The organism is Chitinophaga sp. CF418 (genome assembly GCF_900142925.1).
Lineage (GTDB): Bacteria > Bacteroidota > Bacteroidia > Chitinophagales > Chitinophagaceae > Chitinophaga.
Genome location: NZ_FRCN01000005.1, coordinates 57,672 through 173,014, shown reverse-complemented (window position 1 = coordinate 173,014; position 115,343 = coordinate 57,672). Strand labels below are relative to the sequence as shown.

92 protein-coding genes, 1 tRNA gene and 5 pseudogenes (2 of these 98 cut by a window edge) are annotated in these 115,343 nt (G+C 44.1%); 65 read left to right on the top strand and 33 right to left on the bottom strand.

Annotation, left to right across the window (positions count from 1 at the left end; genetic code table 11):
* Positions 1-325, bottom strand: partial view of an SDR family oxidoreductase gene (locus tag F3I09_RS13040; protein WP_149695468.1) — the start only. Its footprint begins 578 nt before the window's first position; 325 of the gene's 903 nt are visible here — the first part of the coding sequence; its start codon is at positions 323-325; the stop codon falls past the left edge of the window.
* Positions 326-540: 215 nt separating this feature from the next.
* Here F3I09_RS13040 and F3I09_RS13035 point away from each other — a divergent pair, with 215 nt between their 5' ends.
* On the top strand, positions 541-1,140 hold the full coding sequence (locus tag F3I09_RS13035) for a Crp/Fnr family transcriptional regulator (protein ID WP_149695467.1): 600 nt from the start codon (positions 541-543) through the stop codon (positions 1,138-1,140).
* Between the two features lie 5 nt (positions 1,141-1,145).
* Here the strand turns inward: F3I09_RS13035 and aqpZ are convergent, their stop codons facing one another.
* Positions 1,146-1,868 carry an aquaporin Z gene (gene aqpZ, locus F3I09_RS13030; protein WP_149695466.1) on the bottom strand — a complete coding sequence of 241 codons (723 nt, stop codon included), beginning with the start codon at positions 1,866-1,868 and terminating at the stop codon, positions 1,146-1,148.
* Between the two features lie 279 nt (positions 1,869-2,147).
* Positions 2,148-4,151, bottom strand: coding sequence for a GxGYxYP domain-containing protein (locus F3I09_RS13025; RefSeq protein ID WP_149695465.1), 2,004 nt, complete (start codon positions 4,149-4,151; stop codon positions 2,148-2,150).
* 282 nt (positions 4,152-4,433) lie between these two features.
* Here F3I09_RS13025 and F3I09_RS13020 point away from each other — a divergent pair, with 282 nt between their 5' ends.
* Both F3I09_RS13020 and F3I09_RS13015 read left to right on the top strand, forming a co-directional pair.
* Positions 4,434-6,110, top strand: a complete 1,677-nt coding sequence (locus F3I09_RS13020; RefSeq protein ID WP_149695464.1) for a hypothetical protein — start codon at positions 4,434-4,436, stop codon at positions 6,108-6,110.
* Positions 6,111-6,169: 59 nt separating this feature from the next.
* Positions 6,170-6,460 (top strand): hypothetical protein, encoded by a 291-nt coding sequence (locus F3I09_RS13015; protein ID WP_149695463.1) that lies wholly within the window; start codon positions 6,170-6,172, stop codon positions 6,458-6,460.
* A gap of 126 nt (positions 6,461-6,586) precedes the next feature.
* Here F3I09_RS13015 and F3I09_RS13010 read toward each other — a convergent pair whose 3' ends face one another.
* Positions 6,587-8,071 carry a PLP-dependent aminotransferase family protein gene (locus tag F3I09_RS13010; RefSeq protein WP_149695462.1) on the bottom strand — a complete coding sequence of 495 codons (1,485 nt, stop codon included), beginning with the start codon at positions 8,069-8,071 and terminating at the stop codon, positions 6,587-6,589.
* Between the two features lie 72 nt (positions 8,072-8,143).
* Here F3I09_RS13010 and F3I09_RS13005 point away from each other — a divergent pair, with 72 nt between their 5' ends.
* The 3 genes from F3I09_RS13005 (at position 8,144) to msrA (ending at position 9,930) form a co-directional block, all read left to right on the top strand.
* Positions 8,144-8,749 (top strand): FMN-binding negative transcriptional regulator, encoded by a 606-nt coding sequence (locus F3I09_RS13005; RefSeq protein WP_149695461.1) that lies wholly within the window; start codon positions 8,144-8,146, stop codon positions 8,747-8,749.
* Positions 8,750-8,769: 20 nt separating this feature from the next.
* A complete protein-coding gene (locus F3I09_RS13000) occupies positions 8,770-9,294 on the top strand; it encodes a GNAT family N-acetyltransferase (protein WP_149695460.1) in 525 nt (174 codons plus the stop codon).
* 129 nt (positions 9,295-9,423) lie between these two features.
* A complete protein-coding gene (msrA, locus tag F3I09_RS12995) occupies positions 9,424-9,930 on the top strand; it encodes a peptide-methionine (S)-S-oxide reductase MsrA (protein ID WP_149695459.1) in 507 nt (168 codons plus the stop codon).
* A 150-nt stretch (positions 9,931-10,080) separates the two neighbouring features.
* Here the strand turns inward: msrA and F3I09_RS12990 are convergent, their stop codons facing one another.
* Complete coding sequence (locus F3I09_RS12990) at positions 10,081-10,893, bottom strand: hypothetical protein (protein WP_149695458.1); 813 nt, start codon at positions 10,891-10,893, stop codon at positions 10,081-10,083.
* Between the two features lie 298 nt (positions 10,894-11,191).
* Here F3I09_RS12990 and F3I09_RS12985 point away from each other — a divergent pair, with 298 nt between their 5' ends.
* Complete coding sequence (locus F3I09_RS12985) at positions 11,192-11,767, top strand: hypothetical protein (protein ID WP_149695457.1); 576 nt, start codon at positions 11,192-11,194, stop codon at positions 11,765-11,767.
* A gap of 237 nt (positions 11,768-12,004) precedes the next feature.
* Here F3I09_RS12985 and F3I09_RS12980 read toward each other — a convergent pair whose 3' ends face one another.
* Positions 12,005-12,937, bottom strand: a complete 933-nt coding sequence (locus F3I09_RS12980) for an alpha/beta fold hydrolase (protein ID WP_149695709.1) — start codon at positions 12,935-12,937, stop codon at positions 12,005-12,007.
* 166 nt (positions 12,938-13,103) lie between these two features.
* Positions 13,104-13,988 carry an AraC family transcriptional regulator gene (locus tag F3I09_RS12975; protein WP_149695456.1) on the bottom strand — a complete coding sequence of 295 codons (885 nt, stop codon included), beginning with the start codon at positions 13,986-13,988 and terminating at the stop codon, positions 13,104-13,106.
* Positions 13,989-14,882: 894 nt separating this feature from the next.
* On the opposite strand from F3I09_RS12975, the gene F3I09_RS12970 reads away from it, so the two are divergent.
* Positions 14,883-16,433 carry a sulfatase-like hydrolase/transferase gene (locus F3I09_RS12970; protein ID WP_149695455.1) on the top strand — a complete coding sequence of 517 codons (1,551 nt, stop codon included), beginning with the start codon at positions 14,883-14,885 and terminating at the stop codon, positions 16,431-16,433.
* 158 nt (positions 16,434-16,591) lie between these two features.
* Here the strand turns inward: F3I09_RS12970 and F3I09_RS12965 are convergent, their stop codons facing one another.
* The 3 genes from F3I09_RS12965 to F3I09_RS12955 form a co-directional block, all read right to left on the bottom strand.
* Positions 16,592-17,437, bottom strand: a complete 846-nt coding sequence (locus F3I09_RS12965) for a nuclear transport factor 2 family protein (RefSeq protein WP_188133792.1) — start codon at positions 17,435-17,437, stop codon at positions 16,592-16,594.
* Positions 17,438-17,533: 96 nt separating this feature from the next.
* A complete protein-coding gene (locus tag F3I09_RS12960) occupies positions 17,534-18,232 on the bottom strand; it encodes an AraC family transcriptional regulator (protein WP_188133791.1) in 699 nt (232 codons plus the stop codon).
* Positions 18,233-18,458: 226 nt separating this feature from the next.
* Positions 18,459-19,436 carry an AraC family transcriptional regulator gene (locus F3I09_RS12955; RefSeq protein WP_149695453.1) on the bottom strand — a complete coding sequence of 326 codons (978 nt, stop codon included), beginning with the start codon at positions 19,434-19,436 and terminating at the stop codon, positions 18,459-18,461.
* Positions 19,437-19,521: 85 nt separating this feature from the next.
* On the opposite strand from F3I09_RS12955, the gene F3I09_RS12950 reads away from it, so the two are divergent.
* From F3I09_RS12950 to F3I09_RS12910, 9 genes and pseudogenes are all read left to right on the top strand, one after another.
* Positions 19,522-19,977, top strand: coding sequence for a hypothetical protein (locus F3I09_RS12950; RefSeq protein WP_149695452.1), 456 nt, complete (start codon positions 19,522-19,524; stop codon positions 19,975-19,977).
* A gap of 31 nt (positions 19,978-20,008) precedes the next feature.
* Positions 20,009-20,134 (top strand): annotated as a pseudogene (locus F3I09_RS34750) (helix-turn-helix domain-containing protein); the annotation flags it as partial.
* Between the two features lie 137 nt (positions 20,135-20,271).
* A complete protein-coding gene (locus F3I09_RS12940; protein ID WP_149695451.1) occupies positions 20,272-20,802 on the top strand; it encodes a GNAT family N-acetyltransferase in 531 nt (176 codons plus the stop codon).
* 96 nt (positions 20,803-20,898) lie between these two features.
* Positions 20,899-21,090 carry a hypothetical protein gene (locus tag F3I09_RS12935; protein WP_149695450.1) on the top strand — a complete coding sequence of 64 codons (192 nt, stop codon included), beginning with the start codon at positions 20,899-20,901 and terminating at the stop codon, positions 21,088-21,090.
* A complete protein-coding gene (locus F3I09_RS12930; RefSeq protein WP_149695449.1) occupies positions 21,091-21,669 on the top strand; it encodes an RNA polymerase sigma-70 factor in 579 nt (192 codons plus the stop codon).
* A 51-nt stretch (positions 21,670-21,720) separates the two neighbouring features.
* Positions 21,721-22,839, top strand: a complete 1,119-nt coding sequence (locus F3I09_RS12925; protein ID WP_149695448.1) for a FecR family protein — start codon at positions 21,721-21,723, stop codon at positions 22,837-22,839.
* A gap of 334 nt (positions 22,840-23,173) precedes the next feature.
* Positions 23,174-26,434: a SusC/RagA family TonB-linked outer membrane protein gene (locus tag F3I09_RS12920; RefSeq protein WP_188133790.1), complete on the top strand. Its 3,261-nt coding sequence runs from the start codon at positions 23,174-23,176 to the stop codon at positions 26,432-26,434.
* A 20-nt stretch (positions 26,435-26,454) separates the two neighbouring features.
* The gene (locus F3I09_RS12915) at positions 26,455-27,858 is read left to right on the top strand and encodes a RagB/SusD family nutrient uptake outer membrane protein (RefSeq protein ID WP_188133789.1); all 1,404 of its coding nucleotides are present in this window, start codon (positions 26,455-26,457) and stop codon (positions 27,856-27,858) included.
* On the top strand, positions 27,858-28,970 hold the full coding sequence (locus F3I09_RS12910) for a TlpA disulfide reductase family protein (protein WP_149695445.1): 1,113 nt from the start codon (positions 27,858-27,860) through the stop codon (positions 28,968-28,970). Before F3I09_RS12915 ends, F3I09_RS12910 begins: the two co-directional genes overlap by 1 nt.
* 458 nt (positions 28,971-29,428) lie before the next feature.
* Here F3I09_RS12910 and F3I09_RS12905 read toward each other — a convergent pair whose 3' ends face one another.
* From F3I09_RS12905 to F3I09_RS12895, 3 genes are all read right to left on the bottom strand, one after another.
* On the bottom strand, positions 29,429-29,869 hold the full coding sequence (locus tag F3I09_RS12905) for a nuclear transport factor 2 family protein (protein ID WP_149695444.1): 441 nt from the start codon (positions 29,867-29,869) through the stop codon (positions 29,429-29,431).
* A gap of 76 nt (positions 29,870-29,945) precedes the next feature.
* Entirely contained in the window at positions 29,946-30,989 is a 1,044-nt protein-coding gene (locus tag F3I09_RS12900; protein WP_223233225.1) for an NADP-dependent oxidoreductase, read from the bottom strand.
* A gap of 148 nt (positions 30,990-31,137) precedes the next feature.
* Complete coding sequence (locus F3I09_RS12895; RefSeq protein ID WP_149695443.1) at positions 31,138-32,043, bottom strand: AraC family transcriptional regulator; 906 nt, start codon at positions 32,041-32,043, stop codon at positions 31,138-31,140.
* 278 nt (positions 32,044-32,321) lie between these two features.
* On the opposite strand from F3I09_RS12895, the gene F3I09_RS12890 reads away from it, so the two are divergent.
* From F3I09_RS12890 to F3I09_RS12850, 9 genes are all read left to right on the top strand, one after another.
* Positions 32,322-32,882 (top strand): NIF family HAD-type phosphatase, encoded by a 561-nt coding sequence (locus F3I09_RS12890; RefSeq protein WP_149695442.1) that lies wholly within the window; start codon positions 32,322-32,324, stop codon positions 32,880-32,882.
* A 90-nt stretch (positions 32,883-32,972) separates the two neighbouring features.
* On the top strand, positions 32,973-33,368 hold the full coding sequence (locus tag F3I09_RS12885; RefSeq protein WP_149695441.1) for a hypothetical protein: 396 nt from the start codon (positions 32,973-32,975) through the stop codon (positions 33,366-33,368).
* A 180-nt stretch (positions 33,369-33,548) separates the two neighbouring features.
* The gene (locus F3I09_RS12880) at positions 33,549-34,577 is read left to right on the top strand and encodes a sensor histidine kinase (RefSeq protein WP_149695440.1); all 1,029 of its coding nucleotides are present in this window, start codon (positions 33,549-33,551) and stop codon (positions 34,575-34,577) included.
* Positions 34,574-35,287, top strand: coding sequence for a LytTR family DNA-binding domain-containing protein (locus F3I09_RS12875; RefSeq protein ID WP_149695439.1), 714 nt, complete (start codon positions 34,574-34,576; stop codon positions 35,285-35,287). The genes F3I09_RS12880 and F3I09_RS12875 overlap by 4 nt, the downstream gene beginning before the upstream one ends.
* Positions 35,288-35,399: 112 nt before the next feature.
* On the top strand, positions 35,400-35,891 hold the full coding sequence (locus F3I09_RS12870) for a lipocalin-like domain-containing protein (protein ID WP_149695438.1): 492 nt from the start codon (positions 35,400-35,402) through the stop codon (positions 35,889-35,891).
* 81 nt (positions 35,892-35,972) lie between these two features.
* Positions 35,973-36,845 carry an alpha/beta hydrolase gene (locus F3I09_RS12865; RefSeq protein WP_149695437.1) on the top strand — a complete coding sequence of 291 codons (873 nt, stop codon included), beginning with the start codon at positions 35,973-35,975 and terminating at the stop codon, positions 36,843-36,845.
* 8 nt (positions 36,846-36,853) lie between these two features.
* Positions 36,854-37,336 carry a GNAT family N-acetyltransferase gene (locus tag F3I09_RS12860; RefSeq protein ID WP_149695436.1) on the top strand — a complete coding sequence of 161 codons (483 nt, stop codon included), beginning with the start codon at positions 36,854-36,856 and terminating at the stop codon, positions 37,334-37,336.
* A gap of 396 nt (positions 37,337-37,732) precedes the next feature.
* Entirely contained in the window at positions 37,733-38,500 is a 768-nt protein-coding gene (locus F3I09_RS12855; RefSeq protein ID WP_149695435.1) for an SDR family NAD(P)-dependent oxidoreductase, read from the top strand.
* Positions 38,501-38,653: 153 nt separating this feature from the next.
* Positions 38,654-39,547 carry an AraC family transcriptional regulator gene (locus tag F3I09_RS12850; protein WP_149695434.1) on the top strand — a complete coding sequence of 298 codons (894 nt, stop codon included), beginning with the start codon at positions 38,654-38,656 and terminating at the stop codon, positions 39,545-39,547.
* A gap of 213 nt (positions 39,548-39,760) precedes the next feature.
* Here F3I09_RS12850 and F3I09_RS12845 read toward each other — a convergent pair whose 3' ends face one another.
* Complete coding sequence (locus tag F3I09_RS12845) at positions 39,761-40,516, bottom strand: NADPH-dependent F420 reductase (protein ID WP_149695433.1); 756 nt, start codon at positions 40,514-40,516, stop codon at positions 39,761-39,763.
* A 133-nt stretch (positions 40,517-40,649) separates the two neighbouring features.
* On the opposite strand from F3I09_RS12845, the gene F3I09_RS12840 reads away from it, so the two are divergent.
* From F3I09_RS12840 to F3I09_RS12820, 5 genes are all read left to right on the top strand, one after another.
* A complete protein-coding gene (locus F3I09_RS12840; protein ID WP_149695432.1) occupies positions 40,650-41,000 on the top strand; it encodes a helix-turn-helix domain-containing protein in 351 nt (116 codons plus the stop codon).
* Between the two features lie 624 nt (positions 41,001-41,624).
* Positions 41,625-42,659, top strand: a complete 1,035-nt coding sequence (locus tag F3I09_RS12835; RefSeq protein WP_149695431.1) for an NAD-dependent epimerase/dehydratase family protein — start codon at positions 41,625-41,627, stop codon at positions 42,657-42,659.
* A gap of 23 nt (positions 42,660-42,682) precedes the next feature.
* The gene (locus tag F3I09_RS12830) at positions 42,683-43,525 is read left to right on the top strand and encodes an AraC family transcriptional regulator (RefSeq protein WP_149695430.1); all 843 of its coding nucleotides are present in this window, start codon (positions 42,683-42,685) and stop codon (positions 43,523-43,525) included.
* A 322-nt stretch (positions 43,526-43,847) separates the two neighbouring features.
* The gene (locus F3I09_RS12825; RefSeq protein ID WP_149695429.1) at positions 43,848-44,441 is read left to right on the top strand and encodes a hypothetical protein; all 594 of its coding nucleotides are present in this window, start codon (positions 43,848-43,850) and stop codon (positions 44,439-44,441) included.
* Between the two features lie 151 nt (positions 44,442-44,592).
* Positions 44,593-45,066 (top strand): group II truncated hemoglobin, encoded by a 474-nt coding sequence (locus F3I09_RS12820; RefSeq protein WP_149695428.1) that lies wholly within the window; start codon positions 44,593-44,595, stop codon positions 45,064-45,066.
* A gap of 299 nt (positions 45,067-45,365) precedes the next feature.
* Here the strand turns inward: F3I09_RS12820 and F3I09_RS12815 are convergent, their stop codons facing one another.
* Positions 45,366-45,710, bottom strand: a complete 345-nt coding sequence (locus tag F3I09_RS12815) for a helix-turn-helix domain-containing protein (RefSeq protein WP_149695427.1) — start codon at positions 45,708-45,710, stop codon at positions 45,366-45,368.
* A 78-nt stretch (positions 45,711-45,788) separates the two neighbouring features.
* Between F3I09_RS12815 and F3I09_RS12810 the strand changes: the two genes are divergently transcribed.
* The 3 genes from F3I09_RS12810 to F3I09_RS12800 are packed head-to-tail and all read left to right on the top strand — an operon-like array spanning position 45,789 to position 47,878.
* A complete protein-coding gene (locus F3I09_RS12810) occupies positions 45,789-46,157 on the top strand; it encodes a DoxX family protein (RefSeq protein WP_149695426.1) in 369 nt (122 codons plus the stop codon).
* A 30-nt stretch (positions 46,158-46,187) separates the two neighbouring features.
* Complete coding sequence (locus tag F3I09_RS12805) at positions 46,188-46,823, top strand: NAD(P)-dependent oxidoreductase (RefSeq protein WP_149695425.1); 636 nt, start codon at positions 46,188-46,190, stop codon at positions 46,821-46,823.
* A gap of 44 nt (positions 46,824-46,867) precedes the next feature.
* Positions 46,868-47,878 (top strand): NAD(P)-dependent oxidoreductase, encoded by a 1,011-nt coding sequence (locus F3I09_RS12800; protein ID WP_223233224.1) that lies wholly within the window; start codon positions 46,868-46,870, stop codon positions 47,876-47,878.
* A 1,022-nt stretch (positions 47,879-48,900) separates the two neighbouring features.
* On the opposite strand, the gene F3I09_RS12795 is transcribed toward F3I09_RS12800, so the two are convergent.
* Positions 48,901-48,974, bottom strand: a tRNA-Pro gene (locus F3I09_RS12795).
* Positions 48,975-49,257: 283 nt separating this feature from the next.
* Between F3I09_RS12795 and F3I09_RS12790 the strand changes: the two genes are divergently transcribed.
* Positions 49,258-50,043 carry a prohibitin family protein gene (locus F3I09_RS12790; RefSeq protein ID WP_149695424.1) on the top strand — a complete coding sequence of 262 codons (786 nt, stop codon included), beginning with the start codon at positions 49,258-49,260 and terminating at the stop codon, positions 50,041-50,043.
* Positions 50,044-50,096: 53 nt separating this feature from the next.
* Here the strand turns inward: F3I09_RS12790 and F3I09_RS12785 are convergent, their stop codons facing one another.
* A complete protein-coding gene (locus F3I09_RS12785) occupies positions 50,097-51,095 on the bottom strand; it encodes a DUF3592 domain-containing protein (RefSeq protein ID WP_149695423.1) in 999 nt (332 codons plus the stop codon).
* A 303-nt stretch (positions 51,096-51,398) separates the two neighbouring features.
* Here F3I09_RS12785 and F3I09_RS12780 point away from each other — a divergent pair, with 303 nt between their 5' ends.
* The gene (locus F3I09_RS12780; RefSeq protein WP_149695422.1) at positions 51,399-53,825 is read left to right on the top strand and encodes a CshA/CshB family fibrillar adhesin-related protein; all 2,427 of its coding nucleotides are present in this window, start codon (positions 51,399-51,401) and stop codon (positions 53,823-53,825) included.
* A gap of 65 nt (positions 53,826-53,890) precedes the next feature.
* Here F3I09_RS12780 and F3I09_RS12775 read toward each other — a convergent pair whose 3' ends face one another.
* Both F3I09_RS12775 and F3I09_RS12770 read right to left on the bottom strand, forming a co-directional pair.
* Positions 53,891-55,264: a glycoside hydrolase family 47 protein gene (locus tag F3I09_RS12775; RefSeq protein WP_149695421.1), complete on the bottom strand. Its 1,374-nt coding sequence runs from the start codon at positions 55,262-55,264 to the stop codon at positions 53,891-53,893.
* Between the two features lie 82 nt (positions 55,265-55,346).
* The gene (locus F3I09_RS12770) at positions 55,347-56,186 is read right to left on the bottom strand and encodes an AraC family transcriptional regulator (protein WP_149695420.1); all 840 of its coding nucleotides are present in this window, start codon (positions 56,184-56,186) and stop codon (positions 55,347-55,349) included.
* Between the two features lie 310 nt (positions 56,187-56,496).
* Between F3I09_RS12770 and F3I09_RS12765 the strand changes: the two genes are divergently transcribed.
* Entirely contained in the window at positions 56,497-57,939 is a 1,443-nt protein-coding gene (locus F3I09_RS12765) for a glycoside hydrolase family 130 protein (protein WP_149695419.1), read from the top strand.
* On the opposite strand, the gene F3I09_RS12760 is transcribed toward F3I09_RS12765, so the two are convergent.
* Genes F3I09_RS12760 through F3I09_RS12750 form a run of 3 tightly spaced genes read right to left on the bottom strand, consistent with a single transcriptional unit; the run spans position 57,940 to position 61,276 of the window.
* Positions 57,940-58,950 carry a glycosyltransferase family 4 protein gene (locus F3I09_RS12760; RefSeq protein ID WP_149695418.1) on the bottom strand — a complete coding sequence of 337 codons (1,011 nt, stop codon included), beginning with the start codon at positions 58,948-58,950 and terminating at the stop codon, positions 57,940-57,942.
* Positions 58,951-60,024 carry a glycosyltransferase gene (locus tag F3I09_RS12755; RefSeq protein ID WP_223233223.1) on the bottom strand — a complete coding sequence of 358 codons (1,074 nt, stop codon included), beginning with the start codon at positions 60,022-60,024 and terminating at the stop codon, positions 58,951-58,953.
* A gap of 55 nt (positions 60,025-60,079) precedes the next feature.
* Entirely contained in the window at positions 60,080-61,276 is a 1,197-nt protein-coding gene (locus F3I09_RS12750; RefSeq protein ID WP_149695416.1) for a glycosyltransferase, read from the bottom strand.
* A gap of 224 nt (positions 61,277-61,500) precedes the next feature.
* Between F3I09_RS12750 and F3I09_RS12745 the strand changes: the two genes are divergently transcribed.
* Positions 61,501-61,920: a Dabb family protein gene (locus F3I09_RS12745; protein ID WP_149695415.1), complete on the top strand. Its 420-nt coding sequence runs from the start codon at positions 61,501-61,503 to the stop codon at positions 61,918-61,920.
* A 128-nt stretch (positions 61,921-62,048) separates the two neighbouring features.
* A complete protein-coding gene (locus tag F3I09_RS12740; protein WP_149695414.1) occupies positions 62,049-62,447 on the top strand; it encodes a hypothetical protein in 399 nt (132 codons plus the stop codon).
* A 107-nt stretch (positions 62,448-62,554) separates the two neighbouring features.
* Here F3I09_RS12740 and F3I09_RS12735 read toward each other — a convergent pair whose 3' ends face one another.
* From F3I09_RS12735 to F3I09_RS12725, 3 genes are all read right to left on the bottom strand, one after another.
* The gene (locus F3I09_RS12735) at positions 62,555-65,143 is read right to left on the bottom strand and encodes an outer membrane beta-barrel family protein (RefSeq protein ID WP_149695413.1); all 2,589 of its coding nucleotides are present in this window, start codon (positions 65,141-65,143) and stop codon (positions 62,555-62,557) included.
* A gap of 135 nt (positions 65,144-65,278) precedes the next feature.
* On the bottom strand, positions 65,279-65,992 hold the full coding sequence (locus F3I09_RS12730; protein WP_149695412.1) for a LytTR family DNA-binding domain-containing protein: 714 nt from the start codon (positions 65,990-65,992) through the stop codon (positions 65,279-65,281).
* 8 nt (positions 65,993-66,000) lie between these two features.
* Complete coding sequence (locus F3I09_RS12725; protein WP_149695411.1) at positions 66,001-67,059, bottom strand: sensor histidine kinase; 1,059 nt, start codon at positions 67,057-67,059, stop codon at positions 66,001-66,003.
* A 216-nt stretch (positions 67,060-67,275) separates the two neighbouring features.
* Here F3I09_RS12725 and F3I09_RS12720 point away from each other — a divergent pair, with 216 nt between their 5' ends.
* The 6 genes from F3I09_RS12720 (at position 67,276) to F3I09_RS12695 (ending at position 71,195) form a co-directional block, all read left to right on the top strand.
* Positions 67,276-67,506 carry a hypothetical protein gene (locus tag F3I09_RS12720; protein WP_149695410.1) on the top strand — a complete coding sequence of 77 codons (231 nt, stop codon included), beginning with the start codon at positions 67,276-67,278 and terminating at the stop codon, positions 67,504-67,506.
* 36 nt (positions 67,507-67,542) lie between these two features.
* Positions 67,543-68,022, top strand: a complete 480-nt coding sequence (locus F3I09_RS12715; RefSeq protein WP_149695409.1) for an ATP-binding protein — start codon at positions 67,543-67,545, stop codon at positions 68,020-68,022.
* A 37-nt stretch (positions 68,023-68,059) separates the two neighbouring features.
* Positions 68,060-68,467, top strand: coding sequence for a response regulator (locus F3I09_RS12710; RefSeq protein ID WP_188133788.1), 408 nt, complete (start codon positions 68,060-68,062; stop codon positions 68,465-68,467).
* 141 nt (positions 68,468-68,608) lie between these two features.
* On the top strand, positions 68,609-70,024 hold the full coding sequence (locus F3I09_RS12705; RefSeq protein ID WP_149695407.1) for a rhodanese-like domain-containing protein: 1,416 nt from the start codon (positions 68,609-68,611) through the stop codon (positions 70,022-70,024).
* Between the two features lie 49 nt (positions 70,025-70,073).
* Positions 70,074-70,283 (top strand): hypothetical protein, encoded by a 210-nt coding sequence (locus tag F3I09_RS12700; RefSeq protein WP_149695406.1) that lies wholly within the window; start codon positions 70,074-70,076, stop codon positions 70,281-70,283.
* 45 nt (positions 70,284-70,328) lie between these two features.
* Positions 70,329-71,195 (top strand): aldose 1-epimerase family protein, encoded by an 867-nt coding sequence (locus F3I09_RS12695; RefSeq protein ID WP_149695405.1) that lies wholly within the window; start codon positions 70,329-70,331, stop codon positions 71,193-71,195.
* Positions 71,196-71,386: 191 nt separating this feature from the next.
* Here F3I09_RS12695 and F3I09_RS12690 read toward each other — a convergent pair whose 3' ends face one another.
* The gene (locus tag F3I09_RS12690; RefSeq protein WP_149695404.1) at positions 71,387-72,016 is read right to left on the bottom strand and encodes an ABATE domain-containing protein; all 630 of its coding nucleotides are present in this window, start codon (positions 72,014-72,016) and stop codon (positions 71,387-71,389) included.
* 117 nt (positions 72,017-72,133) lie between these two features.
* Between F3I09_RS12690 and F3I09_RS12685 the strand changes: the two genes are divergently transcribed.
* The 3 genes from F3I09_RS12685 to F3I09_RS12675 all read left to right on the top strand — a co-directional run bounded on the left by F3I09_RS12685 (position 72,134) and on the right by F3I09_RS12675 (position 75,462).
* Positions 72,134-73,075 (top strand): EamA family transporter, encoded by a 942-nt coding sequence (locus F3I09_RS12685; protein ID WP_149695403.1) that lies wholly within the window; start codon positions 72,134-72,136, stop codon positions 73,073-73,075.
* 70 nt (positions 73,076-73,145) lie between these two features.
* Entirely contained in the window at positions 73,146-73,919 is a 774-nt protein-coding gene (locus F3I09_RS12680) for a phosphosulfolactate synthase (RefSeq protein ID WP_149695402.1), read from the top strand.
* 706 nt (positions 73,920-74,625) lie between these two features.
* A complete protein-coding gene (locus F3I09_RS12675) occupies positions 74,626-75,462 on the top strand; it encodes a hypothetical protein (RefSeq protein WP_149695401.1) in 837 nt (278 codons plus the stop codon).
* Positions 75,463-75,530: 68 nt separating this feature from the next.
* Here the strand turns inward: F3I09_RS12675 and mgrA are convergent, their stop codons facing one another.
* Both mgrA and F3I09_RS12665 read right to left on the bottom strand, forming a co-directional pair.
* Positions 75,531-76,526 (bottom strand): L-glyceraldehyde 3-phosphate reductase, encoded by a 996-nt coding sequence (gene mgrA / locus F3I09_RS12670; protein ID WP_149695400.1) that lies wholly within the window; start codon positions 76,524-76,526, stop codon positions 75,531-75,533.
* Positions 76,527-76,655: 129 nt separating this feature from the next.
* The gene (locus F3I09_RS12665) at positions 76,656-77,531 is read right to left on the bottom strand and encodes an AraC family transcriptional regulator (protein WP_149695399.1); all 876 of its coding nucleotides are present in this window, start codon (positions 77,529-77,531) and stop codon (positions 76,656-76,658) included.
* A 337-nt stretch (positions 77,532-77,868) separates the two neighbouring features.
* Here F3I09_RS12665 and F3I09_RS12660 point away from each other — a divergent pair, with 337 nt between their 5' ends.
* Genes F3I09_RS12660 through F3I09_RS12650 form a run of 3 tightly spaced genes read left to right on the top strand, consistent with a single transcriptional unit; the run spans position 77,869 to position 81,675 of the window.
* Positions 77,869-78,783 (top strand): dihydrodipicolinate synthase family protein, encoded by a 915-nt coding sequence (locus tag F3I09_RS12660; protein WP_149695398.1) that lies wholly within the window; start codon positions 77,869-77,871, stop codon positions 78,781-78,783.
* Positions 78,784-78,804: 21 nt separating this feature from the next.
* Entirely contained in the window at positions 78,805-80,253 is a 1,449-nt protein-coding gene (locus tag F3I09_RS12655; RefSeq protein WP_149695397.1) for an aldehyde dehydrogenase (NADP(+)), read from the top strand.
* A gap of 15 nt (positions 80,254-80,268) precedes the next feature.
* Positions 80,269-81,675 (top strand): APC family permease, encoded by a 1,407-nt coding sequence (locus F3I09_RS12650; protein WP_149695396.1) that lies wholly within the window; start codon positions 80,269-80,271, stop codon positions 81,673-81,675.
* 1 nt (position 81,676) lies between these two features.
* On the opposite strand, the gene F3I09_RS12645 is transcribed toward F3I09_RS12650, so the two are convergent.
* The 4 genes from F3I09_RS12645 to F3I09_RS12630 all read right to left on the bottom strand — a co-directional run bounded on the left by F3I09_RS12645 (position 81,677) and on the right by F3I09_RS12630 (position 85,900).
* Complete coding sequence (locus F3I09_RS12645) at positions 81,677-82,603, bottom strand: transglutaminase family protein (RefSeq protein ID WP_149695395.1); 927 nt, start codon at positions 82,601-82,603, stop codon at positions 81,677-81,679.
* An 8-nt stretch (positions 82,604-82,611) separates the two neighbouring features.
* A complete protein-coding gene (locus tag F3I09_RS12640) occupies positions 82,612-83,553 on the bottom strand; it encodes an alpha-E domain-containing protein (protein WP_149695394.1) in 942 nt (313 codons plus the stop codon).
* Positions 83,554-83,575: 22 nt separating this feature from the next.
* Positions 83,576-85,021: a circularly permuted type 2 ATP-grasp protein gene (locus F3I09_RS12635; RefSeq protein ID WP_149695393.1), complete on the bottom strand. Its 1,446-nt coding sequence runs from the start codon at positions 85,019-85,021 to the stop codon at positions 83,576-83,578.
* 204 nt (positions 85,022-85,225) lie between these two features.
* Positions 85,226-85,900: a response regulator transcription factor gene (locus F3I09_RS12630; protein WP_149695392.1), complete on the bottom strand. Its 675-nt coding sequence runs from the start codon at positions 85,898-85,900 to the stop codon at positions 85,226-85,228.
* Between the two features lie 268 nt (positions 85,901-86,168).
* Here F3I09_RS12630 and F3I09_RS12625 point away from each other — a divergent pair, with 268 nt between their 5' ends.
* The 8 genes and pseudogenes from F3I09_RS12625 (at position 86,169) to F3I09_RS12590 (ending at position 110,548) form a co-directional block, all read left to right on the top strand.
* The gene (locus F3I09_RS12625) at positions 86,169-88,550 is read left to right on the top strand and encodes a TonB-dependent receptor (RefSeq protein WP_149695391.1); all 2,382 of its coding nucleotides are present in this window, start codon (positions 86,169-86,171) and stop codon (positions 88,548-88,550) included.
* 255 nt (positions 88,551-88,805) lie between these two features.
* Positions 88,806-90,977: a DUF6055 domain-containing protein gene (locus tag F3I09_RS12620; RefSeq protein ID WP_149695390.1), complete on the top strand. Its 2,172-nt coding sequence runs from the start codon at positions 88,806-88,808 to the stop codon at positions 90,975-90,977.
* Between the two features lie 633 nt (positions 90,978-91,610).
* Positions 91,611-98,210, top strand: coding sequence for a DUF5977 domain-containing protein (locus F3I09_RS12615; RefSeq protein ID WP_149695389.1), 6,600 nt, complete (start codon positions 91,611-91,613; stop codon positions 98,208-98,210).
* 22 nt (positions 98,211-98,232) lie between these two features.
* Positions 98,233-99,858, top strand: coding sequence for a hypothetical protein (locus F3I09_RS12610; protein WP_149695388.1), 1,626 nt, complete (start codon positions 98,233-98,235; stop codon positions 99,856-99,858).
* Positions 99,855-108,431 carry an RHS repeat-associated core domain-containing protein gene (locus F3I09_RS12605; protein WP_149695387.1) on the top strand — a complete coding sequence of 2,859 codons (8,577 nt, stop codon included), beginning with the start codon at positions 99,855-99,857 and terminating at the stop codon, positions 108,429-108,431. Before F3I09_RS12610 ends, F3I09_RS12605 begins: the two co-directional genes overlap by 4 nt.
* Before the next feature lie 2 nt (positions 108,432-108,433).
* On the top strand, positions 108,434-108,895 hold the full coding sequence (locus F3I09_RS12600) for a hypothetical protein (RefSeq protein ID WP_149695386.1): 462 nt from the start codon (positions 108,434-108,436) through the stop codon (positions 108,893-108,895).
* Positions 108,896-109,292: 397 nt separating this feature from the next.
* Positions 109,293-110,282 (top strand): annotated as a pseudogene (locus tag F3I09_RS12595) (RHS repeat-associated core domain-containing protein); the annotation flags it as partial.
* A 2-nt stretch (positions 110,283-110,284) separates the two neighbouring features.
* A complete protein-coding gene (locus F3I09_RS12590; protein WP_149695384.1) occupies positions 110,285-110,548 on the top strand; it encodes a hypothetical protein in 264 nt (87 codons plus the stop codon).
* Positions 110,549-110,588: 40 nt separating this feature from the next.
* On the opposite strand, the pseudogene F3I09_RS34745 reads toward F3I09_RS12590, so the two are convergent.
* Positions 110,589-110,894, bottom strand: a pseudogene (locus F3I09_RS34745) (helix-turn-helix domain-containing protein); the annotation flags it as partial.
* A gap of 135 nt (positions 110,895-111,029) precedes the next feature.
* On the opposite strand from F3I09_RS34745, the pseudogene F3I09_RS12580 reads away from it, so the two are divergent.
* From F3I09_RS12580 to F3I09_RS12555, 6 genes and pseudogenes are all read left to right on the top strand, one after another.
* A pseudogene (locus F3I09_RS12580) lies at positions 111,030-111,833 on the top strand (RHS repeat-associated core domain-containing protein); the annotation flags it as partial.
* A gap of 98 nt (positions 111,834-111,931) precedes the next feature.
* The gene (locus F3I09_RS12575; protein WP_149695382.1) at positions 111,932-112,201 is read left to right on the top strand and encodes a hypothetical protein; all 270 of its coding nucleotides are present in this window, start codon (positions 111,932-111,934) and stop codon (positions 112,199-112,201) included.
* Positions 112,202-112,596: 395 nt separating this feature from the next.
* Complete coding sequence (locus tag F3I09_RS12570) at positions 112,597-112,977, top strand: hypothetical protein (RefSeq protein WP_149695381.1); 381 nt, start codon at positions 112,597-112,599, stop codon at positions 112,975-112,977.
* Between the two features lie 266 nt (positions 112,978-113,243).
* Positions 113,244-114,182, top strand: a complete 939-nt coding sequence (locus F3I09_RS12565) for an RHS repeat domain-containing protein (RefSeq protein WP_149695380.1) — start codon at positions 113,244-113,246, stop codon at positions 114,180-114,182.
* Positions 114,183-114,272: 90 nt separating this feature from the next.
* Complete coding sequence (locus F3I09_RS12560; RefSeq protein WP_149695379.1) at positions 114,273-114,662, top strand: hypothetical protein; 390 nt, start codon at positions 114,273-114,275, stop codon at positions 114,660-114,662.
* Positions 114,663-114,896: 234 nt separating this feature from the next.
* A pseudogene (locus F3I09_RS12555) lies at positions 114,897-115,343 on the top strand (hypothetical protein); its annotated part runs 519 nt beyond the window's last position; the annotation flags it as partial.

Below are 115,343 nucleotides of genomic sequence, written 5' to 3'. Positions count from 1 at the left end.
AAGTTACCACCAGGGGCTTGCCTGATCCTGCGAGGGCTTCAATGAAAGTCTCAACGGTAATCCTGTCGGTTACAGCGGAGGCTGCCATGTTTGAGAAATCGTGGATGAAGGCGGTGTGGATGATACCATCCGAAGTAAGTGCCCCCTGCCGGAGACTGTCCAGGTCTTCGAGGGTACCCCGATGCACTTCGGCGCCCGCGGCAATGAGCGTTGCGGCGGAGGCATCTGAACGGGCAAGGCCCAGTACCTGGTGGCCCGCACTGAGTAAATCCTGAACAACGGCTGTGCCGACAAACCCTGTGGCGCCAGTGACAAAAACACGCATATTCTGTAGTTTTAGTTAATAAATCGATTCGTAACACAATCTGCTGCGAACTATTTACAGGTACAAAATTGCGACATAACTGCCCCCCGAAGCAAGGAGATTTGACTCAATTTTTTGAGGTCATTTGACCTAAATTTGCATTATTGAGCAGACCCGGGGAACACTTAAAAAGAAGTGGGGCAGGGGCTGATGATCCGTTAAAACGCCCAGAATCAATGTTTGAATATTTTGAAGCTTATATGACTTCCTATGGTGAGCTTACTAAAGATGAGCTTAAATACATGCGTTCACTGGCAACAGTTAAAAGAATACGCAGAAGACAGCTGTTGCTGAAAGAAGGAGAAGTGAGCCGTCACAAGGTATTCGTTGTAAAAGGCCTGTTGAGGACCTATCGTCTGAAAGATGACGGCTCGGAATACATCCTGCGGTTTACGCCGGAGAATAGCTGGAGCGTTGTGCATGAGAGCTATAATAACCAGATCCCATCAAAATATAACATTGACGCCCTGGAAGATACTGACGTTATCATGTGGACCCGGGAAGATTTTGACCAGATAATGACCGCTATTCCGGTGATCAGAGCTTTCTCGGACAGGTTAAAAGAAAATAACTATGACGCCAGCCAGGAAAGAATAATGATGAATATCAGCTACACCGCTGAAGAGAAGTACGAGAACTTCATTACTTCTTTTCCGGAGATATTCAAACGTGTGCCATTACACATGGTAGCGTCTTATCTTGGGGTCTCAAGAGAGACGCTAACACGTGTAAGGCAGGCCCGTTTCAGGCAACAAAAGGATAACAGTATCGGGTGATCTGTTTATTTTGTACTTCCGGTAGTATCTGGCTGCTGCAACAGCATTCTGTATATGAGACCTCCCACAATCCCTCCTGCAATAGGAGCTACCCAGAATAACCACAGCTGCGACAGGTAGCCGCCACCTGCAAAAATAGCCTGAGATGTGGACCGGGCAGGATTGACAGAAGTATTGGTGATAGGAATTGAGATGAGATGGATCAGGGTTAAGGCCAATCCGATGGCAATTCCCGCAAACTTTCCGTTGGCAAATTTGTCGGTCGCTCCCAATATGATAATGAGGAAAAAAGCAGTCAACAGGAATTCCGCCAGGAATGCGGCTCCCATCGTATAACCATGCGGCGATAATTCACCGTATCCATTTGCTGCAAATGCTCCGGCTTTGTGATTGTCTATAACAAAGGGCGTGCTATTGCCGGTGACGATCAGGTAAAGTATACCACCCGCTATTACTGCTCCTGCGACCTGGGCGATGATATAAGGCAGTAAGTCCTTACCCGGAAATCTCCCGCCGGCCAGCAGGCCAAAAGATACGGCAGGATTAAAATGTCCACCGGAAATATGACCGACTGCGTAGGCCATAGTCAGTACAGTTAGCCCGAAAGCCAGTGCTACACCAAGGTAGCCTATTCCCAGATCCGGTATCCCGGCTGCAAAAAGCGCACTTCCACATCCACCAAAAACTAACCAGAATGTTCCGAAGAATTCCGCTAAGTACTTTTTCATATAGAGTTTTTTAATTGTTGCAATCTACAACATCTTCACCATGTAAAATGTTCGAATCTTGTTGTGTGTTCGTTTAGGCATAAACTATCAGCAATGATGAGGAGTCACATATTTATAGGGTTTGTTTATAGAAACAGGTGGAGAACTGCAAATACTATTGGAATGATATGTAGGGATGATGGGTGGCTGAATATGGCCCCGGATATATGACCCATAAGAGCAGAAAGCCCGCAAATATTAGCATTGCGGGCTTTCTTTCAGGTTGACAGCATCTTTACCTTATTGCGGATTAACCGGGAGACCATTGGCTTCCCGGATAAGCTGAAATATATGATCGGGGCGTACCACTACATAGTTGGTGTTAAGTGAATTAGCCACGTTTTTAAAGCTTGTTGGTGTTACATCCTGCCAGGGTTGCGCCTGTATAATGATGAACCGTGGTGAAGCACCATTCCATCCCGCGGCTGCGGATGTAATATGATCTTTCATGGCCTGTTCATTGGCGCAGTAGTTGCAGGAGAGCGCCATACCCGGAAGGCTGTTGTTGTATATACTTAGTCCGCCGCCGGTATTCTGAGCGGTGAGACCGAGCGTGAAAGGTGCATTGGCAGCAAAGGCTTGTCCTACATTCTGGTTAATGCCACCTGTGATGGTATTCCAGATGGTGATAACCCGGAGCCCTGCACGACGGTTATATTCATCGGTTTTGGCAGCAAACTGGTTCAAACGGGCCTGATCGGGCCAGCTGTTTGGATAAGCATAACCATAACCGGAAGGACCTGAGATGAGGTTGTCATTGTTGGTAGAGCTCTGCCAGTAATAGTTCAATGCTCCGGGCATAGCATCGAGCATCGCAGGAGAAATTGTCCATCCGATTGGAACGGAACCCCGGTCAGGGTTATCCCACAGCTTGCGCATAAGGTGCTCGACATACTGTAGATTGTCTCCATCGCTTAAAATAAACGCGACATACAATTTGTTTTGCAGGGCAGGTTTAGCCGGCATTGGTTTGGTAGTTACCGTTCTGGACATACCACTATGAACGGTAAGATTCGTAGCCCAGTCGCTTGCAACAGTAGCGATACCATACCTTGAAGCCCTTTCCACACCGGAACCTTCCTCCGGCCACCATCCCATATAATTGGAGCCGGCAGGCATGGAAGCTAAAAAGCTGTTGAGTAATTCACTTTCACCTGCAACGTTAGGATCCAGCCAGATGGTGGCAGCCCCCAATGCTACAGCATATTCACGGAGTGCTGCTTTATGCGCATCCGGGTTCAGGCCTATTAATACGCGATGGTCGAGGCCTGGCCAGTAATTGTTGTAAATGGATTGATATACCTGTAGTTTGCTGCTGAACTGACCCCGCAGATCCAGTAATATAGGCAGGTTGTACGGTGCTGCTGTTAAGCGCGACAACAGCAGTGGTGAAGCAATGAGCGCTTTCCTGTCTTTAGCAAGCACTGTGGCCAGGTTGACGGTATGTATCTGGGCCGGATCGTAGACGATCAATCCTGATATTTCGCTACGGTATTTACTAATGAGACTCCATTTGTCGGCCGTTTCAGACCAGCTTAATCCCAGGGAGCGCAGCCAGGTATATTGTCCTTCAGCGAATGCATCTCCTTCATAAGAAAAGATGCGCGGCTGCGTTCTGTTAATGATCCCTTTCAGGGATGCAAACAGATACATTTCTGCAGAGGAGCCGTTCTGTTGTACGGCTACCCAGTCAACTTTCGTATAAGAGGTACCTCTCCAGTATACGCGCAACTCGATGGATTGATTGTTGGCAGGGAGTGTAAACGGCAGGGTAAAATTCACATAGTCGCCCGCGATAGAAAACTGCCTGCGGGTGATGGTGCGGGAAGCCAGGATCTGCCCGTTTGTAGCGTTTCTGACGTCTACATCCACGACAGGATCGTCATTGGCTGTGTTATTGTCCACCTTCATGCGAAACTCGGCTACGTTAGGACCTGCAGGTATGCTCCCGTCGTAAGGTCCGTAGATCATATGTTCGTCTGCGGCGTCGATGCCGGTCTGGCATAGCCAGCCATCAGTCTCTAATCTTCCTGTCTTGTGGCTTAAAGCGGGTCCTTCTCCTTCCCAGCGGGAAGATGACTCGCGCAGGATAAATAGGTCCTGCGTTTGCGCAGTGGAAGGAAAGGAGGGAAGGAGTTGTCCTGCGGGCCAGGTTATTTGAGCCATTGCCGGCGTAATGAACAACTGGATAAGCAATAAAAGTGCTGTTATCGGGCGGACAGTCCCGTTAATTGGTGTGATCATAGGCTAACTTTTTTACAATCAGTAATTTGGTTTAAGTGGCATAAAATGATTCATATCAGGATCAATTTCTGAGACCATAATATAACGTGAACGAAAATTTAACAAAGTGTCAATCGGAATGGAGATGGGTTCACAATAAGGATATATCAGGTTAAATATACAAAAAAACGATGTAATAAGGCTAAGTATACGTGGTAACAGCTATCTGCATATGTCATAAAATTATTCGTATATTAGAACCTGTAATCAGGGCTATCCTTAATAAAACCTGCCTCTTATACCATGGCAACAGAAAAAAGAAATTCCGGTGTTGTTACATCCTCTTCACGCGCAGTTGCCAACAGTGCCAATGCGACCGGAACATTCAGACCCGCGGTTCATGCATTTCAACGAAAGCCAATTGATAATAAGCAGGAAGGAAATACGCAAACGTCAGATTCAGGGCGAGGTATGGCTGCTGTGGCGCCTTTTCAACTGAAGTCAGGTAATGCGGGCGTTATCCAAAAGAAAGTATTGATAAATGGATTTCCGGCTGTAGCGCTGGGAGGGAAGAAAGCTATGGTAGGAAATACGGTAATGGATGCACCAGGTGCCGGCGAGAGCTGGATAAGCGATGGGTACGCGAGGAAATATGAATCTGTTGAAGAATTTGAAGCGCATGCAGGAGGGAAGGAAGTAGGCTTTGGTCTGGCGAAAAGACTGGGGCTATGGTATAGGTTAGAACCCCTTGAGAATAAGAAGTTTTTTGTTTTGGGAGAATTTCATAACGGGTTCGGCTACAGGGAATTAATGAATGAGAGTAACCAAAAAGGTAAGGTGCTGGGAGAAGGAGGTTCGAATACCTTGATGACGGCAACACCCACCAGCGCCCTGGAAAAAAATGAAGCTGACGTAGCTTTGAAAGATGAAAGAGGTGAATCCCGGGAATATACCATGGAAAACACTGTTTCTAAGGCTTATTACGGTTTAACCCGTTTCAGGATCGCGGAAAAAAATAAGAGTAAGCCAGCCGTGGTTGATGATACAGAAAAGGAGGCCGGAGATGTTTGGCTGGCGAACTACCAGCATGCCGATAAAAAAGACAGAGACAAAGATGCAGGTCATATACCCTATTATAACAAGCTGGGGAAAAAAGTCTATGCACAGCATGGTACTGCCGCTGAAAACTATAATGTTGGGAATACAGGAAAGGGAGTGTTAACGAAATTTTGGAAAGCGATTGATGGCAAATCGGTAAGGAATGGTTATGAAGCGGATGCGTGGTTACCAACAAAGTATTTTATTCAGGAATATAAAACGGGACCCTGGGATGGTAAAGCAGAAGATCAGTATAATTTACTGCTGGGAGTCCTGGAGAAAGGTGCAATTGCAGAAACGAACCTGCTTGCGGGTAGCAATGGAGACCACGTAGCGCCCTTTTTGGACAAGGTCCAGGAAAGAACACTCCGCACAGGTAAAGCGGCTACGCATTCAGAAAAATCGTTTGCTCACAGGAATTTTGCGATGTATCACTCGGTGATTAAAGCATCCAGAGGTGGATTTGTCATGGCTGGGATGGGTGACTTTCATGCGCAAGACCTGAAAGAACCTTTGGAGAGGGCAGGCATAGAGGTGATAACATTGAACGAATTTCTGGCTTCTTCTAAGGATGCTATTACTCCTATGACGGAACAGGACAAGAAATTTGGAGAAAAAGAAAGCAGGCAGGACGATGCGAAAAGGGAATACCTGGAAGAGCTGGAGAATATCAGGAGGGAGAAGGAAGAGGAGAAAAAAGCAGCAACTTCAACTGCTGAAACAGCAGTGAATCCGACTTTTGGGGAAATTGAGAATGAGACGGTACCGGTTACCAGTAAGCTTTCTCTATACCTAAAGGCAGCGTTTGGGATAGTGCTGGCGGTTGGTACACCTATTGCGCTTAAAGTGCTGTATTCATACTATTACGGAACAACAGAATAGAAATCGATATACCCCTTTTTTTGTTAATCATTTTGTTAATCATTAAAACCCAATTTCACATGAAAGAAATGAAGGCCCTTTTGTCGATCTCACTATTTACCATGGTGTTACTGTTCAGTTCATTTGCTCCCAGGCAGGAGCAAAAGGTAAGTCCGGCTATTGTAAACTATGCCTGGTATAATCCGGCAGGCCAGTTCATAGCCTGGAGCACATTGGCAAATGCTGAAGTTGTAAGCGATGCCGATACCAATCCCACGAATGGAACTTTAGTACTGATAGGTTATACCGATGGAGGTCCGGGATTGCCACCTTCAGGTACGCTGGTATACCGGCTGTACACACATCCCTAGGTAATGAAGAGAGGATGTATTAAAAAAAAGCGAACATCCTTAGGATCGCTTAAATGACTACAAGTACCAAATAAAAAGAGGCTGCTCAAGAACTTTTGACAGCCTCTTTTTATTTTATACAGCGCGCTATTTTTTCAGCAGCTGTTTCAATATTCCTACGCCTTTTTCCAGTTCTTCTTTGGAAGAAGAAGCAAAACCAAGCCGGGCGGCATTTGCATTGAACGCCGGATATAGATGGTTCCTGCCGTTAGATATGTATAAGCCCTTTTTTAAAGCATCCTTTGCCAGCTTTTCCAGGTCAATTGAAGTTGCAAATTTTGTCCATACTGTCATTCCTCCTTCCGGAATATTAAAGCTGACGGCATGCTTTAATTCATTGCTCAATAAGTCACAGAAAAAATCCCGTCTTTCCTTGTATACAGGTAATGTTTTTCGAAGATAACGTTGCATGGTACCGTCATGTAATAGTTCTGCGATAGCATTGTCCAGAATATGATCGCCCTGTCTGTCCAGCAGGATGCGGACGCGGCTAAGGTGTTCAATCACATTCTGTGAAGCTGCCAGATAACCGATACGGAAAGCAGGAGAGAAGCTTTTACTGAAAGATCCGCAATAGATGACCATACCGTTTTCATCAGCGCTTGCCAGTGGCAATAAGGGACGGTGTTTATAGTGGAAGTCAAAGTCATAATCATCTTCAAAGATGATGAACCCATATTCACCTGCCAGTCGTAATAATTCCAGTCTTCTGTCAATCCGTAATGAAACGGTGGTAGGATAATGATGGTGCGGAGTAACATATACCATCCTTACTTTCTTCCGGCGACAGATCTTCTTTAATTCGTCTACTACCAGGCCATGTTCATCTACCGGAATACCGATATGTTTGGCGCCGGCATGCATGAAGTTCTGCTCTGCCCTTCGCCATCCGGGAATACCTGACACAATGATATCGCCAGGATTGATCAGTCCATTGCAAACCAGGTTAATGCCCATTACGGTTCCTTTTACTGAAAGAATGTTATGAGCAGTAGTTCTTAACCCCCGTGTTTCATTGAGATATTTTGATATGGCATCCCTGTAAAATTCTGAGCCATCTGGCTGACCGTATTTGCCAAACTTGTTGTATAAGCCGCTTCTGGTCAACTGGCTGCGATACGCCCGGTATAATTCTTTTAAAGGGGCCAGTTTAGGATCCGGAAATCCATCATCAAAATGTAGTTCGCTGTTGATAATAGATGGCATCACTTCCAGGTACTTCATGCCTGGAATAACAAAGCCTGCTGTCTGGGAAGTGTTGTTTTTCGGTGCATTCCGTAAGGTCCTGGGAGCAGACTCCGGTATATGTGAGGTAACGAATGTACCGCGGCCTACAGCGCTTTCCAGCCATCCCTGCATCTGCAGTTCTTCAAATGCCTTGGATACGGTGATCCGGTTAATATGCAGTTGGTCTGCCACATCCCGTGAGCTGGGCAATTTAACGCCAGGGCGGAGTGTCCCCTTTTTGATAAGGGACAAAATAGCATCTGCCAGCTGGAGATACACAGCTCTTTCTGCTGCGTGCTCAAGATGGATATCGTGAAAAACCCGGGTTAAAATTGGACTATCCATTTTATTGAGATTGGACTACAAATATAATCCAATCTGAAGATACATTTGTATCAGTTAAAAGACAATCCGGTTATGTACGTTCCTCAGTCATTTCAGTTCAAGGACAATAAAGAAATGATAGACTTTATGAAGCAATACAGCTTTGCTACTATCATTACCACAGGAGATAATATCCCCCTTGCCAGCCATCTGCCATTCTTTATCAATGAAGATGCAGGTAAGCTGGTACTGACTGCTCATTTTGCAGCTGTTAACCCGCAAACGAAATACATTGAAGCCAATACTTCGCTGGTCATATTCTCCGAGCCACATGCCTATATTTCGCCCACACACTATGATAAACATGAAAGTGTGCCCACCTGGGATTATATCAGTGTACATGCTTACGGAAAAGCAAAGATCCTGGAGGATGAGGCTTCCAAAGCGCGGATACTGGAGCATATGATCACTTTTTATGAACCGGATTATCTTGAACAATGGCAGGGGCTTTCCGAAAAATATAAAACAGGTATGATGCGGGGGATTGTCGCTTTTGAACTGGAAGTAACAGATCTGCAGGGACAGAAGAAGTTAAGCCAGAATAAGACCGGCGCTGAACGGGAGCGGATTATCAGGCAGCTGGAGAAAAGTGATAATGGCGTTGAAAGAGACCTGGCGAATTATATTAAAGAATTGTAAGAGCCAATAAAAAGTAAAATATGACATTCGATATTCAGCCTATACTGGAAAATGAACAGGCAATCCTTTATCCTTTGCGTGAAGAGGATTTTGATGACCTCTATGCTGTAGCTTCAGACCCGAAAATATGGGAACAGCATCCCAATAAGGAACGATGGAAAGAAGAGGTATTCCGCACATTTTTTGATGGCGCTATACAAAGTAAGGGCGCATTTAAGATCGTAGATAAAGCAACAGGACATATTGCAGGAAGCACCCGTTTTTATGAGTATAATGCGGAGGAAAACAGCATATGCATCGGGTATACTTTTTACGCCACAGCGTATTGGGGGAAAGGGTTCAATCATTCCGTCAAGAGAATGATGCTGGACTATATTTTTCAGTTCGTCTCACAGGTGTATTTCCATATTGGGGTTAATAATATCCGTTCCCAGGTATCCATTGGTCGTCTCGGTGCAGAGAAGGTTGGTGAGATGGAAGTGGCTTATTTCGGGGAAACGTCTAAGCAGAATTTTTTATATAAGATGAGTAAGGAGGGGTATTAAGGCTTGTTGCCAGACATTGGGGGGCTTGACATCCTGACAGAATAGTCTCCATTTACATCTTTATCTGCTAAAATGACTGCCGTTTTATCCCTGGCATAAAAGTGGGGCTTAAAGGCTAAAATATGTTATATGTCAACACAGACTGCCATACTCGCGGGAGGTTGCTTTTGGGGCGTAGAGGAGCTCATCCGTGCGCTTCCTGGTGTAAAGAAGACTGTTGTCGGTTATACCGGCGGCGACGTCCGTAACGCCACTTATCGTAACCATGGAACACATGCAGAAGGCATCAAGATAGAATTTGACCCGAATGAGCTTTCTTATCGCAAGCTGCTTGAGTTCTTTTTCCAGATACATGATCCTACCACCCGTAACCGGCAGGGGAATGATATAGGTACTTCTTATCGCTCAGCTATCTTTTACCTGGATGAAGAGCAGCAAAACACGGCCGTTGAACTGGTGAAGGAACTGACTGCAGCGGGGATCTATCGTAACCCGATCGTTACCGAGGTAGTACCGGCATCAGATTTCTGGGATGCAGAGGAAGAACATCAGGATTATCTGCAGAAACATCCTTTTGGTTATACCTGCCATTTTATCCGGCCGGACTGGAAGTTAGCCGAGGCGGAAGGGAAATAGTTTAGTGATAGTTATTCAGGTGATGATGCCACAGGAAGGTTATCAGTGAGGAGCATAGTGAGGAAAATCCTGTGGTGATTTAATGGCTTAAAAAAAATCAGGTGTTTTCTCGCAAAGAGGAAACACCTGATATACTGATATAATTACCATTTATTTTTTGATATAACGATACTTGTAAGAATCCTCATATGTGTTCACTACTGCACCGTCCCGTGTTTCTTTCTCCACTTCTTTTCTTGTAACAGGGTATCCGTCTTCGTCGTAAGTGTATTCATCAGTTGTAGTTAAAACATAACCGGCAATCGTGTTGATTGTATGTACAGATTTAACGACATTGTTGACAGATAATCCGAAAGTAGGATTGTCAGCTTCCAGCAGGAAAAACTCCGGTTGTCTGGATGCGAAGTTCACTTTGTCATCATAGGTGTAGTCAGTGAAAGAGGTATCTTTTGATTCAACACCACCAGGCATAGAAACCCTTACTTCTTTGATAATATTTCCCTTACTGTCCCAGGTATAGGCATATTTAGCCTGTATTTGGTAGCCATTGATGACAGAAGTAAGTTCATAGAAACCAGTCAGACGACCATTAGCATCGTAAGCCAGACTGTCATAGTGCGACCTGGAACCGCTAGAAATATAGTTGTTTACCCTCAATAGGTTACCTGCGCTGTTGTAGTCAAAAGTCTGGCCCAGTTCCATTGCACCGCCATTACGGCTGCCGCTCTTCTTCGTAAGTTTACCATTTTCATAAGTCAACTCTGAAATTTCAGTTGAACTAGCATAGGCCCCTATTTTTTTCATGTTGTAGGCAGCATCGTATGTTATCTCCACGCTGTCTTCAGCAGAAACGATGTGTAGCAGATATTTTTTTGCAGGTGTTTGAGGTGTATTGTCATCATCCTTGCTGCAGGCAGCAAACAATACCACAAGTGCGGCGGCACTTAAGAACAGTTTTTTCATAGGTTTTGAGTATATATTCTGATTTAAATGTTATAGGTCAATGTATTGTAACGGGTTATGTTAACGGAAACGGTTAAACATTCTCATAAATCCGGCGCAAATATATAGTATTTTAATTATTTATAATGCGTCAAATAAAAACTCTTTTGTAAAATATTATAAAAGAGCCGGCGTTAATGAAGTACGCTGGTACCCTTATCTGAGAGGCCCAGAGCAATGATGGGCCAGGGACAGGCATTGAAAGGCTCCAACAGGGGCGAACAGTATATTTTATAAATTCTTTATTTTCAGCAAAAAAATGATCTTCCGTCGCATCTTAACGCTCGCTACCGTTTTATTATTCGCTGCCAACAGTTTCGCGCAGACGCTGCCGGTGGTAGATGTTTCCATGAGCCTGCTCAACTGGACCAAGCACCTCGATGCCGATGTAGACAAATACTTCACTAAGGAAAAAGGAGCGGAGCTTAGCCGCAGCTTTGAAGCGCTCAAAAGGGACCTCACCACTTACATGAAGACAAGGAAAAATCTCTCTGACAATATCTTTCGCAATAACATCGCTCCCGGTAAGAAGGACCCCGAAAACCTGGAGGTGCTGAAGACGCAGATGGGTGAGGTGATCCGGCAAATGCGCAATGTTACAGACCTCACCAATAATGAGTTACGGGCGGAAGGGGACCGCCTGAACGACAAGATCTTTAATGTGCTGAACAGTGAGGGCACCCAGTTCCTGTCGAATCTTGAGGCTTTCCTGGCGGGTCTGGATGTAAGTAAGAGGGACTTAGCCCTGGATGCAAGTGTGGCGTATGACCGTCTGCAGCAATCTATTAGCCTTCTTGCGTCTACCGGAGATAAGATCAGCCGGAAGATGAAATAGTGTTTGAACAAACTATTGAGGTATATAAACACTTAGCAAAAGGGGCGCGTTGTAAGATTGTAATTAAAGTTTCATAAGATAGCAATAATGTATTTGCAGGCAGCTGGTGGTGTTCCCACCAGCTGTTTGTATTTCAATGGGGACTGCTGACAAAGGATTTCGTGCTGCCTGTGCTGTTCGCCTGTTTAATAGCGACACCAGTGGCCTATTATTTCCTGGAATAGCAGTCGTAGCCGCTCATTTATCTTCAACCCTGCCTATCGGATTCGCGCTTTCCATTAACGCTGCACCCGCTATTGACCAGGCGGCGTCTTCGGGATAGAGCTGACTGCGGAGATAGGCCCAGGTGAGTCGCTGTACTGCTGCAACACGTGCAGGGTTTTCATCCGAAGTTTCCGTTACCAGATATCCGGAAATTCCGCCGAGCAGATGTTCGCCTCCAAATAGTGTAAGCAGTGATTTGGGCCCTGTACTCAGCGTGTATGCATCAGTGAACCACTCCGGCCCGCGAACAGTGAGGAAGGAATCATCCTTGTCGCCCCAAACCACAAGTGTAGGAGTAGTCATCTCTACGTAACCCGGATTCATAAACGGAAAATGCTCTGCCGCAAACGGACTAAGATCCGCGCCACCCCGGCCAGCTGCACAAAGCAGTATGCCCGCCTTGATCCGCGGGTCGGACATATCTTCTCCCAGCTTGCCATCAGGACCGATAATCCGCGCACCCAACAGCATACCTGTTGTTTGAGCGCCAAAGGAATGACCGACTGCTGCAATGCGACTCTGATCAACGCGTCCTTTAAGTCCGGGGATAGCGTCTAAAAAGATGTCTAGATGGTCGAGGATGCACTTCATGTCTTCCACGCGGAACCGCCAGATCGAAGGTGTACGGGGATCTTCCGGACTAAGGCCGAGTGTTCTTGAGTCAAGAAAGGTAGGCTGTATCACCACGAAGCCGTGAGCTGTCCAGAAATTGACGAGCGGAGCGTAGCCGTCCAATGAAGAACCGTAGCCATGCGCGAAGACTATAATCGGTAACTGAGTTCCGGCCAGGGGGGCAGAAATCCGCACCTGCAGATCCACGCCACGTCCGGGCACAGACAGCACAACCGGGCTTACAGAGATAACCTGCGCTGGCGCGCTGAGGGGTCCATTTCCACCTAGAGCCATTGCTGGTGTTTCTAATCCATTTGATACTCCTTTTTCCATGATGCTTGTATTATAAAGTTTAATGTAAATCAGCCCTGATGGCTGATCGCTTCATTGATTTATGAATACAAAGCTCCGCTTAAGTGATGGTCAATTTTAAAGAGAATCAAACGAAAAATTATGATTTTCATACTTTTCCCTTATTCTTTCTGAAAGAGTTGGGAGTGATGCCACTTACACGTTTGAAATAGTTGTTAAAGTAGCTGGGGTATTCAAAACCCAGGGCATAAGCAATGTCGGCTATGCTCCAGTTGGTATGCTGTAAAAGTGCTTTTGCTTCAGTGGCGATGCGCTCAGCGATATGTACAGATATGGGTTTGCCTGTAATTTCCTTTACTGAGCGATTGAGATAGTTTACGTGAACGGCCAGACTTTCAGCAAAGTCCTGGGCAGTTCTCAGCCTGAGTGGATCTGCTGCAGTTTCTACCGGGAATTGTTTTTCCAGTAATTCCGTAAATAAACAGGTGATCCTCGCAGCAGCGTTTCTTTGTTTCAGGCCATGTTGCGGCTGGATTCTTAAAGCTTCGTGAATGATGAGGTCTATGCAGCTTCGGAGCATTTCGTCTTTCCGCTCATAATCACCGCTGTATACAGATAACATCCTTTGATAAAGCCCTTCAATAAACGCTGCCTGTTCGCTGCTTACCGGAATCACAGGGATGCCATCGATACGGAATATGGAGGCGTTCAGCAAACTTTCTTTCCGTTCCCTGCTGCCGATAAAGTCTTCAGTAAACAGACAGGCATAACCTTTTTGTTCAGGAGAACGGTGCTCAGTGGAATAGGGTATATGTGGATTACCAAAAAACAGGAAGGTATCGTTTATGTCGATTGTTTTATCACCATAACAGATGTTCATATCGCCGGTAGCCAGTACTATTTTATAAAAGTCCTTCCTGCCGAAGGAAAGTGAAGAATAGGCAGGCCCTGTGATCTCATGGACTTTAAAACCCTTCAATTTTAACTCGGAAGCACTGAAAGCAGCAGCTGTGCATACAGAATTTCTGTTCATCTGACAAAATTAACAAAATCAAACCTATCGTTGCATTCGATTCCGATAGTCTTTCCTGTGAGGTAGAGATGGACTTGGCATGAATGAACTATAATGTTATTTTATGCCTCTCAGGTGATTTGAATAATAACAGGTTAAAAATGAATGCATTAGCTTGCGGTGGCATGTGTTTTGCGGCAGTTTTGATTGAAATACAAGGACTTCGGCAATTGTTCCTCGTTGCTTGCTGAGAAAATTAAATAATTGAATTAAATAGTTTTCCTATGTACAGTAAGATCAAACTTTTGGGGCATCCTATACATCCGGGGATTGCTGCATAAATTTCCTATCTTACGTACAGCCTTACGAAAAGGCAATGCTGCCAGGCGGAAGATCTGCGTCCTGGTTGATATCGATATCACTGAGTTAGCCAACATCCCTGTTATGAAAACGTTTACAAGACAAGTCCTTTTTTTGATACGCTTGATGCTCTCTGAAAACATGGAAGAAATACCTGTAGACAGCCTGCTACTATATCGCTTAAACGATAATCCGGAGTAGGATGAACAGTAAATTATGCAATATCTTTTTTGAACAAAAGGAAAACTATTTGGTTAGTAGAGTGGGGGCGTATATTTAATGCAGAGATCAAAGCATTCGGGAATACTATGAAATCTAAGAGAGAGACCGGGTCCTTCCCGGACAGGCGAATTTGAAATTATACCTGACGTCTTAATCTAATTTGATTTAATCCCTTAAGCCTGGAACAGGTTGAAATATAGTAGCGTCGTTAATATTCTTCATGCTAGATGTTTATAAGTTGGTTTTAGAAGTATTCAATTGTTCTCCCCACAATGAACAGCGCCACAAAATAGTTTTACGTTATTCCATTTCCTAATAAAAACACAATACACCATGGACTTCAAAAAAAAGTTAGCACAACTTGGCGAACAGCCAGACATCATCCTGATCATCACTGATGAACAGCGGGCCACACAACATTTTCCGCCGGGATGGGAGGAGCAGAATCTTCCAACGCTTACCTTCCTCAAAAAGAATGGTTTCAGTTTCGACAGGGCTTTCTGTAACACCTGTATGTGTTCACCCAGCCGGGCAACCTTATTTACCGGCATTTACCCGGCCAAGCATATGGTTTCCCAGACACTGACCATAGGAGGTCCTTTATCGCCTGCGGAACCAACCCTCAGTACATCTTTACCAAACATCATGAATGTACTCTGGAATGAAGGATATGATGTGCAGTATCGTGGTAAATGGCATATGAGTAAAGGTGTGGCCGGCAACGGTGCTGTGACCAATTATGACAACTTAACACCTGCGGACATTGCTTTATTCGGCGCCATGGGCTGGATGTCGCCAGACGCAGGTGAAGACGTGAATCCTTTAAACTTCGGCGGTGGATTTGCCAATCATGATGCCCGGTATGTGGCAGAAGCGATCAGATACCTGCAGGAGGTAAAAGCGAGAAGGGCGGCAGGCTATCACAAGCCTTATTGCCTGATCGTATCGCTGGTAAATCCGCATGATGTATTGGCTTATCCGAATACAGCGGGCACCTCAGGATATCATTCCGATTCCTGGTCCGGAAGAGAAATCGGGTTGCCCGATACTGTGAATGAGCATTTACTGGCCAATAAAAAACCAATGGCCCAGGAACAGATCTTAATAGGCATGGCTGGCTTGCTGGGGCCTTTGGCTACAACAGAGCAAAAGTTGAATTATATAAACTTTTATGGCTACCTGCTAAGCTGGGTCGACAAAGAGATCGGTTACCTGATCAAAGAACTGTATGCTAAAGATGCGAACGGAAAAAGCCTGGCTGATGCAGCTATCGTTACCTTTACATCAGATCATGGAGAAATGGGCCTGGCACATGGTGGGCTGCGTCAGAAGACCTTTGTAGCTTACGAAGAAGCATTGCGGATTCCATTGGTAATCTCCAATCCTGTTTTATTCTCAGGTAATCAGTCTCAGAACTCAATGGCACTGGCAACACTGGCAGATATCATGCCTACGTTCCTGGAGATCGCCAATGTCTCAAATCCGCCTACAGGACTTGCAGGCACCAGCCTGTTGCCTGTCATACAGGATGGCACGCCTGTACAGGACAGCATATTGTTTACCTACGATGATACGAAGGCCGGTTCCAACAGCCAATGGTCGGCAGTAAATGCAGCAAATCGTATCCGGTGTATTCGTACAGAGAAATGGAAGTTTAGTTATTATTTTGATGCAGCAGGCGCTTATTACAACCAGTTTGAGTTGTATGACCTGGTGAACGATCCATCTGAATATACTAACCTGGCATATGATCCTGCATACAGGGAAATTCGCGAGGACCTTGCAAAACAACTGCATCAGTTGGTAATAGATAAACTGAGGGTAAGGACTCCCCAGGAAACTGATCAAGTGCAGGAATCTCAGTTGGATAGTATTTCAGCGTAGGTTTAGTAAGTGTTTAAAACTGAAAGAGCTTTCGGATCTTTGGATTTGAAAGCTCTTTTGTTGTGCTTTTTATTGGGACAAGGGGACACTTTTTGAAACATGAAAGCCCACTCATTGAGCGGGCCTTCATCTATAATCATAAAAGAATTGGAATACTTTTAGAACTTGCCATTAGTGTTCTTCCATTGATCTTTTGCTGGTATTTCTTCAATGGTATCCCAGTGTTCTGCTATTTTACCATTCTCTACTCTGAAAAGGTCATAGAATGATGAATGCTTGCCACCAAGATGTCCTTCGCTTGCCACTAACACAAAATTACCTTCGCCAAGTACTTTATGAATTTTATCATATTTCATGGTAATACCCTGCTTTGCCATCTCGCTTAGCGCAGCCCCTAATCCTGAAAGCTGGTCAGGGATCAGCGGATTGTGCTGGATATAATTATCGCCATCGAAATATCCGGCAAGCTTTTCCATTTTACCATTTACAAGAATATCTTCAACAAAATTTTTAACCAACTGTTTGTTAGCCGCTGTCTTGTCTAAATCTTTTGCTTCTGTGGTGCCATCTGTCATCGTGTGCCCGCTTGGATTAGGTGTAGATGGTTTTTCCTGCAGGTTGTCCCAATGCTCTACAATTTTTCCATCCTCAAAACGGAAGATATCAAACCCGATCTTTGGACCGAAAAAGTTATAATCGGTGTGAGCAAACACATACTCGCCATCCTGGAAGACTCTTATAGTATTCACTTTAGCAGATTTTGGTGGCAATTGCTGCATTAGCTTTCCGAAACCTGCTAATCCATCCTCAGCACCCAGGTTATGCTGGATGTATTTATTGGGATTAATTACGGCAACAGGTTCACTTGCTCCTGTTTCAATAGCTTTTAAAAGTGCTATAACTTTTTCTTTCTTCTCCATATGGTTAGATTTTTTAGCATAAATAAATAGTGATGGTACTATCAGCGCTGTTGCCGCCAGATAAATGATCGCTTTAAATTTCATTTCAGTTTCATTTTGACACAACAAAGGTCTTTCAATTCCCAGGGGTGGAAAAGGTCAAAATCGGAATATGTATGATACTTTTGGGAACAGATGAGATTAATGACTTTCGCGAAACTCTATCGGGGTTTTCTCAGCGTGCTTTTTAAAGAACTTGATAAAGTTGGTAGGTTCTTCGAAACCAAGTTCATAGCCTATTTCTTTGATTGAGTAAAGCGTATGAACAAGGAGCCGTTTGGCTTCAAGCATTACACGTTCATCTATCAATTCCTTAGGTGTTTTGCCAAGTGTTTTTGTAGTGGCATTTGTAAGGCGTTTTTCGGAGACGTTTATTTGACTGGCATATCCGCGAACAGACCGCAGACTTTTATATTGACTATTCAGAAGATCTCTGAATAATGTGGTATAATCAAGATCAGCCCCTTTTTTTATTTCATAATGCCCCAGGCGTCTATACTCACGTTCGCAACGCAACAGAAGGGTATGAAGGAGGTTCCGGAGAATGTCATAGGTATGACCATCTTCTTTCTCAACAAGCTCTTCTTCGATTTCGGTGAAACACTCAATGATGGGATTTGACCTTGCAGATACTTTGAAAGTGGCAGTATCGAGAAAATCATTGAACAGAATGGAATTCCTGATAAACAGGAGATCATCGTTCGATTTGGCAAAAAAATCATCTGTGAATAACAATACCTTTCCTGTGACCTTCTGAATTTTCTGAAAGGTTTGTACCTGGTGCTTGTTTACAAAAAGCAAGGTATTATTCAGGTTACGGATGGGCTTGAAATCGACCACGTGTACCTGAGGTGCCTGTTGAAACCAGAAGATGTGATAAAAATCAGCTCGATGAGGCTGACTAAGGATATCCCGATACTCGGTATATAATTTCTTTAACGGCAGGACCTCTATCTCGTGCCGAAATCCAGCTTTAAATCTATAGGACTTTATATCCGTTGCCATAATGACTAAAAGGTACCAATGTTTCGTAAATTAATCTTATTTAAATCAAAGAGGGTGGTGACTACATCCTTTCCTCTCTGGGAGAATACCCGAACTTTTTCTTAAACGCAGCACTGAAATGTTGTACAGACGAATATCCCAGCATGTTTGCAATTTCCGTCACAGACTTATTAGGATCGGATAAGTGATCCCGGGACAATTCCAGGCGCTTTTCGGCCAGATAGCCGAACACGGTAGTCCGGAACATTTCTTTAAATCCACGCTTCAGCTTATATTCATTCAGGCCTGCAACCCGGGCCAGTTCCGACAGGCTGGGCGGATTGTCTATGTGTTGTAGTATGTACTCTCTGGCATATTGGATACAGTCCTTATCATGATCAGTGCGGGCCACTGCTTTTCTGGGACGGCAGTTAAACGCTTCCGCCTGTAAAACCAGTATTTCAATAGCTTTGGAGAGCAGGAACATCTTCTTGATACCCTCCTGGTACTTGCAGTTCAGGATGGCATCTATAGCTTGTTGCATTGGCAGATCAATGGGAAGATGCTGTTCTGAGATCAGCACCGGCTTTCCTGATATTACCTTTTCAGAAAATCGTTTCAGGGTATCATTAGCGTTTTCCGTTAATTTCAGAAAACTATCGCGTGGAAACTGAATCTGGAATTGAGAAGCATACAAATGCTCATTAGTAATGGTACCGGCGTTGCCGTTGCTGTACAATATGTTGTGCTGATTATGTCCAAAGGCAAGTGGTTGCTCATGCTGATCGGAATTAAGTAACAGCTTACCGCGGAGGTTGAAATGCATCTGTACAATATCCAGGTCAGACTGGAATGCCATATCAGAACGGGCTTTATAATGCCAGTTGGTATGTATCATATGAATTCCGTCAAAGTGCCAATGCGATAGCACGGCATCGGCGAAAGGGAGCGCTACACGGTTGGTCGTCTCTATGAGGCTGGGGCTATTGAAATCATGATCAGATACATTACTGTTACGGAGTATCTGGTTGGTGGCAATGTGCTTTATCTCAAATGGCATGTGTTCCTCAGATATAAATTTAACTCCCTTAAATGTAAATAAAATTCCGGGAACCGGCTCAACTTCGCATCAAAACAAGAACGCTATGAATATGTTCCTTTTGAGTTTACTGATGCACATTACAGGATTAACATTAGCCGCAGGAACAACCTTTATCGGCTATTTAATGAACCGCCGCTTCTGGAAATTTTATGTAACCGATAAGGCCAAAGCATTAACAGTGATGGAATTGGGAGCCAGGCTACCCAGGATCATTGGCATCGGCATGGGTTTATTAGTGCTTTCCGGTTTTTTTATGATGTACCTCACAAAGGGTGTTTTTGCAGAACAGCTATGGTTCAGGATAAAAGTAATACTCGTGTTGCTGGGTATTGGCGGTGGCTTTGTCGCCAGATCACTGGATAAAAAGATGAATGCGCTGATAGCTGCAGATAACAGTTTGGGCATAGACAGTCTGAAACGGCAAATGATGTTGTTCTATCTGGTGCAGCTGCTCTTATTCTTCAGCATTTTTGTACTGGGGGTGTTCAAGTTTAATTAGTCGCCTGCAAACGGATGTCGTACATAGCATTTCAACTACTTTGTCTGTAGGCGAAATTGCATACGAATTGGGATTTGAACATTCGCAATCGTTCAGTAAGTTATTCAAAACAAAAACCAAACTTTCGCCTCTGCAGTTCCGGCAATCATTTGGTTGACCACTTGGAGTGATTGAGTAATACCAAAAGAAACCTGGCTTCTTTAAAATTGGACTGTCTTTTTTTTGAAAATTGGACTATAAAGGGATGCCAATCATTAAATACTTTTGCTCCAAAAAAACTAATCTTTAGGGAATATGGAACATGTCAGTATTAGAAGAACCTCCGCAGAGGATATTGAACATCTGAGGCAGATCGGGAAAGATACCTTTTTTGAAACCTTTGGGCATAGCAATACGGAGGCCGACATGAAAAAGTATCTGGACGAAAACTTCAGCCCGGAGAAGGTCAGCGCAGAGTTGAGCAATCCGGATTCTCAGTTTTTCATTGCGTGGGAGGGCGATACTCCCATCGGATACCTGAAGTTAAATACAGGCAAAGCACAGACTGAACCACAGGAAGACAGTGCTATTGAAATAGAACGTATCTATGTACTTGGTGCCTATCATGGTAAGAAAATAGGACAACTTTTATACGAAAAAGCCCTGGAGGTAGCTCAGATTCAAAACAAATCGTTCATATGGCTGGGTGTATGGGAAGAAAATCCAAGAGCAATAAGGTTTTACGAAAAGAATGGATTTGTTGCTTTCAGCAAGCATATCTTTAAACTTGGGGAGGATGAGCAGGTGGATGTTATGATGAAGAAGGTGTTATCACCTGACATCTAAAATTAAAGAACATCAGACAAGTTTTATTATTTAACTTTCGTTCCGAGGTATCAGTGATAAATGGGTAATAAGGTAAAGTAATTACAACGAGCCACTATGAACATCCCACAGCTCATTCTGGTGTTTATCGAAAACCAAACAGTAGCCAGCCCAATGTTACTGCCCTTTCGCTACACCAAAGGGGATGAATGGGAAAGGTTTCAGCACTTGGGGCAACAATGGTTTTTATATGACGGCAGCCCGAATCTAAGCTTCCAAAAGTTCCCCTTTTTTTTTACTTTTGATTAAATGGGGGTCTTAATACATGCCAATGATAGGGAGCTGATTGTCATGCTACAGGCAGGCGACAATGCCGCGTTTACTGAACTTTACAATAGGTATAAAAAGCCCCTGGTCATACATGGTTATAAGAAAACCGGCGACCTTGAGGATGCGAAGGAGATTGTACAGGAGGTGTTTTCTACCCTATGGAGCCAACATGAGCAGCTTCCTCCCATTCAGCATGTATCTGCTTACCTATATGCGATGGTCCGCAATAAAGTATTGAATTATATAGAACATAAGCAGGTGGAGGCCCGATATGCCCTTAATTTTCAAAACTTTATAGATGAGGGACACAATATGTCCGACATTCAGGTCCGGGAAAAGGAGTTACAGCAAATAGTTGATAAGGAGATTGCCGCGCTCCCACCCAAAATGCGGGAGGTATTCATGCTGAGCCGAAAGGAACACCTTACTCACAAAGAAATAGCCGACCGGCTCAATATCTCCGAGTTTACTGTGAAAAACCATATCAAAAGTGCATTAAAGATCCTGCGTTTGAAGATCGGGTTATGTGTCCTGATCGCTTTGCATTATTTTTTTTAAAAATTTTCATTCCCACTAGCCCTTCCCCCTTTTTATACTGTCATACATTATATGGGAGTATCATTTAAAGAACTGCTACATAAATATAATGCCGGGGAATGCACCCCGGAGGAGAAAGCAATCGTTGAATCATGGTATGACCAGCTGGAATTGCCAGATCTGAAGGCGCTTACAGAAGAACAGTTACTTGAAACAGAACTACTTATCCCTCGTTTACCAGCCAAACAGCGGAACCGCCGGCCATGGATGTCCGTGGCGGCGGCTGTAGCTGTACTGGTATTGGCAGGGGGATATTTTGTATACCATTCCGGAAATACCCAGAAACATCAACCGGTAGCGGTGATGCAGAATGATGCCCTTCCGGGGTCTAATAAGGCCGTGCTTACACTGGCCAATGGCCAGCACATCATACTGGAGGAGGCAAGGGAAGGGGAGCTGGCACAGCAGGGAAGTACAATTATTAAGAAAAATGCCGATGGCGAGCTGAATTATACCGGCGGGGAAGTGCAGGATGAAGATGCCCTCCCTTTGATCAATACTGTAAGTACACCCCGGGGAGGAAAACATCACCTGGTACTGGCAGATGGAACACAAGTGTGGTTAAATGCTGCCTCTTCTGTTACTTACCCGGTGATTTTCAACAGCCAGGAACGGAAAGTGGAAATTACGGGGGAAGCGTATTTTGAAGTAGCACAACATGCCGATCAGCCATTCATGGTTGTTTGTAAGGGACAAAGAATCGATGTGCTGGGAACAAATTTTAACGTAAACGCTTATCCGGATGAACCGGTGATTAAAACTACCTTATTACAGGGAGCTGTTCGTGTAACAGCCGATGGGGGCGAAAGTGCCGTATTGAAGCCTGGGCAGCAGGCAGTTTTGAACAGTCTGCAACATGTCAAGATAAGCGCTGTAGACCCTGAAGTGGCTATTGACTGGAAGGAGGGCGATTTTATATTTAAGAACGAGACCCTGCCGGATATTATGCGAAAAGTATCCAGGTGGTATGATGTGGATGTGGATTATGGGCACTATAGCCATAGTACGCTGACTTTTAGCGGGGAGGTATCCCGGGCACGGAACCTGTCGGTCGTACTAAAAATGCTGGAAACTACTGCGGCGGTAAAATTTACAGTGAAGAACAACCATATTACTATAGCTGACCGATAGGATTGTAATTAATCATTAACCAACCATAATAATTTATCAACCAATACATTAAAAGCTATGATGGTAATGCAATAATCACCTACACCTCTTTGGAAAGGCTGAGCCAAAATAAGTAACCGGAAGCGGTGGAACACTTCCGGTTATGATTTGCGCTTAGCTACTGATACCGGTGTGGCCGGTCTCAGACTAAACATTATTCATTAAAAATTATTCGCGTTGCATGCACCGCTTCGTGGGCAAGGCTGCTTTGCGAAATAACTCAACCAAAATTATGAATTTTTGTCCTGAAAAATCAGGCAGGTGGACAACCTGCGCATTAATGTCCTTGCGCATTATGAAATTAATCGTACTCATTCTTACTTCAATCGGCATTGTGCAGGCCAGCGCTACGGGCTATGCACAAAAGGTCACGCTTAGTATGGAGAAGACACCGCTGTCCCAGGTATTTAAGGAGATCAGGAAACAGACGGGGTATGACTTCTTTTATACCGATGATATGCTGAATACCAGCAAACCGGTGACTATCCATGTGAAAGATCTTGAGCTCCCGGCAGTACTTAATAAGTGCCTGGTAAATCAACCGCTTGCCTACAGCATTGAGAATAATATTATTCTGATCCATGCTAAACCCATCACCAGCGAACCGGCCCCTCCCAGGATGGTGACGGGTATGGTGATGGATGAGCACAATAATTACCTTCCCGGGGTAACTATAAAGGTGAAAGGGGATCTCCAACGGGTGACCCTGACCAATGAAAAAGGGAGTTTTACAATCATCATTCCCGATGAGAAGGCCGTTCTGCAGTTTTCTTCTGTGGGATTTGTGAGCCGGGAAGTACCTGTAACCGGTAGCACCGGGCCCTTGAAGGTAGTTTTGAGAGCGGATATAGGAGATCTGGACCAGGTGCAGGTCATTGCTTATGGCTCGACCACCAAACGGTTTAATACAGGGGATGTAACGACCATAACAGCTAAAGATATTGCGAAGAATCCTGTCAACAATGTGCTGGAAGCATTACAGGGAAAGATACCTGGGTTATTCATTCAGCAGGTAACCGGCCAGCCGGGAGGTGCTTTTTCACTCCGGTTGCGGAATGCGGCCAACTTTAGCTCGACAGCGCCTCCGCCGCTGATAGTAGTAGACGGTGTGACCTATCCGGGAGCGAAGCTGCCTATGGAAACAAATACACTTTATGGCACCGGCAACTTTTTACAGGGAGGTAATGGTCTGAATTTCCTGAACCCTAATGATATTGAGAGCATCAGTGTGCTGAAGGATGCCGATGCGACGTCTCTGTATGGGGCAGAAGGTGCTTATGGCGTAGTACTCATTACTACTAAAAAAGCAAAGCCTGGACCAGCTACACTAAATGTGAACGTATATGATGGTGTTTCGATGTTAGGACAGCACGTAAAGCCGATGCATACTGCACAGTACCTCATGCTTCGCCGGGAGGCACTGAAGAATGATGGTAGCACTGTAGGGGACGGAGACCCCGATCTGAACGGAACTTACCCTCTGGACAGAGATAATGATTATCAAAAGGAGATGCTGGGGAGTCTGGCGCAAACAGCCAATTTAAATGTCACTTATGGAGGCGGCACACAAACTACCAGCTATATGGTAAGCGGTAGTCTCCGTAAGACCGGGAACATCCAAATACATAAAGGCTCAATGGTGGATGGTTCTATGCACTTTTCCATCAATACTAATACAAAGGATAACAAATTCAGTTATGCAGTTTCAGGTTCTTATCTTTCCAATGTGAATGATATGGTGCCGATCGACTTTTCATCTGTAGCCGTATTCACGCCACCCAATGCACCTTCACCTTTCCTTCCTGATGGAAGTGTGAACTGGGATAGTCCGAACAATGCGGTTGCCGCAGATATAAACCGTACTTACCGTAATGTGACCAATAACTTACTCGGTAACACGAACCTCAGCTACCGGCCTTTCAAACATGTTGCTTTACGGATAAACCTGGGGTACAGCAATATCAACGGTCAGCAATTAATGGGATATCCTACTACTGCCATGCCTCCAACAAAGGTGGATGCCGCAGCCAATACGTATAGTAGCTTTCACCATTTTCAAACACGTAATGTGACCCTTGAGCCTTATGCGGAGTATAATAATAACTTCTGGCAAAAAGGGGAGTTCAGCTTTAAGGTCGGCGGAAAGCTTGATAACAATCTCAGTACTGTCGATGAGATCTCTGGTAAAGGTTTTCCCTCTGATGCTTTGCTCAGCAATCCTTCCGTAGCTACAACAGTGTCGACCGTTTATCGACAGACACCTTACCGGGATATCGGTATGTATGCAATCATGAAATACATCTGGGACCAGAAATATATCATTAACCTCAATGGAAGACGGGATGGATCTACCCGTTTTGGCCCCGGTAAAAAGTTTGGCACTTTCGGATCTGTGGCTGCTGCCTGGATTTTCAGTGAAGAGCCCTTTATCAAATATAACCTGCTGTTCCTGAGTTATGGAAAGCTCCGTGCCAGTACAGGTATTATAGGTGGAGATGCTGTGGGTGATTTTGCATATCTGAGTAAGTATGTAGCAGGATCAGGTACTTATTCGGGAAAGACAACCCTCAGTCCGGGTAGTTTGGCGAACCCTGATCTCAGCTGGGAACATAACAGGAATACTGAAGTAGGGCTGGAACTGGGCTTCTTTAAAGACAGGGTGCACGTGGAAGGGAATTATTACCGGAATATTGCTTCAAATCAGTTGATCAGTATACCACTGTCCACGGTGACTGGTTTTGGTGGCTTTCCTGTGAATACAGATGCAGTGATCCGCACCAGCGGATGGGAAATGAGCGTAGGGACCAACAATATCCGGAAAAAGAATTTTAGCTGGACCACGCGATTTAATATGTCTATCCCAACCAGTAAGCTGGTGAAGCTCCCTACTTACCGGAATCTGGGAATTAACTATGTACTTGATAAACCGGTTACCGGTATCAAGGTGTTTAACTATGCCGGTGTAAACCCGGAAACGGGATATTTCAGTTATATCAATGCCAAAGGGGAGAAGGCCGATTATCAGGCCATGGAATTGTCGGATGCAGATAAGACCCAGTTTATTGATCTGGCGCCTAAGTATTATGGAGGGATCGAAAATACATTTACATACAAACGTCTGTCACTGGATTTCTCTTTCGTTTTTACCAAGCGGACGGCGATGAATGGATTGGCACAGAACGGATTTGCGGTAGGTTATGCTGGTTTGAACGGCCCGACTTACTGGCTGGACCGCTGGCAAAAGCCGGGGGATATTACTGACGTTCCGCGTATGAGCGCCACAATAATGAACCTGATCAACTTCTCACAAGTATATGTGAACAGTTCCGGAGCCTATAGTGATGCCACTTATGCCAGGCTGCAAAACGCAAGTATCCGGTATAGTTTCGCCAGCACGGTAGTTTCAAAATTACATGTGAAGGAGCTCTCGATGTATGTGCAGGCACAGAACCTGTTCACCATTTCTAACCTTGGAGGGCTTGATCCTGAGAACCTGAGCCTGTCGGTAATACCACCGATGAGGGTGATCACCGCAGGTTTAAATGTATCCTTCTAAACTAATTAATTGAGATGAAAATGAAAATCAGCATTATAAAATTACTCGCTTTATCCCTGCTATTCGCCAGTTGCCAAAAATACCTGGATAATGGCCAGTTGCCTGCAGGCACGATTGGGGGGGCAGACGCATATATATCAGATAATTCAATATCAGCAATTGTGACCGGCTCCCTGGCGGCGTTAAGTGACGCCGGACCTAATGATTTTCCGGAGCTTACCAGTCTGTATACAGACGAATTATTGCCCATGCCTAATACATCGGCGAATAATAAAATCCACATGTGTTATGCAGATGCTATTTCACCTGCTACCGTCAATTACTGGTCATCTACCTATAGTAAGATCTATGCTTTAAATCTGGCGATAGAAGGGATTAATGCAACAAATGCCCAATTGTATTTTAAAAGCCAGTGGTTGGGAGAATGTTATTTTTTACGGGCATTCAATTATTATTATCTGACTAATTTGTATGGAGATGTAGCGCTGGCCTTGACTTCCGATTTTAATGTAACCAATAAGCTATCGCGTACACCACAAAGCGATGTGTACCAGCAGATCATTAGTGATCTGAAGACGGCGGCGTCCTTGTTGTCAGCCACTTACAGGGATGGTTATGGGTCGGTAACATCAGACAGGGCCCGTCCAAACCGGCGTGCAGCGCAGGCCCTGCTGGCAAAGATGTACCTGGCTACAGGAGAATGGCAGCATGCGGCAGATATGGCAGACTCGGTGATTGCTGACAATGATACCTACAAGCTGGTAGGACTGGCCGATGTATTCTTAAAAAATAGTCAGGAAACTATCTGGTCCATGGCCATGATAGACGATAGGGCGGCAAGTGAATTCGAGCTCTATAACAACTCGATGCCGGCTACAGTGACCACCGATCCTGTGTCTACTTACCTGGTACAGGTACAGTTAACGGGTGATCTGCTGAACAGCTTTGAGCCTGGTGATGGACGATATACGAACTGGGTGAGGGCCACTACATATACTGGCATCACACCTGCTGCCACCTATTATTTTCCTAACAAATACAAATCAGTGGCCAATGGTGCTGAGCGGTCTATGATACTGCGACTGGCAGATATTTACCTGGTAAGAGCAGAGGCAAGGACAGCGCTGAAAAACCTGAGTGGAGCACAGGAAGATATTAACGTAGTCAGGAGTCGCGCAGGATTATCAAATACCTCCGCTTCCACTGAAACAGACCTGTTGGTGGCCATTGCACAGGAGCGCCGGGTAGAACTGTTCACTGAAATGGGAAACCGCTTTTCTGACCTGAGACGCACGGGCAAGCTGGATGCTGCCATGCTTGCTGTTAAAGGTAATAGTATATGGGCTTCTTATAAACAATTCTGGCCTATACCACCGACGGAAATCACTTATAATTCTAATCTTACTCAAACTTTTGGATACTAATGATGAAAGAATATATTATCGCAGGCCTGGCGCTTTTATTTACAGGTCGTGCAGCCGCACAAAACCATTATACAATACAAGGGCAGCTCAGTAAAATGCAGAAGCCTGCGAAGGCATATCTGATCTATTCAATGGGCTGGTCGAACGAGCGGATATTGGATTCTGCTGTGCTGTCGGGTGGCAAATTTACTTTCAAAGGAGTTGTCACAGATCCGGAGAAGGTAGGTATTGTGATCGGCGAAAGCCAGAATGCGATCACTTTTTACCTGGAACCGGGAGTGATCAGTATTAAAGGTACAAGTTCACTAAAGGATGCCGTGGTGAAGGGAGGTAAGATCAATGCACAATATGCTGCCTATTACAAGGAGGTACTGGCATCGGGTGATGCGCTTTCATTGCAGCTGGACGAAAGTTATAGGAAGGCTACTACCGGAAAGACGGTTGATAGTGCGTTTATTCTTTCTTTGTATGATAAAGCAAAGCAGATGATGAAGGAGCGGGATACTTTGAAATATGCTTATATCCTGCATCATCCCGATTCCTATATAAGTCTTGAGACCTTGATAGAGCTGGCTGGCGAGCTACCTGTTACACAGACTGCATCATTATTTAAGCAACTGTCTCCGGAGGTCAGAAATACTGCTGCCGGGAAAAGACTGGTAAATGACTTGTTTGATACTGGTCCGACGTCAATCGGGTCTATAGCGCCTGATTTTACAGAAAATGATGTGAACGGACAACCAGTACGTTTATCCGATTTCAGGGGAAAATATGTACTGCTGGATTTCTGGGCATCCTGGTGTGGCCCCTGCCGGGCGGAGAATCCCAATGTTGTTAAAGTGTATAATAAGTATAAGGACCGGAACTTTACTGTGCTGGGGGTATCGTTAGATCAGGCAGGTAAAAGGGATGCCTGGCTGGCAGCGATACAGCATGATGGACTGACCTGGACGCAGGTTTCGGATCTGAATTACTGGAATAGTGCGGCTGCTAAATTGTATAATATAAAAGGAATACCTCAAAACTTCCTGATTGATCCTTCCGGGAAGATAGTAGGGAAGAACCTAAGAGGAGAGGCGTTGGAAAGTGAAGTGGCGAGGCTTATTCAATAGTTATTGTTTAAAGAGGCTGTATTGTAATTGTAATACAGCCTCTATTTCTATTTGCTTGTGTCCTTACTGATTCTTATTCTTCAACGAAAATGCCTCACTTTTGTGAGGCATTTTCCTAGTTTAGTATCTTAAATATCATTTTGTTTTTAACAGTTCAATGGGAAATGGGTGTTCTTTTAGTCTTCGTTTAGCCTGTTCTATTTTTTTTATAATAAAAGGACTATTTCGCACAGCTTCCTCGGAAACAGTCAACTTTCCTACTACCGTTTTTTCCCTTTTATCAAGAAATTTGGAAAATTTTGTAGACATACTTTTTCCCTTTTAAAGGTTTCGTTTGTTATATAAGGATACTTTTCTTTTTTCATCGTGACAGCAAAAGTAGGTTGTGGATCGCTAGTCTGTTGCTACTTTGCACAAAATCACTTTTAGTTTTTAATAGAAGACATAAACCATATAAATCATTGATAGACTTCCCGCTTTTCCTGCCAGTCGAAACTCCCTATTCTCTTAGCGATCAGCCAGCGGTTATTCTCACGGATGAAATCATCCTGGTAAGTAGCGCCGATAGTAGTTTTCATTTTTTTACCGTTCTCAATACCGATCAATGTAACGAGGCAATAAGACGTTCCGGTAGCATTATCACCATTTATAGTCACCGTCTGCTGACCATTTAAATGGTAAACGGTTTCAAAGTCTTTAAGGAAATTTCCAAACGCTTCTTCCATTTCTTTCCTGCCTTTCAGTTTTAAAACTGACACACCTCCGGCAAAAGTTTCTGATATTGCATTTTCAGAAAATAGTTGTACCTGGGAGTGTACATCCTTCTTATCCGCCAGGATGGAAACGGCATCAACGAGGTCTTTGAGGGAGGCCCTATCCGCTAATTCTTTAATATCCATGTTTGTACTTTTGTTTGATAATATCTGATTCTAAAGAACACGCCCCAGAGGAGCGTGCTCTTTGAAATTTTCACCCTCATGCGACTGTGAGCACGATCTTGCCCTGGATGTGCCCTTGGGCAGCTCGTTCGTGCGCCTTTTGAGCTTCAGCAAGTGGAAATGTACTATCGATGGCCACGCGAATTGTCCCGGCATCGAGCAAGCGTCCGATTTCCGCGAGCTGTGAACCGTTTGAGCGCACCTGGGTCATGGAGACTGTGATGCCTCGCTTCGCAGCCTCCTCAGCGTCGGAGAAGCCTAAGAACACCGGGAACAACGCGCCGCCAGGCTTGAGTGTGCGCAGGAAACGACCGGTGGTGGGGCCGCCAAGGGTATCAACAACGAGATCATTATCATGCGCGACATCCTCGGGAGCGTTCTTTTTGTAGTCGATGAATTCGTCAATGCCGAGTTCGCGCAGGAACGACTCATGCTTGCCTGATGCCACCGCTATGACGTGCGCCCCCTTCCATTTTGCCAGCTGCACCGCTAAGTGTCCCACGCCACCCGCTGCACCATTGACGAGTACCGTCTTGCCGTTAAGTGGCACCGGGCGATGCCTCTCTGGTTGAAGAGGGTTCTGTACATCATGCCCCAGCTCGATCAGGAACTGCCATGCAGTGAGAACTGCCATAGGCGCTGCCGCGGCCTGCACGTGGTTGATGCCGGCTGGCTTGTGCGCGAAGTCTGATGCCGGTGCAGCTACGTATTCTGCATAAGCAGCGCTATCCCCGAAGCTGGGAAAGCGAACCATGCCGAAAACTTCATCGCCGGCAGAAAAGCCCTGTACGTCCGGTGCGACGGCCTCGATGACGCCCGATATGTCCGTTCCCGGAATGATAGGGAAGGAGGGCTGTGGTCTCCATTCTGGAGGAAGCATTTTATATCCGTCGCGCAGGTACCAGTCGGGAGGATTGATACCCACCGCGTGAACACGAACGAGTACTTCACCTGGCTTTAGTTCAGGAAGCGGTGCATTCTCATAACGTAATACTTCCGGACCACCAAACTCGTGCAGCCGGATCGCCTTCATCACCGAAGCACGTTCAATCGTATCTACGTTGTTTTCAGTTTGTTTCATTTTATTGTACTATTTGTATTGTAATTTTTAATCAAAAAGATTCAGGCATGCTGTGCCCTGACAGCTGCTGCACTGAGTAGCCTTACATATTTTTTTTCCTTAAAAGTTCATCAGATCTGCGACGAATAGGGATGGAGTATACAGGTGGTCAATTAAAGGACTTCCTGAAGACTGTCGGAGAAAGATTGGTGTATCGCTTAAATAATTTGTTAAAAGACTGTGGATGCTCAAAACCCAATTGGTAAGCAATTTCGGCGATAGTCAGCCGGGTCGTACTTAGGACCACTTTAGCCTCTTCAATTAACCGGTCATGTATATGCTGCTGTGCGCTTTGCCCGGTCAATGACTTGAGCATATCTGTCAGGTATCTTGGTGACACCTGAAGATGCTTAGCCGCTTCAAGTACTGTCGGTATGCCGCCCTGCTGGTCTGCAAAGCGAGCTGACAGATAGGTGTCCATCTGACTGATTAAATCATGATGAATTGCTTTGCGGGTAAGGAATTGGCGGTTGTAAAAGCGATTACTATAATTAAGCAGCAGTTCGATCTGGGAAACCAGCACATCCTGGCTAAAAGCATCAATATTATTATCCAACTCGGCGGCAATGTTTTCAAATAAGCCGGCGATTATTTTTTTCTCTTTTTCGGAAAGGAACAGTGCTTCATTCACGGCATACGAGAAGAAGCCATACTGATGAATATTTTTTCCCAGCTGATAATTCCGGATCAGATCGGCATGAAAGAACAGGTTGTAACCCTGATAGCAGTTTTGATCGTTGGACATCGTTATCAGTTGATTGGGCGCTAAAAAAGCCAGGCCGCCTTCCTCAAAGTCATAATAGTCTTGTCCATATTTTACCTGGCCTCTGAAGTCCTTCTTAAAAGTAACTTTATAAAAATTGATCAGGAAATTATGTACGGCATTTTTAGGGCTGCCCTTGTGTTTATCATAATTCACTAAGGCAACCAGCGGATGCAGCGGTTCCGGCATATTTATCTCTCTCATCAACTCAGAGATACTTTTATAAATGACAGGAGGCGGTGTAGCTTTCATGACTTAGGCTTTGTTTTCCAATACAAAGATCCGTAAAGACGGCCATTTAAAGTTAGCCTAATTTGTCAAAAGTGTAGCCGAAATCCCCCGGGCAGCAATTTTGATGACATAAAGCATCAAAAAGGGTAGAGAAGTATTACTACTCAGCCCTTTCAGGTTGGGAGGACTGAATTGTGTGCATACTTAAATTATCATTTAAGTATATTTGTAGCTGTGATATTTGGATGACCTTTGAATGCTGGTGCTGCTAGTGAATGAATTGCAAATCTTTTAACGCCATGCCGGAAAAATCAGATAAACTCTTATTACTTGACCTTGATGAAACATTGATACATGCTAGCCCTGTCCCTCTGGCTGTTGCTCCTGATTTTAAATTTGATTTATTTCACGTTTATAGGCGTCCCGGGCTTGACCGGTTTCTTATAAATATATCCCAACATTTTACATTGGGCGTGTGGAGTTCTGCAAGCAATGAATATGTAGAGGAGATTGTTAAAATGATAACACCAGATACAGTAGAATGGTTCATGATATGGGGTAAAAGCAGGTGCACCATAAAACGGGATTATAATTTAGATACTTATTATTTTGAAAAGCGGTTGGACAAAGTAAAAAAGAAAGGTTTTAAGCTGGAGCAGATCATTATTGTTGATGATTCACCGGAAAAATCGAGGAGCAATTATGGAAACGCCGTGTATATTGAACCATTTGAAGGAAATAGAAGCGATAATGAACTTGTATATTTGTATGATTATCTTTTAACTTTGAAGGATGTAAGCAATATACGAACCATCGAAAAAAGGGGCTGGAGGTACCGAATGACTGAGCAGCCCGAATAAACAAGATTTACATATCGACGCCCCGATCATTATTTTCACCTGCAAAAGCCCTTATCGGAGAATTGTACTTTATGTAATGTGAACACAAACATGGCAAAGAAAAGAAAAACACTAAGCAAAGATTTTAAAGAACTATTGAACAAGGGAAATCTTCAGGAACTAAAAGAGGTATTTAATAAATGTGAGCTTGATGCTCGTGGAGGATATAGTAAGCAAACCGCCCTGGCATATGACAATTGTCCTCATGAATTAGCAGTATGGTTGGTTGAACAAGGTGCAGATTTACAAGCCACTGACACTTGGGGAAATACACCTCTTCACAATCGATCTCGTAGTATATTTGGCAATATAAGAAGCTTGTTAGAATTAGGTGCTGATATACATGATAAAAGTAGTTCTATCGGCACGCCTCTCCATGCCGCAGCAGATTCTCATAATGTTGAAAATACAGCACTGATGCTTCCATCCGTAGAATATAAACGATAAATCTGAATAGTGATGAAATACCGGTTATAGGACTAACTTCATCGGGTATGCCGCATCAGAATGAAGAGAAGCGGCTGTATAACCTTGTAAAATGAGGAATACGAGGCTTTGGTTTAGCTTTTTACCAGGTTTATTGAAGGGAGAGAAAAAGAGTCAAAAATCAGCTAACTTAGCCAACCGATGTCACTTAAACCGTTCTCCGAAAAGTTTCGTTTGATGTGTTTGCATTACCTGGTGTGGGCATCAATCGGGATCATCAGTTTCTTTTCCATGTTGCAGGCAGACGGAGCCGCGCGATCGGCGCTATCCGCATGTAATAGTTGTGGTTTTTATGCACTTATCGTATATGGAAATATTAACTTCCTGTATCCCCGTTTCTATCAAAAGAAAAAGTATCTCCCTTATTTACTGGGTTCAATAGTCTTGTTGGTAATAGCAGGGATTGGGCGCGGTTATTTATCCTTGTATATACGCAATAACGCTTTTGCTGCTGCCCCCCACAGGCTGGATGCCTGGTCTCACATTACCTTTTTGCTTTCCGTGACGACTGTCTTTATCCTCAGCTTTGTCTTCCGGCTGGCGATGGCCTATTTTACATTAAAACAACAGTCGGAAAAAATATTATTGCAACAAAGCCAGTTTGAATTAAGATTGCTGAAGGCGCAGGTGCAGCCGCACTTTCTATTCAACACGCTGAACGCTATGTATTATGAGGCGTTTATGGAAGCCCCGCGAACCGCACTCCTCATCGAACGCCTTTCGGACATTATGCGCTATTTTGTTGATCAAAGCACCAATGAATATGTTCAACTGGCGACAGAGATTCAATTCCTTGACAACTACATTGCTTTGGAGAAAATGCGGATACAACCTGAGCCGGAAATCATATTTCAACGCAGTATTGACGACCAGCGAAAAATTCCTCCTATGTTGCTGATGACCTTTGTAGAAAATATCTTTAAGCATGGGATAGATAAGATCTCGGGAAGCAATAATATATACATATCGCTGTATGAACAAGAGCAGTATCTTGTTTTTCAGACCAGGAATTATCTGAACAGGCATGCTGATCCCATGCAGATGCAGGGGCTTGGATTAAAAAATCTGCGTCAACGCCTGACGATCCTTTATGGAAAGGATTTTGACCTGTATACGACCGAAGAAAATGAGGAGTATTTTGTTGCCAGTTTAAAATTTCCGCTCACATGATACTACGTTGTATGATAGTTGATGATGAACCCAAAGCAGTTAGCCTGCTGGAAGTACTCATTGGCCAGGCTACCGGCTGGCAACTGGTCGCAAAATGTTACAGCGGCCTGGAGGCGATTGCCTTTTTAAAAAATAACGAGATTGACCTTGTGTTTATGGATATTAACATGCCCCTGGTTAATGGTATGGACCTGGCAGCATTATTATCTCCGGATATAGGGATTGTATTTACAACTGCGTATAGCGAATACGCTGCCGAAAGCTATTCTTACCATACTATTGACTATTTGCTTAAGCCAATTACCCTTAAGCGTTTCCTGGCGGCTGTACGCAAAACCGAAGAGCATTTCAAAGCACACCGGATAACAGCAAAGGAAGAAAATGGAATTGCGGGTGATGAGTATTTTTTTGTGAAATCAGGCAAAGAGCATCGAAAGATCCTGTTGAACGATATCCTTTTTTTTGAAAGTCAGAAGGAATATGTACAGGTAGTAACCCCATCTTTTAGCCTTCTTACTTACAGGCGCCTCAAAGACATAGAAGCTCAACTGCCAACGGGCTTTATAAGGGTTCATCAATCCTTTATAGTGAATATGCGTCAAATAATGAGGATACAGGACAATCATATACATATTGGCGAAATAAGAATACCCGTCGGAGAAAAATTCCGGGACAGCCTGATGGAGCTTATTCGCAAACGGACTTTTTGAGTATATACTCCGGAGTGTGTTGAGGAAAAGTATACATTGGTTGAATATAGTTTCCCAGGCAAATCCTAAGCTGCAGATTTGTTGCCAATTACATCAATCGTAAAACTATTTTATGAAAAAAACATTATTGAATGGCATTCTCTGTATTGTGATTGTTATTATTGGTAAACCTGCGCTAGCCCAATCGAATCTGCTTGTCGGTTCCTGGCGTTTGATTGCTGCAGACAAGATTTTGCCGGATGGCAAACGGGTAGCTGATTATGGGAATGTACCACATGGCATAGCCATCTTCACCACAGATGGTCACTACGTGGTGGAAATATTCGGGACTGAACGCACGAAATTTACATCAGTCGAACGCGCCAAAGGCACACCAGAAGAATACAAGAATGCAGTTTTAAGCCAAAGTTGTCATTTCGGCACTTATAGTATAGATAACATCAAAGGTACTGTCACCTTCAATATCGACCGCGCTACCTACCCTAATCAGGATCAAACTTTGCAAGTCCGTCCTTTTACACTAAAAGGAGATACACTGAGCTGGCGGGTACCGGCCCGTACGGATGGATCTATTCCTGTATCAGTCTTCAGGCGCATACAATAATGACTGTGTACATCCAAAATTATTTCACTAATTTACCAAACGTGTACTAGTAGGTCAATTTGGAAATTTAAACAAGCGTATATGGCTAACACACAGTTGCGTTACCCTTTTGTTAAAAGCCTGGCAATATTGTTCCTGTTTTTTTCAATTCAGGTAAAAGCACAAAAAACAATGCCAGGTGATGTAGTTATAATTGCTTCGAAAATATTGCATGAAAACCGAACGGTATATATACATTATCCAAAGCCTGATAGCAGTGACATAAATAAACAGTTTCCTGTTTTATATTTAATGGATGGAGAAAGCCATTTTGATATGCTTGCCCAGTATGCTGATTACCTTGGCCGCTGGGACGTTAAAGCAATACCTCAGATGATTGTGGTAGGCATTACCAATACTAAACGTACGAGGGACCTTACGCCAACAGTGAGTATCATCAATTATTTTGGAAAGCCTGATACAAGTGCAACATCATGGATGAAGCCAAGCGGTGGCAATGAGGCATTTTTACAATTTATACGGGATGAACTGATACCGTACATTGATGCAAATTATAAAACACAATCCTATAGAATATTGGCCGGCCATTCATTTGGGGGTATTGCTTCAATCAACTGTTTACTTACTCAACCGGATATGTTTGATGCATATATTGCTATTAGTCCTTCATTTTGGTGGGACGGGGAATATGTATTAAAGCTGGCTGATAGAACATTACAAAAGGGGACGGTACTGAACAAAACACTTTTTTACAGCGATGCAAGTGAAGGTATAAGCGATTCAAGTACTTTTCATACCAACCTGTTGAGATTTGATTCTTTAATATCAGTCAAAAAAATAAAAGGGCTTGTACACACCTACAAATATTATCCTGCAGAAACACATATGACGGAACCTGTAAGCGCTTATTATGATGCATTAAGATTTATTTTTAAAGACTGGAAAGAAAATTAATAAAAGAAATGATAAACGATAGTGAAATAATATTGCGAAAGACAGAAATTACTGATTTAGATTTCTTCTTTATTTTTCAGCTTGACAAGGACGCAAACTATTTAGCTGCTTTCACATCAAAAGATCCAACAGACAAAGCAGCATATCTTCAGAAATATACAAGACTGTTGGATGACCAGACTATAAATATGCAGACAATAATTGTGGACAACAATATTGTTGGAAGTATCGCAAAGTTTGAAATGGAGGGTGAAGCCGAAATTACATATTGGATTGACAAAAAAAAATGGGGTAAGGGTGTTGCAACAGGAGCACTTAGGGAGTTTTTAAAAAGGGAAAATAGTAGACCCATTTTCGGGCGGGTTGCGTTTGATAATTTTGGTTCACAGAAAGTGTTAGAGAAATGCAATTTTGTGAAGATCGGTACAGACAAAGGTTTTGCCAATGCCAGACAGGCAGAAATTGAAGAATTTATTTATAAGCTGACTTAAAAAGAGGTATTCGGAATTTTATGCAGGCAAAAGAGCGCGGAAGGCGTGCTTATCCACCATGCTTTCTACGGCGACCTGAATATCCGTTGCAATAACAGTCATATCAACCCCTGAATAAGGCACTCACAATTAAAACCAGTAGGATAAAAGATAGCAATATTCGGATTGCATCCTTTTAATTGAAAATTTATTTTAGCAAAAAAGTTATCAGGTAACATAAGTATCACAGAATATATCCATTGTATAAATGTTTGATAAGATTGTAAATTATTACAGAATTGAAAAAGCCATTAGCTATTAAAAAGATGTTATCTGTAAAAAGTATAAGTCTTCCCATTAAAAGTATAAGTGATCGGTAGGAGTTTAGAAGAGCTTTGTGTCATTAAATTATTTATTATGAACACAAAAACTCAAAAATCAAAGATCGCTTTAGTAACCGGAGGAAGCCGGGGCATTGGAAAGAGCATCGCCCTTAACCTGGGAAAGCGCGGGATTGGCGTTATTCTCACCTATAACAATAGTCCGGAAAAAGGGGAAGCAGTGGCTGATGAAATCAACAAGGGGGGTGGAAAGGCCGTTGCCTTGCAATTGGATTCAGCAAAAGTGGCATCATTCAGCGATTTCGCTGGTCAGGTTGAGCTGGTCCTTAAGAAGGAATGGAACCGCGAAAACTTCGATTATTTGGTAAATAATGCCGGAATTGCGCAACGAACGCTTATTAATGATACGACGGAAGATGTTTTTGACCAGCTTGTAAATGTGAACTTCAAAGGTGTATTTTTTCTCACGCAAAAGTTAATTCCTTTAATTATCGACGGTGGCCAGATCATTAACATATCTTCGGCACTTGCACGGTTCGCATTTCCTGGTGTTGCAGTTTATGGCTCACTGAAAGCTGCGTTGGAAGGATTAACAAGGTACTTCGCAAAAGAATATTCATCCCGAAAAATTCGTGTCAATACAGTTGCGCCTGGAGCAATTGACACTGAATTCGGTGGAGGAAAGGGCGACGAAAATCACCGTCAACAGATTGCCAGCATGACGGCGCTTGGACGTCTTGGCGAAGCTGAGGATGTTGGCCTTTTTGTGGCATCACTTCTTTCAGACGACAGTCGCTTTGTGAATGCACAACGCATTGAGGTAGGCGGCGGGATTGTAATCTGACAAGTTGTGGGGGCAAACCTTGCTAATACCAAACCAGATGGCTAAGGACATGGCATTAAAAGCATGTCTTTGGCCTTAATTTACGGCAAGGTTGGTTTAAAAAAGTACTAACTTGATCTAATAATTTCCCAGAAAAAGAAAATAGCAACGGTAATGAAATATATAGACATCAAATCAATTGCTGAATTACATGATTTCTTTCATTACGAGAAACCATTGCATCCCCTGATTTCCGTTGTTGATCTGGCGAAAGTAGACCGTTCTCACAGAAAGTCTGATGTTTCATACCGGTTAAATCTGTATTCTGCTGCCTGCAAAAAAATAAAGGGAATTTTCAAGTATGGACATACCACCTACGACTTTACCGAAGGTACGCTTATGTTTACATCGCCATATCAGGTTTTAACTCCGGGTCTTGAAAACGAGGTGGAAGGTTGGGGGCTTTATATCCATCCTGATTTTTTGAATGCCAGCGCCAGGGGAGCTAAAATAACCGGGTTTTCATTTTTTGGATATGACACTAATGAAGCGTTGCATATCTCCGATAGCGAAAAGAATATTCTAAGAGGTTGTATTGAGAATATTCAGCGGGAAATCTCTATAAATCTCGATAATCATTCTTATGATCTTATCCTGAGTAACCTGGAATTGCTCTTTGCTTATTGCTCTCGCTTTTATGATCGTCAGTTTTTAACGAGGGTAAAAGCCAGTAATGATATTGTGCAGCAATTTGACAGGTTGTTAACCGATCATTTTGCCCAGGAGTCTCTTATAGAGGAAGGCATACCGGATGTAAAATATTTTGCTTCAAAGCTAAATTTATCTGCAAATTATTTATCCGATCTATTAAATAAATATACAGGTAAAACAACACAGGAGCACATGCATCTAAAATTAGTTGACAAAGCAAAATCTCTATTATGGAGCACTGAAAAATCAATTAGTGAAATTGCTTATGACCTCGGCTTTGAGCACCCCTCTCACTTTACCAAACTGTTTAAAAATAAAACTGGTTTTTCACCCCGGCAGTTTAGAAATTTAAATTGATCAACCATGTAAGTAAAAGCCAGGCACCAGTATGTCTCAATCAGACATTTAAATACCCACCAAGTAGGACTATCTTCAAGTGGAGGCCTCTTGAAGAGCCAACCATTTCACATTTGATAATAAAGAGTAGAAAGAAACAATATCAACTCAAAACATTCACCGGCTTGATGAATGTTCGAAAATAGATGGCATTAAGTTTTGTACCGTTGGTATTTATAGGCCCTTGGGATTTTTAGGGAACAATGAGCGGTTTAGCGCTAATATCTCTTCATGAGAAGGTTGTGTAGTATGTTCCATAAGTTTACTGATCGCCAGGTCCCTCAGATCGGCAGCGTTTTCTTTAATGCCATCGGCAAGCGCTTCTTTAAGTTCCGTTACATTCAGTTCAGTACAATATGCAGGCGTACCAGGCTGATGCCTCCATGATTGAGAAAGACTTCCCGCATCAACAGCATCAAAACCGGCATCATTGATCAGGTCAGATACAATCATTTTAGCCTTGTCATCATCGCCAGACACAGCCATCGCAATTCGCCCTTCTGCCCCTTCAGGTTTACTTCCATATTCAAGGCTGTGAGCTAGCAGATTGTTGAAAGCTTTAATTAAAGGGCGTCCCAGGGTTTCAGCAACCCATATACTTTCCACTTTACCATTCTTTAGTGCTTCTATCTTGGCATCACGGAACGGATAATAGTTAGAAGTATCAACCACGATTACATTATCTGGAACATCTGCGAACAAATCTTTCGGTAAATCAGGAATGGCCTTTGTAGGAATGGATACAATAACAACATCAACATTGCTTACGACCTCGTTAATTGTAGAAGGTGAGGCACCCAGTTCCTGAGCTCTTTTTTTTAGACTATCGTATTCGCCGGCGCTATGCACCTTTACCTCATGACCGGCTGCAACCAATTTTTTAGCGATTGTACCACCGATTGCACCGGTACCTATTATTCCAATTTTCATTTCTTTCTATTTTTAAGAATAAAAAATTATTACCCTCTTACTGGTACTTCTTACTTTGCAAAACTAGAACATATTGCTTTCCTTTGTATAGCACTTTCCCGAAGGAAAGTGAAAAATTTTAAAATGAAGAGCTATGGCTACAAAGAATGCATATTGTGATTGCCTTGAAACGATAAAGCCTGTGCGAGATGCACTGGATGTGATAAGCGGTAAATGGAAATTACCTATTATCATTTCTGTGGGAGTTGGTAATGCGAGGTTTACTGATATACAAGACAGTATTCCCGGAATAACCCCAAAAGTTTTGGCTAAAGAACTTAAAGAACTGGAACAACACAAACTGGTGAAGAGAATAATTACAGATGGTTACCCAGTTAGGATCTCGTACAAATTAGAAGTCTATGCAGATACATTAACGCCCATCATCTATTCCTTAAAGGATTGGGGAGTGAACCACCGCAAAAAAATTATTCAAAAGGAATGATGTCATTGCCTTAGAGCGATTGCACTGTCCATGTAGCTAAAAAACCTTGATTTTATTAAATGCATAAACGAAGTATCATTCGATGAAGTCGGGACTCGATCCTTTGTAGTGGCCATTTCGTAAACCCAGCCAGAGATGAATCGTAAAAATCAACCCCTGTCAAATGACATAAAATGATGCCATTTGCCGCTTTCGAAAAATCCTATGTTATGAATTCGGCCTCTCGTAAACAGTTTATTCTTCGAGACCCGTTGGCAACGTTAATCCATATAATATTTCGTCACGATCATAATTCTTTAAGAAAAAAGATCGATATACTGCAGGAGCATGGAACAGCTTACATGCCTTTGATCATTGACGTCAAATGATATTACCATGCCTTTACGGGATAACCACCATTTACAAAACTTTCTTTAAGAATAGCAAGCACATCGAACAGGCTATTCCATGAATTTGATATTATTAAGCGTGTTCTTGTAGCTCATTTTTTTTCATGGAAATCTGGAATTTGAATAGTTTTCTCAATAATCGTTATTGTTAATACGCGACTTTTTAGCAAAGTAAAAAAGACTTTACAACAAAGCACATCGGGCTTCCTCGTGGTAATTTTGTTTAAAAGAATTTATGGAAAATTTAAAAGTTTCGGAAACCGTGCTGGTAACTGGTGGCTCCGGTTTTATTGCCAGTTATTGCATCATCGCTTTACTGAGCAAAGGGTATAAAGTCAAGGCCAGCCTGCGGTCGCTAAACCGGGTAGCTGATGTAAAACAAATGTTGTCTGTTGGTGGCATTCAGGATTTTGATAATCTATCTTTTGTTCAGGCGGATCTGTCGCATGAAAGAGGATGGAAAGAAGCAGCAGAGGGTTGTTCCTATATCATCCATCCGGCCTCACCTACACCTAACCCGGCAGCTAAACATGAAGATGAATTTATTATACCTGCAGTAAACGGGGTATTGTTCGTACTGCGTGCAGCAAAAGCAGCCGGTGTGAAACGTGTGGTGCTTACTTCTGCCTTTGGTGCAATAGGTATTGGCACCAATAAAAAATCACCTTATACTGAAGAAGATTGGTCTGACCTGACCCAGGATTTGCCGGCTTACCAGAAATCAAAGACCTTGTCGGAGAAAGCAGCGTGGGAGTATATTGCTGGTGAAGGCAAAGGGCTTGAACTTGCTGTCGTTAACCCGGTGGCAGTGCTCGGGCCGGTATTGGGAGCGGATTATTCGCACTCCATACAAATGATACACGGAATGCTGAAGGGAACCATCAAAGGGCTACCCAACATCCGGTTTCCTTATGTGGATGTGCGCGACGTTGCTGACCTGCACCTCAGGGCAATGATACAACTTGCAGCAAATGGACAACGTTTCCTGGCTACATCAGGCAAAGCCATTTCAATGTTGGATATTGCGGGTATTATGCGTGCAGGCCTGGGAGTCCAGGCAGCCAAAGTACCAAAAAAGGAATTGCTGGGCTGGCTGATCCGCCTCATTGCCCTGTTCAATCCAAAGGTTAAGCTGGTTGTTCCACATTTGGGAATAGTTAAGGAAGCGAGCCATGAGAAGGCCAGCCAATTGCTTGGGTGGCAGCCCCGGAGTAATAAGGATGCCGTTTTGGCTACCGCCCAAAGCCTGGTTGATCTGGGATTAGTATAATTTTGCCTGATTAAACAATATTCATGGACAAGCAGCAACCAGGAGGAGGGACAACAAAAGGACGGGTCTTCGTTTCCTGTAAACACGAGAAACATTACAGCAGGGAACTGGTACTGGATCAGCATGCATTGGTTTACATTTTTGCAGGAACGCTGGAAATTACCTATGCAGATAGGTCCTTTCGTTTTGGGCCAGGTGCCGTCGTGATTATCCCAAACAACGAATTAGGGCGCTTGTTAAAGATGCCTGCTAATGATGAACCTTTCCGTTCTGTATCTCTTTTGTTTCCTATGGAAACGTTGCAAAGGTTTTATCGATCACGGCCGTTCAACCAGGCTGATGGGAAATGGGTTGGTCACATGGAAGTGAACCGGCATCCCCTATTGGAGAGTTTCTTCCAATCGCTGATGCCTTATTTCAATTTACAGGACGAATTGCTGCCTGACCTGGCGGAGATCAAGATTAACGAATGCCTTACTTTGCTAGATAACTTCGATCCGCGCATCAGGCGTATACTAGCTGCATTACATGAGCCTGGAAAAGTAGACCTGGCGGAGTTTATGGAACGGAATTTCATGTTTAATCTGTCGTTGGAAAAATTCAGTTACCTGACGGGACGCAGCCTGACCACATTCAAAAAGGATTTCAAAAACATTTTTCACACCACGCCCGGGCGTTGGCTGATAAAAAAACGGTTGGAGAGAGCACACTATCTGATCGTGATTCAAAAGCAAAAACCTGTTGATGTATATATCGATGCGGGATTTGAGAACCTGGCCCATTTCTCCGCTGCCTTTAAAAAGCAATTTGGCTGTAACGCTTCGCAGATAACTCACCTGACAATTAACGACAGTTCAAATGAATAATGAGTTTCGTTAGAATGGATAGCCCGCCGCAATTCATTCATGAGAATTTTCAAGAAAACTTCGAACCCAAAAGGGCCTTCAAGTCGTTAGATTTGAAGGCCCTCGTAAATTTTGGTCGGGATGGCTGGACGATTGTCGAACCTATTAATAATCGATTTGATAGACTTTCAATGGTTTATACATATCGGAGTTGAAATATAACATATGATTTAGTATAAGCCGGCATGATAGTTTTGGCAGTAATTCTTTATTGAAAAAAGGAATTAACGTATTATCGTGGTTGATATATTGAAGTCGAAAGGAGGATATTTAATTATAATAGATGACAGCGGAAGAATTTAAAATGTTTTGGATTTCCAATTACCCGGAAACTGTACCGATATCACATTATTTCAAACATGACTATTCCGACAGGTGGTTTAGGATTCATAGTTTGCCAGAGTCGAAGCGATATGCGGACAATGACGGGGAATGGAGCATTCTGCTTCATAGACAAAATCAAATAATTACCGACCTTTTAGGCGAAAACTCAAATTTTCTTTTGGTTACCGGTGAGTATACGATGGAAGGCTATACAGAATTACATCCCCTGGCAGAAGTTGGTTCTCTTGCGCAAATGCCTTTTATTTCGCTTACAAAAATGGATCTTAATAAATTAAGCCCGGGTGAATATGACCCAGGTGCGTTTTACCACCCGATGTTTAGCGTGCAAATTTGGGTGCCGAAAAAATTTGACAATATACTCAGAGAAATTGCATATGATAACCTACGTACATTTTTCATTTCAATAGAAAAAGAACTGATGATTGCACCTTACGACGGCGGTATTGATTTCATATTAAAAAACAGCGAAACAAGAGATTTCTATAAGAGAAAATATAGTAGTTGGATTTCTTCAAGACAAGACGGTTTTTAACATACTGGCACCAACGAACAAAATTGAAATTTTTTACTAAAGCATGTTCTTATTCACAGTTGAGGACAGATTTATGATGAGAGGGACCCGTTGGCCGCAAGCAGTTTGACAGTTAACAAAGTTACAACCTATAAAACAGACAATTTCTATTATGAGCAATGAACGAAAAAACAATGAAACACTTTACGAACACGCAGGTGGTTGGAATGCAATATATAAACACGTTGAAATATTCTACCTCTCATGTCTTGCAGATCCAATCTTGCAACCATTATTTGGACATGAAGAGCAACCGGGGCATATAGAAAAATTTACAGCTTTCACTGCTGAAACATTCGGCGGACCAGACAGATTTACAAAAGAAATGGGAGGATTCATGCATTTGATAGATGTACACAGGGGATTCAAAATTACAGAGGAACAACGGCAACGTTTTGTAGATTTATACATGGATGCTGCTGATAAAGCAGGACTTCCCGCAGACAAACCATTTCGTGACGCACTTAAATCCCATGTTGACTTTGGCTCACATGTCGCAAAACAAAACTCAAACGCTAATTCAGACTTAGAATTGCACCCGTTAAGGGAAGTTCCGAAATGGAATTGGCATACTGACGACAAATAATAGATAACCTGGCGCTAACAAATCCAAAGACTTGAAGGCCATTTCACTTGATTGTTTTGAAGATCTTAAAAATGCCAGCGCTAAATATAGTGACTACAATGGAAAAATTAAATATGAAATTTTTCATTCTCCTATTGCTTGTATCTGGACACGTGGCGGAAGTTGGTATTACTCACAGGAAGAGAGATTTACTCCTACATTCCGGTATGGTTACTACACATCAATTACAGACTCCAGTATTGAAATGCGTTTGTGTTTGTCGTAGGTTAACATGAACATAAGGGCTCGGTGCATAGCCCTTATTTCCCAATAATTTTTTTCCGGTGATTAACGCCCCAATCTCTCAATTCTTTTATGACTTTCCCTAGAGAGGCAGCATAAGGGGTTGTGATATATTCAACAATCACAGGCGACTCGTCGTATACGGTTCTTTTAATCAGTGTATGTTCTTCCAGATCTTTCAACTCTTTAGCAAGCACTTTTGAATTTATCTTAGGTATACTTCTTTCTATCTCCCTAAATCGATGATTCCCTGATGATATTGAAATCAGTATCATCAGTTTCCACTTTCCACTTATTACATCTAAGGCATCTCTGACTGGGAGCATTGCCGATAAACATTCGGTGTGATCTGCTTTCTTCATTTTGTTACTGCTTACCTTTAGGTAACTGCTTACATTTGGTAAGCAAATGTAATTAACTTTGCTGGAAATGAAAATGAGTTGAATACAGTACTTTGGATTGCACAGGGAATACTTGCTGTAATGTTTGGAATGGCAGGTGTTATGAAATCAACACAACCTATTGACAAACTAATGAAGTCAGGATTGAATTGGGTAGAAAGATTCCCGATTCCTACCCTTAGGTTTATCGGACTTTGCGAACTATTGGGAGCTATTGGATTAACTTTACCATGGGCATCAGATATTTTGCCGATACTTACTCCTATTGCAGCTGCTGGTCTTTGTATAATAATGCTTTTGGCTGCATTTCATCATTTAAATCACAAAGAAAGCAAAGCGGTAGTCTTCAATATTGTCCTATTATTATTAGCTGCATTTGTGGCTTATGGCCGTTTCACATCACTTTAATTCAAATATACACTGAAAACAAAAGGAAATATGAATATTACAATCTTTGGTGGAACAGGGAAAACAGGGCTTTTGCTTATAGAAAAAGCGTTAAAAAGTAGGCATACAGTTACCGTCTTTGCAAGAACTCCAACCAAAATTTCCATTCAACACAACAACCTTAAAATTGTAAAAGGCGAACTCGAAGAATACGGGAAGATTGAAGAAGCAATAAAAAATGCTGACGCAGTGATTAGTGTATTAGGACCTACTCAAAAAACAAAAGAGCTTGCCATTGCAAACGGAATTAAAAACATTGTCGATGCAATGCAAAAGAACGACGTAAAACGCTTGATAGCTACAGCGACACCAGCTTTTAAAGACAGCAACGACAAATTTCAAATCGGATTTTCGTTTGGTATCTTTATGGTAAAGATGCTAATAAAAGACAGTTATAATAACATCGTTTTGACAGGTAAATATATTGCTGAAAGTGGTTTGGATTGGACAATCGTCCGACTTCCAATGTTAAGCGACAAACCTGCAAACGGAAAAATAAACGCAGGTTATACGGGGGACGGTACGGTAAGTTTGTTTTCGCTGTCAAGAGCCGACTTAGCTGACTTTTTATTGCAACTGGTGGATAACAGAAAGTGGCTACATAAATCACCCGTAATCAGCAACTGACAAACGACAAGTACCACATGTTGACAGAGATGGCATAACTCATCATGCCACGCTTGAATAAAATTTTGGAACCTTCAAAAAACAAGGAAAAAACCATGCTGAAAACTGTTGTAATTGGTGGGAGCGGTCATATCGGAAGCTATCTCCTTCCTAAATTGGTAAGAGCAGGACATAAGGTAATTAATATTACCCGTGGACAAAGCAAACCCTACACCGATGATGTTTCCTGGAGGGAAGTTGAGCACCTGATTCTTGACCGTGATAAAGAACCGGTTAAAGAATTTGAAAGTAAAATTGCTGCATTAAATGCAGATATAGTTGTTGATCTGATCAACTTTACGCTTGAAAGCACAAAAAGCATAGCCGCGGCTTTGAAAAACACAAATCTTTCCCACTATGTTTACTGTTCCTCCATTTGGGCGCATGGGAAGGCAACTACGATACCGGTTGTTGAAGACCAGCCTAAGTTTCCGTTAGACGAATATGGGATACAGAAAGCGAAAAGTGAGGAGTACCTCCATAACCTTTACAGGCAGCAAGGCTTTCCCGAAACGGTTATCATGCCAGGACAGATTTCAGGTCCAGGATGGTTCATTATCAATCCTGTCGGCAATCAGGATATCAACATATTTAAACAAATTCAGAAGGGTGAAGAAATTGCCCTTCCTAACTTCGGCATGGAAACTTTGCACCATGTACATGCAGACGATGTGGCGCAAGTTTTCTTCAATGCCATTACACATCGGAATTTAGCCTTAGGCGAGAGTTTTCATGCGGTAGGATCAGAATCTATTACGTTATTGGGATATGCGCAGGCGATGTACCAATATTTTGGTAAGGAGGAAAAAATAAAGTTTCTTTCCTGGAACGAATGGTGTGACTATACGAAAGACAAAACCCATATTGAAAAAACCTATTTACATATTGCCCGTAGCGGTCATTTCAGCATCGAGAAAGGAAAACGTTTGATTGAATATTGGCCAAGACATACACTTTTAGAAACTGTGGAAGAAAGTGTTACCTATTTGACAGAACATCAGTGGTTAGAAAAATAAAAATAAGCAATCCTTTGACGACAGTGCAAACGTGCTGATGGGCCAGCAAGTATTGCGTCGTTCCATCTAATAAACAGTGAAACGCTTGATTCATCAAACAACATCTATGTTTCAGATTGGGGTAATTCAGCGGTTAGAAAGATTACACCTGATGGAACGGTAAAGACATTGTTTTGAACATCCACTGCTTTTGGATGTTAACCTGTATTAACGTTGGAGTTGGCAAAGATTTTTTATCTTCGAATTGCTTTTCTACTTGATTTAATTGACTTTAGTGCATATACTATACGATAGTTTAGCCTCAAGATTTACCTAAATAATTTTTATTAGCGTTGATAGTAATTAAAGTTTAGCCGCCGACAAAATAGCCAACAATGGTCCTGCATACGTGTAAAAAGGAGTTTTTACTGCCTTCGCAGCAGCAGATTCATCCACAGCAGTTGTAGCGCTAAAGACATTTCGTATAGCTTATTATTTTTACGAACTGCCCACGTCTTACCCAGACCAAAACAGGGGATATATAAAAGATGAAAATACGTTTGTCGTACCTCAATGCGAATGTCCGGTTCCTCGTTATACACGATACCGAGATCTTCCAAAGAAAAACTACGAATTCTAAAACTTTTTATGCCAAAGACGATCATCATAGGAGTAAAGATAGGTTAATGACAGGTACCTCGCTGCATTGAATAAACTTCAGCAAGAATATCCAGATGCGCCCAATAAACAATTCAATTTTTAGGTTGTTAATGCCGTTTATTATCACTCCCACTATCCACTCACCGCAAAGCGGCGAAATCATCACGCAAACGGCATCAAAAGGCACCAGAAAAAATGATATTACTTTTTGAATGCCAAATAGTTACAACGGTTTCCGTGAGTAATATCCGATAAAAAATTTACTCACGGATTTACTCACGAATAGAATGGTATGAATTGATATAATTTGCTAGGCTTAAAAAGGAAAAAGCCCGCCAATACTGGATATTTGCAGGCTTTGAATCGAATTGAAGTGTGATTAGTCGGGATGACAAGATTCGAACTTGCGGCCTCTTCGTCCCGAACGAAGCGCGCTACCGGGCTGCGCTACATCCCGAAGGATCTCTCAAAGAGCGTAAACCAATTTAACAACCTTTAAAAAAATAGCCAAATTTTTCTCCCTGTATTCCTTACATTCGTATTTAATTCAGCCTGAATATGAATCTCATTTATTTATCCCTGCCAGCAGTTATTATACTGGATATCTATATCTGGACATGGATAGCCGGATTATTATCTGCGCCGAGTGATCTAGCAGTATTCGCCGGCATTGTCTGCATTTTCGTAACGATAATACTACACTACGCATTATACAAGCTATTAAAATCCAAACTTAAATTATGAAGCGACCTATTATTCTGATGATCATTGTTGTAGTGATAATCCCCATATTCTGTATGCTTTGCTGTACCCGGATCGATGCCGGGCATGAAGGTATCAGGGTAAAGCAGTACGGCAGTGATAAGGGCGTGCAGGACATTTCCCTTGTAACAGGCCGGGTATGGTTCAATCCACTGACGGAATCAGTATATGAGTTCCCGATCTTCGTACAGACTGCTGACTACAATCCGTTTACCGTGAATGCAAAGGACGGATCGGTGTTTACAGTAGATCCGACCATTACATTCCGTGTTATTCCTGGTAAAAGTCCTGATATCTTTAAGAAATATCGTAAAGGGATTGAGGAAATCACAAAAGCAACTTTATATAACTACGTGCGGGATGCCTTCCGTATCCAGTTCAATAAATATACAACAGATAGTATGATCAGCAGCCGGGAGACCTTTGAGAATTCTGTACAGAAGCAACTGACGGAGTCTCTGCTGAAAGAAGGCTTCGACCTGGAACAGATGACAAGCGGTATTCAATATCCTGAAACGATCACACAGGCCATTGATGCCAAAAACAGGGCAGTACAACAGGCGATGCAGGTGGAAAATGAGCTGCGGGTAACAGAAGCCAACGCCAAAAAACTGATCATACAGGCAGAGGCAGAAGCGAAGGCAAATCAGCTCCGTCAGCAGTCTTTGACTCCTTTACTCATCCAGCAGCAGTTCATCGAAAAATGGGACGGAAAAACGCCTTTATATGGCAATTCTCCCACCTTCTTCAAGAATGTTCAATAACAAAAAAAGGCGTCTGGTAAAACCGGACGCCTTTTTTGTGTTATAAAAATCGCTTAATTCCTGAACATTGTTACCACTAACGCCGTTTCCTTGTTAAGTCCAGCTGCAGCTGCAACGATAGACGAGTTGTCAGTCTGATCTACTTCACGTTCCAGTTCTTTTGTGTGTACCACTAGTTTCAGATCACCTTTAGTATATATGGATAAGCTACCTGTCTGATTGTCGTGAGCAGTAGTGTCAGTGGCTTCCTTTTTGAAACCGGAATTACGGATGTCTTCCAGCATGCTCATAAAGCCTTCACGCATAGCAACATAAGTAACGCGCACACGCGGCTCAGCACTGAAAAAGACCTTTTTGCTCTCGTTCATATAAGTGGAACTATCATCATCAGCCATTGTCCAGCGATAGCTGATCTTGTTCAATGCCGGCAGAATGCTGTCGCCAGGCATTTCCAGTATCCGGGACATGTCTTTAATGGTCAGATTCCTGCTCTTGATGCCAGTGAATTCTTCCACCATTTCATCTCCCAGTAATATCTTCACAAGAGAGGGATGTTTAGTAGAATAGATCACTTCAACTTGCTGGCCTTTGCTGGCCTTCTCATATTGATCGCTGTCTACATCCTTCTGTGTGCGTACTTGTTTTCCCGCTTTGGTATAATAGGATATCGTCAGTTTGTAAGTACTGCTTTTGGAGCTTTTCCTGTAATAACCATCCACGATCGTGGCAGGTACTCTTTCCCCAAACTGTTTCAGTTCCTCATTCTCCAGCTTACCATAATGCATTGCGAATACGATAATGAGCACGATGGCAACAGGGATACATACAAATGTCATATTGTGATACCACTGTTTGGGATATCTGTCCCACTGTGTGATCTCATCCATGTCTGTGAAATCTGCAAATGTCTGCGCCATAAAGATGAAGCATAAAATACCCCCGATAATAGCCAGAAGTACCGGCATGGACAGGTATAGACCCGCCGGCATCCAGGTATACCAGATCAGGAATGTAAGGAGGAGCAGCACGCCCCAGATAATTCTTCTTTTCATATGTATAGGGTTGTAGTGTGTATAGGTAAGAGGTTTATGATGCAGTTAATAAACTATTCGCAGTCAATACTTTGTCCCAGTCTGATGTAAACTAACTGCAAATATACATTTTTTAATATATGAATATGGGCGTACTACTCATTTTAAATTATTATTTTATTTACTATTTTAATGTATTTTACAGAAGAGAACACTTGAAAGCCTCTGTGGTAGCTTGTTTTGGCCGTAGGTGATGAAAATGAAATAGTTAGCCGTAAACGCATATCTATACCTGAAAACCGATCCCTATAATTATATAATCTAATGCCAAAATTTTTACTACTATCCTTATTCCTGTTATGGTTTCATACTCAGTCATTTGCGCAATTGGCTGACAATGGAACAGGATCATTGAGAAACTTTACGTGGTGGATGGACTGGGCGGATATGAAGATTGAAGACGGAGCAACCAAAACGTTTATGACCGCTGATGGTCTTACCGTTACCGCCACTTTCTCCAGTGTAGCGGGAACGCCCATGGCGCCCGGTATCATGGAAACCTGGAATGGCGCTATCCTGAAAAACCTGTATAATTTCTCCGATCCCGCTATCAAACCGGCGATCCTGGTTTCAAACACCTTCAACAACAGCAGGTTTACTATCACCTTAAGGGCTACCCGCCGGGGAAAACCAATTGCGTTTACCCTGGTGGCCAGTGATGCGGAGGGGAGTAATTCATTAGAGACATTGACCATGACTACTTCCGCAGGTAACTGGCGGACCCTGGAATTTTTCAGGAATTCATCACAGGTAAATAACCCTGCTTCCGGATGCGGTACACAAACGATCAATATCTCCGATACATATGCCGGAACCCCGAACGTAGGACAGCTCCCCATCGTAGCTACTGACGTGCCTGCGGCGGGAATTGTGACGGTGGATGTTCGCCTCTTAAGGTCTACACATGGCAGCAGTGCTGTTGCTTTCGGCATTATCGCAGGTGTTGATGAAGGCGATCTGCCTGTCAGCTATGGTTACGCTACGCATCAATTGGTATACGCTACACAGAATCCCTGTAATGACCGGGCGCCACTGCCTGTTACTACAAGGGAGACTAATCTGAAACTGGGCAGCATAGCCGGTGATGCAGACGCTGTTGGTATGACCGATGATAATCAGCAGGGACGGGATGAGGAATCGGTAACTGCCTTCCGTGACTACAATGGCAATGGCGTTTATGATGTTACTGTTCCGCTGAGTAACACCACAGGAAAAACAGCCTATCTCACCGGTTGGTTTGACTATAACCGCAACGGTATGTTTGATGTCAATGAATCTGCTACGGCAACAGTAGCGCCCAATGCAACAGTTGCTACCCTGACCTGGAGCTCCCTGCCCGCTGGATTTATCGCCGGAAGGGTACCGCTGTATGGATTCAGGTTCCGTTTATCAACCGATCAGCAGGCGCTTAGAACGTCTGCAGGTTTCGCTCCGGACGGAGAAGTAGAGGATTATCTTGTCAGTATCAAAGCGCCCTGCTCCGCCAATATCAATACTTTATCAAATATGGTGCTCTGTGCCGGCAAACCGGCCCAGTTAAATGCTACTGGTTGTATCAGTTATCAATGGACGCCTGCTACAGGATTATCGTCAGATACCATTCCTGATCCGGTGGCAACACCAATGGTAACAACTACTTACAAGGTAAGTGGCGTGGATGCTTCCGGTTGCCCGGGTTCAGCAACGCTCACCATTTATGTCAATCCTTCTCCCATATTTACCAAAAGAAATGATACCGCTATCTGCGCGGGAAACAGCCTGCAGCTTTCTGCCGTTTCTGATATTCCTGCTACTTACAACTGGTGGCCTGATTCTTCGTTGAACAACAGCATCATTCCAAACCCTGTTGCTACGCCGCTTACAACTACCAGCTATACAGTTACTGCAACTACGATATATGGTTGTACCAGTAAATCTGCCATCAATATCACGGTAAATCCTGCACCCGATATGAGAGTGATGCCGGATACACCGGTAGTGTGCCTCGGACAGTCGGTTGAGATCCAGGCAAAAGGTGCGGATGTGTATGAGTGGTATACGGATACTGATTCACTGCTGACAACCAATTCGCTGATCGCCGTGGCGCCTACCTGTGATTCCACATTCAAGATCTATATGGAACAACATACCTGTGCAGTAGCAGACACATTCCTGGTACCGGTGAAGGTGTATGACCTGCCGGTTACTGCTGTTGCGAAATCAAGCGATATTGACTGCGCACACCCTGAAGTGGTCCTGGAAGCCACCGGTGGTGTTTATTACAACTGGCAACCTGCCAATGGCATGGCCAATAATATGGTGCCAAATCCTATAGTGTCTCCGCTGAAAACAGCTACCTATGAAGTGACGGTGATGGATGAACATGGCTGCACGCAGGTGGAAACGGTCACAGTGAACGTAGACATCGCACTGGCATTTACGCGGTCTCCTATTCCCACAGCCTTTACACCTAACGGCGATGGCAGGAACGATTGCTTCGGATTAAAGTTCTGGGGTGAGACGAATACATTCGAATTCAGTGTATATAACCGGGTAGGGAACCTGGTATTTAATACGCACTATCCTGGCGATTGCTGGGACGGCACCTTTAAGGGTATGTTGCAGCCGGCTGGTTCCTATATATACATGATTAAAGCAAAAACGATCTGCGGAGATGTACTGAGGAGAGGTACCGTGGTACTGGCCCGTTAAAGAGTAGGAGAAGGTGCCTCGATACTTCGGGACACCCTCTCTTCCTGTATATAGCGCTGGTTAACTTACAAATTAATGCCAAGCCGCCGCTCTATTTCAGCTGCTTTAAAATCCGCTATTCTGAAAGGATGCGCTTCGGTGTTAAATACATACTCCACCGTATTCAAACCGCTATCCGGCGTAAACAACAAATAGAAATACTTCATCGTTTCCGCAAAAAAATACGTCGGCAATCCGTTCTGCTGTTGTTTTGTCCGCACATCTGCTACTGATGAAAAGGCATTTACCGTTTTACAATATTTCAAAATATCATTGTAATACTGTTTTCCCATCTGTAGGTAGGTGGTATCTTTTGTATAATCATACAGATACCAGGCAGATTCTATGATCTCCGGATTCAGTTCGTACGAAGGAGAGGAAGGCATCTGCTTACGATAATCATAGATCATCGGTTCCAATCCATACTTCTTCCAGAGGTTATTCCAGGTAGATTGAAGTTTGACAGCCCTTTCAGCATCATCATCAATGCATAGCAATGCAGGGAAGAATGCATCGTAAAGGGTCACTGCGCTATTCTTCATTTCGCCTGAGTACATATCCGTTTTCCTGTACCAGATCGTTGTATCATTTTCTTCTGCGTCATACCTGTGAACAGCCGTAATGGTTTGTTCCCACATAGTTTTGATCTCAGGGTCCTTAAACAGCAACCAGGTCTTCAGCAGGTATTCGTAGTAGACATCTCCACCGGCGCCGATGAAACTGACTGTTTCCAGCCATTCACCGGTTTCGTTATTGATCACATTCCCTACAAGGTTGATTACTGATCGTCTTCCATAAACTGCCAGTGTCGCTTTCTTTGCTGCCTGGTAATATTTCGGATCCTTTGTATAATAACTCAGGATGCCCATTTCCAATGTATACGCCGCTGCTTCAGCGGTGTTGACTTTTTCTCCTCTTGTTTTACCGCTCTTCAGATTCACCCAATAGTAGGGAATGCCTGTAGGCGATTTGAAAGCCTGCAGCAAGCGGTCGCCCAGATCTTTTGTCTGCTCTAATACCTTCGGATTGTGTGTGTAGGAATACATGGCAAGCAATCCTCCCAACACACGTTTATTCATATCGAAGGTCTTCACATATACATCCGTATTAAAACTGCAGCTGTCTGTAATGTATTTCTCAATCTCCCTGGCCTGTTTCTGAAGGCCCATCACTTTCATAGTACTGTATGCGTCAATCGGAGAGATGTGGAGTGGTTCTTCATACCAGTCTGTATACTGTTTCGTTAACGGCAATAGGACGTCATGGCCCCATGCGTATCGTTTGTAGGTATCCCAGGCTTTTACAAATTCCTGTTTTACACTGTTCGATAACTCCGCTGTCTGGGCTTTCATAGGTAGGTAGCTGATCATGGCTGCGGCAGCCAGGATGCATTTTCTCATCAGATGCTAAATTATAGTCTGCGAAATTAATAAAGCGCTCATACTATTGCGCTAACAAATATATTTTTTACGGTATAACGATCTAAGACAGGCGCTGGTGCTGATCGCGGTACTGTGAAGGCGTTTGCTGGTAAATAGTCTGGAACTGCTTGTAGAAGTGGCCCAGGTTGTTAAATCCGCAGTCATGGCAGATACTCTTGATGGGGGCATTGGTGATCGCTAATTGCCTGGCTGCGAACTGCATACGTAATTCTGCCACCAGTGCAGAAAGGGTTTTATTGTAACTTTTCCGGACCGTCCTGTTGACATGATCAATATTTCGGCCGCAGATGGAAGCAAAGCCGCGGGCGCCCAGGCGGAACAGGTCTGGCTGAACCGGGAACTGCTGAACCGCATTATTCAGCCAGGCCGGAATATCCTGATTATCAGGTTGATTCTCATTAGGTAATAACAACCTGAAAAGCGATAACAGGAAACTGTCCAGGTGGATGGAAGAACTCTGATGTTTCCAGATCTTTTCCGCCTGATGGGTCACATTACGCAGTATGTTGATGTCAAGGCTTGCCTGATAGGGAAGAGGACCTTTTTTCCAAAAGAAATCATCCGTCCCGTTAAAATACCTTTTGCGGAAATACTGCACCGTTTTCAGGGGGAAAGCCAGATTCATCATGGTAATGCCCTGCCGGTTAGAGGCAAAGGTATGTTGATCTTCCGGGCGTATCATGACAAGATCACCCTCATTCAGGGGGACTTTTTTCCCATTAATGAGGTGTGTGCCGCTACCATGCTCTATCCAGAATATCTCGGCATAGTCGTGGTTATGCAGGGATATATCATCGCGTGAGAAGATCTTCACCCTGGCAAGATGGAATATTTCGCCTTTGGTAACAAAGTGGCGTAGTAGAAACTTAGTGACTTTCATAACGTGTCCCCAACTCTTTAAAGTTAAGCAATTTTTTATGCAGATGTGCCTGCTGGGATAAACAGCGCTGAATTGGCTGTGATTATCAGCTTTTTACCAAAGGTGTCCCCCTTGGGGGGAATTCCTTACTTTATCATTGGCTCAAATATTGTTTGCTAAAAGCTCAATGCCAACAGCAGTCAACTCATTCAGCCACACGAATCGAACGGTGACGCTGCTACGTGGTGCCACAAAACCTTAACATTAAAAGAGTTATCTTTATAAACAGATAGCTTTTTCTTAACCCAGTAGATTGTTGCATATGTTAAGCATGACGAGAAAAAACATCAGGATTACTCCCGATTTTAAGAGAGTGATTCCACGCTTTTTTAATTCGGGAAATGAACGTGCCCTCCAGATCATCAGCAATGTTGTCGATATGTCGGAAGATGCCGTATGTGAAGTATTGGGAAGCGTAAAGAAGGAATTTGCCTGCAGGTATAAAGATATCAATGTGGTCTTTGAGAACCATTATGGTAGGATCAGCAACCTGGTGCCCCCCGGAATGACAGTTACCAAAGAACGGCAACATTTACTGGGAGCTTATTTTACCATGGAATACTCCCTGGAAGCGGCCGCCCTTTTTAATCCTTCAGTTGTGGAAGCGCCGGACCAGTCCGGGCTGCAACCCGGAGAAAAGAGGGTAATAGTCAGTTTCAGGGCTACAGGAGAAAGTCATATTTCCTCTATCGAATTCCGGGAAGGGGTGCTGGATAAAGATTGTAATATCCATCTCGAGCCTCCGGCCAGGTTCCTGACAGAAGGCAAGCTGACCGGTGAAAAGCTGAACGATAAAGAGCATTTTGCCCAGCAGCTGTCACAGCTACGCCTGCCGGAAGATATCCATGTTGGTATATTACACCAGCTCACAGGAGAGTTCACCTATTCGGAAATAGACATCGTGCTGCGCACCCTGCTGAGGAGTGTTAAAGATCCGTCCGACCAGCAGAACATGAAACAACATGTGCTTGAACTGGTTGACGCCAGCTATGAGCTGCATTTCCCGGACTATACAGGTCTGTCAGAACGTGTCATCTTTCCGGTAACCTACACAGAAAAGAATGGTATCGAAGACGCCCGTTTTGTAAGATTTGTGGAGGAAGAAGGCTCCTGCACCTACTACGCTACCTATACTGCCTATGACGGTTCATTCATCCTGCCTAAGCTGATCAAAACCTGTGACTTCCAGCATTTTGAGGTTTCCCCCTTATATGGGAAGGGGGCAGTGAATAAGAATCTCGCACTCTTTCCAAAAAAGATCAACGGAAAATATGCCATGCTGTCCAGAATAGATGGTGTGAATAACTATATCATGTTCTCAGAAGATCTGTATGAATGGAATGAACCCATTCTGCTGCAGCAGCCTAAATATCCATGGGAGTTTGTGCAGATAGGCAATGCGGGTTCACCATTGCTCACGGAAAAAGGATGGCTGATCATATCCCATGGCGTGGGACCTATGCGGAAATATTGCCTGGGAGCCGCTCTTTTTGACCTGGAAGATCCTACTAAGGAACTGGGCCGGTTGCAATATCCTTTGCTGATGCCTAAAGAAGATGAGCGGGATGGTTATGTGCCTAATGTAGTGTATTCCTGTGGTGCAATGATCCACGATGGGCTGGTCTTTATTCCCTATGCAGTGTCGGATTATGCATCATCGTTCGCCAGCGTACCGCTTGATAAATTACTGAAAGCTTTATTAAAAGTTGGGTAGTCAGGCCGTACTGACAATCCTTCTGTATACCTCAATATAATGGCTTACCATCTGCTCCTGGCTGAAATTAGCCATCGCGTGCAGGTGGCAGTCATACCGGCGGATGTCCTGTATGTTCCCGGCGGCAGCTACAGCTTCTTCTACCGTATTGACAAGAAATCCGGTCGTTCCCTCCAGTATCAGTTCTTTCATGGCGCCCCTGTTAAATGCAATAACAGGCGTACCACACATCATCGATTCCGCTATGCTTAATCCAAATGGTTCTTCGAACATTACAGGATGCAGTAATGCAGTAGCGTTGCCCAGCAGCCGGCAACGTTCCGCAGGGCCCACGTTCCCTTTATAAATAACAGTTTCGCCATTGACAAAAGGTTCTACTTTCTCCGTAAAATAATGTGCATCTTGTATCAATCCGCAAATGAGCAACTGCATGTTCAGTTTCCGGGCGATCTCTATTGCCAGGTGTGTGCCTTTTTCAGGATGTATCCGGCCAAAACTCAGGAGGTATTCTTCCGGTACTTCCCGGAACGGGAATAGTGACTCATCAATGCCGTTATATACAGTGGCGATATACCTTAGTTCCCTGCTCCGGTCACTGTTGCTGATAGAGACATAATGCCCGGTATTATTGTACTTCTTGTATACCGGTATAATGTCCTGCGAAGAGAAGCCGTGAATGGTCGTTAGCATCGGTGTGGGAATCAGCCGGGAATAGGTGAGGGGCAGGAAATCATAATGATTGTGTATAAGGTCAAATTCTCCGGCTCTCTCCATTAGTGCTGAAATATGAAGGCATTCCCATACCTTGAAATCAGCCGGGTCTTCTCCCAGCGGATGATCACACACAGACGACAGCTTTGCACCGGTGATAGAATCGCCCGTGGCAAAAAGTGTTACATCGATTCCTTTTTTAACGAGACCTTCGGTAAGTACTGAGGTCACCTGTTCCCATGGACCGTATTGACGGGGAGGAGTTCGCCAGACGATGGGGGAGAGAATTGCTATTTTCATTTATCTGTCTAACATTTCAGAAACGACAAAATAAGCTATCCAGAAGGCGATGGTGCTTTCAGCGCCCTGGTTTTCATTTACCCTGTCGGGGTGCAAACCATCAGAGCAGCCACCGGTATCTTTATCATATAGCGGCAACTGTAATGCATTCTCTCCAATGAACCATTGCCAGGATCGTATTCCCCTGGCAAAGAATTTTTTATCTCCGGTAATATGGAATGCCTGCTGATAAAACAACACCATGGCCATGGCATCCAGCGGTTGCTGGTCAAACAAAGCGGTATTGCCACCTTTACTGCTCCAGCCATTATTACCGACAGGATATAATATACCGTCACGAAATACTTTTGATTCCAGGAAACTAACGGCCTCCAGCGCTGTATGGAGGTATTCGTCCTGCCGGGTGAGCTCATAGGCGTGCAGCAGGGCCAGTGGTATCATGGCGTTATCGTACGTCAGCACTTCCTCAAACCAGCACCACTTCTTATCTGAATATCTGCGATATTCATGTATCAGTTTATCGGCCAGCAGTCCAACCCTGTTCAGATGTCCGTCCAGCGGATGATGAGATCCGATAAACATACATAACCCGATCAGGCTGTTGGCAATGCCTCTGAGAGAGATCAGCTTGTCCATATGAGGAGCCGCTTTCAGGAAAATATCTTCCGCTGTTCTGATGGTAAGCGGCGATGGTCCATCGGCTGTCAGATAACCAAGGGCCATGATCGTCCTGCCATAAGCATCTTCCGAGCCGCCGTCTATCACGATCTGCTTATTATAATGCATGAAATTGTGAAAATAGCCGTCCTCCATCTGCATATAATGAATGAAGCTCAGATACACAGACATTAGCTTCAGCACATCAGGGTGACTGTCATGTTTCCATGCCAGCACGGTTAACAACAGCGCCCGGGAATTATCGTCCGTACAATAGCCTTCTTTCCTGTTGGGTATATTACGCAGGGCATGTTGTATGATGCCCGTGTTGTCTGTCATATTCAGTACATGATCCGGATTAAAGGCCGGCAAAGATATTTTGCCGGATATGGTTTCCTTTTTTTGAATGGTTTTCATTGTCTTTAAATGCGGGTGCATAATAATTTTTTTAGTGAATAATAGGCGATGCCGGTTACAGGGCTACAATATTGTTGTAGGTGGGTGACTGTTTTTTCATCAGTTCATAGAACAACATTGCATGTTTACGTGCCACCGAGCCCCAGAGGGTATTCCTGGTCCTCATAAATGCCTTTTTACCCATCTCCAGCCTTTGCGCTTCATTACGCAGCAGATAGATTGCATTCTCTGCCAGCGCGTTTTCATCGCCTGACTGAATGATGATACCTGTATCTTCATCCAGCATTTCATTCGCCAGCACAAAGGCATTGGATATGATTGCACAACCGGCGCTCATAGCATACATGAATGTACCGCTCATTGCCTGGTTGGGGTCTTTGGAAGTAAAGAGGTAAATGTCAGTAAGGGATAGATATTTCAGTAATTGATCTGTTGGAATGAATTCGTTAACAAGTTTAACGTTTTGTGTAAGATTATTTTCTGCGATCAGTTGCTGGAGACTTTCCCGGTAAGTTTCTCCCTCAGTTTCCACTAAATTGGGGTGAGTATTCCCCAGTATGACGTAAACTGCTTCCGGAAATTCCGCAGCGATCTTCACCATCGCTTTGATACCCAGCTCAATTCCCTTGTTGGGACTAAGCAATCCGAAAGTGGTCAGTATTTTTTTATTCTGCAGGTTAAACCTGTTTTTCAACTCCATTCTGTTGTTTGGAGGAATGGGGTGAGTACCGTGGGGAATGATCAGCAGTTTTTCCGGTTCAATATGATAGTCTTCCACCAGTAGTCGGTGTGAATGATGGGTCATTATGATCACCTTCTCGGCCAGCAAACAAATGCTCCTTACCAGCTTCAGCCTTTCATTATCAGGGTGAGGTAATACGGTATGGAAACGGATAATAAAAGGCTTGCTCAGGAGGGAAAGGAAGGCCAGTATATATTCTCCCATATTTCCGCCGAAAAGCCCGAATTCGTGTTCTACACAAACCATTTTCACAGCAGGATTCTGATTGATGGCCTCTGCACCCGCTATACAGGAATTCAGCCTGCAACCGTCCATGACCATCGTGACAGGCGCTGCATACAGCTCTGTATTGACCCTTTTGTCCAACGCACATATACTGATGTCAAACTCATGCCTCAACAGACGGGTCAGTTCTCTGGTAAGATCGGCAGTAAAGGTGGCAATGCCGCATTTACGGGGCGAATAAGTGCTCACAAAGAGAATCTCAGGCTTCATGTCAAATGTATCCATATCAAAATTTTTAACGAAGTAGTAGCAATCAGGCTCACCAAAAATCAGCCGGAGTGGAATAACAGGGCTGGGGGTTCAAAGCTGTTATGTGTCTTAGTGTGATCCTGCTCATAGAATTACAAAAAGCGAACCAGTTGCATTGGCACGACCCGGAAGGAAAGATTGGAGCAGCAATGTAGGGATATCCGGATAATTTTCCTATTTTCCTTGGCAAAAATGACCCTATGTCGAAACAAACCAGAAGACAGTTCCTTTCAGCAGCAGGTAAAACGGCTGCAGTGGCAGGTGTAGCTACAATGACAGGCGGAGTGGCCATGGCAGTACCACCGGTAGAGAAGGTATTTGTGCATCATGTATATTTCTGGCTGCATAATCCGGACAGCCAGGAAGACAAGGCCAAACTTATTGCCGGATTACAAAAGCTGGCAAAAGAGGCTAAAACCATCAAACAACACCATATCGGTACGCCGTCTAGCACTAACCGCGACGTAATAGACCGCTCTTACCAGGTTTCCTGGTTACTGTTCTTTAAAAACAAGGCTGACCAGGATATTTATCAGACAGATCCTGCCCACCTGAAGTTTATAGAAGAATGCTCTTCGGTGTGGAAAAAAGTGATCGTTTACGATTCCGAAGATATTTAGTGATACTTTGTATATTTGAATCAACAGTCAGTCCGTCAAAGGCGGACTGATATTAATATCAGCCAGGATTTTATTATTACAACGAAGAACCAATGCCAGCCTGATCGTCATCATTAAAGTGATTTATTATGCTGAAACGACTCATTGGACTACTCTTTCCCCCAACACAACAAGACACCAATGCCGGTCTGAAAATGACCGGAAACAGGATAACGGTGAACGCAGAAGATTTTACCATTTTTACATCCAATTATTATGAGGAGCCGGTTAACACCGACAGCCTCGAAGTCCGCATGCTGGATGGACTGACCGGCCATCAGACCAACCATGTGCAGGAGCGGGAAATATGTTATCTATCCTGCGCTTATCTGGATAATAATACGCACATTGAATTACTCAGTCCCTACATCTACAAAGACCGGGTTACGGTCAATTTCCTGCTGGAAAAACATAAACAGATATCTATTTACGTGAATCCTGCTGATTGCCGGGAGTATTACTTTGATATCGACTTCATGAATGCTTAACGAAGGAATAAAGGGCTGTTCCCGATGAAAGGATATTGCCATAAAAGCAAAAAACGAATGGCTGTCTGACCATTCGTTTTTTGCTTTTGTTGTTCCTGTATATGATATTATTGCATACCATCCATCATGCCCTGGTTGCCTGCACCCTGACTCTTACGTTTGAACAGGGAGGCATCTATTTTCCCGAAGCGGTAGGCAATATTCAGCCTGATCATCTGCGGGTTCCTTAAACGGTTGTAATTCTGGGTAAAATAAGCACTGTATGAGTACTGATCAGTCTTCCGGGTACGGAAGATATCGCTCACAGCAATTGTAGCACTCAGCGCTTTACTCTTCAGGAAGCTTTTCTTCAGCGCCAGGTCTATACCATAGAAAGAACGGATATAACCCTGTGAGGAACTTTGTGCTTCCATGCCGGGAGGACCACCACCAAAGCCGTTGTTGGTATTGATCGGCAGGTTGGTCTTGGACTGGTAGGTTGCTGTCAGCTGCAGTTCCATGGCGGCAGGTAACTTGAAATTACTGTTCAGCTTACCGAATACGCTCCACAATGCTTTCTGATTGGCTACCGCAGTTTGGCCGGCATCTACCTTAGAATTGTACATATTGATGTTGGTAGACATATCCCACCATTTCGTGAAGTAGTTCTGAACCGTAATCTCCGCGCCGGTAGTGTAACTGCCTTTCGCGTTGATGAAGGTGTTGATCAGCGCTGTATTGCCGGTGGTCGGGTCAGTCTGCCGGTCTATATAACTGGTGATGGTATTGTCAGTGTATTTGTAATACACAGAACCCAGAAAGGTATGGTTACCTTTAAATGTTTTCAGATAAGATAACTCCAGGGACTGTGTGAACTCCGGTACCAGGCCGGGATTACCTTTTGTGATGTTCAGCTTGTCGGTCGAATCAGCAAAAGGTATCAGCTGGAAGAAGTTCGGACGATTAATACGGCGGGTAGCGCTCAGTTGTACTTCCTGGTCATGTTTGAACTTCTGGCTCAGGAAGATGGTAGGGAACAGGCTGGTGGGATAGCTGTTGCTGAATTGCTGTCCGGTCTGGATCAGTTCCCCGGTGTATTTTGAGCTTTCCCCGCGTAATCCCAGTTTGTAGCTGAAATTATGAATGCTGTTGCTAAAGGTTACATAAGCAGCGTATACACTCTCATTGTTCTTATAGTTGCTGGTATTACCGGATGTAAGGTCATATAGCCCGGTAGCTTCGTTGAACAGATAGTTATAGTTGGCGTTTTCGATATGACGGAAGCTTGCCCTCAGACCAGCCTCCAGTTTACCTTTGGCACCGATCGGCTTTACGTAGTCTGTTTGCGTGGTGATATTCCGCATTTTACCATTGCCGGAGATCTTTTCCAGTTGGTTGCTGGTAACAGCACCACCTTTAACATTGTAGAAGTCTGTGTTATAGTTGGAACTGTTGGTAGCTTTACCACCAAAATAGTTCGCATCTACTGTCAGTTCTTCTCCTTCGTGGGGGAAGAGATGTTTCAAACCCAACACTAAACCGGTCCCGTTGAACTCTCGTTTACCGGCTGTCACCCTGCGGCTGAAAGCAGTTGCAGGAGCACCACTGAATAGTGTGTCGGTATTGATATCGAGGATGCTGGAAGGTTTGAAACTACCGTGTACCCTTATACCGGAAACAGATAAAGTGGTACGGTTGGTGGCAAAATAGTCAGCGCCCAGGCGACCGAACATGAATCCGCCATTGCTTTTGGAAGTGTTTTCCTGCAGGGTATGGATGTCCGGATCACTGGAGATGTCGTAACGGTCTGTTTTACCGGTAGTACGGTCACGCATCTGGTTGATCATACCGCTGGCTGTCAGGTTCAGCTTACCCTGGCGCAGGTTGAAGTCGGCGCCGCCGTTGATACCGCCACGTTTGTCCACACCCGCACGGAGGTTTCCGTTATAACCGGTTTTGCGGTTCTTTTTCAGTACGATATTCACGATACCTGCCCCACCGCCGGAAGCATCATACTTGGCGCTGGGAGCGGTCATTACCTCCACGCTTTCGATTGCGTCAGCAGGGATCTGATCGAGAGTAAGGGTAGTGGGACGGCCATCAATGTACAACTGAGGGGTCGCATTACGCATGGTCATGTTACCATCGATGTCGACATTAACAGAAGGCACGTTCTTCATAACATCCTGCGCGGTACCGCCGGCGCTTGAAATGCTCTTTTCCACATTGAACACCTTTTTATCCATATCCACCTTCATGAGTGGCTTGGTGCCGGTCACCGTTACGCCCTGCAGCTGACTGATATCGCTGGTCAGTTTGATATTGCCCAGGTCTTTATCAAAAGAGGGCATAGTACCGGGAGCAGGTTTCTTTGTCATGAAGGATATTGCCTGAGAATAAGGCTTGAAGCCAGTGGCGGAAATCTTCAGGATCAACGGCCCCATGATAGGCAGTTCTTCCAGGTTGAATTCACCATTATTCTGGGTGATAGCACCTTTTATCAGTACATCCTTTTTTGTCTTTGTGGCCGAGTCGAAACGATTCTGAAATACGATCACCGAGGTATAGGGCATAGGCTTCCCTTCGTTGTCGAGTATTTTTCCATAAAGGCGGCCTATGCTGGGTGGTTTACCTCCGGCAAAACCTCCGGGCCTCTGTTGCGCGGATAGTTGAAGGGAGAAAGTTAGCATGGCGATAAGCCAGAGAATTCTTTGCATAAGTAACATTCTTATAGAAGCAAAACTAATAGCGCATTTCCATTATACATAGCAAATGAGACAATGCCTGGAAAAAATGCGACGAAAAAGCCGGAAAATAGCGTTGGCAGGGATACATGATAAGCTGGTAAAGGCTTACCTGATACCTGTGAGCGCAGCTACTGCCTCCCGGTAATTATCGCCCACGGGTAGTTCCATGGCGCCGATAAACACACTATTTTTTCTGATGGCGGTAATATGCGCCACGGCAATAATATATGATTTGTGAATCCGGATGAATTTGGCGGGTGCCAGTTGTTCTTCCACTTGTTTTAATGGCATACGTGTCACAACGGGTTTGGTTGTTCCTGTAAGATGTATTCTGATATAATCTTTTAATGCCTCTATCCAGATGATGTCGGCTACGTTGATTTTCAACAGGCTATAGTCGGAATTGACAAAGAAGAATTCCGGTGTACCGGCCGCGGAAGCTGTCACGGGCTGATGCTTCAGCTGGTATAGCTCCCTGGCCTTATTACAGGCCTTGATAAAACGGGGTAATGCCACGGGTTTTACCAGGTAATCTGTCACATCGAGTTCAAATCCTTCCAGCGCAAATTTTTCATAGGCAGTAATGAGGATGATCATCGGTTTATGCGCCAGACTCTGAATAAATTGTAATCCTGTCAATCCCGGCATCTGTATATCAAGAAAGATCAGGTCCACCTCCTTTTCCTGCAATACTTTGATAGCCTCAAATGCATCTGCACATTTGGCTACCAGCTCAAGATAAGGCACCTGGCGGATATTATCTTCCAGCAAATCCAAAGCTAGTGGTTCATCATCGACAGCTATACAACGTAAGGTCATAAATCAATTTAATGTAAATGTAATTGCAAAGACACAACAAACCATCCTTCTTTTTTATTGATCAGCAGCTGATGGTTGTCTTTGTACAGGAGATTGAGCCTCCGTTTCACATTTGTGAGCCCGATACCGGAGGTTTTGTCTTTTATTTCCGTGTATTCAGGATTGTACTTATTCATTACGGTGAACTGCAACAAACTCTGACGGGCACGCAGTTCTATGTCAATACGCGCATCAGGTATAAGACCTGTCCCATGTTTAAATGCATTTTCCACAAAAGGGATCAGCAGCATTGGCTCAATTTCATATCCATGCTCCGGCAGCTCCATAGAAACATTCACCTGTACTTTAGCGCCAAAGCGTTGTTGCTGCAGGTCGATATAACTCTGGAGATAATCTGTTTCCTTGTCCAGTGGTACCTTATCTTCATCTGCCTCATACAGCATATAGCGCATGAGAGAGGAAAGTTTGATCAGCGATGGCTCCAGCTGGTCTGACTGTTTTCTGGCCAGCGCTACCATGTTGTTCAGCACATTGAACATAAAGTGGGGGCTGACCTGTGAGCGTAACAGGGAAAGTTCGGTTTTAAGATTTTCGTTTTCCTTTTCGCTGGCCAGCTTGTCCGCATTCATCTTATCCCGGATCATTTTCCAGGCTGTACTACAGGCCAGGATGAACAGCAGGGTGAAGAAAGTAAAAAGGATGGTAGGCCTTAATTCAAACTGTTTGCGTGTAATGAAGCCCTGTATGAATAACATGCGCGAATATACCAGCACAGCAAAGAAGGATAACAGTATCCCGCTGAACTGGAGATATTTTTTCCGGTAGATAAGTTTAGGGATCAGGATACTGGCATTCAGGTAAAAAAAGAGGATGAGTACCCAGGCGTTGATGATATAATGGATCTGCCATAACTGCTCATCCGGATCTGGTGCATGCCGTTGGTCGGGGGAAGGACGTAACAGGTAAGGAAGGGAAAATAGTGTCACCCAGGCAATCACGTGCAGGGATACCTGCGCCCATTTCTTCGAATACCACGCCTGTTTCGTATCAGTAGTAATTGTAGTCATTACCGTGTGTAACAGTTAAATAACCCAAAAGAACCCCAAAAAACTATATTATGTAAAAAAAATGAGATGAATACCGCTTTTTTGGCGGCAAACTTGTAGTTTTCTTTTATATTGCTGTTTATTAGTAGATTAGCCATTTATAATTATATCCCAACCCCGGTAAGAGCTTTAATTAATGTATTCATTTGGCTCGTGTGTCAAAATAACTAAGAATTGATGAAGATCGATCATGCGAACAGTTGGTTACCAGCAATAGCCCAGGCTATTGAAGAAGGATATATTGCCATTGATGAGCAGGATCGGATCGTAGGTCATAATAAATCCGCATTAAAGGCTCTCCAGGTGTCTGAAACACAAAAAGAAGCCCCTGACTTCCGGGACGCCGTCCGGATGCTGCCATTTGCAGAGATAGCTTTTTACGAATGTTACCCGCCTGATGGATACTAATGGATCTCTCAACAGGGTGATCAATGAGCTGGAACTTTGAATGATCGGAAGGAAATGATTGATCTGCAGGTAAATAAGCAGATTTTTTTTACCCATTGCGAACAGGAACCAATGATCAGGCAGGTGTGGAAATTATTGAGTCCGCAGATTGAGGAAAAAGATGCACATTTGTCGCTCAATTTGAGCGTACCCGTTATAAACTACGTTAAAGTATATTTGGAAAATATTTTATTTAACCTGATTAATAATGCAATAACCTATACGCGGCCGGGTGTAGTACCTGAGATCAGAATAGAAACATGGAAAGAGGAAGATAACATCGTATTGATGGTACAGGATAATGGCATAGCGATTGACCTCGAAAAGCACCAGGACCAGCTATTCCGGTACAAGACGATGTTTCACCGCGGTTACGGCAGCAATGGGGTTGGCCTTTTTAAAATCAGGAACCAGATCAGGATATTCGGGGGCAATATTGAAGTCAAAAGTGAATCGGGCAGGGGCAGCAGTTTCTAAGTTTATTTTAATAACCGCGTACACACCTTACAGCAAGATGAATAAAGTAAAGCATGTTTGCGTTGTCGATGATGATGAACTATTTCAGTTTGTAATGCGGCAGCACTTTGAGCGGCTGGAGCTTGTAGAACGTATCCATAAATTCACGGATGGAGAACAGGCGCTGAATTATATTAAATCTCATCTCAATACTCCGGATGAATTGCCGGATCTCATCCTCCTGGACGTTAATATGCCATATATGGACGGCTGGCAGTTTATGCGCGAGTTTGTAAAATTGTCCCTGCCGGACGATAAACATATCAGAATATATATTCTTACCAGTTCCACACATGAAAGCGATCTGCAGCGGGCAAGAGAGTTTCCCGGCCTGGCCGGATATCTCGTTAAACCGATCGGCAAAAACATTATCCGCGAGCTGCTGATGGGAGCTGAGCAACATTAATATTTACCGCTTACCTGATTATTACCGGAAAGAAACAACGATCATTTGTTATTACTGCATCAGTATCATCCCGCCCGGTGATGATCATCATCTTCCCGTTTTCCCGTTTACCAGACCTTTGTGGTATAAGTACGGTTAAACATGAAAATCGAACAGCTTTACACAGGTTGCCTGGCCCATGGCGCCTATTACATTGAAAGTAACGGAGAAGCAGCGATCATTGATCCTCTCCGCGATGTTACATCCTATATCAGAAAAGCGCAGCAGGACAATGCTGTTATAAAGTATGTATTGGAGACCCATTTCCATGCTGATTTCGTGTCGGGACACCTGGAGCTGGCTGCGGCCACCGGTGCTACGATCGTTTACGGCCCTGAAGCACACCCCGCTTTCCCTGCTCATATTGCCACAGATGGTGAGATCCTGCCCCTGGGTGATGTAAAACTCAAAGTCTTACATACGCCGGGACATACGATGGAAAGCGCCTGCTTTTTATTGCTCAATGAAGCAGGAGAGGACACTGTACTCTTTTCAGGCGATACACTTTTTATCGGTGATGTGGGCCGTCCGGATCTGGCGCAACAGGCTTCCGGAAAAACGAAGGAAGAACTGGCCGGTATCCTGTTCGATTCCCTGCGCAGCAAGGTCATGCCATTGCCTGGCCATATTACGGTATATCCGGGGCATGGCGCCGGCAGTGCCTGTGGTAAAAACATGAGCAATCAAACGGCAGACACACTTGCTCACCAGTTGTCGGTCAATTATGCGCTTCGGAAAGACATGACGAGAGATGAATTCATAAAGGAAGTAACCGAAGGACTGACACCTCCACCTGCGTATTTCCCGATGAATGTAAAAATGAACAAACAGGGTTATGGGCATGTGGAAGATGTCATTAAACGGGGCATACGTTCACTTTCGCCAGCTGCTTTTGAAGCGGCAGCCAATGAAACAGATGCGGTGATCCTGGATACCCGTGGTCCGGAAAGATTTGTCGAAGGGTTTATTCCCGGCTCTTTCAATATCGGAGTGGATGGTAATTTCGCTCCCTGGGCGGGTACGCTCATTCCCCGTGTAGAGCAACCTATTCTTTTTATTGCAGATCCGGGACGTGAAAAAGAAGTGGTCACCCGCCTGGCCCGGATAGGATATGACAATACGATCGGCTGCCTGAAAGGTGGATTTGATACCTGGAAAGCAGATCACCGGCCAACAGACAATATCACTGTTATTACCCCTGATGAACTGGCTGACCGCATGTTGTGGACCCCGGTAAACATCCTGGATATACGCAGAAGAAGTGAATACGGTAGCGAGCATATAGAGAACGCCACCAATATCCCGCTGGAATATATCAACGACAGCATGCAAACGCTGGATAAGAAGCAGCTGTACTACGTACACTGTGCCGGTGGATACCGTTCCGCGATTTTTATCTCCATAATGCGCATGCGGGGATATCATAACCTGGTAGATATCAAAGGCGGTCTTAAAGCCATGAAAGAAAGCGGCCGTTTTCAACTGACAGATTATCTTAGTTCTTCGCGACTTTTGTGAACCAGCTGGCATGTGTATTGTGTTGATTGGCATATTAAACCTGCAACACATGAAAACATTTGGTTTTATCCTTATCATTGCCGGTATCGCCATGATCGTGATACGCGGCTTCTCCGTAAAGACAGAAAAGAAGGTAGTGGACCTTGGTCCGGTGGAAGTCAATAAAACGGAAAACCGCTGGATAGGCTGGCCCACTTATGCAGGTGGTATTGTAGCTGTAATAGGACTGGTGCTGGTATTGAGCAGCAGGAAAAAATGAGGCATATAAGGCCCGAATGGTTATTTTTGAGGCAAAAAGTTTCGTATGCCTGAATTAAAGAATGATAAACTACGGGTAGTTGTTGCCGAAAAAGGAGCCGAGTTACAAAACATCGTCCGCACGGACTTAGGTCAGGAATATCTGTGGCATGCGGGACCGGAATGGGCTAAGAAAAGTCCCGTGTTGTTCCCGATAGTGGGTACCCTTAAAAATAACACCTACACATATAAAGGTAAAAGCTACACACTAGGCAGGCATGGCTTTGCCCGCGACAAGGTATTTGCCCTCACGGCACAGACGGACCATCAGCTTACCTTTACGTTAAAGCATACAGAAGATACCCTCCAGGTATATCCTTTCCATTTTACTTTCCAGGTCATATACACACTGCATGACACATCACTGAAAGTGACTTATCTCGTGGAGAACACAGGTAAAGATACTATGTACTTTTCGGTAGGCGCCCATCCTGCTTTTAAAGTGCCTTTGACCGATGGTACAGGATATGAAGATTATTACCTGTCTTTTAACCAGGAAGAGAATGATGGCGTATGGCCGTTGTCGGCAGATGGATTGATTGAATTGACACCAGAACCATTCCTGGTAAAAACACATAAACTACCATTGAAACATTCCCTGTTCTATAAAGATGCATTGGTTTTCAAAACGCTTGCATCCAACATCATAGAGCTGAAGAGTGATAAGTCTCCCCGCGGACTGAAACTGCAATATGATGGTTTCCCATATATGGGCATATGGGCGGCAAAAGAAGCCGACTTTGTATGTATAGAGCCCTGGAATGGTATTGCTGATGGTGTAAATGCTTCCGGGGAAATTACCGGTAAAGAAGGGATACACATCCTGGAAAAGGGTAAACATTTTGAAAGAAGCTGGACGGTGACGCTTTATTAATTACAGATTACATCGATTTTGGGGGTTCCCCGGGTTGTTTGTGTTTTGCGGTGATATTCATTCCCGGGGTTGTTTGTGTTTTGTGATAATATTCGTTTCCCCGGGGGTCACGTTCCCCGGGTTATCACGTTTCCCCGGGTTATCACCCGGGGCTACAAACACCGGGACTCCTGACGGAGTCCTATTGTGTTTTACTCCTCTGCTTTTTCTTTTTTCTTCTGATAATAACGTTTTGACTTATCCGTGGTTCCGCAGGTAAGCGGGCTGCACCAGCGTTTTTTATTGTTCTTGGTATGGTCCAGGAATATCCATCCACAGGTTTCACACTCTTTGATCCGCACATGTTCCTCATTGGTAAGCACATCATAGGCGGACTTCATCACTGTCCATAGTGGGGCCATCAGGTCAGTATCATCCCTTTGTAGGGTAGCTTTAACACCTGTTGCTGTCCTTTCGAACTGCAGATGCGATAACGCACTGGCAAGCGCTTTATTGAACTTTTCCAATACGGAAGATGAGAGGGTGATACCATCGTTTTCTGCAATGCCAGAAAAGAAATGGTACAGGGTTTCCCGTATACGTTTTAATTTCTGCAGTGCTGCCGCTGCCGCTGTTTCATCTGCTGTGGCATATTGCAGTAGAGCCGTCCGCTGCGCTTCATCGAGGATGTCTACTTTCCTGCACCACTCTATCAGCTCCTCATAATTACCCAGGTATTCATACAGGTTGGGGCCTCTCCATGCATTTACCGTATTGATAAAATGAAAACAGAGTGCGCCGCCATCCAGCGCTAAGGTTGCTATAGATCTCTCCTTGCTCATCCGTATACCAAAAGTACAGCAAATTGAATTATTACTACCAAAAAATATTTTGCTGGTAATAAAAGTTTTCTAATTTTATACCAGCAAATATAGTTTAACAAGTAAAAAAGGTAGGTGATGGCTGAACAGAAAGCTCCACAGTGGTTGATTGTACTGGCATTTATGGCTGTTTATATTGTATGGGGCACTACCTACCTGGCAGTCATCTATGGGCTGCGGGGATTTCCTCCTTTTATGCTTTCCGCACTGCGTTACCTGATGGCAGCCCTGCTGCTGCTGGGATGGTGTTTCATTAAGAAAGAGAAATGGCCGGGCTGGCAGGCCATCCGTACCTGCTCAATCAGTGGATTGTTCATGCTGGTAGGAGGTAGTGGTATGGTAGCCTGGGCGGAACAATATGTTACTTCAGGACAGGCCGCCATTGTTATTGCTGCTGAGCCTTTTCTTTTCCTATTGGCAGACAGAAAGCGCTGGAGGGAGTATTTCTCCAGCCGCTTCATTATTACAGGATTATTGATTGGTTTTACAGGCATCCTGCTGTTCTTTGGTGGTAGTGATGCCACATCGGCGCCTACAGGAGATGTTACAACACAATGGATGGGATATGCCGCCATATTGCTCGGCACCGTTTTCTGGGTAGGTGGCGCATTACATGCGGAAGGACGAATGGGAAAAGGTATTTCCAACATTGTCAGTTCCTGTATCCAGTTGTTTGCCGGGGGAATATGCAGCAGTCTTTTAAGCGGTATTTCCGGTGAATGGGGCAGGATCCGTTTTAATGAAGTTCCTGCCGAAGCCTGGGCAGGCTTATTTTACCTGGTTATTTTCGGCTCCCTGATAGCCTATATGGCATTTACCTGGCTCATAACAGTGCGTCCGCCGGCATTGGTCAGCACCCACACCTACGTTAATCCCGTAGTGGCGGTGCTGGTGGGCTGGGTTTTTGTAAATGAGCAACTGGGCTGGATGCAATTGGTGGCAATGGTGGTTATTTTGCTGGGAGTACTGTTAACAAATTTCCCTTCCTATAAACTATCTTTTAATCAGCAACGCGCCTGATATTTTTTGAATACCTTTGTCCGGAAGTTTAATTCAAGGAAGTAAATCGCAGTACAAAACTTTAGGTAAAATGAATTTTAATCTGGACAAAATTCCTGATCGTACACAGCAGCCACGTTCATTCGGTATTACAATGGTGACCGATAAAGGTCTGAGCCTGCAGGATACAAAAGACTTCCTCTCCGTATCCGCTCCGCATGTAGATATGGTGAAACTGGCTTTTGGTACCGCCTATGTTACGCCCAACCTGGATGAGAAGATCAAAGTATACCAGTCATTTAACATCCCCGTTTATTTCGGCGGACTGTTACTGGAGGCTTTCATCATCCGTAACCAGTTTGATGATTATATAGAAGTCTGTAAAAAATACGGTATCAATTACTTTGAAGTATCCGATGGTTCTCTTTCCATTCCGCATGCTGAAAAATGTGGTTACGTTGAGAAATTGGCCAAACTGGGTACAGTATTGAGCGAAATTGGTTCCAAGGATAAAGACCGCGAGCATATCACACCTCCCTATAAATGGATAGAACTGATGAGGGCAGAACTTTCTGCTGGTTCCCAATACATTATTGCGGAAGCAAGGGAAAATGGTACCGTAGGTTTGTACCGCGATTCCGGGGAAGTACGTGAAGGGCTGGTACAGGAGATCCTGACACAGATACCGGGTGAAAAGATCATCTGGGAAGCACCCAGGAAAGACCAGCAATTGTATTTCCTGGACCTCATCGGCTGTAATGCCAACCTGGGTAATATTGCATCCTACGAGGTGATCTCGCTGGAGGCAATGCGCGTAGGCTTACGTGGTGACAGCTTCCATTTCTTTCTTGACGGAGGTAAATAGGTTTTTTACAGTATAAATAAAAAGCGGGGCTGATCTTTTCGAAGGTCAGCCCCGCTTTTTATTAGCATCAAATCAAGACAAGACTGTATCAATTCAGGATCAGAAGCCGTCTTAACTATGTTTCTCCTATGTCTATCTTACGTTCATCCTAGGTTCAAAGACGTAAGATGAACGTAAGTTGGACATAGGAGAAACATAGGAAAAGCGATATCTGATCGATGTTATATACAGATTAATCCTCGTCATGTCCCGGACAAGCCCGGTTAAACTTATAGTATGGATCCGATTGAGATTCGATTGGTATTCCTTTGAGATGCTGTCTATATGCGCCTCAAAGGTAAGGTAAACCGGCATTCCTCTGACTGGTATCCAAAGGTATTCCTGAGGGTATGTATTCGGTACAGATTCGGTACAGGTTATAGCCTATAGGCTCTTTACTATAGCATTAGACCTGCTGTTCTATAGCCAACGCTATAGAACAGCAGGTCTAATGCAGGACTACAGGGCGTATAGCTATAGAACTGTACTATAGGCGAACACTATCTGTACTATAACCCCAAGTTTCCAAGCTGAATCTCGCCTTGTTTATATGTTAAATAAGTTGTATATTTGACTCATAATAGTAAGTCCAAATCCTGCAGGTCACTTGCTTTTTAACCCTTATAACCCATACACTTAAAAAATCAGAAAAGACACATTCGAAACCATGAAAAAATTACTGTTCAGCGCAGCTGCGCTCACTGTATTATTTGTTGCATGTAAAGACAACAACGATACAATCATCCCGCAAAATCAAATTAAGGCGACCAAACTATTTCTGAACTCGGTCTCAGAGTATGACAGTAGCAGCGCAACTTATAATACAAGTAACCAGGTTGCTACTTTCCAGTCTTTCGCCCAACAGGAAAGTTATGTTTACTACAGTGAACCTGTATATGTGAATGGAAAACTAGCTAAATTACTCGTCAGCGAAGAAAGCCCTACCACGCTGGAAGATAAGCAGGACTACGAGTATAATGCTGCTGGTGATCTGTCGAAGGTCATGTTTTATGGCGCTGATCACCTGATTGATGTGTATGACAGTATTGTTTATGATAACAACGGACGTTATGCTGCCATGTATTCTTTTGGGGTTTCACAGGAGCCTGGTACTGAGGGCAGGCCGTTTGAATACTATGCAAAGACGCTGTACGACTGGGATAGTAAAGGTAATCTCATCAAAGAGACCTATGTTGGGATAATAGATGGTCAGGAGACGGACACGATCACAACGGTATATACCTACGATGATAAAGTGAACTTCATGGCAATGCAGCCGGAACTGTATTTAATACACCCGAGAGAGGTAGCGGCAGGGCTGTCTGTTAATAACATTCTTACGCAGAGAACAGATTATTCCAATTATGCTGAAGCCGAAACCAACGTATATACGTACGATGGAGATGGCTATCCTGTTACCCGAAAGAATACTTTCCAGACCATAGTAGATGATGCGGTTGTGTATACCAAAGTTGAAAATACCAGGATCCGTTACGTTAAGTAATAGCTTATTTTAAAAATAGAAAAGCCGGCTCACAAAGCGTGAGCCGGCTTTCTTTTTTTGAACCCTTATTATTTTAAGATACTTTCTATTTCCTGTAGTTCCGCCGCATCAAACTGTACCTTGTCCAATGCCCCCAGGTTGTTATCCAGCTGTGCTACAGAGCTGGCGCCTATCAGGACAGAAGTGATACGTTTGTCTTTCAGCAGCCAGGCAAGCGCCATCTGGGCCAGCGACTGACCTCTTTTCTGTGCAATAGCATTCAGACGCTGGATTTTATCCAGTTTGTCGGCGGTAATATGGTCAGCTTTCAGGAACCCGCTTGGTTTGCTGGCCCTGGAACCTTCCGGAATGCCTGTCAGGTACCGGTCAGTCAGCAGCCCCTGTGCCAGCGGAGAGAATGGGATACATCCTACGCCATTGTCGCCCAGTACGTCCAGCAGTCCGCCTTCCACCCATCTTTCGAACATGGAGTATTTGGGCTGGTGGATCAGGCAGGGAGTGCCTAATGATTTTAATACTTCCAGTGCTGCCTTGGTTTGTTCTGCAGAATAGTTGGACAATCCTACATATAAGGCCTTCCCCTGACGCACTGCGGTATCCAGTGCTCCCATTGTTTCTTCAATAGGCGTTTCCGGGTCAGGACGGTGAGAGTAGAAGATGTCAACATAATCCAGCTTCATACGGCGCAGGCTCTGATCGAGACTGGACAGCACGTATTTGCGGGAGCCCCATTCCCCGTATGGGCCAGGCCACATCAGGTAGCCGGCTTTAGTGGAGATCACCAGCTCATCGCGCAGGTAACCTGTAAAATCTTTCTGAAGGATAGCGCCAAAGTTCTCTTCCGCAGAACCGGGCAACGGGCCATAGTTATTGGCAAGGTCAAAATGTGTGATCCCCTTGTCAAAGGCCTGGCGTACTATCTGGCGACCATCCTCAAAATTATCTATGGAACCGAAGTTATGCCAGAGGCCGAGTGAAACAGCAGGAAGACGGATCCCGCTTTTGCCACAGCGGTTATAGAGCATAGTATCATATCGATCGCCGGCAGGTACATAAGCACTCATATGGAATTTATTTTTTGGAAACCCAAGATAATAGTTATTAGTAAGAAATTACTAAACCAGCCGGCTGTCTGGCCAATACTATTTAATTAGTGAGCAGGAAAGAGGGATCAGCAGGAGAGTGCTGCCCTGCTAAACGCTCTGGAAATAACTGTTCATATATTCACTGGGCGACTTATTGGTCACCGTCTTAAATACCCGGTTAAAATTGGTAATGCTGTTGAACCCACAGGTATATGCCACGGTGGCAATATTATCGTAAGTACCGTCCGTCAGTTTTTTACATGCCTCATTGATACGTACCTCATTCAGGAAAGATACAAATGTATGCAGGGTATGCTTCTTAAAGAACCTGCAGAACGCCTGTGGCGTCATATGAGCCTGTTTGGCGGCATCTTCCAGCGTGATGGGCTGATCATAGTTATGCATGATATAGTTGTAAATATGACCGATACGGATGCCTTCATGCTCACTGACAAGCTGTGTCTTCTGACCGGAAGCCAGCGGTGTGATGTCCTGGTAGGACGACAATTGCTTTAACAGTTCCACAAACTGCAGTAATTGTTCCGTGCCTGAACTGTTTGTCACTTTCAGCATACGGCTGGATATTTCCGTAGCATGTTCCTGCGGTACTTTAAAACCTGACTGGTGCTGCTGAATAAAGTTCTTCAGCATCTTGATCTCCGGCAGATTGAAGAACCCTGCCAGCTCACCATCCGGATTAAAGAAAATAACCAGGGCTACGATCTTCTTACGGCTCTTGGGCTGAAAATAAGATGCTTCACTTTTGAAGATATGTGGTTGGTTGGCGCCTAACCAGAAGATCTCGTTAGGACGGAAAGCATGCATGTTGTTGTCAGCAACGAGGGTGCCTTCTCCCTGCTGTATCCAGGTCAACTGAATTTCCTGGTGCCTGTGCAGATGAGGATAAAAATATGGCAGCACGTCTTTCTGCACAATGATGGACTTGTCCAGCGGAACAGGTATGGTAAACTGTAGCACTTTCATCTGTTAGCATTTTATAAAGTCATAGCAAGTTGTTGGCCCTTGCAGAAATGTGATTACAGGTGTTTAAATTCTTCTACGCGGCAATTGCAATTTATGTTGGTTGATTGTCCTGACACTAATTAGTGTGAATCGTACAATTATTTTACTGATCACCCAATATTACAAATTTTAACCCGGATTCAGCAAAAAAATAAAATTACCGGTGAAAAAAAGGTTAACTCCATCTGTATGATGCTGCTAAGGATATAAAAGAGGTTAATATCGGCTAATAATTGATTACTATCAGGTAGGCTCTCTTTCCCTGTTTCTGATACTTTTGAAAAAAAATTGTTCTTCTATGGCTATTGAATGGAAAGGAATATTTCCTGCATTTACTACAAAATTTACAGCCGCTGATGAACTGGACCTGCCGTTGTTCGGAAAGAACCTGCAAGCCCAGATAAAGGCTGGTATTGATGGGGTTATCTTAGGCGGTTCTCTCGGGGAAGCCAGTGTCATTACTACTGCTGAAAAAGAAACACTCACGAAATATGCAGTGGAGCAGGTAGCGGGAAAGATCCCGGTTGTCATGAACATCGCAGAAGGCTCTACCAGTGAAGCCATCAGACAGGCAAAGCTGGCAGCATCATGGGGCGCGAAAGGACTGATGTTATTACCTCCTATGCGTTACAAAAGCGATGAACGCGAAACAGCGGAATACTTTAAAGCAATAGCCGCATCCACAGAATTACCCATCATGATCTATAACAATCCGGTGGACTATAAAGTGGAAGTTACACTGGATATCTTCGATCAGCTGCAGCAGTACAGCAACATTCAGGCTGTAAAGGAATCTACCAGAGATGTATCTAACGTGACCCGTATGATCAGCCGTTTTGGCGATCGCTTCAGCATTCTGTGCGGTGTAGACACACTAGCTATGGAAGAAATGATCCTGGGCGCAAAAGGCTGGGTTGGCGGACTGGTATGTGCTTTCCCGGCAGAAACAGTGGCTATCTATAAACTGACAAAAGCAGGACGCACCGCAGAGGCACTGGCTATTTACCGCTGGTTCCTGCCATTGCTGGAACTGGACCTGCATGCGAAGCTGGTACAGTATATCAAACTGGCAGAACAACAGGCAGGACTGGGTAGTGAAACAGTAAGAGCTCCCCGTCTCCAACTGGTAGGCGCAGAAAGGGAAAGGATCTTAAAGGTGATAGACACTGCTATTGCCTGCAGACCTACATTACCTGATTATCTTTCACTATAATTACAAGACTTAAACAGCACCATGCAGATAGACGATGTCATGCAGCGGTCAGCACAGGCGTTTGCGCAGTACAAAGAGGTAACCCCTTCAGTACGCGCTGCATTCCTGGAAACGATCGCTTCGGAAATAGCATTAGTAAGGGATACGCTGGTAGAAGCAGCGCAGGCAGAAACCAATCTGCCTGCTGCAAGGCTCAATGGCGAGATCACCCGTACTACCAGTCAGTTACAGCTTTTTGCCAATCTCATAAAAGAAGGCAGCTGGGTGGAAGCTGTTATCGATACGGCAAAGCCGGATAGTACGCCCGCAAAGCCGGACCTCCGCAGAATGTTGGTACCTGCTGGTCCGGTAGTGGTGTTTGGCGCCAGCAATTTCCCTTTTGCATTCTCTACTGCCGGTGGTGATACCGCCAGCGCACTGGCTGCCGGGGCTACTGTTGTGGTGAAAGGACACCCTGCACATCCGCGTACCTCCCTGTTGGTATTTGAAGCAATGCAAAAAGCCATCACTAAAAGTGGTATGCCGGAATTTACCGTGCAGCATGTTACCGGCGAAGGGAATGCTGTAGGTAAAGCACTGGTAGTGCACCCGCAAACCACAGGCGTTGGGTTTACAGGCTCTTTACAGGGAGGAAAAGCCTTGTTGAGCTATGCTGCAGCGCGTGAAGTACCTATCCCGGTATTCGCAGAAATGAGCAGCATTAATCCGGTTGTTTTTTATCCCGATGCACTGGCTACACAGGCGGAACAACTGGCGCAAACCTTCGCTGGTTCCGTTACGCTGGGCATGGGACAGTTCTGTACCAATCCCGGTCTGCTGATCGGTTTGAAGAGTGCTGCCCTGGACAACTTCGCCGGCTTACTGGGCAATGCAATTGCCGCAGTTGCTCCGCAGAAGATGTTACACAAAGGCATCTGTGAATCGTATGGTAAAGGCCGCACACATATGCTTGCCCAACAGGATGTTGTGCTGGTAAATGAATCTGCCGCTCCCGCGGATATGGAAGCATGGCCGGCGCTGGCTCGTACTACGGCCAAAACCTTCCTGGCCAATCCACATCTGAAGGAAGAGTTATTCGGTCCCTTTTCATTGCTGGTAGTGTGTGAAGATAAAGCTGAACTGCTGGCAGTACTAAAAAGCCTGCATGGACAGCTGACCACCACGATCGTAGGTACTGCCGCCGATACTGCTCAATGGAAAGACGTGATCGCTGTACAATCTACACTGGCAGGCCGTGTTATTTTAAACAACCCGCCCACTGGTGTGGAAGTATGTGCCGCCATGGTACATGGTGGACCATTCCCGGCCACTACAGACCAGCGTTTTACCTCAGTAGGCACAGGCGCTATCCGTCGTTGGGTAAGACCGGTATGCTACCAGAACTTCCCGGACGATATGTTACCCGATGCGCTGAAGGCCGCAAACCCTCTGGGTATATGGCGGCAGATAGACAATCAGTTTACGAGATAAACCATTATACCCAATATGTCAGATCAACCAAAATCTTTCCAGCGGTCCTTCGGACTGCTGGATGCTACAATGATTGTAGCCGGCTCCATGATAGGTTCCGGCATCTTCCTGGTAAGTGCAGACATCACCCGTAATGTCGGCTCTGCCGGCTGGCTGATACTGATATGGATCATCACCGGTATTCTTACGCTGACCGCCGCATTGAGCTACGGAGAACTAAGCGCGATGTTCCCGCAGGCCGGAGGACAATACGTTTATCTCAGAGAAGCTTTTAACCGGCTAACCGGCTTCCTCTTCGGGTGGAGCTTCTTCACGGTGATACAGGCTGGCTCCATTGCAGCAGTGGGAGTAGCTTTCGCTAAGTTCTCCGCCTATCTTTTTCCGGTGCTGAGTGAAAAGAATATCCTCGTTGATCTATCATTCATACAAATATCAGCAGCCCAGATCACTTCCATTCTCCTTATCGTATTGCTGACTTTTATCAATACCCTGGGGGTGAAGGAAGGGAAGCTGATACAGACAGGATTTACCCTGGCTAAGATCGCTGCGCTGCTGGCATTGATCTTATTCGGATGTTTTGCGGCGGATAAAGGTGTATGGGATGCCAACTGGCAGACAGGCTTTGAGTTTCGCAAAATGACGGAACATACAGATACACTGATGCCGTACGTTGGTCTGGCAGCATTGGGCGCTATTGCAGGAAGTATGGTAGGTAGTTTGTTCAGCAGCGATTCCTGGAATAATGTAACCTTCATCGCCGGAGAGATCAAGAATCCTGAACGTAATATCGGCAGAAGCCTGTTTCTCGGTACGCTCATCGTTACTGTTATCTATGTGGCTACCAATCTGGTGTACCTGGGAGTATTACCACTGAAGGAAATTGCCTTTGCGGAGAATGAAAGGGTAGGAGTAGCCGCAGCTGTAAAGATATTCGGTACCAGGGGTACCTACATTATCGCAGGTCTGCTGATGGTCTCCACTTTTGGTTGTAACAACGGGCTTATCCTGTCTGGCGCCAGGGTTTGTTATACCATGGCAAAGGATGGAGTATTCTTCAAACAACTGGCCACCCTGAACAAAAACGCGGTTCCCGGAAAGGCGCTGTGGATACAATGCATCTGGGCATCCGTATTGTGCCTCAGCGGCAAATATGGGCAGCTGCTGGACTATGTGATCTTTGTAGTGCTGATCTTTTACATTCTGACCATTGCCGGTATCTTCAGGTTGCGTCGTACCAGACCCGATTTACCAAGGCCATACAAGGCGTTTGGATATCCTGTACTGCCTTTGTTGTACATAGTGTCCGCCGCCATTATTTGCCTGGCACTATTGGTTTATAAACCTATGTATACCTGGCCCGGATTGGGCATTGTATTGCTGGGAATACCTGTTTATTATTTTGTATGGCGGAATAAGTCCTGACTTACTGCTGCCCTCCCGAATTGTCTTCCATTGTTTCTACCTCCCCGTGCAGGTGTACATCATTGGTTTCTTCGAATACATTGCCATCCTCATAGCCTACCGCTACGAACACAGACAGCTTTTGTTTCGCAGGGCCTTTGAAGGTACCTTTCACGGGACTGCAATCATTGAAATGTCTTCCCACAGATAGTTTCACATGTTTGTTGGTGACCCAGATATTGTTGGTCGGGTCAATGCCTGCCCAGCCATATCCGGGTATCCAGGCTTCCACCCAGGCATGGGTGGCGCCTTCACCACGCATACCATCCTTATTGGGACAGATATACCCGCTTACATAACGGCAGGGAATGCCGCAGGAACGGAGGATGTGTAACATGAGATGCGCAAAATCCTGGCAAACACCTGCCCGGTGCTGCAGGATCTCATCTACCGTTGTCTCTATATTGGTGATCCCTTTCAGGTACTTGAAATTCTTAAAGATATATTCGCTGCAATGTTCGGTAACAGCTGCCACGCTTTTGCCTGGCTGTTTTATCACCGTGATGATATTATTGATCGCACTCTGCGTCTTTATGATATCAGGTTGTGCCAGTTCCAGTAACAGCAGGTGACCTTTCATTTCTTCCCGTAACAGGTCGAAAGTAGAATGGAAATTGATCTGCAACTGTGAAGAGGCTGTAGTACGCACCAGCAGCTTACTTTCGATGGTGAGCACCTTATGCGGGGGCAGCAGGTTGAAGTTGCCGGATTTATTCCCCCAGTAGTCTGTAAAAGTCTGTATTTCCGGCTGCCCTGTGATCAGCAGGTCGTGCTGGAGTATTTCCTGCTCCGGACATTTAAACGGAAAAATCTTGATCTCATTTACGCTTTCTTTAACCGGTCTGTCGTACTCGTACCTGGTAACATGATGTATTCTGAAAATGGCCATAAGCTAAGTTATGCGTAGGAGAAAAATTTTTGACTCAACAGGTTGGTGAAATGCAGGAGATCATGGCGAAGCTCTGCCAGGAAAGGTTTTAACGTCTGGTTGTTGAGATCATCTATTTCCAGGTGTTTCACTTTACTGTACAGCCTTCCAAAGTTCCTGATCAATGCTGCATTCTCTTCTGAGATATGACCTTTGGTCACATCCTGCAGATGCCTGTCGATTCTGCCCAGCGAATATATAACGGAATGTGGAAAATCTTCATTGAATAATACCTGGTGCAGTACATCGTGGGTATATTGATACGATCTGTATGTTTTGAGATGGAGCTCATAGCCCGAAAGAGACATCAACAGATGCCGCCACTGCATGATGTCTTTGATCTCATCCACCTTGTACTGGTTGACTGCATATTGTTTGTCCGTCAGCACGATGGTTTCCAGGCAGCGTTCGATGTATTTCCCGAGGTTCATAAATCCCCAGCCAATACCCCGGGCCATGGTAATATCAGTGATGCCTGTGTAAAGCACAGAATGCCTGGTAAAAAGGTCCAGGATATCCGCAGCTTCATAATTGGACAGACGGTTGTCCAGTGCCGGTTGATTGATCAGGTGGTAGAAGGAGTTAACTTCCTCCCATACTTCCTTTGTAATATAGTCCTGGATACCGCGGGCATTTTCCCTGGCCTTGCCAATGATGGATTTAAGGGAGTTGTTGTTGGCGGTGTCTGTCAGGAGTTTCTTCAGGGCCGCGCCTGTATTTCCTTCAATGGCTTTGATCTCTTCTTCGCCTGTGCTGGTAAAGGTTTCAAGAACAGGCCGCCAGGTAAGGGGGCCGTTCACATCTTTATCGAGCGATAAAAGGTTATGAGTAGCCGTAACACGTAATAGTCCTTCTGCTCGCTCCATATAACGGGCCAGCCAGAATAGTGAATCTGCGATCCTGCTTAGCATGAATAAAATTGCGTTTGGTGAATCAATCTATAACCCAGGTATCTTTACTACCGCCTCCCTGTGAGGAATTGACGATCAGGGAATCTTTGCGGAGCGCAACTCTTGTAAGTCCCCCCGGTACTATCTGCACACCCTGCGGGCCGCAAAGGGCATAAGGACGGAGGTCCACATGTCTTGCCTGGAAAGTACCGTCTATAAAACAGGGAACGGTAGACAGTTTAATGATAGGCTGTGCAATAAAGCTGCGTGGTTCTGCTTCAATGGCAGCTTTCGCCCTGGTCCATTCTTCGGGGGCTACCTTGTTGCCCATGACCATACCATAGCCTCCTGACTGGTTCGTTCTTTTGATGACCATCTGTGTATAGTTGTCAAACACATACTGCCGGGCATCAGGATCGCTCAGTTCGTAAGTGGGCACATTGGGAAGGATCGGCTCTTCATTAAGGTAATACCGGATCATCGCAGGAACATAGGCATATACGGCTTTATCATCAGCAACACCATTCCCTACTGCATTCACAATGGCGACATTGCCCATACGGTAAGCACTCATCAGTCCCGGAATACCCAGCGCACTATCAGGACGGAACATCAGCGGATCAAGGAATTCATCGTCAATACGGCGGTAGATTACATGCACCTGTTCCAGGCCGTTGGTCGTTTTCATATACACCTTATGATTGTTCACCACCAGGTCTCTTCCCTCCACGAGGGGAATGCCCATCTGCCGGGCAAGGAAGGTATGTTCGTAGTAAGCTGAGTTATAGATACCGGGTGTCAGCAATACCACCAGGGGATTAGACAGCTGTCCGGGGCCCATCTGCAGCAGTATTTCATGTAGCATGAGAGGGTAGTTACTGACCCGTCTCACATGACTGGCAGCCAGCAGTTCAGGAAAGATCCTTTTGGTCACTTCCCGGTTCTCCAACATATAACTGACGCCCGATGGGGTGCGCAGGTTGTCTTCCAGTACATAAAAGAGACCATCTTCCCCACGGATCAGGTCTATTCCGGAAATATGTACATAAACATCATGAGGCACCTTAATACCAAATACCTCCCGGGTATAATGGGGGCAGGAAGCAATCAGGGAGGCCGGCACGATGTTATCTTTCAGGATCTGCTGCTCGTTATAAATGTCTTTCAGGAACAGATTGAGCGCTTTCAGACGCTGTTTGATACCCGCTTCTATATGATCCCATTCCTGTCCTGTAATAATGCGGGGAATAATGTCAAAGGGGAAAATGCGTTCAATCCCGGCATCCTCACTATAGACGGTGAAAGTGATGCCCTGGTTCATAAAAAGCTCGCCGGCCAGTCTGTCTTTCTGTTGCAGATCACTGACATTGAACTGCTTAAGAGTGGCAATGACCTTGCTGTATTGCTCCCTGATCTGCTGCCGGTCGCACATTTCATCCCAGATGCCGGTGGCATAGTCGTATTGTTCCAATAATGTTGGCAGGCTCATATCAGTGGTTTAGTGGGTAAGTAAGTTTTCGGGCGCCAGCTACAATTTAATGTTTTACGGGGAGAAATAACGGCAGTCTCTTCAAAAAGAGTTCATATTTCAAAAAGAGATTTTGAAAAATGAAAGGTGATGGCTGAGATAGTATTATATAATATTATTTATAATGTGTAGTAATGCTTAATACCCGGTCCGGGAATACGGTCTTTAGATTTCCCACTTATATCCTGTTGCATAGATAGTTTTCAGGTAATTGCCTGCACCGGCTTCGTGGAGTTTCTTTTTGAGGTTTTTGATATGGGCATAAATGACATTGTTATCTTCCCGGAGGCCGGCAATGTCGCCCGAAAGCTGCTCTGCAAGTTCGTGTTTTGAGATGACCTTGTTTTTATTGCCCAGGAAATATAAGAGCAGGTCAAACTCTTTCCTGGTAAGTGTAACGGGTTTATTATTGATCTGTACAGTTTTGCCCAGCAGATCGATAGTCAGTTCTTCCTGCCGGATAATGTTGCAGTTGTCATATTTCCTCCTCCTGATCACGGAAAAGATCCTGGCAGCCAGTTCCGGTAAATGGAAAGGTTTCGTGACATAATCATCCGCTCCCTTCTCCAAGGCAGAGATCTTATCCTCATATGCAGTTTTAGCGGAAATGACGATGATGCCCACCAGTTTATTATGCGCCTTTATTGCTTCCAGCAGCTTGTTGCCATCTCCGTCCGGCAGTGCAAGATCCATCAGGATGCAATCGTACTCATACATCTCTATTTTAGACAGTGCCCGCTGATAATTGTTCGCATATTCACATATGTAATTCCCGTCAGATAAATAGGAGATCATAACCTGCGATAGTGCCAGATCGCCATCGATGATCAGTAGTTTCATGTCACAATATTATTTCCCAATTCTGAATTAATTCTGAATACAGGTAGCGGGCTGACCGGGAGGCAGATATATAATATTTTATTGTAAGTTATGGGGGCCTTGCTGATGCATGAAAATCAATACAGTAAGCTGTTTGAGGGAGTGGTGCGATGCCTTGGGCTAAGCTTCCCGTGCCCCTTGCTATTCCTTTCCATCGTGTACTATTTTTTCCCGATCCGAGTCGGTTGCTACTCATGAGTAGTTTTTCTTTGCATAAAATTTACTGTAGTTGAAACATCTATACTTTTTACTCAGTTTCGTCCTGGTCAATATTACCGCATTCGCACAATCTGGTACTATTAAAGGAACGATCAATTCCGCCGATGGCAAGCCCGCCGCTTTTGTAACTGTGGGTTTGAAGGATACGAAGAAGGGAGCAGTGACTAACGAAGAAGGGCAGTTCTTAATCAAAAACGTAAAGCAAGGCGACTATGTACTGGTAATATCTTACACCGGTACCAAAACAATACATCAACCAGTTACCGTTACTTCAGACCAGACAGCTGATGTTACACTGGCCTTGGAAGCAACTGCTGCACAGCTGAATGAAATAGTGGTGGCAGGTACCAAAACAAGAACGATCAACAAAACCCCTGTTAATATAGGTAAGATCCCTGTTGCAGCTATAGACCTGCCCCAGGGTGTTGCTGTGATCGGGCATGAAGTACTGGAAGAACAACAGGTACAGCGCATGAGCGATGTAGTGAAGAATGTGAATGGCGTATACATGGCCTCTTCCCGTGCCAGTACCCAGGAGGCTTTTAATGCAAGAGGATATGCTTTTTCCAGCACCAATATGTTTAAGAATGGGGCACGTGTAAATTCTGGTGTAATGCCTGAAATGAGCTCACTGGAGAAAGTGGAGATCCTGAAAGGAAGCGCTGCGATCCTGTATGGTAACGTAGCTCCGGGTGCAGTAATGAATATGGTGACCAAACAGCCTAAGTTTAATTTTGGCGGTGAAGTGAATGTACGCGCAGGCAGCTATGGGTTGTTAAAGCCTGCATTTGACGTGTATGGTCCTATTTCTTCCAAGGTAGCATACAGGATTGATGGTACATTTGAAACAACAGACAGTTACCGCGATAAAGTACATTCAAAACGTTATTATGTAAATCCTTCCCTGCTGTTCAGGTTAAGTGACCGTACAGAATTGCTGGTACAGGGTGATTATCTGAAGCATGACTTTACGCCTGATTTTGGTATCGGTTCCCTGGATAATAACAAAATACCTGACGTACCACGCAACAGTTTCTATGGCACGCCATGGCAGTATGCACATACACAACAGGCATCTGCAGGCGCTTCTATCAAACATAAGCTGAATGATGTCTGGACGTTGAACGGTATGTTCTCTTACCAGAGATATAGCCGCGATTATTACGCTGTAGAAAGGATCCAGGCCGATGCTACCGGTAAATGGGCCCGTCCGCTGAACAGGACTTTTAACAGTGAAGATTATTATCTGGCGCAGGTAGACCTGAACGGTAAGTTCAGAACAGGTAGCCTGGAACATAATGTGCTGGCAGGTGTGGACGGAGACCGCTACTATACCAAGGCTTATACCTACAACCAGCCTGCTACATACGATACCATCAACATTCTGACCCCTGATCTGTATACACCGCGTACCGATATACCGGATGCAGTAAGGATCAAGGATGTAACAACGCCGATCAACCGTATTGGTGTGTATGTTCAGGATCTGATCAAAATCACTCCTAAGTTGAATGTCCTGGCAGGTGTCAGATTCTCTTACCTGCAGAATGAAGCACCGGCTACTTACGACTACAAATCTGGCCAGACTACTAAGACTGCCGCTAAATATGACGATGCCTTTTCCCCAAGATTAGGTATTGTGTACAAGCCAATAGAGACCATGGCAGTATTCGCAAGTTATTCCAACTCTTTCACGCCTAACACAGGCCTGGCTGTTGACAGTACCACCCTGGACCCATCTGTTATTGATCAGTATGAAGTAGGTGTTAAAAATGATTTCCTGAAAGGAAAATTGTCAGTGAATATTACTGCATATCGTATTAAGAATAGCAACTACGCACAGACGGCTCCATTCCAGAAAGACGGTGTGACGCCTAATAACAATACTAACCTGAAAGCATTGATCGGTGAAACTTTAAGCCGTGGTGTGGAAGTGGATATAGCAGGTCATCCTTTACCTGGTCTGGATGTCATTGCCGGATACAGCTACAATAATATCACGATAGAAGGCAGCAGTGGTTTAAGTGGTGGGTCTATAAATGGTGAACGTTTGGTAGGCAATCCAAATCATACTGCCAATGCTAACGTGTTCTATACTTTGCAGAAATCCACGCTGAAAGGACTGAAGTTTGGAGTAGGTTATTATTATATCGGTCAGCGTTTCGGTGGCTGGAATAATACTATCAACCAGACCCAGAAATACAACCGCCTGATCTCCGCACCAGGTTTCTCTACACTGGATCTGAGCGCCGGTTATTCTTTCAAACGTTTTTCAGTACTGGCTAAAGTATCTAACGTTACCAATACCTACAACTATTACGTACACGAGAACTACAGTATTAACCCGATACCACCTACCCAGTTCGTAGGTACCGTATCTTACAGGTTCTAAGATATAAGTGATCATAAACAATGAAAGCGGGTGTCCCAAATTATGGAGACACCCGCTTTCATGTTGATGCTTACCCGATGTTGTCCGGATTGTCATTTTAAGTTAATATCCTGCCCATTTCCGTTAATATCTGTTGGCGCCTCAGTATGCATTTCCGTTAATTTTATAGCTATAGTGACCCTATTGAAAGGCCATAAGTATCTGTAGCCCATCTCCGCAATTCATTTGTTAACTGTACATTAAAAAACACGATCCATGAAAACAAGTGTACTACTATTGCTATGCCTGTTACTGACGGGCAGTCTTTCCGCGCAGAAAACTGTTTACATTCCTGCAGAATTTTCAACTGCACCACTGAACACCTGGTCTTACAGTAAGTCCTATCAGTCAGCCAACTTTATTGTCTTCTGGGGCAATATCGTAGGCACCAGCCCTGCCACTTACTCAGATCCTAACCTGCGCTTCAATCCGCAATCTGTTTGTGATACGCTGGAAAAGATCTATACGAAGTTTATCACAGAGCTTGCTTTTTGCTCAGATGCGCCTGCAAAGAACCTGGGCAAATACAAGATTATCATCGTGATGAATGATACCTGGGGAACCAACGGTCCTTCCGGTTGGGCCTTCGGTGGTACCTATGGCAATACTATCGGTGCTATGTGGGTACATCCGAATGCCACACGTGATGGTGCAGTGATCAGTCATGAACTGACGCATGCACTGCAGGGTATGATCTCTATACAGGAAAATACGGTAGGAGGAGGTTATGTCAACTACGAACCCGCCGGTTTCTTCTGGGAGGCGCATGCCAACTACATGCGTACACAGATGTATCCCCGTTTTGCAGGAGATGATCTACCACGCTGGATGGGCACGCAGATGTTCCACCTCAGTTCTACCCGGCACCATTATGGTACCTTCAAATGGCTCTATACCATACAGGAAACGGAAGGTATCAATATGGTGAACAGGTTATGGAAGGAATCTGTGGCTAATGAGCATCCGCTGATCACCTATCGCAGATTAAAAGGATGGACACAATCCCAGCTGAACGACTTCCTGTATGGTTATGCCAAACGGGAGGTGACTTACGATTACCCGGTGAATAATTTCGGTAGCATCATGCGGGCATCAAGGAACGCTTTGAAGAACAGTGAGCCTCATTATGTATGGCGTTTATACACGATCCTGACCCAGATCAGCGCGTCTACCGGCCGGTACGTTGTACCAGATGTTTTTGCTCCGCAAGACTATGGTTATAACATTATCCCGCTATACACTACCTGTAGTTCCCGTAATGTGACGGTGAAGTTCAAAGGACATACAGAAGTGAATACTACTGCCGGTTGGCGTTACGGTTTTGTGGCTGCCAATGCAGATGGCACTATATCCCGTTACGGCGCCTTAACCAGCGCGAATGAGGCGGAGATCAGTTTCCAGATGAACAGCAATGAAACCCAGTTATACCTCGTGGTAATGGGCGCTCCTACCACACATACCTCTTATGTATGGGAGCCGGGCTGGCCTAAGATCAAAAGATATCCTTATGAGATCCGTGTGGCCAATGCCGTACCTGAAGGATACCAGAGCAATTTCCGGGCTGCTTATAAGACCAATGGGCATGCACATTCCAATGGCGGTGGCTGGGTAGCTAATTCGGCTACGGTAGCATCTACTGCCTATGTTGGACCTAACGCCATTGTGCTGGGCAATGCGAATATTTCCGGTACTGCCAGGATAGAAGGTACCGCCTGGGTGGAAAATGCTACTGTGCAGAACAGTGTCGTGATAGGAGGGAATGCCAGTGTATGGAACGGGACCTATTCCGGAACGGCTAACGTTGGTGAAAATGCTATCCTGAGTAACTGTACCGTATCAGGCAATGCCATTGTAAAGGGTAATGCGATGGAATGGGGTGTGACCTTCGGCGGTTCGGGCGTTACTGTTGGTGGTGATGCGGAAATAGGCAGCTGTAGTACAGCAGGTGTCTATCTGCAGGTGCCGCACACAAACAATGGTCGTACAGAATGCGATGGCAGGCCGGCTACTCATACTTCAAATGTAGACGTTAATACCACTTTTACCCGCTTCACCGATGCCCAGATGGCTTTCACAGGAACGGTTGCCTGTCCTGCGGCAGCCGGCACACTGGCAGTAGCGCATGTGGCGGAAATGGTCCCTGAAGTGTTGGTATATCCAAATCCTGCCAGTACGGTGATCAATGTTAATATGCGTAATTTCTCTGCTCACGAGGATGTAGTATTGTCATTATACGATACTGAAGGGAAAGTGGTCCTGAATAAAAGAGTAAAGGCTTCACCGAATTTTACGCTCGATGCAGCAGCTGAACGGCTGAAACCGGGCGTATATGTGTTGAAGGTGACAGGTAAGAGCGCATTTACGAAGAAAATAGTGATTACGAAGTAAGACCGGTAATTATTGCCTGTATAAGCAGCCCGTCAGATGTGGACTTAAATCATAAGTCTACGTCTGACGGGCTGTTTCCTTTCTGAAAATTCCTTTTAGTACGCTTGTTTTCTTTATCGCCTAAACGATCAGAGGAGATAAAACCTCGATAAAAAAGTTTGAAATATTATTTTAAGAATGTAAGTTTGCTGTTATTGAGCTTGCTGGAGAACCTATACCGTTTCAGTAAGACTATAGTAATTAATACATTTGTTGCCCTTCTGAATAGTCCAAGATCGAGAGGACCTTGTAACGTTAAGACGCGCAAATGTTCGTAGTGCAATTTTTAAGTCAGTTTAAAGTCAACTAAAGAAATCGTAATCCTGGTTATCTATGAATTTGTATTCCTAAAGAACTTATTGGTACCAGTTTGTTGTTTGCCCGGTGCTGTCTTGCAGCATGACATTCAGGCTTTGTGCAACCTTGAGATAAGGTAGCTGAAAGGGTGTGTATTATATTATTACTTGTTTGCTGCCTTATGGGCAGGGCGGGGGAGCTATACCGTATACGAAAATCTTTGTCAGATTCTAAATCACTGTCTTGTCTCAGAGAAGACTACACGATCAATAAAATAACATTTCAAATATATCCCTGATGATACTGGAAATTAGTGAAAAGCGAAAGAGGCTAGTTGCATACTTCTTGCTTACGCTGCTTTATTTTGAAACGATCATTCCATCCTATGCCCTGGGCAGTTTACGAACGCCCGTTTATGAAACGAGTGTAAGAAAAGCTCCTGCGGGAAATGTGGCGGCATTATCAACAATCCCCAAAAAGCTTGTTACTCCGCCAAAAGGAAACAATGTTGTTTCCAAAACGGCAGCGTCATTTATTGGAGGACCTACCCAGCCGGAGATGCAACAATTTGCCTCTGTCAACAGTGCCAACATGGTTGACCTGTTCTCGGGAGATTTCTCCTATTCGATCCCTCTGTTGGATGTAGGTGGTTACCCGGTAGCTATTGGTTATAACAGTGGCGTTTCTATGGACCAGGAAGCCAGCTGGGTAGGCCTTGGCTGGAATATTAACCCCGGAACGATTACACGTAATATGCGCGGATTGCCGGATGATTTTGAAGGTACGCAGGATACAGTGCAGAAGGTTACCAGCATAAAGCCTAACAGGACATTTGGAGGTACTATAGGCGCAACCGTGGAGTTAGTAGGTTTTCCCCTGAGCAAAAGTCCCAAGGATTCGGGAGGTATTAGTGCTCAGGGCTCTTTTGGTTTGTTCTATAACAATTATAAAGGGATTGGTATTGAAAGTAGTGCGAGTGCAGGTATCAATGCAGGATCGTCAAGTATGGGAACCTTATCGGGTAGCCTGTCCATGACCAACAATTCGCAGGAGGGGGCCTCAGTGGGGATGTCAATGGATTATAACACGAGGTATCGGTACGAACAGGATAAAGGTGGGTATGGAGGTAATATAGCAATTGGTTCTACCTATAGTTCACGCTCCGGTTTAAAGGCAATACAGCTTTCTGCCGGGTTGCAGCAGTATACCTACTCCCAAAAAAATGAAAGATATAGCCCAACGGATGTAATGACAGGATCAGCGAATCTTTCTTTTTCATACCCTACTTACACGCCTGGTATCTCTCTGCCTTATACAAGTTACTCATTCAGCTTTACTGCAAAGCTTGGCTCGGCCAACAAAGTATTGCATCCTAACTGGTTCCTGAGTGCGTATTATTCTACACAGGAAATCAAAAGTGCTGACCGTAGTCTGGCATTGCCTGCCTACGGTTATCTGAATTATCAGCATGCTGGCTCGAATGCTGCAGTGTTACTGGACTTTAACAGGGAAAAGGAAATGCCTTACAGGGAGAAGCCGGAAATGCCAAGTATAGCGATGCCTGCTTATACCTATGATGTTTTCGGTATGACCGGTGAAGGTACAGGTGGAAGTTTCAGGGCTTATCGTGGTGATATCGGATATGTGTTTGACCACCAGATGCGGACGAAAGACGTTTCCGGTGGAGCAAGTGTTGATTTTGGCGGAGGTGATCTGACCCATGGAGGAGTAGACCTTCACCTCAACAGAGCATATACAGTTAACGGTCCCTGGATGGAAGAGAATCCGCTTGCTACCAACGTGGCCTTCAGGAAATCAGATAAGTTCTTCGAAGCGGCTTATTTCCGGAACCCGGGTGAAATGACGATTAATGATACCGCCTTTTACAGGAATATCGGTGGAGATGATGTGGTGGCAGTTAACCTGTATCAGCCTGGTATCAGCAGCAGTGAATTGCGTACGACCAATATCCTCAATCGTTATAAGAATCAGCGTTTTGCAGGTAAACAGATCGTAAGTCCGAAGAACATGCAGAGAACCAGGGATAAGAGAACGCAGGTAATATCTTATCTCACAGCAGAAGAAGCTGGCCGCGGTGGTTTGGCAAAATATATAGAGAATTACAAGGAAAATACTTACGGTATTGGTTTTTGTCCAACCGGGGCTCCGGAAGATACCGCACACGGACTGAAGGGAGATTATTACTCGGGTAAAGGGTTCGAGCAATTCCTGTTCAGCAGAATTGATTCCCAGATCAATTTCATGGATAAAAATGCTATTAATAACAACCTGCCTGCAGGTACCTCTCCGCTGAATACAGCATTTACTGTTCGCTGGAGAGGAAGAGTAAAGGCGCCGGTTACAGGTACTTATACCTTCTATGTTGGTTCTGATGACGGTACCAGGTTTTATCTGAATGACACAATGGTGATCGATGTCTGGAGAGATGACCATCCCTATGCCCTTGAAAAAACAACGGTAAACCTGGTAGCAGGCGAAACGTATGATCTGAAGCTGGAGCTCCTCCAGGGAAAAAAAGGCGCTGTGATGAGGCTCTTCTGGCAATATGGAGGCTTGCCTGCTATGATCATTCCACGGGAGAACCTTTATCAGCCGGCTCTGGATACTTTCACGGTAGCAGGTTTGCCTTTATCGAAAGAAAACAGGATCAATGATTTCCGTAAAAGGAATCACATCTCTGAGATTGATGTGTTAAATAAAGATGGAAGGAGATATGTGTACGGTATCCCCGTATATAATCTTCAACAGAAAGAGGTCACTTTTGCAGCAGATAAAGGACGTGCCAATACAGAGCTGGGAATCGTGAAGTATACTGCGGGTAAGGATAATACGGTAGATAATGAAAATGGTATCGATCATTACTTCAGTAGTGAGCGGGTACCTGCCTACGCGCATTCCTTTTTGCTGACAGGCGTGCTGTCGCCCGATTACCAGGACCTCACCGGTGATGGTATTACACCTGATGATCCCGGAGATGCTATTAAGTTCAACTATACCAAAACCGCAGGTATCAAAAATCCATATCAATGGCGTGCTCCCGCAAGGACTGACGCCACCAGCTTCGGTGAGGCCCAGGCTGGATATAGCGAAGGCCTGAAAACAGATAACCGGGACGACAAAGGAAATTATGTATATGGTGAGAAAGAGCTGTGGTACCTCAATTCGATCGAGTCAAAGAACATGATCGCTACTTTCAAAGTAAGCAAGCGTGATGATCTGGCAGCTATTGATGAAAATGGTCTCAGGTTGCCAGACCAGCGTGCGCGTAAACTGGATGAGATCAACCTGTATACCAAGGCCGACTTTAAAGCACATGGTACAGCGGCAAGACCAATTAAGACTGTACACTTTGATTATAGCTATGAGCTTTGCCAGGGGGCTAACAAGCCCTTGAATAATAATGGTAAGCTGACCTTGAAGAGGATATGGTTCACGTATAATGGCAATGATACCACAGGACGACGTAATCGTAATCCTTATGTGTTCTATTATAACAGTAATAACCCTGGTTATAATCCTAAATCGAATGACCGCTGGGGTAACTATAAAGACCCGCTACAGAACCCCGGATCTTCTGCAGGTAATGTACTGACGAACGCAGATTATCCATATTCCCTGCAGGACAGTACACTTGCTGCACAGAATGCCGCTGCCTGGACATTGGATTCTATCATACTTCCATCCGGTGGCCGTATGAAGATCACGTATGAAAGTGATGACTATGCATATGTGCAGAATAAACGTGCCGCGCAGATGTTCCAGATAGCAGGCTTCTCTGCGGGAAAGCCTGCTTCGTTAAGCGATCTGAGTGCTGATCTGTACGGATTGATAGATTATATGTATGTAGCGGTGAATGTGCCCTATGCAGTAAGCAGCAATGAGGAAGTATATAACAGGTATCTGCAGAACATGGATAAGCTGTATTTCCGTCTGTTTGTGGAGATGCCGGGAGATAAGTTCGGTAAAGGCCGGGAGTATGTACCTTGTTATGCTACCCTCGACCCTGGACAGTTTGGATTTATTAATGGAGGAAAAACGATCTGGGTAAGAATGAAAGCTATTGATCCTGCTGCTAAAATGAATACACCGAGAAGCGTGTATAGTCCGCTGGCACAGTCAGCCATTCAGTTCCTGAAATTAAACCTTCCTTCCAAAGCTTATCCCGGCTCTGATGTTGGAGATGACTTAAGTGCAGTAGATGCCATTAAGGTGTTGATGTCACAGGCGGATAACATTAACAACCTGCTGCTGACATTCGAAGTGATGACAAGGGTCAAGAAGTGGGCGAGGAATGTAGATCTTAGCCGGAGCTACGCGCGTTTGAATAACCCTTATTATAAAAAATATGGTGGCGGTTTGCGTGTGAAAAAGGTGGTTGTCTATGACTATTGGAATAAGATGACGAAACAGAAAGAGTCTGTTTACGGTCAGGAATACCAATACACCACCACCCGCGATGTCAATGGTAAGAAAGAAGTGATCAGTAGCGGAGTGGCGTCTTATGAACCGATCATCGGTGGAGAGGAAAACCCATGGAAGTTGCCGGTGGAGTATAATCTGCAGGTGTCAACATTGACCCCCGTTGACAGGGGATATACCGAACTGCCATTCGGGGAAGGTTTTTTCCCGGCTCCTTCGGTAGGATATAGCAAGGTGCGTGTTAGGACGATCCATGCTGATAAGACCCGTTCTGCAAATGGATATGAAGAAACCAGCTTCTATACGGGGTATGACTTCCCGACATTAACAGATATGAGCAATCTCGGAGATAATAAGAAGCGGTTCAAACCGCTGTTATCAAACTTCCTGCATATCAATGCCCGTCACTTCCTGGCCTTAAGCCAGGGCTTTAAAGTAGAGCTGAATGATATGACCGGTAAGATTAAGTCGCAGGCTTCTTATGCTGAAACAGATCCTGAGAAAGCGCTTACCTACGCGGAGTATTTCTATAAGGTAGATGATGAGAAGGCTTTATATAAACATCTGAATAATACGGTAAGTGTTATTGCTCCGAATGGAACTATTGATACCGCCAGTATCGGTAAAGACATAGAACTGATGATGGATATGAGAGAGCAGCGATCTGTCACTAACAGCCACAACTTAAATATTAATGCAGACCTGTTTACGTTTTCCTTCCCGCCATTATTCCTGATACCAATGGCATTGAATCTGATGCAACGTGAGGAAACAAAGTTCCGCTCTGTTGCAGCAACCAAGATTGTGAGCAGGCACGGTATCCTGGATAGTGTCATCGCCATTGATAAAGGCAGCAGGGTGGCTACCCGCAACCTTTTATATGACGGTGAAACAGGAGATGTATTACTGACAAGCACACAGAATGAGTTCAATGACCCCATCTACAATTTCAGCTTTCCGGTTGGCTGGGCTTACGATGGTATGAGTGGTGCCTATAAGAACATTGGCCTGGTGATGAACAATATTAAGATGAACAATGGGCGGATTGTTGAAGGACTGAATAATGATACCACCCATTATTTTGCTGCCGGTGATGAGCTGTTGATACATTCCTATGAAAGGGTAGCGGGAACGGAATGCGATCCTAAACTGGCCACTTTCCCGGCATCCGCCTTTATTTATGCAATAGATGCAAATGTTACGACCGGTGGTAAGCCGGATATCTATTTCGTTGACAGGGATGGAGTACCGTTTTCCGGAGATGGCATTTCATTAAAGATCGTACGTTCAGGACGGCGCAACATAGCTGCCTCGGTTGGTGGCGTAACCAGTTTGAGTAATCCGCTCAAATTAGTAGCTGGAAAGATGACGCTCGTGTTGGATAGTACCAGCAATGTAGTTGCTGCTTCCTCGGTAGCTTATAACCAGTTCTGGAAAGTGGCCGATAAGAAAAAGCAGCTGAAATCTGTTCAGTGCGTGACTGTACCATACAGCCAGTATGTAGGAGCTGGTGGTGAATGTGGCATACGGTACTATGGTAACCTGGCACAAAGCAGGGTGATCAAGAAGAATGATTGCGGTACGGGCATACAGGGTACGAATGTAACATATACTGTACCTGCGAACAGGTATTCTTCGACTATTAGTGTAGCAGATGCAAATGCAATGGCCGTGTCTGAGATAGACAGTATGGGGCAGATCTATGCTAATATAAATGGAAACTGTAGTTATACCTATAAAAGCAGGGCCGATAGCGTAACAATCCAGCAGCATACCTGTCAGGCGGACGCTATTCCATTGCCGTATACATATAAGATCGCTGCCGGTGTCTTCACTTCTACCATCAGCCAGGAAGACGCTGACCAGCAGGTGAAGCAACGTCTCAGAGACAGTGCAGAGATAAGTGCGGGTATCAACGGACGCTGTTACTATAGTAATGACACTACGGGTATGCTGGTTTATCCGGTTTGTGATTCCGGCAGAGTACCTACTGGTGTATATTATTCAATACCGGCAAATGTTGATACATCAATGATCAGCAAGGCTGCGGCTAATGATAAGGCCCGTGCAAGGTTTGCATTGCCGGCACAGGTGTATGCGAATGCTTATGGTAGCTGTGGAGGGCAAACTATTTATGTTAAAATGTTATTTGCGGATGCACCTGGCAGCGATGAAGAAAATACATATGAAAAGATATCCCTGGCTTTCTACGCAGATCCACAAGGTACAATTCCTCTTTCTGTTACGGATTTAACAGTTAATTACCTGGTAACATTAGTTGATTGTTCCGGAAATGGTGGACAGGATGTTCCTTCTCAGAAAACAATTGTATGTAATGGAACGACGACTGTTATTGGAGAGAAGATCCTTACTCAATGGTCTGATAGTCTTGGGCATTGCAAGCAATGGAATTATGAATTGCTCGTTGGTACAGGGTATACAATAATAAATCAATAAACTATTTTATATAAAGAGTTTTATGAGAACATATTTTCGGGTATTAGCAATAGCCCTGCTATTATTAAATATAGCTCTGGGTTCGCAAGCCCAAAGCTCAGGATCTCCCTGTACATGCGAATGTCTGAAGCCACTATTCGATTACCTGATCACCTCACAAAGGTTGTTCACAAAGGCATCAGACGGTATGACATTAGCTGCTGTTCTGGAAGATGCAAGAGATGCAGGGTACAGTGTATCATACACACAGTGCGCGATCCTATCCCGTAATATAAACGGTGCCTTCTATGCTAAGACGCAAGCAGCTACCGCTACTACTTATCAGGCACTGATAGGAGATTGTACGGTGTCAATAAAATCCGTCAGCGGTAACGTGACATTCAATAATCTACGAAGTGATGCCTGCGGCACTGACGGATCAGTCACTTATCATGTAAATGGAGGGTCTACATTAGTTGCCCGTTTACAGGTAGATTCCTGTGCGACTTGTACTCCGGTGACGACCAGCGCTTGTATTAGCGCCATTACTGATGCCTCAGTAAATCCATATTTATACGGACTGGTTGGTAACTGGAGGCCATCCAGTTCATATGTCTATTACAGCGACCGTAATGAAACGTCTTTTACCCAGGATGTATCGTTACGTAGAGCAGGCGGCATCCGTAGCTTTTCTTCCTTTTGGAAATTTAACAGCAATACCCTTAAAATGGTGAACGACACAACGAAATGGGTCTGGAACAGTCAGTTGACGTTGGTGAATCGCAAGGGGGCTGAATTGGAGAATAAGGATCCCCTCGGGCGTTACAATGCCGGTTTGTATGGTTATGACGATGCATTGCCGGTGGCTGTAGCACAGAATGCCAGATACAGGGAGATCGCATATGAAGGATTTGAGGATTACGATTTTGGCGGTAGTCCCTGTGACTCTGTATGCGCCGTTCCAAGGAGTTTCGACTTTTCTTATTACAGGAACAAATTCGACACTACCGAACAACATACAGGAAAGTTCAGTCTCCGGGTAGATACAAGCGCCGGTATCAGTGCCGGAATAACAGGTACAGAAGACGACGGGTTTGGTCTTGCATTTAATAAAGGTCAGACAGGCTGCGATACGACTATTTACGGCCTGTCTACAATAAGTACTGATGCAAGCGCATTATTGCCATCCTTTTCACCTATCGCAGGTAAGACGATCGTAGTCAGTGCCTGGGTAAAGGAATCCCAGGATTGCCAGGGCACTGCATATGCCGGTAACAGGTTCTCCATACTGATTAAACAACCTGGTGATAGTACCACTGTTATTGCCCAGCCTAAGGGCGCTATTATTGAAGGATGGCAACGTTATGAGGAAGTGATCTCTGTTCCGGAGGATGCAACTTCCATATCTATCGTGATGCAGGCAATAGCAGGGCATGCAGTATACTTTGACGATATCAGGATACATCCTTACAATGCCAATATGAAGTCGTATGTATACAATCCTTCAGATCTGCGCCTGATGGCAGAACTGGATGAGAATAACTATGCGACCTTTTATGAATATGATGATGATGGTACACTCATTCGCCTGAAGAAAGAAACGGAGCGTGGTGTAAAAACCATTACCGAAACGAGGAGTGCACTTTTAAAAGAAAACACTGACCAATGAGACCATTTTTATTATCCCTGAACCATATGAAATCCTGGGCATTGGCCTGCCTGTTGCTGATGATGGCTGTTGCCGGTCAGGCACAGTCTGTGATCTCACTGAAGCAGACACTGAATGGCAGCAAAGGGCAGATAGCTAAAGACTCTGTTGCTACGGTAACAGATAGCCTGTATTTCAATCCGGCAACCATCAATTCGTTGGATACACCTTACAAAGTGAGGAACGTCATCACGTTTAAGATCAACGAATATTCCGCCATAAATTTACCTGCTACATTTACTGCTAATGTAGCCATCAGGATCATTTACACAAGACCTGACCTTCAACAGGATTCTGTGGACAGAACTTTATCTATCAATTATGTAGATACCAGTACCTATACGAGCAGAAGCAGCTTTGTGTTTAATAATGCGCACCAGGTAAGGGTACGCGTACTCAGCCTGACTGTGACAAGCAGTACAGACATTAAACCTGCTTTAGTGCTTGACAATGAAATGCAGGTTTACCCTGTATATAAATTGTCCTGCATGGATAATGCTGTAAAAAGCTTCACGTCTATTCAACCTGTCGATTTTAACGATGCTGATGAACTCATCGTTAGCTGGGCAACGGTAATCGGTGCAGATGTCTATGACCTTGAATGGGCATATATCGATTCAAGTGCATTAAGGGTAAACAGATACGGAAACCCTATCAATACTGCACTGATATTTAAGAATAATGCATCCCGTGTAACGATCCGTGGAAATGGCGTTAATACCGGCAATAGCTATAATATTCCATTACTATACGATCAGGAAGGCGTACTTTATTTCAGGGTAAGAGCGGTGCAGGAAAGAGAGCGTAATGTGCGTATAGAGACCGCGTGGAGCTCTGCTTTCCCAGGGGGATTGGGTAGTTATGCATTTGACGGTCATCAGGTTTCAATGAACTGGCAGGCTACCACCAGCTTTGCAGAGGAAGGCAAACGTAAATCTGTTGTACAGTACTATGACGGTAGCTTAAGAAACCGGCAGACAGTAACAAAGGATAATACGACCAACACTACCATCGTAGGAGAGACTTTTTACGATCATCAGGGCAGACCGACGATACAGGTAATGCCTTCGCCTACTTTGAATAGTATTATCAAATATTCACCGGGATTCAATACGGGGATTAATAGTGCCGAGTATGACAAAGGACAGTATGATACACTGCCTTCTCCCACAACTTTCCTGACGGCAAGCGCCAACCCGATGTCTACCAGCAGTGGTGCTAACCAGTATTATTCTCCGAATAATCCCGATACCTCAGGTTTTAACAAGTTCATTCCTGATGCGGAAGGATATGCTTTTACAGAGACTGTTTATACACAGGACAATACAGGAAGGATCAGCCGTCAGGGTGGGGTAGGACCTGTATTCAGCATCGGCAGCAATCATGAGACGGAATACTACTATGGTTCTCCCGGAGTGAACGACCTGGATGCCCTCTTCGGTACAGATGCGGGCGATAGGACACACTATTTCAAGAACATGGTCCAGGATGCGAACGGACAGTATGCCGTAAGCTATGTAGATATGCATGGCCGTACCGTGGCTACTGCCCTCGCCGGTCGGCCAGATAGCGCCAGCCTGTCTGACCTGTCTTCCTATAGTGAACTGAGTGTTACTGATACCTTATCCACTAAGAACAGTAACATCGTCAAGGACCTGACATTAGAAAACAGGCAAAGCCAGCTGGTGACGATGAAAGGTGACTACACCTTTAATTACCAGCTGAAGGCGCCAGCAATAAAACTGAACGGTTGCCAGGGGCAAATATGCTTCAATGGTCTTTATGATCTTGAAATAAAGATCACAGACGATGCTTATAACCAGCGTTTAGGTGGTAAACCTTTTGACACGGTATTCCACAACTATAACCTGGACAGTATAAAGGCAGATTGTAGCATCCAGCCCAGAGATTTCAATGTGAGTTTTACAGTAAACCTGCCGAAAGGGAACTATGAGGTCACCAAGCAGCTGACCATTAACCGTGAGGCACTGGAATACTACAGAGATAGCATCTTCCTGAAGCAGAATACCTGCATCACACTCGATCAGTTTATACAGCAGCAACGCTCTTTGCTGGAGACTGCGCAATGTGTACCCGATTGTAAATCCTGCCGTGATAGTATTGGTACCTGGGCTCAATTCTGGGCTAAATACCCAGCGCTTATAGGACAAGCAGTAGAAGATTCCGCTTTGTACAAAGCACAGGCATTATCAGACTATAATAATGCTGTTGAGAACTGTGATGCTTTATGTAATACCACCAGTGACGCTACAGATATCCGCAAAGGGATGCTGCTGGATGTTTCCGCACCTTCAGGACAGTATGCCAATCCGGATGACAGTACTACTAACGTTTATTCCATATTCTATCATAAGGATCAGGGTTTCCTTCCTCCATACAGGCGCGATACCGTTTACTATATGAATGAGGCTGGTTTGCCTGATATGGTATATGACGATGAAACGCAGTCATATGTTAAACCTCAGCAATTATCACCAAAAGCATTTGCGGCCAAGTTCAAGGATTCCTGGGCAGAGGCGTTGCTGAAATTCCATCCTGAGTATTATAAATACCTGGCTTTTCTGAAGCATAAGGCCAGCTATGATTGGGACAGGAAGATGGAGGCTGTTGATGAATATGCAACGGCCCGGGATAGTGGTTATCTGAATCCTATAGCAGATACTGCTTTTGTTTTCCCGGCAGTTCAGGCAAACAAGGATCCGCTGGCGGCAGAAAATTCTTTATGGAATACGCAGCTCAAACAGATCCTGACCAACTATAATAGCCAGACAGCTCCGGATAGCAAGCTTTCTCTGTGGAGTGTTGCTACCCTCAGCGTGAAATGTAAAGATGCTGTGAAAGGTTGTTTTGATACCTATAAAACACCTTCAGCTGCATTTAACGAAGCAGTGTTATGTCAGGGCGATCTTGATATGGCCTGGAGAAGCTTCCGTCAGTCTTATCTGGCGGCCAAGCATAATCTCCTGGATGCCGATATCTATAATGTAGGTGCGCCTGCAGGATATGCCATGATAACCGCTGAGCAGCTGATAGAAATAGGAAAATATCCGCGTTTCAATACATCTGCAGCCGCTTTGTCGCAGAACGGGCTGGGGTACCTCAGCACTAACAAGACACAAAATGAGTTGACAGACTCGCTGAATAAAGCGCTTGACACAGTATATGCGCAGACCTGCAGAGCCTATGTGTCTACCTGGATGCAGCAGCTGGCTCCTTGTAAGTATGATACAACTGCCTGGAAAGAGATCAGGACGAAATTGTTGGAAGTGTGTAGACAGGGATCGGATGTAGACCATCCACTGGGCGCCAGCTCAGTCAAGCCGTCCAGCAGTTACAAGTACAAAAGTTTCCAGGATGTATTAGATGAATACAACCAGACTAATCATATCGATAGTCCCTGGACATGCAACGCATATCTGATCACGGCTCCTGCTCCATATGACAAGCAGCCGGCTTATGCAGATAAGCAGACTTATACAGGTCCGACGGATTGTGAGTGTAACCAGTTACGCACTTTGCAGACAGAATACAATGTGCGTAAGAAAAACATAGACACTACATTAGCGGCTTATCTGAACCGCACAAGAGGTACATCGCTTGTACAGGCGGATATCCAGGTATTATTGAATGCATGTAGTGCTTCTGCAGGTAGCTGTAGTTATTTGTCCCAACCGGTGGAAATTCCGGTGTTAATCCAATGTAACGTTGCTCCTCCGTGCGTTTCATGTACGGAAGTAAAGCAGGCATACGACTCTTTTAAAGTGAAGTTCCCTGGTGTTACACCGATGGAGCAGGAAACAGATTCGCTGCAGCAGTTGAAGAATCAGCTGTTCGCTGCTTATATGAATAATCGCCTCGGATTCGGGAAGCAGGCATGGGAATATCTTGTTTTTATGGATACCTGTGCGCTGTATACTACTAAAGACAGCACGGTTTGCAAAGCTGGTAATAAGCTTTATCATACCTATGAGGAATGGCTGGGAAGAGGTGTTGTTATCGCCGATATGGTTCGTACACCGGATAACGGTTACCTCTTGGCAGGTTCCCTGAAGGGTATAGCAGATAGTACTGTTAGTTTAGCGAGAGTGAGTGATACTTCAAACGTATCTGTAGGGCCTGTGACGCCTGTAGTACAGCGGGATACTGTCGCACTCCTGCTGAAAGTGGACAAGAATGGAAATGTGGAATGGGCAAAACACTACGGCTTCGGCTCTGATAACTACTTTACAAAAGTAAGAACGACCAGCGAAGGGGGATATGTGGCAATCGGCTCGGTACAAAGTGTAGGACGTGATAGTTCAGCTGTGCTTATCGTGAAGACTGATGTAACCGGAAATGTTCAATGGAGTAGGAAAATCGGGTTAAGTACCGCGAATGGTGAGACAGGATGGGACATTATCCAGACCAGCGATGGTGGCTATGCTTTTGCCGGAAGAACAAATAATAACTACGTAGACAGCACCGGTGATTGGTTAGTGGGCGCTATAGATGCCAATGGATATGGCAAGTGGTTGAGACAACTGGGTAATGGTAGTATTGACGAAGCTTATTCAATGTTTGAAGACCATGACAGTTTGGTGGTGTTAGGAAGCACTTTCCTGGTGCATAGCGGTGGGTGGCGTGACTATGACGTTGTGATCGTTAAATTGAATAAGAATACGGGGGTAACAAACAAAATATTCAGATATGACTTTGGAAGCGCGCCGGGAACAAATAATAACTATCCAAATATTGTTCAGAAGACGACTTACGGGTTTTTATTCAATGTTACAAATGGGATCGGGAAATCGGCGAGGAGTGGAATTGTAGGTATTACCAATAATGGAGATGTACTTTCCTCACGTCAGTTGTCGAGTCCATTAGATACAGTAGTTGCCCAGGGAATGCCGATGGTAGGATCTGCTAATGGGATTCTTGCGGTACAAAACGTGCTTACTCAGCCTAAAAATATATTTACATTTAATAAGATCAATAGTGATACTACACTTGCCTGGTCTGATCTGATAAAATTAGATAGTTCATCTTTCCTGAATGACGTACTGGAAAGATCTGATGGTGGCTACGTTGCAGGAGGTACCTACGGTACCCGCGGATTGCTGGTTTATACTCCTGTATCGGGACGGCTGACCTGCGGTGACTCTACGCTGAATAGTACCTTCACCTCGCTCAGGGTTACGCCCAACAAGAATGGTCAGATGAATATTAACATGGCGAGAAGCATTGATAGTGCGCTATTGCCTATTTCTATTCAGTCTGTTGACCTCACGATATATGATTTTGGCCTTGGCTGCAATGACAGCGACAGTTGTTATAAAATTCGTGGTGGTCCGTTGTTATGCGGAAATTCAAATGCTATATTCCGTAGCTATACTGACAGTTCGAACAACTGTTCAGATAATGAATACTTTGCGGTGAGCAAAGGAACGGAGCTCTACAATGCATACGTTGATTCACTGAGAACAAGCTTTGGTAATACCTATACTGACAGCTGCATACAGGCCGGTCAGAAGGAAGCATATACCTTGACATACAATATCAGCGAATACCATTACACTTTGTATTATTATGACCAGGCAGGGAACCTTGTTAAAACTGTTCCTCCTGCGGGTGTGGTAGTGGATCGTTCTGCGTCATGGGCCAGCCGTGTAAGAGCTGCGAGAGCGGCCGGAATTGATTTGACACCAGCGCATACTATGGTGACTAAATACCGGTACAATACCCTGAACCAGGTAGTAGCACAGCGTACCCCTGATGCCGGAGATAGTAAGTTCTGGTATGACAGGTTGGGTAGATTAGCGGTTTCCCAGAATGCAAAACAGCAGCCTTTAGCGGCTTATAGCTATACGCAATATGATCCTTTAGGACGAATCACAGAGGTCGGAGAGATTTCCAGCAGCACTGCAATGGATAATGCACTTAGCAGGAGTCCGGGTAGCTTGTCCGCTTGGTTTACAAACTCGGCCAACAGCCGTACCCAGATCACCAGGGCGACTTATGACATTGCTAATAGTTTTATTGTTGGCTACTTATCTCCTGTTAACTTACGCAACAGGGTAGCCTGGACTGCACTGTATGATTCTGCTCCTGAGCAGGCTGCCGGTGGTTATGCTGCTGCTACTTTCTATAGTTATGACATTCATGGGAACGTCGATACCCTGTTGCAGGATTATAAGAAAGGAAGCATGGCTGCTGCGCAAAATCGCTTCAAGAAGATTGTGTACAGGTATGATTTGATCAGTGGTAAGGTAAATCACGTAGCCTATCAGCCTGGAATGCCAGACGCTTTTTATCACCGTTACAGTTATGATGCAGAAAACCGCCTGACGAATGTTGAGACCAGCAGTGATAGTGTTTATTGGGAGAATGATGCATTTTACCAGTACTATAAACATGGACCACTAGCGCGTAGTGTAATTGGGCAGCAACAGGTACAGGGGATGGATTATGCGTATACGCTGCAAGGCTGGTTAAAGGGTGTTAACAGCACTTCTATCGGCACCGGCTTTGATATGGGGCATGATGGAACCAGTGCAGCCAGAGATGTCTTTGGATTTGCGTTACATTATTATGGCGACAGAGAGTATAAGACCCTTGGTCAGGGCCTGAGTCCTTTTGCATCGGTAGGAAATACCGGGTTTAAACCGCTGTTCAATGGTAATATAGGGGCCATTAGTCAGTCTATTCCTTCATTAGGCACTCCTTTGCAGTATGCATACAATTATGACGTTTTGAACCGTCTGAAGGGTATGCAGGTGAGCAGAGGACTGGATTCTCTGATTAATAAATGGACGCCGGTAAGTCTGCCTGATTTTAAAGAGGATATTAGTTATGATGCAAATGGTAATATCCTGACTTATAACAGGGCGGGTAGTAACACTTTTGCAGGCAAGCCACAGCCAATGGATAGTCTTATTTATAACTATAAGGCAGGAACCAATAAGCTGACTTATGTACAGGATAAGGTATCTCCTTCTAATTACGATGTTGATATTGATAACCAATTATCTGGAAACTACGATTATGACAGTATCGGTAATCTGACTAAGGATGTAAGTGCAGGTATAACAGCTATTGACTGGACGGTGTATGGTAAGATCAGAAGCATCATCAAGGGCGGTACGCTTATTAATTATACCTATGATGTAGCTGGTAATCGCATTAACAAGAATGTCAATGGAATAGAGACCTGGTATGTACGAGACGCAAGCGGTAATGTGATGGCCGTTTATGAGAAAGGAGATCCGGGCGTTAATGGTGGTAAATTGTCAAGGTCGGAGGTACACCTCTATGGTTCCAGTCGTTTAGGCGTTAATTCATTGGTTACCAATCTGGAAGATGCGCAGCCGTCTACTGCTGTAAATTTACCTGGATTAGATTCAGGTATAAATATTAATTTCATACGTGGGAATAAGGTCTTTGAATTAAGTAACCATTTAGGGAACGTACTGGCAACGGTGAGTGATAAGAGGTGGCTGCAAACTGCTGGGTGGTATAAGGCGGATGTTCGGTCGGCGCAGGAATATTATCCGTTTGGGATGATGATGGTGGGGAGGAGTTATAATGCGGGTAATTACAGGTATGGGTTTAATGGGAAGGAGAATGATAATGAGGTGAAGGGAGATGGGAATCAGCAGGATTATGGGATGCGGGTGTATGATCCGAGGTTAGGGAAGTTCCTGTCGGTTGATCCATTGACGCCCGAATATCCAGAATTAACGCCGTATCAGTTTGCGAGTAATAGACCAATTGATGGTATAGATTTAGATGGTTTGGAATATGTGATGTTCATGGATTTAGAAAAAAAGATTTTGGGCACAAACCATTTGGAGAAAATTGATAAAGGGTTTACAGAGCGAGCGACCAAAGCGTTAGCTAGTTTAAAGAATTTGCCTGCGGCTATAAGGTCTAGCTTAAAGACTTTACCGACAACAACTACGATTGCGGATCCGCGTGTCAAGGACCATTTCACAGAGATTGGAAAGAATTTTGTGCATTCTGCAAAAGATATTGTAAATGACTATGGTAGTTTAATAAGAAAGGCATCAAGGGGTAACGAATTCGCTATTGGGGCATTGGCATTTGAAACAGCAATGTTTTTAACACCTGGAGCAGAGGAGTTAAAGGGGCTAACATTTGAGACCAAGACGTTATCTCACCTAAATAAAACAATTAATATTGCAAAGAGATCAATCACAAATGCTGAGGGGTACGAGGTTACTCGATTCTTTGTGAGAAATGAAGATGATTTGTTGCGAGTGGCTGAGGATGCTGCGGGTGGTTCTTTAGATAATTTTGTTGAGAGAAAACCAAATAGATGGGTAGGAGAGTTGAATGGCGAACAAATTCAAATTGAATGGGAGCCTGCAGGGCATATTAATACGAATGAGGGGCCTCACGTAAGAATTCAGAGGGGAGTTGTTAACCCTAAGAATGGTAAATTAAAATGGGATAATGGCGAGAAATATTTTATCTATGGTCAGGAACAGCTTTTTAAACCCAAAGCAAAAAAATAGGAATGAAAATAGAAGATAATAAATGGGTGATTTCTTCTGAAACTGCGATGGAAAGTTTGAGTAAGACAAAACTTAATTTTTTAACATATAGTGATCTGACATATCTAAATTCACTATATAGTGCACTTCAGACAGTCAATAATGAATACCATCGTAAACAAATACCTAATTGGTATTTGTTTACGACTGGCCAGCAAGAATTGGGAGTCAGTGATTTTAAAAGTTTTTTCTTTGATGGAATTGATGATACAGAACAAGTATTTCTGTTTTCTGACGAAGGGCATGACAATGGTTGTTTTTTTATTTTTGATGCAAATGACTTAATTAGTTTTAGTTACTGGTACGAACAACGCTTTAATATGAATTTTTTTCAGTTTAGTGACTATATTTTAATCGTTCCTAGATTGGACATAATTAAATTTAATGATGACGAAGGTGGTATCAATGAGTTTATTATATTGTAGAATTTATTGGTGGCACGATAGATGAAGAGAATAACCAGGCATGGAATATATGAGTAAAAACATGATAATTGTGCCGAGCTTTTTATTTGAATCTCGCCCGTAGTTTGAGGGAGCTGCAGAGTAACGGGGAGTTGAAAAGAGCTACCAGTATTAAGCTGAATAATGTCAGATCACCAGCGTTCAGAAGACGGTGAGAGGTCTGATAGCCAGTCTTGCGTGTACGACACAATGAAAGATTTATGAAGAAAATATAAACAGTGTATACCTGATAGCGGTGGAAGAGAGCACAGAATAGGCGAAAAAACATATCTTAGGCGCAGTTCTTTGATTAGAAAAGTGTGCAAGGCAGTAGCAAGGGTGACGGGGGTATAATGCGGAGGGCTATCGTTATGGGTTTAATGGGAAGGAGAATGATAATGAGGTGAAGGGTGAGGGGAATCAGCAGGATTATGGATTGAGGGTGTATGATCTGAGGTTGGGGAGGTTTTTGAGTGTGGATCCATTGACGCCTAAGTATCCGGAATTGACACCTTACCAGTTTTCAGGTAATACTCCTATACAGGCGACAGATTTGGATGGTGCGGAAACTTTTATACAAAGACAAGGAAATGCAAACAGAGATTACGCTAGAATTAACACTGCGAAGGCGGAGCAAATTCGTATAAAGAGTGAAAGCTGGAGATATCGAGAACCTGAAATAGCAATTCCCGATATATATGGTAACGGGCATATTGGGCCTGCGTCCATAGTGAGGCAGAATGTAGCCGCTATTAAGAATGAGCATGACGACGCTGTTGCAGCGGCTATTAGCGGAGGACCTTTTGGAGCTGCAGGATATTTATGGGGAGGTGATCAGTCAGCGTTGAAATGGAGCACGGCAGATGGAGTTATGGTGTCGTTTGGTGGCATTCCTGCAGACGGGGCTAGTGTTTTTCCCCAAATGGTAAAAGGACAGTCGGCAACCAATATTGCCTATACTGAAACTGGAGCAAGTGCGGGCAAACAAATAAATGCAATTCAGTTCGGTAGCTATAGACAGGCAGAACGAGCAAAATTGAATTACAAGATTGAAGGAAATATGATTGGCGGAGAGATTGTTTATCCAGACGGCAAAATAAATGATTTTTTAGCTTATCGGAACGTTTTTTCAGATGGGAAAACATTAGAATTAACTACATTTATTTTATATCCAAGAGGAGTTCCAGGAAATGAACTTAAGAACGAATTTGGCCGTGAGGCGATGCTTGAAACTCTTGAGCTGTTTATGCAAGATGCTAAAGAACACAAATTTGATAATTTTCGTATACAATTCGAAAGAGCGAAGCGTAGTTCTTCAGCTAAACCTGGAAAAGTTGTAGATGTAACCATTGACTTAAATAAAAAATGATGATGAATACAGCTAAGTTTGAGGATATTTTTGAGACTATTTACGACGGAAATCCGAACAGTCTTGAATTGGCATTGTTGAAAATTAAAGAAAACGGTGCAACTCAAATGCAATCAACGTTAGTTTTAATTAAAAAATTGAAGTTGTCTATCAAAGATGCTGACGATTTGGTAGTTCATTCTAATGTATGGAAAGAGAACATAGATAATGTGATAAAAGTGAGAAATGAGTTTGGGGATGTTTTGGAGGATATTGGCGGAGAATAAAGGGACTTAAATAAAAATGCCCGGTGAGCACCGGGCATTTTTATTTAAGTATTGCTTGAAGTTTAGATTTGGCAAGGAAAGCATCCAACAGAGAATAAGCACACTCTTTATCCTTATCAGGGAGTTCATTAATCTCATTGAGCCGCTTCATTATCTTAGGGTCTTTAAGAATGTTAGTATCATTAGCTTCCCCTAATAAGAATCCCACAGTAGTAGCCAGGGCGTCGGCCAACTTCCTAACCACATCAATGGAAGGCCGCATCTCATCCCGCTCATAACGTCCGATGACAGTATGGGCAGACCCTAGCTTTTTAGCAAGTTCCTGTTGTGAGACCCCTTTAGCTTCTCTCCACTGCTTTTCAGCTGAAAGAACAGATGAAAGAAAAAACTATATCTTAGGGCCAGTTCTTTGAGTAAAAAAGTGTGCAAGGCAGGTTGCCAGTTGGAGGAATAGTGCGCAGGCGGTTATCGTTATGGCTTTAATGGGAAGGAGAATGATAATGAGGTGAAGGGCGAGGGGAATCAGCAGGATTATGGGATGCGGGTGTATGATCCGAGGTTAGGGAGGTTCTTGAGTGTGGATCCGATAACTGCTGAGTATCCAGAATTGACACCGTACCAGTTTGCTGGAAATAAAGTTATTACGTCTGTTGATTTGGACGGGTTGGAAAATTATGATTATAGGGGAGCAAAGGTCAATAGACTAAGTTATACGAGTCGAAAATGGTATCAAGATCCGGTGGGTATTTTTGGATCAAACTCAATTAGGAGTGCCTGGAATCAGCTTGTAGGCATGACAGAAACAGATGTCAACTTTTTAAGTGATCCCAAGGGAACTACTGACCGTTTCAAGAAGCATGTTGTATCGTCTGTTTTCAAAGGCTTGATATGGCTAAGTGCGACAACAGATGAAGAAAGGGCTGATTTTGTGAAGAAAAAACTAATAGATGTCAAGACTTATGAAGATATAACTGGTACTTTAATATTAGGTAATTTAGCTTCAAAAGCTACGCTTCCATCTATAAAGCTTAGTGCGGATCTTCCTCCAGGAATGCAGCTCAAGGGATTCTCTTTTCCGAGAAGGCTGATGAAAGCAGCTTCAGAGTTTAAACTTGTACATTTAGAAGAGACTATTTTAAAGTCGGAGGGGTATAAAGCGATACAAAAGCTTTCTGATAGCGAACTTATACAGAGCGTTACGAGTCCCAAAAACGGTGATGTCATTACAATTAATTCAAGAACAGGTAATGTGGTTGATGGAAATACTAGGATTTATAAATTATAACGTAGGGGATTAAATGATATTAAGGTGCCTTATGAAGAATACAGGCCGGACGATTCAATGTTCTCTGAATTAAAAGAACCACCCAAAAAACAATAAATATGTTTGAAAAAAGATTTTTGGCTTATGTTTTATATATAACCCTTGTGGAAATACGAGAACAAGCATACGAAAAAGGAGATAATCGTTTGTATTGGTTGTCTGACATATTACACACTGTGCCGTTGAGTTTACTTGATGATGAATCTTCAAAAGCTGCATATGAGACACTTATAAAAGCAGTTGAGAAATTGGAGATAGAAGGCTGGTTTAAGCAAAGGAGTGAGGAATTTTATAAAAGATATCCTGAATATTTATCTGAAGACAAGTAAGAATAATTACTGTATAACAATAAGGGCTGACCGGTAGGTCAGCCCTTATTGTTATACAGTTTATGGTGCATAGGCTTTACGAGTTTGGCATTTACTAGAGGAGCAGAGAATTTTGTTACAGTCCAGCAGTTATATGAGGAAATGTTAGCAGCAGGGTCTCAACACGGGACAAAAATCAGATTAATGTCTTGTTATGCCGGGAAGCTGAATATTGGAACTGCGGCTCAATTGAGTAAATTGGTAAGGGCTCCCGTTGCAGCGCCAAGCGGAAGTCTTTGGATATGGAGGTTAGGTGACCCTGATGCAGCCATTAATTTCGGTAAGCAGTTTCAGATATTTAGTAATGACGTCCATGAAGTTGGTAAAATGTTATTATTTAAACGATAATTTAGTTTATGATAAAATTTGTTGGGATAATAAAAGATCATGAAAATTTCAGATTGAAAATTGGGCGCTATATTAAAGATCTAGCAGCTCCGACTGAAAAAGAGGATTATCTTGATAATGTTGTTTTTTATTTGGAACACGGTGTTAGAGTATTTGCGTTTTTGGAGGAGGTTTTTGATGGGAACACATTTATTGCACCACTTGTGTTTTATACAGACGGGAAATGGATATGGCCAAGTTATTTGCCTTTTTATTTGAAGCGAGGATATTGGTCATTATTACCAGAGGAGTTTATAAACGATGTTTTTAAGGCTAAATTTATTGTTCCTGAGGTTGGGAGAGAAAAGCTTAAAGAAGCTCGACAATTCTTTACGGAAGTTTATAAATAAAGGGCCTGTTTTCAAAAGCGTTAGTCGTGGTAATTTGATATTGTCACTTTTATAATGGTTTTTGATAGAAACTATCTAAAAAAGATATGTGAATAAATATACGGCTGGTGCTAATAATCCGCCAGCTGTTTTAGCTATATGAGGTCAAAAGTTCTTTGAGATAATTAGTCATTTTGATGATTATGGGGAAGTTCGATGATGCAGAAGAGATTTGCTATTTCGCTTTGTGAGGCTAGTTGAACTGCAGAGCTGTAGAAATCTTGGTTATGGACGGTTATCGTTATGGGTTTAATGGAAAGGAGAATGATAATGAGGTGAAGGGTGAGGGGAATCAACAGGATTATGGGATGCGGGTGTATGATCCGAGGTTAGGGAAGTTCTTGTCAGTTGACCCATTAACAAAGGAGTATCCCGAGTTAACGCCATATCAATTTTCAGGCAATACGCCAATACAGGCGACAGATTTGGATGGTGCAGAAACTTTTATACAACGGCAAGGCAATGCAACAAGACGGTATGCCGAAATTAAAATAGCCAAGGCAGAACAAATTCGAATACAAAGCGAAAAATGGAAATATCCGGAACCTCATATACTTCTGGCGGATATATATGGTAATGGGCATATGGGGCCGGAATCTATAGTAAGGCAGAATGTAGCCGCCATTAAGAATGAACATGACGACGCTGTTGGAGCGGCCATCGCTGCAGGCCCTTTTGGAGCTGTAGGATACTCAATTTGGGGCGATAAGGGAGCTTTTATTGGTAGTGGGATAGATGGGGGCGCGATGTCAGTTGCAGGTATTCCTGAAGAAAAGTCGAGACTTTTTCCTAAACCTACAGACACTAGGCCTACACCATTTATTCCTAAGACAGAGGCACCTACGGACTTAACTTCGTCCGGTCTACCACGAGTTTACAGGGTAGAGGGGGGAATTGCTCCTAATGCATCTCACTTTAGAATTCTGGAGAGCAGAGATGGCACAATTTCGATAAAGGGGAACGATTTTTTACATGTAAATATTGATGATGGGGCCCATGCGGTTTATTTTTATAACAAGAGAGGTGGGCAGAAGCAGGGGCGAAGATTGTCTCTTTTGAAATACCATGGGGTTTATCGATTGATATTCGTACTAATGCAGTGCGTCAGCGATGGGGGAGTCTTTTTCCAGGTCGTCCTCAAGTTGATGATCCTAAGCAATCATTAAGTGCCTTCGGTCTGCCCAAACCATACATTGATAAAATAAGGCAACAGGCGATTAAAGGGAGTTACAAAACTTATAAACCGAACAAATAACATGACAGTAGAAGAAAGAATTGAATTAGGCTACTTACCTGGAGGGATAAAATTTCAGGGGCAAGTTGAATTTTATTTTATGCCATTTATTTTTTGGATTTTAGATAATCTAAAATATGATCCTGTTGTAATACCGGGAGAAGTTTTCAGAGGCAATATATTGATTGTAAATGATGGAAATATTCCAGATTTTCTTAATGCAATAGACGAGTATAAAATAAGTTATGCTTTTTTACATGAGAATAAATTAAAAGACATTAAATTTTACATTGATTTTGATAGTAAGCTTTTTGTGAGTTCTTATCTCGTCGAGGTAGAAGATTATTTACCAGATGATTCTTGGAAGGGGGTGTTTGACTTTCCGGATAAGCATGTTGCAAAATTTACATAACAAATGTATTTATACTTAATGTGTTGAGCAGAACTAGAAATCTTTCCGAAAAAAAGTTATGGTACTTTTATGTTAAAATCATGTCTAAGCAACTGGACGATTTCTCCAGCTGTTTGTTTTAATGGAATGGTGGTCAAAAGTAAGAGCCATATATTAAGCCTAGCCCTGATTATAAAAGTGCTCAGTATACGGGTGGCTGAGAAGCTGTTCTAGCAGGGTTATCGCTATGGGTTTAATGGGAAGGAGAATGATAACGAGGTGAAGGGAGAGGGGAACCAGCAGGATTATGGATTTAGAATCTATGATCCGAGAATTGGGAAGTTCCTTTCAGTAGATCCTTTGACGGCGAAGTATGCGTACTATACGCCATCTCAATTTTCGGGGAATAAGCCCATATACGCAGTAGACGTTGATGGAAGGGAAGATGATCCATATAGCATTGGAAAAGCTGTGTCTGACAACAGAGCTTGGGAGGCAAAGGTAAGACAACAGGATCCCGAGCACGCAGAAGAGAGGATATATGAGGCTAATAAAAATGCCTTTCTATTTGTTGGAAGCTCTATGGCAGCTGGTAATTCAGGGCTTTTTACTTTTTTTCTTGATGGGGTTCTGTTGCATGGCGTCTATAAAACAACAAGTGGAATTATTAAGCAAGATCAGGCATCTATTAATGATGGGATG

Excerpts from the sequence above, each read along its gene's own strand:
- F3I09_RS12870 (WP_149695438.1), top strand. The coding sequence starts at position 35,400 with ATGAAAAAAACATTATTGAATGGCATTCTCTGTATTGTGATTGTTATT.
- F3I09_RS12665 (WP_149695399.1), bottom strand. The coding sequence starts at position 77,531 with ATGAAAGTGCTACAGTTTACCATACCTGTTCCGCTGGACAAGTCCATC.
- F3I09_RS12610 (WP_149695388.1), top strand. The coding sequence starts at position 98,233 with ATGAGAACATATTTTCGGGTATTAGCAATAGCCCTGCTATTATTAAAT.
- F3I09_RS12890 (WP_149695442.1), top strand. The coding sequence starts at position 32,322 with ATGCCGGAAAAATCAGATAAACTCTTATTACTTGACCTTGATGAAACA.
- F3I09_RS12785 (WP_149695423.1), bottom strand. The coding sequence starts at position 51,095 with ATGAAAAGAAGAATTATCTGGGGCGTGCTGCTCCTCCTTACATTCCTG.
- F3I09_RS12570 (WP_149695381.1), top strand. The coding sequence starts at position 112,597 with ATGATAAAATTTGTTGGGATAATAAAAGATCATGAAAATTTCAGATTG.
- F3I09_RS12780 (WP_149695422.1), top strand. The coding sequence starts at position 51,399 with ATGCCAAAATTTTTACTACTATCCTTATTCCTGTTATGGTTTCATACT.
- F3I09_RS12885 (WP_149695441.1), top strand. The coding sequence starts at position 32,973 with ATGGCAAAGAAAAGAAAAACACTAAGCAAAGATTTTAAAGAACTATTG.
- F3I09_RS12930 (WP_149695449.1), top strand. The coding sequence starts at position 21,091 with ATGGGGGTCTTAATACATGCCAATGATAGGGAGCTGATTGTCATGCTA.
- F3I09_RS12855 (WP_149695435.1), top strand. The coding sequence starts at position 37,733 with ATGAACACAAAAACTCAAAAATCAAAGATCGCTTTAGTAACCGGAGGA.
- F3I09_RS12965 (WP_188133792.1), bottom strand. The coding sequence starts at position 17,437 with ATGAAATTTAAAGCGATCATTTATCTGGCGGCAACAGCGCTGATAGTA.
- F3I09_RS12850 (WP_149695434.1), top strand. The coding sequence starts at position 38,654 with ATGAAATATATAGACATCAAATCAATTGCTGAATTACATGATTTCTTT.
- F3I09_RS12745 (WP_149695415.1), top strand. The coding sequence starts at position 61,501 with ATGTCGAAACAAACCAGAAGACAGTTCCTTTCAGCAGCAGGTAAAACG.
- F3I09_RS12905 (WP_149695444.1), bottom strand. The coding sequence starts at position 29,869 with ATGGATATTAAAGAATTAGCGGATAGGGCCTCCCTCAAAGACCTCGTT.
- F3I09_RS12820 (WP_149695428.1), top strand. The coding sequence starts at position 44,593 with ATGAGCAATGAACGAAAAAACAATGAAACACTTTACGAACACGCAGGT.
- F3I09_RS12645 (WP_149695395.1), bottom strand. The coding sequence starts at position 82,603 with ATGGCCATTTTCAGAATACATCATGTTACCAGGTACGAGTACGACAGA.
- aqpZ (WP_149695466.1), bottom strand. The coding sequence starts at position 1,868 with ATGAAAAAGTACTTAGCGGAATTCTTCGGAACATTCTGGTTAGTTTTT.
- F3I09_RS12740 (WP_149695414.1), top strand. The coding sequence starts at position 62,049 with ATGCTGAAACGACTCATTGGACTACTCTTTCCCCCAACACAACAAGAC.
- F3I09_RS12980 (WP_149695709.1), bottom strand. The coding sequence starts at position 12,937 with ATGGCTCTAGGTGGAAATGGACCCCTCAGCGCGCCAGCGCAGGTTATC.
- F3I09_RS12940 (WP_149695451.1), top strand. The coding sequence starts at position 20,272 with ATGGAACATGTCAGTATTAGAAGAACCTCCGCAGAGGATATTGAACAT.
- F3I09_RS12655 (WP_149695397.1), top strand. The coding sequence starts at position 78,805 with ATGCAGATAGACGATGTCATGCAGCGGTCAGCACAGGCGTTTGCGCAG.
- F3I09_RS12860 (WP_149695436.1), top strand. The coding sequence starts at position 36,854 with ATGATAAACGATAGTGAAATAATATTGCGAAAGACAGAAATTACTGAT.
- F3I09_RS12900 (WP_223233225.1), bottom strand. The coding sequence starts at position 30,989 with ATGAAACAAACTGAAAACAACGTAGATACGATTGAACGTGCTTCGGTG.
- F3I09_RS12605 (WP_149695387.1), top strand. The coding sequence starts at position 99,855 with ATGAGACCATTTTTATTATCCCTGAACCATATGAAATCCTGGGCATTG.
- F3I09_RS13035 (WP_149695467.1), top strand. The coding sequence starts at position 541 with ATGTTTGAATATTTTGAAGCTTATATGACTTCCTATGGTGAGCTTACT.
- F3I09_RS12950 (WP_149695452.1), top strand. The coding sequence starts at position 19,522 with ATGAATATGTTCCTTTTGAGTTTACTGATGCACATTACAGGATTAACA.
- F3I09_RS12575 (WP_149695382.1), top strand. The coding sequence starts at position 111,932 with ATGTTTGAAAAAAGATTTTTGGCTTATGTTTTATATATAACCCTTGTG.
- F3I09_RS12700 (WP_149695406.1), top strand. The coding sequence starts at position 70,074 with ATGAAAACATTTGGTTTTATCCTTATCATTGCCGGTATCGCCATGATC.
- msrA (WP_149695459.1), top strand. The coding sequence starts at position 9,424 with ATGTCAACACAGACTGCCATACTCGCGGGAGGTTGCTTTTGGGGCGTA.
- F3I09_RS12985 (WP_149695457.1), top strand. The coding sequence starts at position 11,192 with ATGATCTTCCGTCGCATCTTAACGCTCGCTACCGTTTTATTATTCGCT.
- F3I09_RS12600 (WP_149695386.1), top strand. The coding sequence starts at position 108,434 with ATGAAAATAGAAGATAATAAATGGGTGATTTCTTCTGAAACTGCGATG.
- F3I09_RS12935 (WP_149695450.1), top strand. The coding sequence starts at position 20,899 with ATGAACATCCCACAGCTCATTCTGGTGTTTATCGAAAACCAAACAGTA.
- F3I09_RS12840 (WP_149695432.1), top strand. The coding sequence starts at position 40,650 with ATGGCTACAAAGAATGCATATTGTGATTGCCTTGAAACGATAAAGCCT.
- F3I09_RS12925 (WP_149695448.1), top strand. The coding sequence starts at position 21,721 with ATGGGAGTATCATTTAAAGAACTGCTACATAAATATAATGCCGGGGAA.
- mgrA (WP_149695400.1), bottom strand. The coding sequence starts at position 76,526 with ATGAGTGCTTATGTACCTGCCGGCGATCGATATGATACTATGCTCTAT.
- F3I09_RS12565 (WP_149695380.1), top strand. The coding sequence starts at position 113,244 with ATGGACGGTTATCGTTATGGGTTTAATGGAAAGGAGAATGATAATGAG.
- F3I09_RS12730 (WP_149695412.1), bottom strand. The coding sequence starts at position 65,992 with ATGACCTTACGTTGTATAGCTGTCGATGATGAACCACTAGCTTTGGAT.
- F3I09_RS12775 (WP_149695421.1), bottom strand. The coding sequence starts at position 55,264 with ATGAGAAAATGCATCCTGGCTGCCGCAGCCATGATCAGCTACCTACCT.
- F3I09_RS12675 (WP_149695401.1), top strand. The coding sequence starts at position 74,626 with ATGAAAAAATTACTGTTCAGCGCAGCTGCGCTCACTGTATTATTTGTT.
- F3I09_RS12970 (WP_149695455.1), top strand. The coding sequence starts at position 14,883 with ATGGACTTCAAAAAAAAGTTAGCACAACTTGGCGAACAGCCAGACATC.
- F3I09_RS12845 (WP_149695433.1), bottom strand. The coding sequence starts at position 40,516 with ATGAAAATTGGAATAATAGGTACCGGTGCAATCGGTGGTACAATCGCT.
- F3I09_RS12760 (WP_149695418.1), bottom strand. The coding sequence starts at position 58,950 with ATGAAAATAGCAATTCTCTCCCCCATCGTCTGGCGAACTCCTCCCCGT.
- F3I09_RS12910 (WP_149695445.1), top strand. The coding sequence starts at position 27,858 with ATGATGAAAGAATATATTATCGCAGGCCTGGCGCTTTTATTTACAGGT.
- F3I09_RS12975 (WP_149695456.1), bottom strand. The coding sequence starts at position 13,988 with ATGAACAGAAATTCTGTATGCACAGCTGCTGCTTTCAGTGCTTCCGAG.
- F3I09_RS12615 (WP_149695389.1), top strand. The coding sequence starts at position 91,611 with ATGATACTGGAAATTAGTGAAAAGCGAAAGAGGCTAGTTGCATACTTC.
- F3I09_RS12705 (WP_149695407.1), top strand. The coding sequence starts at position 68,609 with ATGAAAATCGAACAGCTTTACACAGGTTGCCTGGCCCATGGCGCCTAT.
- F3I09_RS13010 (WP_149695462.1), bottom strand. The coding sequence starts at position 8,071 with ATGGATAGTCCAATTTTAACCCGGGTTTTTCACGATATCCATCTTGAG.
- F3I09_RS12735 (WP_149695413.1), bottom strand. The coding sequence starts at position 65,143 with ATGCAAAGAATTCTCTGGCTTATCGCCATGCTAACTTTCTCCCTTCAA.
- F3I09_RS12680 (WP_149695402.1), top strand. The coding sequence starts at position 73,146 with ATGAATTTTAATCTGGACAAAATTCCTGATCGTACACAGCAGCCACGT.
- F3I09_RS12620 (WP_149695390.1), top strand. The coding sequence starts at position 88,806 with ATGAAAACAAGTGTACTACTATTGCTATGCCTGTTACTGACGGGCAGT.
- F3I09_RS12690 (WP_149695404.1), bottom strand. The coding sequence starts at position 72,016 with ATGAGCAAGGAGAGATCTATAGCAACCTTAGCGCTGGATGGCGGCGCA.
- F3I09_RS12835 (WP_149695431.1), top strand. The coding sequence starts at position 41,625 with ATGGAAAATTTAAAAGTTTCGGAAACCGTGCTGGTAACTGGTGGCTCC.
- F3I09_RS13000 (WP_149695460.1), top strand. The coding sequence starts at position 8,770 with ATGACATTCGATATTCAGCCTATACTGGAAAATGAACAGGCAATCCTT.
- F3I09_RS12790 (WP_149695424.1), top strand. The coding sequence starts at position 49,258 with ATGAAGCGACCTATTATTCTGATGATCATTGTTGTAGTGATAATCCCC.
- F3I09_RS13015 (WP_149695463.1), top strand. The coding sequence starts at position 6,170 with ATGAAAGAAATGAAGGCCCTTTTGTCGATCTCACTATTTACCATGGTG.
- F3I09_RS12720 (WP_149695410.1), top strand. The coding sequence starts at position 67,276 with ATGAAGATCGATCATGCGAACAGTTGGTTACCAGCAATAGCCCAGGCT.
- F3I09_RS12660 (WP_149695398.1), top strand. The coding sequence starts at position 77,869 with ATGGCTATTGAATGGAAAGGAATATTTCCTGCATTTACTACAAAATTT.
- F3I09_RS13005 (WP_149695461.1), top strand. The coding sequence starts at position 8,144 with ATGTACGTTCCTCAGTCATTTCAGTTCAAGGACAATAAAGAAATGATA.
- F3I09_RS12750 (WP_149695416.1), bottom strand. The coding sequence starts at position 61,276 with ATGGATACATTTGACATGAAGCCTGAGATTCTCTTTGTGAGCACTTAT.
- F3I09_RS12770 (WP_149695420.1), bottom strand. The coding sequence starts at position 56,186 with ATGAAAGTCACTAAGTTTCTACTACGCCACTTTGTTACCAAAGGCGAA.
- F3I09_RS12755 (WP_223233223.1), bottom strand. The coding sequence starts at position 60,024 with ATGAAAACCATTCAAAAAAAGGAAACCATATCCGGCAAAATATCTTTG.
- F3I09_RS12920 (WP_188133790.1), top strand. The coding sequence starts at position 23,174 with ATGAAATTAATCGTACTCATTCTTACTTCAATCGGCATTGTGCAGGCC.
- F3I09_RS12695 (WP_149695405.1), top strand. The coding sequence starts at position 70,329 with ATGCCTGAATTAAAGAATGATAAACTACGGGTAGTTGTTGCCGAAAAA.
- F3I09_RS12710 (WP_188133788.1), top strand. The coding sequence starts at position 68,060 with ATGAATAAAGTAAAGCATGTTTGCGTTGTCGATGATGATGAACTATTT.
- F3I09_RS12800 (WP_223233224.1), top strand. The coding sequence starts at position 46,868 with ATGCCACGCTTGAATAAAATTTTGGAACCTTCAAAAAACAAGGAAAAA.
- F3I09_RS12865 (WP_149695437.1), top strand. The coding sequence starts at position 35,973 with ATGGCTAACACACAGTTGCGTTACCCTTTTGTTAAAAGCCTGGCAATA.
- F3I09_RS12765 (WP_149695419.1), top strand. The coding sequence starts at position 56,497 with ATGACGAGAAAAAACATCAGGATTACTCCCGATTTTAAGAGAGTGATT.
- F3I09_RS12955 (WP_149695453.1), bottom strand. The coding sequence starts at position 19,436 with ATGCCATTTGAGATAAAGCACATTGCCACCAACCAGATACTCCGTAAC.
- F3I09_RS12630 (WP_149695392.1), bottom strand. The coding sequence starts at position 85,900 with ATGAAACTACTGATCATCGATGGCGATCTGGCACTATCGCAGGTTATG.
- F3I09_RS12640 (WP_149695394.1), bottom strand. The coding sequence starts at position 83,553 with ATGCTAAGCAGGATCGCAGATTCACTATTCTGGCTGGCCCGTTATATG.
- F3I09_RS12875 (WP_149695439.1), top strand. The coding sequence starts at position 34,574 with ATGATACTACGTTGTATGATAGTTGATGATGAACCCAAAGCAGTTAGC.
- F3I09_RS12725 (WP_149695411.1), bottom strand. The coding sequence starts at position 67,059 with ATGACTACAATTACTACTGATACGAAACAGGCGTGGTATTCGAAGAAA.
- F3I09_RS12990 (WP_149695458.1), bottom strand. The coding sequence starts at position 10,893 with ATGAAAAAACTGTTCTTAAGTGCCGCCGCACTTGTGGTATTGTTTGCT.
- F3I09_RS12830 (WP_149695430.1), top strand. The coding sequence starts at position 42,683 with ATGGACAAGCAGCAACCAGGAGGAGGGACAACAAAAGGACGGGTCTTC.
- F3I09_RS12915 (WP_188133789.1), top strand. The coding sequence starts at position 26,455 with ATGAAAATCAGCATTATAAAATTACTCGCTTTATCCCTGCTATTCGCC.
- F3I09_RS12895 (WP_149695443.1), bottom strand. The coding sequence starts at position 32,043 with ATGAAAGCTACACCGCCTCCTGTCATTTATAAAAGTATCTCTGAGTTG.
- F3I09_RS12560 (WP_149695379.1), top strand. The coding sequence starts at position 114,273 with ATGACAGTAGAAGAAAGAATTGAATTAGGCTACTTACCTGGAGGGATA.
- F3I09_RS12590 (WP_149695384.1), top strand. The coding sequence starts at position 110,285 with ATGAATACAGCTAAGTTTGAGGATATTTTTGAGACTATTTACGACGGA.
- F3I09_RS13020 (WP_149695464.1), top strand. The coding sequence starts at position 4,434 with ATGGCAACAGAAAAAAGAAATTCCGGTGTTGTTACATCCTCTTCACGC.
- F3I09_RS12880 (WP_149695440.1), top strand. The coding sequence starts at position 33,549 with ATGTCACTTAAACCGTTCTCCGAAAAGTTTCGTTTGATGTGTTTGCAT.
- F3I09_RS12685 (WP_149695403.1), top strand. The coding sequence starts at position 72,134 with ATGGCTGAACAGAAAGCTCCACAGTGGTTGATTGTACTGGCATTTATG.
- F3I09_RS12815 (WP_149695427.1), bottom strand. The coding sequence starts at position 45,710 with ATGAAGAAAGCAGATCACACCGAATGTTTATCGGCAATGCTCCCAGTC.
- F3I09_RS12635 (WP_149695393.1), bottom strand. The coding sequence starts at position 85,021 with ATGAGCCTGCCAACATTATTGGAACAATACGACTATGCCACCGGCATC.
- F3I09_RS12825 (WP_149695429.1), top strand. The coding sequence starts at position 43,848 with ATGACAGCGGAAGAATTTAAAATGTTTTGGATTTCCAATTACCCGGAA.
- F3I09_RS13025 (WP_149695465.1), bottom strand. The coding sequence starts at position 4,151 with ATGATCACACCAATTAACGGGACTGTCCGCCCGATAACAGCACTTTTA.
- F3I09_RS12650 (WP_149695396.1), top strand. The coding sequence starts at position 80,269 with ATGTCAGATCAACCAAAATCTTTCCAGCGGTCCTTCGGACTGCTGGAT.
- F3I09_RS12805 (WP_149695425.1), top strand. The coding sequence starts at position 46,188 with ATGAATATTACAATCTTTGGTGGAACAGGGAAAACAGGGCTTTTGCTT.